Annotated in this window: 115 protein-coding genes, 4 tRNA genes, 1 other RNA gene and 1 pseudogene (1 of these 121 cut by a window edge); 55 read left to right on the top strand and 66 right to left on the bottom strand. The window is 57.7% G+C overall.

From position 1 onward, the window contains the following. Positions 1-109: 109 nt before the first annotated feature. Positions 110-3547: a pyruvate carboxylase gene (locus AC2FLB_RS05135; protein ID WP_496708767.1), complete on the top strand. Its 3438-nt coding sequence runs from the start codon at positions 110-112 to the stop codon at positions 3545-3547. Positions 3548-3599: 52 nt separating this feature from the next. Here the strand turns inward: AC2FLB_RS05135 and AC2FLB_RS05130 are convergent, their stop codons facing one another. The 3 genes from AC2FLB_RS05130 to AC2FLB_RS05120 all read right to left on the bottom strand — a co-directional run bounded on the left by AC2FLB_RS05130 (position 3600) and on the right by AC2FLB_RS05120 (position 5045). Then, positions 3600-4025, bottom strand: coding sequence for a hypothetical protein (locus AC2FLB_RS05130; RefSeq protein WP_496708766.1), 426 nt, complete (start codon positions 4023-4025; stop codon positions 3600-3602). Between the two features lie 50 nt (positions 4026-4075). Beyond that, on the bottom strand, positions 4076-4459 hold the full coding sequence (locus tag AC2FLB_RS05125) for a hypothetical protein (protein ID WP_496708765.1): 384 nt from the start codon (positions 4457-4459) through the stop codon (positions 4076-4078). A gap of 202 nt (positions 4460-4661) precedes the next feature. After that, positions 4662-5045, bottom strand: coding sequence for an MAPEG family protein (locus tag AC2FLB_RS05120; protein ID WP_496690910.1), 384 nt, complete (start codon positions 5043-5045; stop codon positions 4662-4664). A 201-nt stretch (positions 5046-5246) separates the two neighbouring features. Between AC2FLB_RS05120 and AC2FLB_RS05115 the strand changes: the two genes are divergently transcribed. From AC2FLB_RS05115 to AC2FLB_RS05105, 3 genes are all read left to right on the top strand, one after another. Further along, positions 5247-5321 (top strand) — tRNA-Gly (locus AC2FLB_RS05115). Between the two features lie 33 nt (positions 5322-5354). After that, a tRNA-Gly gene (locus tag AC2FLB_RS05110) sits at positions 5355-5429 on the top strand. Positions 5430-5484: 55 nt separating this feature from the next. Continuing rightward, positions 5485-5640, top strand: coding sequence for a hypothetical protein (locus AC2FLB_RS05105; RefSeq protein ID WP_496690911.1), 156 nt, complete (start codon positions 5485-5487; stop codon positions 5638-5640). Here AC2FLB_RS05105 and AC2FLB_RS05100 read toward each other — a convergent pair. Beyond that, on the bottom strand, positions 5637-5876 hold the full coding sequence (locus AC2FLB_RS05100; RefSeq protein WP_142636899.1) for an Lrp/AsnC family transcriptional regulator: 240 nt from the start codon (positions 5874-5876) through the stop codon (positions 5637-5639). The two genes, AC2FLB_RS05105 and AC2FLB_RS05100, sit on opposite strands and share 4 nt — an antisense overlap. Positions 5877-6030: 154 nt before the next feature. On the opposite strand from AC2FLB_RS05100, the gene hisB reads away from it, so the two are divergent. Together hisB and hisH are read left to right on the top strand one after the other, a co-directional pair. Further along, complete coding sequence (hisB, locus tag AC2FLB_RS05095) at positions 6031-6618, top strand: imidazoleglycerol-phosphate dehydratase HisB (RefSeq protein WP_496708764.1); 588 nt, start codon at positions 6031-6033, stop codon at positions 6616-6618. Next, positions 6619-7257 (top strand): imidazole glycerol phosphate synthase subunit HisH, encoded by a 639-nt coding sequence (gene hisH / locus AC2FLB_RS05090; protein WP_496708763.1) that lies wholly within the window; start codon positions 6619-6621, stop codon positions 7255-7257. 4 nt (positions 7258-7261) lie between these two features. Here hisH and AC2FLB_RS05085 read toward each other — a convergent pair whose 3' ends face one another. Next, complete coding sequence (locus AC2FLB_RS05085; protein ID WP_496701638.1) at positions 7262-7669, bottom strand: DUF2147 domain-containing protein; 408 nt, start codon at positions 7667-7669, stop codon at positions 7262-7264. 134 nt (positions 7670-7803) lie between these two features. Between AC2FLB_RS05085 and hisA the strand changes: the two genes are divergently transcribed. Further along, a complete protein-coding gene (gene hisA, locus AC2FLB_RS05080; RefSeq protein WP_496690915.1) occupies positions 7804-8523 on the top strand; it encodes a 1-(5-phosphoribosyl)-5-[(5-phosphoribosylamino)methylideneamino]imidazole-4-carboxamide isomerase in 720 nt (239 codons plus the stop codon). Between the two features lies 1 nt (position 8524). Here hisA and AC2FLB_RS05075 read toward each other — a convergent pair whose 3' ends face one another. Beyond that, the gene (locus tag AC2FLB_RS05075) at positions 8525-8917 is read right to left on the bottom strand and encodes a DUF302 domain-containing protein (protein WP_496690916.1); all 393 of its coding nucleotides are present in this window, start codon (positions 8915-8917) and stop codon (positions 8525-8527) included. A 170-nt stretch (positions 8918-9087) separates the two neighbouring features. On the opposite strand from AC2FLB_RS05075, the gene hisF reads away from it, so the two are divergent. The 3 genes from hisF to AC2FLB_RS05060 all read left to right on the top strand — a co-directional run bounded on the left by hisF (position 9088) and on the right by AC2FLB_RS05060 (position 10791). Further along, a complete protein-coding gene (gene hisF, locus AC2FLB_RS05070) occupies positions 9088-9849 on the top strand; it encodes an imidazole glycerol phosphate synthase subunit HisF (RefSeq protein ID WP_496708762.1) in 762 nt (253 codons plus the stop codon). Beyond that, complete coding sequence (locus tag AC2FLB_RS05065) at positions 9846-10163, top strand: phosphoribosyl-ATP diphosphatase (RefSeq protein ID WP_142636868.1); 318 nt, start codon at positions 9846-9848, stop codon at positions 10161-10163. Before hisF ends, AC2FLB_RS05065 begins: the two co-directional genes overlap by 4 nt. A gap of 61 nt (positions 10164-10224) precedes the next feature. Then, on the top strand, positions 10225-10791 hold the full coding sequence (locus tag AC2FLB_RS05060) for a hypothetical protein (protein ID WP_496706555.1): 567 nt from the start codon (positions 10225-10227) through the stop codon (positions 10789-10791). A 4-nt stretch (positions 10792-10795) separates the two neighbouring features. On the opposite strand, the gene AC2FLB_RS05055 is transcribed toward AC2FLB_RS05060, so the two are convergent. The 4 genes from AC2FLB_RS05055 to rlmB form a co-directional block, all read right to left on the bottom strand. Beyond that, a complete protein-coding gene (locus AC2FLB_RS05055; protein ID WP_496690919.1) occupies positions 10796-11266 on the bottom strand; it encodes a CoA-binding protein in 471 nt (156 codons plus the stop codon). 201 nt (positions 11267-11467) lie between these two features. After that, positions 11468-11914 (bottom strand): YHS domain-containing (seleno)protein, encoded by a 447-nt coding sequence (locus AC2FLB_RS05050; protein ID WP_496690920.1) that lies wholly within the window; start codon positions 11912-11914, stop codon positions 11468-11470. Between the two features lie 108 nt (positions 11915-12022). Continuing rightward, entirely contained in the window at positions 12023-12301 is a 279-nt protein-coding gene (locus AC2FLB_RS05045; protein ID WP_142636860.1) for a hypothetical protein, read from the bottom strand. Between the two features lie 15 nt (positions 12302-12316). Next, positions 12317-13090, bottom strand: coding sequence for a 23S rRNA (guanosine(2251)-2'-O)-methyltransferase RlmB (gene rlmB / locus AC2FLB_RS05040; RefSeq protein WP_271949501.1), 774 nt, complete (start codon positions 13088-13090; stop codon positions 12317-12319). Positions 13091-13206: 116 nt separating this feature from the next. On the opposite strand from rlmB, the gene AC2FLB_RS05035 reads away from it, so the two are divergent. Further along, positions 13207-13290 (top strand) — tRNA-Tyr (locus tag AC2FLB_RS05035). Positions 13291-13400: 110 nt separating this feature from the next. Here the strand turns inward: AC2FLB_RS05035 and AC2FLB_RS05030 are convergent. The 5 genes from AC2FLB_RS05030 to AC2FLB_RS05010 all read right to left on the bottom strand — a co-directional run bounded on the left by AC2FLB_RS05030 (position 13401) and on the right by AC2FLB_RS05010 (position 18834). Beyond that, positions 13401-13922 carry a DUF2478 domain-containing protein gene (locus AC2FLB_RS05030; protein WP_496708761.1) on the bottom strand — a complete coding sequence of 174 codons (522 nt, stop codon included), beginning with the start codon at positions 13920-13922 and terminating at the stop codon, positions 13401-13403. Positions 13923-13992: 70 nt separating this feature from the next. Beyond that, on the bottom strand, positions 13993-14658 hold the full coding sequence (locus AC2FLB_RS05025; protein WP_496708760.1) for an NnrU family protein: 666 nt from the start codon (positions 14656-14658) through the stop codon (positions 13993-13995). A gap of 105 nt (positions 14659-14763) precedes the next feature. Next, entirely contained in the window at positions 14764-16827 is a 2064-nt protein-coding gene (locus AC2FLB_RS05020; RefSeq protein WP_496702051.1) for an ABC transporter permease, read from the bottom strand. Further along, positions 16824-17873, bottom strand: coding sequence for a quaternary amine ABC transporter ATP-binding protein (locus AC2FLB_RS05015; RefSeq protein ID WP_271949493.1), 1050 nt, complete (start codon positions 17871-17873; stop codon positions 16824-16826). Before AC2FLB_RS05015 ends, AC2FLB_RS05020 begins: the two co-directional genes overlap by 4 nt. 10 nt (positions 17874-17883) lie before the next feature. Further along, positions 17884-18834, bottom strand: coding sequence for an ABC transporter substrate-binding protein (locus AC2FLB_RS05010; protein ID WP_271949491.1), 951 nt, complete (start codon positions 18832-18834; stop codon positions 17884-17886). Between the two features lie 386 nt (positions 18835-19220). Between AC2FLB_RS05010 and AC2FLB_RS05005 the strand changes: the two genes are divergently transcribed. Together AC2FLB_RS05005 and AC2FLB_RS05000 are read left to right on the top strand one after the other, a co-directional pair. Next, complete coding sequence (locus AC2FLB_RS05005; RefSeq protein ID WP_496708759.1) at positions 19221-19883, top strand: DNA-3-methyladenine glycosylase I; 663 nt, start codon at positions 19221-19223, stop codon at positions 19881-19883. 43 nt (positions 19884-19926) lie between these two features. Then, entirely contained in the window at positions 19927-20613 is a 687-nt protein-coding gene (locus tag AC2FLB_RS05000) for a hypothetical protein (RefSeq protein WP_496708758.1), read from the top strand. A gap of 3 nt (positions 20614-20616) precedes the next feature. On the opposite strand, the gene AC2FLB_RS04995 is transcribed toward AC2FLB_RS05000, so the two are convergent. After that, complete coding sequence (locus AC2FLB_RS04995; protein WP_496690926.1) at positions 20617-21021, bottom strand: c-type cytochrome; 405 nt, start codon at positions 21019-21021, stop codon at positions 20617-20619. 91 nt (positions 21022-21112) lie between these two features. On the opposite strand from AC2FLB_RS04995, the gene AC2FLB_RS04990 reads away from it, so the two are divergent. Next, positions 21113-21550, top strand: coding sequence for a DMT family transporter (locus AC2FLB_RS04990; protein ID WP_271949483.1), 438 nt, complete (start codon positions 21113-21115; stop codon positions 21548-21550). Here AC2FLB_RS04990 and AC2FLB_RS04985 read toward each other — a convergent pair. The 3 genes from AC2FLB_RS04985 to AC2FLB_RS04975 form a co-directional block, all read right to left on the bottom strand. Then, on the bottom strand, positions 21534-22220 hold the full coding sequence (locus AC2FLB_RS04985; protein ID WP_496701624.1) for an ABC transporter ATP-binding protein: 687 nt from the start codon (positions 22218-22220) through the stop codon (positions 21534-21536). The genes AC2FLB_RS04990 and AC2FLB_RS04985 overlap by 17 nt on opposite strands. Beyond that, the gene (locus AC2FLB_RS04980; RefSeq protein WP_271949481.1) at positions 22213-23508 is read right to left on the bottom strand and encodes a lipoprotein-releasing ABC transporter permease subunit; all 1296 of its coding nucleotides are present in this window, start codon (positions 23506-23508) and stop codon (positions 22213-22215) included. The genes AC2FLB_RS04985 and AC2FLB_RS04980 overlap by 8 nt, the downstream gene beginning before the upstream one ends. A 63-nt stretch (positions 23509-23571) precedes the next feature. Beyond that, positions 23572-24576, bottom strand: coding sequence for a hypothetical protein (locus tag AC2FLB_RS04975; protein WP_496708757.1), 1005 nt, complete (start codon positions 24574-24576; stop codon positions 23572-23574). A gap of 325 nt (positions 24577-24901) precedes the next feature. Between AC2FLB_RS04975 and AC2FLB_RS04970 the strand changes: the two genes are divergently transcribed. Then, positions 24902-25261, top strand: coding sequence for a hypothetical protein (locus tag AC2FLB_RS04970; RefSeq protein ID WP_281972745.1), 360 nt, complete (start codon positions 24902-24904; stop codon positions 25259-25261). On the opposite strand, the gene AC2FLB_RS04965 is transcribed toward AC2FLB_RS04970, so the two are convergent. Together AC2FLB_RS04965 and proS are read right to left on the bottom strand one after the other, a co-directional pair. Beyond that, positions 25258-26148 (bottom strand): glycosyltransferase family 2 protein, encoded by an 891-nt coding sequence (locus AC2FLB_RS04965; RefSeq protein ID WP_496708756.1) that lies wholly within the window; start codon positions 26146-26148, stop codon positions 25258-25260. The two genes, AC2FLB_RS04970 and AC2FLB_RS04965, sit on opposite strands and share 4 nt — an antisense overlap. Further along, on the bottom strand, positions 26132-27472 hold the full coding sequence (proS, locus tag AC2FLB_RS04960) for a proline--tRNA ligase (RefSeq protein ID WP_271949474.1): 1341 nt from the start codon (positions 27470-27472) through the stop codon (positions 26132-26134). The genes AC2FLB_RS04965 and proS overlap by 17 nt, the downstream gene beginning before the upstream one ends. A gap of 167 nt (positions 27473-27639) precedes the next feature. Here proS and AC2FLB_RS04955 point away from each other — a divergent pair, with 167 nt between their 5' ends. The 5 genes from AC2FLB_RS04955 (at position 27640) to AC2FLB_RS04935 (ending at position 33427) form a co-directional block, all read left to right on the top strand. Further along, on the top strand, positions 27640-29004 hold the full coding sequence (locus AC2FLB_RS04955; protein WP_496708134.1) for an FAD-dependent oxidoreductase: 1365 nt from the start codon (positions 27640-27642) through the stop codon (positions 29002-29004). Next, on the top strand, positions 29004-29978 hold the full coding sequence (locus AC2FLB_RS04950; protein ID WP_496708755.1) for an isopenicillin N synthase family dioxygenase: 975 nt from the start codon (positions 29004-29006) through the stop codon (positions 29976-29978). The genes AC2FLB_RS04955 and AC2FLB_RS04950 overlap by 1 nt, the downstream gene beginning before the upstream one ends. Before the next feature lie 91 nt (positions 29979-30069). Beyond that, on the top strand, positions 30070-31143 hold the full coding sequence (locus AC2FLB_RS04945; protein WP_142636822.1) for an AI-2E family transporter: 1074 nt from the start codon (positions 30070-30072) through the stop codon (positions 31141-31143). Continuing rightward, positions 31144-31833 (top strand): P-loop NTPase family protein, encoded by a 690-nt coding sequence (locus AC2FLB_RS04940; RefSeq protein WP_142636820.1) that lies wholly within the window; start codon positions 31144-31146, stop codon positions 31831-31833. Between the two features lie 49 nt (positions 31834-31882). Then, the gene (locus AC2FLB_RS04935) at positions 31883-33427 is read left to right on the top strand and encodes a Ppx/GppA family phosphatase (RefSeq protein ID WP_496694790.1); all 1545 of its coding nucleotides are present in this window, start codon (positions 31883-31885) and stop codon (positions 33425-33427) included. Positions 33428-33430: 3 nt separating this feature from the next. Here the strand turns inward: AC2FLB_RS04935 and AC2FLB_RS04930 are convergent, their stop codons facing one another. From AC2FLB_RS04930 to scpA, 6 genes are all read right to left on the bottom strand, one after another. Further along, positions 33431-33802 (bottom strand): hypothetical protein, encoded by a 372-nt coding sequence (locus tag AC2FLB_RS04930; protein WP_496689681.1) that lies wholly within the window; start codon positions 33800-33802, stop codon positions 33431-33433. A 37-nt stretch (positions 33803-33839) separates the two neighbouring features. Further along, complete coding sequence (locus tag AC2FLB_RS04925; protein WP_496694789.1) at positions 33840-34844, bottom strand: endonuclease/exonuclease/phosphatase family protein; 1005 nt, start codon at positions 34842-34844, stop codon at positions 33840-33842. A 4-nt stretch (positions 34845-34848) separates the two neighbouring features. Continuing rightward, positions 34849-35529, bottom strand: coding sequence for a molecular chaperone DjiA (locus AC2FLB_RS04920; RefSeq protein WP_271949463.1), 681 nt, complete (start codon positions 35527-35529; stop codon positions 34849-34851). Between the two features lie 45 nt (positions 35530-35574). Further along, the gene (locus AC2FLB_RS04915) at positions 35575-36063 is read right to left on the bottom strand and encodes a GNAT family N-acetyltransferase (protein ID WP_496708754.1); all 489 of its coding nucleotides are present in this window, start codon (positions 36061-36063) and stop codon (positions 35575-35577) included. After that, on the bottom strand, positions 36060-36662 hold the full coding sequence (locus tag AC2FLB_RS04910) for a VOC family protein (RefSeq protein ID WP_271949459.1): 603 nt from the start codon (positions 36660-36662) through the stop codon (positions 36060-36062). Before AC2FLB_RS04910 ends, AC2FLB_RS04915 begins: the two co-directional genes overlap by 4 nt. 108 nt (positions 36663-36770) lie before the next feature. Next, a complete protein-coding gene (gene scpA, locus AC2FLB_RS04905) occupies positions 36771-38897 on the bottom strand; it encodes a methylmalonyl-CoA mutase (RefSeq protein ID WP_496708753.1) in 2127 nt (708 codons plus the stop codon). A 168-nt stretch (positions 38898-39065) separates the two neighbouring features. Between scpA and AC2FLB_RS04900 the strand changes: the two genes are divergently transcribed. Further along, complete coding sequence (locus AC2FLB_RS04900) at positions 39066-39512, top strand: DUF4174 domain-containing protein (protein ID WP_496690937.1); 447 nt, start codon at positions 39066-39068, stop codon at positions 39510-39512. 76 nt (positions 39513-39588) lie between these two features. On the opposite strand, the gene AC2FLB_RS04895 is transcribed toward AC2FLB_RS04900, so the two are convergent. The 5 genes from AC2FLB_RS04895 to AC2FLB_RS04875 form a co-directional block, all read right to left on the bottom strand. Next, the gene (locus tag AC2FLB_RS04895; RefSeq protein WP_496708752.1) at positions 39589-41634 is read right to left on the bottom strand and encodes an ATP-binding protein; all 2046 of its coding nucleotides are present in this window, start codon (positions 41632-41634) and stop codon (positions 39589-39591) included. Between the two features lie 114 nt (positions 41635-41748). Further along, positions 41749-41952 carry a hypothetical protein gene (locus AC2FLB_RS04890; protein WP_142636801.1) on the bottom strand — a complete coding sequence of 68 codons (204 nt, stop codon included), beginning with the start codon at positions 41950-41952 and terminating at the stop codon, positions 41749-41751. A 706-nt stretch (positions 41953-42658) separates the two neighbouring features. After that, on the bottom strand, positions 42659-43012 hold the full coding sequence (locus AC2FLB_RS04885) for a hypothetical protein (RefSeq protein WP_142636799.1): 354 nt from the start codon (positions 43010-43012) through the stop codon (positions 42659-42661). Between the two features lie 73 nt (positions 43013-43085). Beyond that, a complete protein-coding gene (locus AC2FLB_RS04880; RefSeq protein WP_281972735.1) occupies positions 43086-43418 on the bottom strand; it encodes a DUF6497 family protein in 333 nt (110 codons plus the stop codon). Between the two features lie 251 nt (positions 43419-43669). Next, positions 43670-45202: an acyl-CoA carboxylase subunit beta gene (locus AC2FLB_RS04875; RefSeq protein ID WP_496677724.1), complete on the bottom strand. Its 1533-nt coding sequence runs from the start codon at positions 45200-45202 to the stop codon at positions 43670-43672. A 183-nt stretch (positions 45203-45385) separates the two neighbouring features. Here AC2FLB_RS04875 and AC2FLB_RS04870 point away from each other — a divergent pair, with 183 nt between their 5' ends. Both AC2FLB_RS04870 and AC2FLB_RS04865 read left to right on the top strand, forming a co-directional pair. Beyond that, a complete protein-coding gene (locus tag AC2FLB_RS04870) occupies positions 45386-46591 on the top strand; it encodes a multidrug effflux MFS transporter (RefSeq protein WP_281972733.1) in 1206 nt (401 codons plus the stop codon). Positions 46592-46656: 65 nt separating this feature from the next. Then, the gene (locus AC2FLB_RS04865) at positions 46657-48057 is read left to right on the top strand and encodes a helix-turn-helix domain-containing protein (protein WP_142636792.1); all 1401 of its coding nucleotides are present in this window, start codon (positions 46657-46659) and stop codon (positions 48055-48057) included. Between the two features lie 59 nt (positions 48058-48116). On the opposite strand, the gene AC2FLB_RS04860 is transcribed toward AC2FLB_RS04865, so the two are convergent. The 6 genes from AC2FLB_RS04860 to AC2FLB_RS04835 form a co-directional block, all read right to left on the bottom strand. Next, on the bottom strand, positions 48117-48356 hold the full coding sequence (locus tag AC2FLB_RS04860) for an HP1242/YdcH family protein (RefSeq protein ID WP_496701611.1): 240 nt from the start codon (positions 48354-48356) through the stop codon (positions 48117-48119). 78 nt (positions 48357-48434) lie between these two features. Further along, positions 48435-50093: a choline dehydrogenase gene (gene betA / locus AC2FLB_RS04855; protein WP_496708751.1), complete on the bottom strand. Its 1659-nt coding sequence runs from the start codon at positions 50091-50093 to the stop codon at positions 48435-48437. An 86-nt stretch (positions 50094-50179) separates the two neighbouring features. Then, positions 50180-51688, bottom strand: a complete 1509-nt coding sequence (gene betC, locus AC2FLB_RS04850; RefSeq protein WP_142636786.1) for a choline-sulfatase — start codon at positions 51686-51688, stop codon at positions 50180-50182. Next, positions 51685-52257: a choline-binding transcriptional repressor BetI gene (betI, locus tag AC2FLB_RS04845; RefSeq protein WP_271949443.1), complete on the bottom strand. Its 573-nt coding sequence runs from the start codon at positions 52255-52257 to the stop codon at positions 51685-51687. Before betI ends, betC begins: the two co-directional genes overlap by 4 nt. An 87-nt stretch (positions 52258-52344) precedes the next feature. Next, positions 52345-53253, bottom strand: coding sequence for a DMT family transporter (locus tag AC2FLB_RS04840; RefSeq protein WP_496689676.1), 909 nt, complete (start codon positions 53251-53253; stop codon positions 52345-52347). A gap of 40 nt (positions 53254-53293) precedes the next feature. Next, positions 53294-53893, bottom strand: a complete 600-nt coding sequence (locus AC2FLB_RS04835; protein ID WP_496690941.1) for a LysE/ArgO family amino acid transporter — start codon at positions 53891-53893, stop codon at positions 53294-53296. Between the two features lie 86 nt (positions 53894-53979). Here AC2FLB_RS04835 and AC2FLB_RS04830 point away from each other — a divergent pair, with 86 nt between their 5' ends. Beyond that, positions 53980-54864, top strand: a complete 885-nt coding sequence (locus AC2FLB_RS04830; protein WP_496708750.1) for a LysR family transcriptional regulator ArgP — start codon at positions 53980-53982, stop codon at positions 54862-54864. 14 nt (positions 54865-54878) lie between these two features. Here AC2FLB_RS04830 and AC2FLB_RS04825 read toward each other — a convergent pair whose 3' ends face one another. After that, entirely contained in the window at positions 54879-56150 is a 1272-nt protein-coding gene (locus AC2FLB_RS04825) for a permease (protein WP_496708749.1), read from the bottom strand. 135 nt (positions 56151-56285) lie between these two features. After that, positions 56286-57026, bottom strand: coding sequence for a YebC/PmpR family DNA-binding transcriptional regulator (locus AC2FLB_RS04820; protein ID WP_496693835.1), 741 nt, complete (start codon positions 57024-57026; stop codon positions 56286-56288). A 110-nt stretch (positions 57027-57136) separates the two neighbouring features. Here AC2FLB_RS04820 and AC2FLB_RS04815 point away from each other — a divergent pair, with 110 nt between their 5' ends. From AC2FLB_RS04815 to AC2FLB_RS04800, 4 genes are all read left to right on the top strand, one after another. Then, entirely contained in the window at positions 57137-58909 is a 1773-nt protein-coding gene (locus AC2FLB_RS04815) for an SLC13 family permease (protein WP_496708748.1), read from the top strand. Positions 58910-58926: 17 nt separating this feature from the next. Next, positions 58927-59661 (top strand): glutamine amidotransferase, encoded by a 735-nt coding sequence (locus AC2FLB_RS04810; protein WP_496708747.1) that lies wholly within the window; start codon positions 58927-58929, stop codon positions 59659-59661. A 72-nt stretch (positions 59662-59733) separates the two neighbouring features. After that, on the top strand, positions 59734-60591 hold the full coding sequence (locus tag AC2FLB_RS04805; RefSeq protein ID WP_496708746.1) for a bile acid:sodium symporter family protein: 858 nt from the start codon (positions 59734-59736) through the stop codon (positions 60589-60591). A gap of 11 nt (positions 60592-60602) precedes the next feature. Then, positions 60603-62264: an FAD-binding dehydrogenase gene (locus AC2FLB_RS04800; RefSeq protein ID WP_496690946.1), complete on the top strand. Its 1662-nt coding sequence runs from the start codon at positions 60603-60605 to the stop codon at positions 62262-62264. Here the strand turns inward: AC2FLB_RS04800 and AC2FLB_RS04795 are convergent, their stop codons facing one another. The 3 genes from AC2FLB_RS04795 to AC2FLB_RS04785 all read right to left on the bottom strand — a co-directional run bounded on the left by AC2FLB_RS04795 (position 62265) and on the right by AC2FLB_RS04785 (position 65792). Continuing rightward, a complete protein-coding gene (locus AC2FLB_RS04795) occupies positions 62265-63011 on the bottom strand; it encodes a YbaY family lipoprotein (RefSeq protein WP_496690947.1) in 747 nt (248 codons plus the stop codon). Positions 63012-63107: 96 nt separating this feature from the next. Then, positions 63108-64886: an SLC13 family permease gene (locus tag AC2FLB_RS04790; protein ID WP_496689672.1), complete on the bottom strand. Its 1779-nt coding sequence runs from the start codon at positions 64884-64886 to the stop codon at positions 63108-63110. Positions 64887-64976: 90 nt separating this feature from the next. Further along, the gene (locus tag AC2FLB_RS04785) at positions 64977-65792 is read right to left on the bottom strand and encodes a TIGR00282 family metallophosphoesterase (protein WP_496708745.1); all 816 of its coding nucleotides are present in this window, start codon (positions 65790-65792) and stop codon (positions 64977-64979) included. A gap of 87 nt (positions 65793-65879) precedes the next feature. Between AC2FLB_RS04785 and AC2FLB_RS04780 the strand changes: the two genes are divergently transcribed. Beyond that, complete coding sequence (locus AC2FLB_RS04780; protein WP_496689671.1) at positions 65880-66113, top strand: putative hemolysin; 234 nt, start codon at positions 65880-65882, stop codon at positions 66111-66113. Positions 66114-66121: 8 nt separating this feature from the next. Here AC2FLB_RS04780 and AC2FLB_RS04775 read toward each other — a convergent pair whose 3' ends face one another. Continuing rightward, entirely contained in the window at positions 66122-66679 is a 558-nt protein-coding gene (locus tag AC2FLB_RS04775) for a 5-formyltetrahydrofolate cyclo-ligase (protein ID WP_496708744.1), read from the bottom strand. Further along, positions 66676-68070, bottom strand: coding sequence for a magnesium transporter (gene mgtE, locus AC2FLB_RS04770; RefSeq protein WP_496708743.1), 1395 nt, complete (start codon positions 68068-68070; stop codon positions 66676-66678). The genes AC2FLB_RS04775 and mgtE overlap by 4 nt, the downstream gene beginning before the upstream one ends. A gap of 140 nt (positions 68071-68210) precedes the next feature. Between mgtE and guaD the strand changes: the two genes are divergently transcribed. Further along, the gene (guaD, locus tag AC2FLB_RS04765; RefSeq protein WP_496708837.1) at positions 68211-69500 is read left to right on the top strand and encodes a guanine deaminase; all 1290 of its coding nucleotides are present in this window, start codon (positions 68211-68213) and stop codon (positions 69498-69500) included. Here the strand turns inward: guaD and AC2FLB_RS04760 are convergent. The 3 genes from AC2FLB_RS04760 to AC2FLB_RS04750 all read right to left on the bottom strand — a co-directional run bounded on the left by AC2FLB_RS04760 (position 69497) and on the right by AC2FLB_RS04750 (position 72153). Further along, positions 69497-70831: an 8-oxoguanine deaminase gene (locus tag AC2FLB_RS04760; RefSeq protein ID WP_496690949.1), complete on the bottom strand. Its 1335-nt coding sequence runs from the start codon at positions 70829-70831 to the stop codon at positions 69497-69499. The genes guaD and AC2FLB_RS04760 overlap by 4 nt on opposite strands. A gap of 114 nt (positions 70832-70945) precedes the next feature. Continuing rightward, positions 70946-71737 carry a histidinol-phosphatase gene (gene hisN, locus AC2FLB_RS04755; RefSeq protein ID WP_496690950.1) on the bottom strand — a complete coding sequence of 264 codons (792 nt, stop codon included), beginning with the start codon at positions 71735-71737 and terminating at the stop codon, positions 70946-70948. Between the two features lie 44 nt (positions 71738-71781). Then, entirely contained in the window at positions 71782-72153 is a 372-nt protein-coding gene (locus AC2FLB_RS04750; RefSeq protein ID WP_142636749.1) for a helix-turn-helix domain-containing protein, read from the bottom strand. A 339-nt stretch (positions 72154-72492) separates the two neighbouring features. Between AC2FLB_RS04750 and AC2FLB_RS04745 the strand changes: the two genes are divergently transcribed. Then, positions 72493-73449 (top strand): NADPH:quinone oxidoreductase family protein, encoded by a 957-nt coding sequence (locus tag AC2FLB_RS04745; protein WP_496708742.1) that lies wholly within the window; start codon positions 72493-72495, stop codon positions 73447-73449. A 7-nt stretch (positions 73450-73456) separates the two neighbouring features. On the opposite strand, the gene AC2FLB_RS04740 is transcribed toward AC2FLB_RS04745, so the two are convergent. After that, positions 73457-74338 (bottom strand): LysR family transcriptional regulator, encoded by an 882-nt coding sequence (locus AC2FLB_RS04740; protein ID WP_142636745.1) that lies wholly within the window; start codon positions 74336-74338, stop codon positions 73457-73459. A 125-nt stretch (positions 74339-74463) separates the two neighbouring features. On the opposite strand from AC2FLB_RS04740, the gene AC2FLB_RS04735 reads away from it, so the two are divergent. Together AC2FLB_RS04735 and AC2FLB_RS04730 are read left to right on the top strand one after the other, a co-directional pair. After that, positions 74464-74673 carry a DUF1127 domain-containing protein gene (locus tag AC2FLB_RS04735; protein ID WP_496690952.1) on the top strand — a complete coding sequence of 70 codons (210 nt, stop codon included), beginning with the start codon at positions 74464-74466 and terminating at the stop codon, positions 74671-74673. A gap of 181 nt (positions 74674-74854) precedes the next feature. Continuing rightward, positions 74855-75631, top strand: coding sequence for a Bax inhibitor-1/YccA family protein (locus tag AC2FLB_RS04730; RefSeq protein WP_496690953.1), 777 nt, complete (start codon positions 74855-74857; stop codon positions 75629-75631). A gap of 157 nt (positions 75632-75788) precedes the next feature. Here the strand turns inward: AC2FLB_RS04730 and AC2FLB_RS04725 are convergent, their stop codons facing one another. From AC2FLB_RS04725 to gatC, 7 genes are all read right to left on the bottom strand, one after another. Next, on the bottom strand, positions 75789-76307 hold the full coding sequence (locus AC2FLB_RS04725) for a hypothetical protein (protein ID WP_142636739.1): 519 nt from the start codon (positions 76305-76307) through the stop codon (positions 75789-75791). A gap of 216 nt (positions 76308-76523) precedes the next feature. After that, positions 76524-76691, bottom strand: coding sequence for a 50S ribosomal protein L33 (gene rpmG, locus AC2FLB_RS04720; RefSeq protein WP_007799108.1), 168 nt, complete (start codon positions 76689-76691; stop codon positions 76524-76526). A 281-nt stretch (positions 76692-76972) separates the two neighbouring features. Then, positions 76973-77364: RNase P RNA component class A (rnpB, locus tag AC2FLB_RS04715), an RNA gene on the bottom strand. 124 nt (positions 77365-77488) lie between these two features. Next, complete coding sequence (locus tag AC2FLB_RS04710; RefSeq protein ID WP_496708836.1) at positions 77489-78205, bottom strand: N-acetylmuramoyl-L-alanine amidase; 717 nt, start codon at positions 78203-78205, stop codon at positions 77489-77491. Next, positions 78156-78848 carry a hypothetical protein gene (locus tag AC2FLB_RS04705; RefSeq protein ID WP_496690954.1) on the bottom strand — a complete coding sequence of 231 codons (693 nt, stop codon included), beginning with the start codon at positions 78846-78848 and terminating at the stop codon, positions 78156-78158. Before AC2FLB_RS04705 ends, AC2FLB_RS04710 begins: the two co-directional genes overlap by 50 nt. 39 nt (positions 78849-78887) lie before the next feature. Next, complete coding sequence (gene gatA / locus AC2FLB_RS04700; protein ID WP_496708741.1) at positions 78888-80375, bottom strand: Asp-tRNA(Asn)/Glu-tRNA(Gln) amidotransferase subunit GatA; 1488 nt, start codon at positions 80373-80375, stop codon at positions 78888-78890. Positions 80376-80378: 3 nt separating this feature from the next. After that, the gene (gatC, locus tag AC2FLB_RS04695) at positions 80379-80666 is read right to left on the bottom strand and encodes an Asp-tRNA(Asn)/Glu-tRNA(Gln) amidotransferase subunit GatC (RefSeq protein WP_142636734.1); all 288 of its coding nucleotides are present in this window, start codon (positions 80664-80666) and stop codon (positions 80379-80381) included. Positions 80667-80893: 227 nt separating this feature from the next. Between gatC and AC2FLB_RS04690 the strand changes: the two genes are divergently transcribed. Continuing rightward, positions 80894-81052 carry a hypothetical protein gene (locus tag AC2FLB_RS04690; RefSeq protein WP_185956681.1) on the top strand — a complete coding sequence of 53 codons (159 nt, stop codon included), beginning with the start codon at positions 80894-80896 and terminating at the stop codon, positions 81050-81052. A 136-nt stretch (positions 81053-81188) separates the two neighbouring features. Next, positions 81189-81752 carry a DUF4202 domain-containing protein gene (locus tag AC2FLB_RS04685; RefSeq protein ID WP_496694766.1) on the top strand — a complete coding sequence of 188 codons (564 nt, stop codon included), beginning with the start codon at positions 81189-81191 and terminating at the stop codon, positions 81750-81752. Here AC2FLB_RS04685 and AC2FLB_RS04680 read toward each other — a convergent pair. Next, complete coding sequence (locus tag AC2FLB_RS04680; RefSeq protein WP_496708740.1) at positions 81743-82399, bottom strand: ceramidase domain-containing protein; 657 nt, start codon at positions 82397-82399, stop codon at positions 81743-81745. The two genes, AC2FLB_RS04685 and AC2FLB_RS04680, sit on opposite strands and share 10 nt — an antisense overlap. Before the next feature lie 58 nt (positions 82400-82457). Here AC2FLB_RS04680 and AC2FLB_RS04675 point away from each other — a divergent pair, with 58 nt between their 5' ends. Together AC2FLB_RS04675 and AC2FLB_RS04670 are read left to right on the top strand one after the other, a co-directional pair. Further along, entirely contained in the window at positions 82458-83150 is a 693-nt protein-coding gene (locus AC2FLB_RS04675) for a metal-dependent hydrolase (protein WP_496701996.1), read from the top strand. A 7-nt stretch (positions 83151-83157) separates the two neighbouring features. After that, complete coding sequence (locus AC2FLB_RS04670) at positions 83158-84135, top strand: nuclear transport factor 2 family protein (RefSeq protein WP_496708739.1); 978 nt, start codon at positions 83158-83160, stop codon at positions 84133-84135. A 25-nt stretch (positions 84136-84160) separates the two neighbouring features. Here AC2FLB_RS04670 and AC2FLB_RS04665 read toward each other — a convergent pair whose 3' ends face one another. Continuing rightward, positions 84161-84616: a nucleoside deaminase gene (locus tag AC2FLB_RS04665; protein ID WP_496708738.1), complete on the bottom strand. Its 456-nt coding sequence runs from the start codon at positions 84614-84616 to the stop codon at positions 84161-84163. Positions 84617-84677: 61 nt separating this feature from the next. Between AC2FLB_RS04665 and AC2FLB_RS04660 the strand changes: the two are divergent. From AC2FLB_RS04660 to AC2FLB_RS04585, 16 genes and pseudogenes are all read left to right on the top strand, one after another. Next, a pseudogene (locus tag AC2FLB_RS04660) lies at positions 84678-85484 on the top strand (pseudouridine synthase); the annotation flags it as partial. A 177-nt stretch (positions 85485-85661) separates the two neighbouring features. Beyond that, positions 85662-86576, top strand: a complete 915-nt coding sequence (locus tag AC2FLB_RS04655; protein ID WP_496706624.1) for a 5-bromo-4-chloroindolyl phosphate hydrolysis family protein — start codon at positions 85662-85664, stop codon at positions 86574-86576. Between the two features lie 31 nt (positions 86577-86607). Further along, the gene (locus AC2FLB_RS04650) at positions 86608-87798 is read left to right on the top strand and encodes a toxic anion resistance protein (protein ID WP_281994942.1); all 1191 of its coding nucleotides are present in this window, start codon (positions 86608-86610) and stop codon (positions 87796-87798) included. Continuing rightward, a complete protein-coding gene (locus tag AC2FLB_RS04645) occupies positions 87767-88771 on the top strand; it encodes a DUF2927 domain-containing protein (RefSeq protein WP_496701987.1) in 1005 nt (334 codons plus the stop codon). The genes AC2FLB_RS04650 and AC2FLB_RS04645 overlap by 32 nt, the downstream gene beginning before the upstream one ends. 22 nt (positions 88772-88793) lie before the next feature. Continuing rightward, positions 88794-89942: an SPFH domain-containing protein gene (locus tag AC2FLB_RS04640; protein ID WP_281994943.1), complete on the top strand. Its 1149-nt coding sequence runs from the start codon at positions 88794-88796 to the stop codon at positions 89940-89942. A 65-nt stretch (positions 89943-90007) separates the two neighbouring features. Beyond that, a complete protein-coding gene (locus AC2FLB_RS04635; RefSeq protein ID WP_496701985.1) occupies positions 90008-90499 on the top strand; it encodes a cytochrome b in 492 nt (163 codons plus the stop codon). Between the two features lie 18 nt (positions 90500-90517). Then, the gene (locus AC2FLB_RS04630) at positions 90518-91627 is read left to right on the top strand and encodes a TFIIB-type zinc finger domain-containing protein (protein WP_496708737.1); all 1110 of its coding nucleotides are present in this window, start codon (positions 90518-90520) and stop codon (positions 91625-91627) included. Between the two features lie 80 nt (positions 91628-91707). Then, positions 91708-92376 carry a nitroreductase gene (locus AC2FLB_RS04625; protein ID WP_496708736.1) on the top strand — a complete coding sequence of 223 codons (669 nt, stop codon included), beginning with the start codon at positions 91708-91710 and terminating at the stop codon, positions 92374-92376. Between the two features lie 20 nt (positions 92377-92396). Beyond that, positions 92397-92834: a D-aminoacyl-tRNA deacylase gene (gene dtd, locus AC2FLB_RS04620; RefSeq protein WP_496701979.1), complete on the top strand. Its 438-nt coding sequence runs from the start codon at positions 92397-92399 to the stop codon at positions 92832-92834. After that, a complete protein-coding gene (locus AC2FLB_RS04615; RefSeq protein ID WP_496708735.1) occupies positions 92834-93937 on the top strand; it encodes a DUF4147 domain-containing protein in 1104 nt (367 codons plus the stop codon). The genes dtd and AC2FLB_RS04615 overlap by 1 nt, the downstream gene beginning before the upstream one ends. 51 nt (positions 93938-93988) lie before the next feature. Further along, entirely contained in the window at positions 93989-95980 is a 1992-nt protein-coding gene (locus AC2FLB_RS04610; protein WP_496708734.1) for a CocE/NonD family hydrolase, read from the top strand. Positions 95981-96105: 125 nt separating this feature from the next. Next, a complete protein-coding gene (locus AC2FLB_RS04605) occupies positions 96106-97689 on the top strand; it encodes an ABC transporter substrate-binding protein (RefSeq protein WP_142636703.1) in 1584 nt (527 codons plus the stop codon). A gap of 15 nt (positions 97690-97704) precedes the next feature. Continuing rightward, positions 97705-98661 (top strand): ABC transporter permease, encoded by a 957-nt coding sequence (locus tag AC2FLB_RS04600; RefSeq protein WP_142636701.1) that lies wholly within the window; start codon positions 97705-97707, stop codon positions 98659-98661. Beyond that, a complete protein-coding gene (locus AC2FLB_RS04595; RefSeq protein WP_496708835.1) occupies positions 98661-99476 on the top strand; it encodes an ABC transporter permease in 816 nt (271 codons plus the stop codon). The genes AC2FLB_RS04600 and AC2FLB_RS04595 overlap by 1 nt, the downstream gene beginning before the upstream one ends. Next, a complete protein-coding gene (locus AC2FLB_RS04590; protein WP_496677699.1) occupies positions 99473-101110 on the top strand; it encodes an ABC transporter ATP-binding protein in 1638 nt (545 codons plus the stop codon). The genes AC2FLB_RS04595 and AC2FLB_RS04590 overlap by 4 nt, the downstream gene beginning before the upstream one ends. 143 nt (positions 101111-101253) lie before the next feature. Beyond that, positions 101254-102090 (top strand): alkaline phosphatase family protein, encoded by an 837-nt coding sequence (locus AC2FLB_RS04585; protein ID WP_496708733.1) that lies wholly within the window; start codon positions 101254-101256, stop codon positions 102088-102090. 4 nt (positions 102091-102094) lie between these two features. Here AC2FLB_RS04585 and AC2FLB_RS04580 read toward each other — a convergent pair whose 3' ends face one another. From AC2FLB_RS04580 to AC2FLB_RS04545, 8 genes are all read right to left on the bottom strand, one after another. Beyond that, complete coding sequence (locus AC2FLB_RS04580; protein WP_496708732.1) at positions 102095-103018, bottom strand: alpha/beta hydrolase; 924 nt, start codon at positions 103016-103018, stop codon at positions 102095-102097. A gap of 13 nt (positions 103019-103031) precedes the next feature. Then, positions 103032-104921 (bottom strand): acyl-CoA synthetase, encoded by a 1890-nt coding sequence (locus tag AC2FLB_RS04575; RefSeq protein WP_496708731.1) that lies wholly within the window; start codon positions 104919-104921, stop codon positions 103032-103034. A gap of 151 nt (positions 104922-105072) precedes the next feature. Beyond that, the gene (locus tag AC2FLB_RS04570) at positions 105073-106893 is read right to left on the bottom strand and encodes an ABC transporter transmembrane domain-containing protein (protein WP_496708730.1); all 1821 of its coding nucleotides are present in this window, start codon (positions 106891-106893) and stop codon (positions 105073-105075) included. 127 nt (positions 106894-107020) lie between these two features. Beyond that, a tRNA-Gly gene (locus tag AC2FLB_RS04565) sits at positions 107021-107095 on the bottom strand. A gap of 138 nt (positions 107096-107233) precedes the next feature. Then, complete coding sequence (gene nagA / locus AC2FLB_RS04560) at positions 107234-108370, bottom strand: N-acetylglucosamine-6-phosphate deacetylase (protein WP_496708729.1); 1137 nt, start codon at positions 108368-108370, stop codon at positions 107234-107236. After that, positions 108367-109395, bottom strand: a complete 1029-nt coding sequence (locus AC2FLB_RS04555; RefSeq protein WP_496708728.1) for an SIS domain-containing protein — start codon at positions 109393-109395, stop codon at positions 108367-108369. The genes nagA and AC2FLB_RS04555 overlap by 4 nt, the downstream gene beginning before the upstream one ends. Before the next feature lie 19 nt (positions 109396-109414). After that, the gene (locus AC2FLB_RS04550; RefSeq protein WP_496708727.1) at positions 109415-110164 is read right to left on the bottom strand and encodes a GntR family transcriptional regulator; all 750 of its coding nucleotides are present in this window, start codon (positions 110162-110164) and stop codon (positions 109415-109417) included. Continuing rightward, entirely contained in the window at positions 110151-111026 is an 876-nt protein-coding gene (locus AC2FLB_RS04545) for a glucosamine kinase nucleotide-binding domain-containing protein (RefSeq protein ID WP_496708726.1), read from the bottom strand. The genes AC2FLB_RS04550 and AC2FLB_RS04545 overlap by 14 nt, the downstream gene beginning before the upstream one ends. A gap of 171 nt (positions 111027-111197) precedes the next feature. On the opposite strand from AC2FLB_RS04545, the gene AC2FLB_RS04540 reads away from it, so the two are divergent. Then, on the top strand, positions 111198-112082 hold the full coding sequence (locus AC2FLB_RS04540) for an N-acetylmuramic acid 6-phosphate etherase (protein WP_496706647.1): 885 nt from the start codon (positions 111198-111200) through the stop codon (positions 112080-112082). 24 nt (positions 112083-112106) lie between these two features. After that, positions 112107-112479 carry the start of an ABC transporter substrate-binding protein gene (locus tag AC2FLB_RS04535; protein WP_282021497.1) on the top strand. It continues 881 nt past the right edge of the window, so the window shows 373 of its 1254 coding nt (coding positions 1-373); the start codon lies at positions 112107-112109; its stop codon lies beyond the right edge, outside the window.

Raw genomic sequence — 112479 nt, 5'->3', positions numbered from 1 at the left:
ACAGGAGGCGTTTGCGAGCGTTAACATGCCGGTTCTACCCAAATCACCGATATACCTGCGCGTATTGTTCGCCTAGAAGTTCGCCAAACAAACAGGACCGGGACCTGATATGACACATTTCGACAAGATCCTGATCGCCAACCGCGGCGAGATTGCTATTCGCGTGATGCGCGCAGCGAATGAGATGGGCAAACGCACAGTCGCCGTATATGCGGAAGAGGACAAGCTTGGCTTGCACCGTTTCAAGGCGGACGAGGCCTATCGCATCGGCGAGGGGATGGGGCCGGTTGCCGCTTACCTCAGCATTGACGAGATTATTCGCGTGGCCAAGGAATGTGGTGCGGATGCCATCCACCCGGGCTATGGCTTGTTGTCGGAAAACCCAGATTTCGTGGATGCCTGCGTCCAGAACGGGATCACCTTCATTGGACCAAAGGCCGAAACCATGCGCGCCTTGGGCGACAAGGCCAGCGCCCGCCGCGTGGCCATCGCCGCCGGAGTTCCGGTGATCCCTGCGACCGAAGTGCTGGGCGACGATATGGACGCGATCCGGTCACAAGCCAAAGAGATCGGATATCCCCTGATGCTCAAAGCATCCTGGGGCGGAGGTGGCCGCGGCATGCGCCCAATAAAATCCGAGGACGAACTGGAAGAAAAGGTCCTGGAAGGCCGCCGCGAAGCCGAGGCTGCCTTTGGCAATGGCGAGGGCTATTTGGAAAAAATGATTATCCGCGCCCGCCATGTCGAGGTGCAGATTCTGGGCGACAAACATGGCGAAATTTACCACCTGTATGAGCGCGACTGCTCGGTCCAGCGCCGTAATCAGAAAGTCGTGGAACGCGCGCCTGCCCCGTATCTCAGCGAAGAACAACGCGCGGAAATCTGCGAACTGGGCCGCAAGATTTGCGCCCATGTAAATTATGAATGCGCAGGCACCGTCGAGTTCCTGATGGATATGGAAACCAGCAAATTCTACTTCATCGAGGTGAACCCGCGCGTTCAGGTGGAACATACCGTCACCGAAGAAGTCACAGGTATCGACATTGTGCAGGCACAGATCCTGATCGCCGAGGGTAAATCGTTGGCCGAAGCCACCGGCGCCGCCAGCCAAGCGGATGTGCACCTGAACGGTCATGCCCTTCAGACCCGGATCACAACCGAAGACCCGCAGAACAACTTCATTCCCGACTACGGTCGCATCACCGCATACCGCTCGGCTACTGGCATGGGCATTCGCCTAGATGGCGGCACGGCCTATGCGGGCGGTGTAATCACGCGGTACTACGACTCGCTGCTGACCAAGGTCACGGCCTGGGCCCCGACGCCACAGGCCGCGATTTCGCGAATGGACCGAGCGCTGCGCGAGTTCCGTATTCGTGGCGTCAGCACCAATATCGACTTTGTCATCAACCTGCTGAAACACCCGACCTTCCTGTCGAATGAATACACCACCAAGTTCATTGACACGACGCCCGAGCTGTTCACCTTTAAACGACGCCGTGACAGGGGCACCAAGGTTCTAACCTATATTGCGGATATCACCGTGAATGGGCATCCCGAAACCAAGGATCGTCCCGAACCGCGTACCGATCTGAAAGAGGCCAAGGCCCCGGCTCTGAAAAGTGAACCGCAGATGGGCACCCGCAATCTGCTAGAACAAAAGGGCCCGCAGGCGGTGGCCGATTGGATGAAGGCTCAGCGCCAGTTGCTGATCACCGACACCACGATGCGCGACGGGCACCAGTCGCTGCTGGCGACGCGGATGCGGTCGATCGACATGATCAAAGTGGCCCCGAGCTATGCGGCCAACCTGCCGCAGCTGTTCAGCGTCGAATGCTGGGGCGGCGCCACTTTCGATGTGGCTTATCGGTTCTTGCAGGAATGTCCGTGGCAACGTCTGCGTGACCTGCGCGAGGTGATGCCGAACCTGATGACCCAGATGCTTTTGCGCGGTGCAAACGGGGTTGGATACACCAATTACCCCGACAACGTGGTGCAGGAATTCGTTCGTCAGGCGTCAGAAAATATCGACGTGTTTCGCGTCTTCGACTCTCTCAACTGGGTCGAAAATATGCGTGTCGCAATGGATGCGGTGGTCGAGAACGGTAAAATCTGTGAAGGCACCGTTTGCTATACTGGCGATATTCTGGACCCGAACCGTGCCAAATATGACCTAAAATACTATGTTGGCATGGCGAAAGAGCTGCGCGATGCCGGGGCTCATATTCTGGGCCTGAAAGACATGGCCGGCCTGTTGAAACCAGCCTCGGCCAAGATTTTGATCCGTGCGCTGAAAGAAGAGGTCGGGTTGCCAATCCACTTCCACACGCACGACACTGCCGGTATCGCCAGCGCCACCATTCTGGCCGCCTCCGAGGCGGGTGTGGACGCAGTGGATTGCGCGATGGACAGCTTCAGTGGCAACACTTCTCAGGCGACATTGGGCACTGTGGTCGAAGCGCTGCGCCATACGGAACGCGACACCGGCCTGGACATCAAGGCCATCCGTGAAATCAGCGACTATTTCGAGGTGGTCCGAGGCCAGTATGCGGCCTTTGAATCTAGCCTGCAGGCCCCTGCATCCGAGGTATATCTGCACGAGATGCCCGGTGGCCAGTTCACCAACCTCAAGGCTCAGGCGCGCAGCCTTGGCCTGGAAGAGCGTTGGCATGAAGTGGCGCAGATGTATGCGGACGTGAACCAGATGTTCGGCGATATCGTCAAAGTCACGCCTTCGTCAAAAGTGGTTGGCGACATGGCGCTGATGATGGTCAGCCAGGGGCTGACGCGCGCCGATGTCGAAAACCCGGACTCGGATGTGGCCTTCCCGGATTCGGTCATCGACATGATGCGCGGCAATCTGGGGCAGCCTCCGGGCGGGTTCCCTGATGCGATCATCAGCAAGGCGCTTAAGGGCGAAAGCCCCAACACTGACCGCCCCGGCAAAGACGTACCCCCGGTCGATCTGGAGGAAACGCGCGCCGAGCTATCCAAACAACTGGACGGCAAAGAGGTCGACGACGAGGATCTGAACGGATACCTGATGTATCCCAAGGTGTTCCTTGATTACATGGGTCGCCATCGGATCTATGGCCCCGTCCGCACCCTGCCCACGCGCACATTCTTCTATGGAATGGAGCCCGGCGAAGAGATCGCCGCGGAAATCGATCCCGGCAAGACTCTGGAAATTCGCTGTCAGGCCATCGGTGAAACCGATGAAAATGGTGAGGTCAAAGTGTTCTTTGAACTGAACGGTCAGCCCCGTGTGATCCGGGTGCCAAACCGTTTGGTGACATCAACCACGCAGGCCCGACCCAAAGCAGAAATCGGCAACCTCGCACATATCGGCGCACCGATGCCGGGTGTCGTGGCAACCGTTGCGGTTACTGCGGGACAAGAGGTCAAAGAAGGCGATATGCTTTTGACCATCGAGGCCATGAAGATGGAGACTGGCATTCACGCCGAAAGGGACGCCGTAGTCAAAGCCATCCACGTTCAGCCAGGCGGCCAAATTGACGCCAAGGACCTGCTGATCGAGCTGGAATAGCAAAAAAGGCGCGCCTCTGGGGCGCGCCTTTTCCATTTCATTGGGTTAAGGTTCAGCCGTCTACGGTTTCTTCTTCAACCTCATCTTCGACCAATTCCTTTTCTGTTTCATCATCAGAAACATCATAATCCGCAAGCGCCGGCAGACCCAGCAGGTCGTGCAGCTCGTTCAGGGCGTCGTCAGACAACTCGCGACCGCCGGTCAGAGTATCCAGAGCCTCTTGCGGGTCAGAAAATCCGGCCAGGTTTGTCTCGGCCTCCTCTACAGCCAGCTCAGCCGCTTCGACCGCGTCGTCGTACTTGTCCTGAGCGGTGATGCCCTCGGCAAGCTCGTCCTCGGTCGGCTCATAGGCCTCTTCGATCTCTTCTGCGGTCAGTTCCTGCAGGTCTTCCAGTTCGTCGTTCTTATCCTGCAGATCTGTCGTCGCGTCGGTATGACCAAGGATGTTCTGCTGATAAGAGTACAGCTTTCCTGGCATACTGTTCGGGGACGCATTCATGAGAGCCGTTTGGCTGGCATGGGCCGCGTTCAGACCTTTAAGCTCCGATGCAATTTGCCGTGCTTGTTGGGGTGAACCGGCTTCTCATCAACGACAGCAGTGGTAACTTTGGTCATCTTGGCAGGTTTCTTATTGCCCTTGACCAGATTACCAATCGAAGCGACCAGCCCGTTTTTCTTTTGAGTCGTAGCGCCCGTTTTGGCAGTTTTTTGCTTTTTTAGGCCAAGACTGGCGAGCAACCCTTTGCCCGTCCCCTTTTTACCCGAGGACTTGCCACCTTTCACCTGTGAGGACTTGTCGCCAGACTTATCCGCGCCGTTCCCATTTCCACCGCCATTGCCTTTGCCAGCGCCATTGCCTTTGCCGCCACCATTTTTGGCGATGGCCATATCAGGTGCGGCAACAACTGCCACAAAGCTTACAGCGCCAAGCAGCAGAAATGAGGTGCAACTACACGCGAAAGTAACAAGAACCGCTTCATATTATTCACCTGTCCTTCTTGAGCAGTGGCAGCAGATACCACAAAATCAAGCACCTGAGACAACGTTGACAGTTAGTTAATAATTGAATCTGGGTAAAACGGTGGCCTTTTTCGGCGTGAGCGACCCACCGCGCTCACACCGCCAACACAATATTGGCTATTGCAGCTACGAGGATTGAACCAAATGTCAGCAGCATTCCGATTTGCCTGAGGATAACGATCTGCGGAGACCTGCCAAACCCATATGCATGAAGCAGGCGACCACCCAGCAAGGCCAATCCCAACAGGTTCAACAGCAACCCGCTGGCGCCCTGCAATTCAACCATTGCCATCAATAACAGCGCAAACGGCGCGTATTCGGCGAAATTGCCATGAGTCCGGATCGCCTTGATCATTTGCCCCTTGCCACCATCCCCGTAGGAAACCTTTTCGCCCCGTCGGTGGCCAATGACCCGAAGGCTCAGCGCCAGATACAAAAAGGCGGCTAATGCCGCATAAACCGGTGTAATTGTCAGCATGGGTGGCTCCGTCTATTAATATTCCTAAGCTCTGGGCAAAGCTTAACGCGGAATCTCGACCGGTCCAGTTGAACTGGGCTGCTGCTACGCAAGGTCAAGTCTGTCTGGATTTCCTCCGCACGATAAGATTTTTTGCAAAAGTCGCGTTTTTCCCCTTGCAGCTTTCCGCCAGAATTAATACTTCACGCCTCACTCAACGGCGCGGGCGTAGCTCAGGGGTAGAGCATAACCTTGCCAAGGTTAGGGTCGGGCGTTCGAATCGCCTCGCCCGCTCCATTGAGAGGTCTCCGGACCAAATATGTATCTGATGCGGGCGTAGCTCAGGGGTAGAGCATAACCTTGCCAAGGTTAGGGTCGGGCGTTCGAATCGCCTCGCCCGCTCCAGATACAAACCCTCTCACTCAACGCTGTTTTCTTATGGCGCGGCCTGCTGAAAAGCATGACCCGCGTATATGTTCATATGCCGCAACCGAACAAAGCCGCCTTCACATTGGCCGCGCGGACGGCGCGTAAGAACGTCTTTGACACCGCGCCGAAGTACTCCAATCACGACCCGGACCGAATCTTCCGCGTGACCACGTTTGAGCAGGGCTAGAAGGCCTTGAACGTCATTGTGGTCAGCGAGCGTTCTATACCCGAGATCACCAGCAGATTTTCATTGATGAAATGTCCCACATCCTCGGCCTCGGGGATGTAAAGCTTCAGCAGCAGGTCATATTCGCCGCTGGTAGAGTAGAGCTCCGAGTGGATTTCGCGCAACGCGATCTCTTCAGCCACCTTGTAAGTGGTGCCAGGTTTGCAGCGGATCTGGATGAAAACACAAGTGGACATGGGCCGAGCCTTGTTGGTTGAGTTGGCCGCAGGCTGACATGGGCTGCGCCCGGGCGCAATCCCCTGCAACAGTTTGCGGCGATTGCGACGGATGGTCTGGATCAACCCGCCCTACCCCGTCTATAAGCACGCCTGTAGTAAAAGGAATTCGCCCATGCGCAGCGCAAAGATCAGCCGTCAGACCGCCGAAACCGAGATCACGGTCAAGGTCAATCTGGATGGGACTGGCCAGTATGACAATCAGACCGGCGTCGGTTTCTTTGACCACATGCTGGATCAGTTAGCGCGCCATTCTCTGATCGACATGACGATCCGCGCCAAGGGCGATTACCACATCGACGACCACCACACGGTCGAGGATACCGGAATCGCACTGGGGCAAGCGTTGACACAGGCCTTGGGCGACAAAAAGGGCATCCGGCGGTATGGCGAATGTCACCTGCCGATGGACGATGCACAGGTGCGCTGTGCGCTGGATCTGTCAGGGCGACCGTTTCTGATCTGGAACGTAGACCTGCCGACACCCAAGATTGGCACCTTCGACACTGAACTGGTGCGCGAGTTCTTTCAGGCGCTGGCCACTCATGGCGGCATCACTCTGCATATCGACCAGTTGCACGGGTTCAACAGCCACCACATCGCAGAAGCGGCGTTCAAAGCTGTCGCGCGCGCATTGCGCGACGCGGTTGAGACCGATGCGCGCAAAGCAGATGCGATTCCGTCGACCAAGGGCGCGTTGTAAATGCTCACCGCCATTGTCGACTATGAAAGCGGCAATCTGCATTCCGCTGAAAAGGCGTTTCAGCGCATGGCGCGGGAACTGGACGCCGGCGAGGTCGTAGTAACTTCAGACGCGGATGTCGTTGCACGCGCCGACCGGCTGGTGCTGCCCGGTGACGGCGCTTTCCCTGCCTGCGCGGCCGAGCTGCGCGGGCACAAGGGTATCTATGACGCGATGGTCGAAGCGGTCGAGCAGAAAGCCCGCCCATTTCTGGGTATCTGCGTGGGTATGCAGCTGATGGCCTCGAAAGGTCATGAGTACACTGAAACCGATGGGTTGGACTGGATTGCCGGGGATGTGGTGCAAATTGCGCCGTCAGACCGGTCGCTGAAAGTGCCGCATATGGGTTGGAACGATCTGGTGTTGGAAAGCGAACACCCTGTCTTTGCCGGGGTCACATCAGGCGATCACGCCTATTTCGTCCACTCATACCATTTCCGGGTCAGCGATCCCGCACAGCGTCTGGCATATGTGGATTACGGTCAGGACGTCACGGCCGTAATTGGCCGTGACACTATGGTCGGGATGCAGTTCCATCCTGAGAAAAGCCAGGATGTGGGCCTGCGCATGATCGGGAATTTCCTGACCTGGACGCCCTGAGCGGTTACTGAACCCGTGTCCAGTCCTGCCCGCGACACACCAATCCACCCGCAACACAACCTTTGACGGTCAGCTTGTTCTGGCTGTCCAGGGTCATTTTCGAGCTGTAGGTCTTGTCTCTGTCCGGAGCCCAGATCTTGCCCCCGCCATAGGTGCCGTCGCCATCGGACACCATATCCCAGATGATCTGCTTGCCGAGATTTTCATATTCCAGCTGTTCATTCCCGTCTTTGTCAAAAGCGGTATCGATGGTACCGCAAATCGCGCTTCCGCATTCGGCGATCGAAACATGCAGATATCCGCCGGTGTCTCCGGGTTGGGTTTTCCAAAGACCATCAACCGGGTCGGCCATCGCCGCTCCCGAAATCAGAGATGCCAGCCCCAAGGCTGCTGCAAAAGTTGTTTTCTTCATAAAATCCTCCCTATTTGACCAGCAGTCTGGCGCGCTGGTGGACGTGGGGCAAGATTGACTTTGCGTCGCGTTGCATCCCCTGCCCTGCCTGTGCGATATCCCGCCGGGAAAACAGCGATTCAAGGCCTGACAACATGATCCTCTATCCTGCCATCGACCTCAAAGACGGACAGGCCGTGCGCCTGCTGCGCGGAGAAATGGACAAAGCGACCGTGTTCAATGAAGACCCCGCCGCCCAGGCCCGTGCCTTTGTCGACGCGGGGTGCGAATGGCTACATCTGGTTGACCTGAACGGTGCCTTTGCCGGTGAGCCGGTCAACGCCGCCCCAGTCGAGGCAATTCTGAAGGAATGCAACGTTCCCGCCCAGCTTGGCGGCGGTATCCGCGACATGGCCACCATTGAAACCTGGATCGACAAAGGTCTGGCCCGAGTGATTCTGGGCACAATCGCGGTCGAGAACCCGGATCTGGTGCGCAAGGCGGCCAAAGCCTTTCCCGGCAAAGTTGCCGTTGGCATTGATGCCCGCAACGGCATGGTCGCGACCAAAGGCTGGGCTGAAGAGACGAATGTGCAGGTCACTGATCTGGCGCGCAGCTTCGAGGATGCCGGCGTTGCTGCAATCATCTATACTGATATCAACCGCGATGGCGCGATGCAGGGCCCTAACATTGAGGCCACCGCGGACTTGGCCCGTGCCGTATCGATCCCGGTGATCGCGTCAGGCGGCGTCAGCTCATTGGATGATCTGATTGCTCTGCGTGATTGCGGTGTGGAACTGAACGGCGCGATTTCCGGCCGGGCGCTGTATGACGGCGCGATTGACCTGGCAGAGGCCATTCGCGCCCTGACCTGATTTACTGCGCGGCAGCCGCAGTCAGCTTTGCCAGCGCCCCGCGCATTTTCTCGATGATCGGAGAGTTTTCAACCGCGTCGAACTCATCCATCGTCTCTTTTGGATCTTCATAGATCAGCCAAACCTGACCGTCGGCATCTTCATACGCTTGCACCTTGAGCGGCAGGAACAGTCCGGCACGGGGGTCGATCTGCATTGCAGGCGTACCCAGCGCAGGATTGCCGAAAATCAGCACCTGATTGGGCGGGATCGGCGTTCCGACCTTTTCAGCTCCGGCGGCGTGGTCGATCCGCGCAAAAACCGTTGCACCCGCGTTGCCAATCGCCGTCTCAAGCGCGTCCAGCGCCTGGGTCACCGATTTGTCGGTCTTCATCTTGATGATATCGTCAGCCATTGCGGCAGCTGCTCCTGCGAAAATGAAAGTGGTTGCTAAAAAGAGTCTACGCATCTCATTGATCTCCTGATGAATTGGGGACAGTTTTCACAGGTTCCAGAGTTGTGACAATCACAAGTCTGGCATCGGCGGGGCTTTGCCGTTAGAGGTGCGCCAACAAAGGACGAGAGATGCTGAAAACCCGTATCATACCCTGTCTGGATGTCGCCGATGGCCGCGTTGTCAAAGGTGTTAACTTTGTTGGCCTGCGCGATGCGGGTGACCCGGTGGAATCCGCCAAGGCCTATGACGCGGCAGGCGCTGACGAGATTTGCTTTCTGGACATCCATGCCACCCATGAAAACCGCGGGACCATGTTCGATGTGGTGCAGCGCACAGCGGAACAGTGCTTTGTACCCCTGACCGTTGGCGGCGGCGTGCGGACCAAGGAAGACGTGCGCGCTCTTTTGCTGGCGGGTGCAGACAAGGTCAGCTTCAACTCGGCGGCAGTGGCAAACCCGGATGTGATCGCCCAAGCCGCCGATCAATTCGGCAGCCAGTGCATCGTCTGTGCCATCGACGCCAAAACCGTCAGCCCCGGCAAGTGGGAAATTTTCACTCATGGCGGACGCAAGCCCACTGGCATCGACGCGGTCGAGTTCGCCAAAACCGTCGTCGCCAAGGGCGCGGGTGAAATTCTGCTGACTTCGATGGATCGCGATGGTACCAAAGCCGGGTTCAACTTGCCGCTGACACGCGCCATTTCGGATGCTGTGAATGTACCAGTGATCGCCTCGGGCGGGGTTGGAACTCTGGATCATCTGGTCGAAGGCGTCACCGAAGGCGGTGCCAGCGCTGTCCTTGCCGCATCGATCTTTCACTTCGGCGAATTCACCATCCACGAGGCCAAGGAACACATGGCCGCCGCTGGCATCCCGATGAGGCTGACATGAGCATTCTGCACGAGCTGGCCCAAACGATTGAGGCCCGCAAAGGGACGGATCCTGAAGGCAGCTGGACCGCCAAGCTGTTGGCCAAAGGCCCCGAGAAATGCGCCGAGAAATTCGGCGAAGAGGCGGTTGAGGCCATCATCGAGGCGGTCAAGGGCGATCAGGCCAAGCTGACCTCAGAGGCGGCGGATGTACTGTATCACCTGCTGGTCATGCTGGCCGCGCGCGATGTGGCGCTGGATGATGTGCTGGCCGAACTGGCCCGGCGTCAGGGCACCAGCGGCATCGCGGAAAAGGCCGCGCGACCCAAGGGGTGACGCAGGTGTTGTCGATCCATTATTCTGATCCTGACAGGTTCGCAGGTCAAAGGGCGCGCAGATGATCAGAGCTTTGGTATTTGGGCTGGCGCTAGCCGTTCTGGGGTCCTGCGCAATTGCCCCGCCGTCCACCAGTGATGAAGTTCAGCGCCTGGCGTCTGAAATCCGCAACCTCGGGCCTGACATCGACCCTGAAGAGGCCAACCGCGCCGCGCGCATTGCCTATGCCTACACCGATCAACTGGCTCAGGAATATCAGATCACCGACCCGCCACTGATCCACAATGCCAAAGTCAACAAGGGCCTGAAGCCGCGCGGACTGTGTTGGCACTGGGCCGAGGATATCGAACGGCGGCTGGATCAGGAAAACTTCCAGACGCTGGAAATGCACCGCGCCATCGCTAATGCCGACAACCCGTTCCGGATCGACCACAGCACGGCAATCATCAGTCGCAAAGGCGAGACAATGTATGACGGTGTTGTCCTGGACCCCTGGCGCTATGGCGGCGTGCTGTACTGGACGCCCTTACAACAAGACACGCGCTATGACTGGGTTCCGCGCGAAGTGGTTCTGGAAAAGCGGCGTTTGGAACAATTCGGCGAACTGCAACCATATCTCGGTGAATAACCGCTCAGAGTTTCGACGAAATCATTCCGGTGGCAAAACCACCCATGCGCAACTCACCAAACAGGCGTTGATATTCGATCTTGGGACAGCGGTTCATTACCACATCCACCCCACGCGCCTGCGCTGTGGCCGCGGCCGTGGCATGCTCAATCCCGATCTGCATCCAGATTGTGCGCAGATTGGGGAACGCCTCTAACGCCTCATCGACAATGGGCGGGACGGCTTCGGACCGGCGGAAGATATCGACCATGTCTACCGGTTCGGAAATCTCGGACAGTGACACACGGATTGTCTGGCCAAACAACATCTTGCCCGCATGGCCGGGGTTCACAGGGATCACTTTGTATCCCTTAAGCGACAAATACCGCGCCACATAATAGCTGGGTCGCACCGGATTCATCGACACGCCCGCCACAGCAATGGTTTTTGTACGCTTTAGAATCTGGGTCAGGAATTCATCGGAATATTCAGTCATTTGGGCACCCTAGTCGCCCTTTCCAAAAGAAAAAAGCGCCCAGGAATACCTGAGCGCCAGTTGTTGGAACGAGGGACAGTGAAATGACCCGCGGCAGTTCCGTTCCGCGGTCACTGTGACATTTAAGCATGAGTTCGGAGAAAAAAAGAGGTAGCGCGCAATTTTGTGATGACAGATCAGAAAAAAGCGGTCGCCGGCCGATTATTTGTACAGAACGCTCGGCCAATGCGCTTCGGCCTCGCGGATATAGGCGGCGGTATCGGTCTGCCAGATGCGCTCGATTTCGGGCGAGTGGGTAAGATACAGCCGACCGTCAATCACCTGCCAAATAGTCGGATCGGTGCTGACAAGCTCTCCTTGCGCCATTGCGAAGGCGCAGTACCCGCCGAACTGAGGTGCATAGGCACGCGGATTCATCTCAAACGCATCCCGATTCTCAGCGGTGGCAAAGTGCCATTCAGCGCCTTTCCACATAACCGCGTATTCAGGCTGACCCCGAACAGGTGTTTCGCCATTGAAATAGGACACCGCATCATATCCGGCCATGGCTGCACCGTCCGTCCGATAGAAGACGGGCAGATCCTGCGCAAACGCAGGAAGAGCAATCACACTGGCGGCAATCGCGCCAAAAAGGAAACGTCTGTTCATGGTCATCAGATCACAAATAGAAACTCAGGGTATCAAGATGCAATTTATTATCGCAACTGAAACCCCTTTTAACGCGCTTGTGAACATTCGAACCGGCAACGCCAGCCTTTAGTCGAAAATGTCCTCGATCACATCCCAGGCTTCATCCAGCACCCGTGAGAAAACGCCTTTTTTCTTCTTCTTTTTGCCTTTGTAGGGACGATCCTGCTTGGCTGTTTGACGGTTCGCCTTGGCATCGTCCAGTTTGCGCTTTGGCATCATCTTGAGGTTATGCAGCGGGGCACCGCAGCTTGAACAACTGAGCTCTTGGCGCTGCGTGCCTTTTAGAACAAGCGCTGCCCGGGTCCCACAGTAACAGCAGGTCGCAATTTTGGATGGCGTGGAAATGACGTTCTCCTGTCGTTATCTTTGCCTAGAAGCATATAGGGCAATCGCCGCCGCATTTGAGACATTGAGAGAACCAAACCCGCCCACAGCGTCAATTTTGACCAACTTGTCGACGGTTTCTTTGGTTTTTTGCCTCAGGCCCGGCCCCTCTGCGCCCAACACCAATGCCACTGGCTGGTCCGGGTTACCTCTCAAGGCGGCCTCGATCGTGTCGTCCGCCTCGCCGTCCAGTCCTAGAACCAGAAACCCCATTCCCTGCAACTCGACAATGGCATCAGCCAGGTTACGCACCCGCAAATAGGGTTGACGTTCCAGTGCGCCGCTGGCGGTCTTGGCTAGCGCGCCAGTTTCCGGCGCCGCGTGATGGCGCATACCGACTACAGCGCTGGCTCCAAGAACCTCAGCTGACCGTAGAATCGCTCCGACATTATGGGGGTCGGTTACGCGGTCTAACAAAATGACGCGCGGGTGTTCGCGCCCGATGCAGTTTTCCGCCAGACCACCCCATTCCAAAGGCTTAACCTCAAGGGCCGCGCCCTGATGAACCGACCCCGGGTCAATCGGAGCGGTAAATTTGCGTGGATCAACCATCTCGGGCTCAATACCTGCAAATTCAATGGCTTCCACCAGCTTGTCCCGCGCATTCCGCGTCACAATCAGGTGCAATTTTGTGCGGTTTGGGTTCATCAGCGCATCCCGCACCGCATGCAGACCAAACAGCCAAACAGTTTCGGATGCGGCAGCTTTGCGCGCCTGTTCTTTTTCGACGACCCACTTGGGTTTCTTCATTTCTTTGGCCTCCGGGCCGCGAATTCGGTTTCCTGCGTCAAAGCAGTATTTTCCTGTTGACGCTCCTTTAGAGCGCTAGTAATCACGCCTCCACGTCAGGTGCAACGCCTGACAGTGGGCGACAGGCCGCAAGGTGTGGCAGGGGACTGTAACTCCCTCGCGGAGACGCACGCCTGGTTCGATTCCAGGGTCGCCCACCATTTTCTTCCAGACATCCAGCAAGCTTTGCCAGCGCGAGTGATGGATGGCTGATCACACCGCACCATGCAGAAATTGGCAGGACCGATGGCCCCGCCTTATGACCGTTCTGTCAGGCGGCAGCTTCACGTTGCGCAGTGACCCGGTCAAACCAGGCCAAGATCGCCTCAAGGTCGGGCTCAATCTGCTCGGCACCGCCGCCCGTGAATTCTTCGAATTTGGCCGTGTTCAAACCGTTCACCCCGACAAGAACCGGAATGTCCTGCGCCAGTGCTTCAGCGATGACCGGGCGAAAACCGCGCCCATCCGCCTCGTGCTTGCCGAACTTGTTAACGATCAGCAAATGGGGATTCTCTGCCAGCGATGTCGTCACATATCCAACTGCCCGCTCAAGTGCCGCAGGGTCCAGACGGCAGCCGCGCGACTGTGTACCCAAAGACTGCGAAATCCGGATGGTCTCGCCCTCGGGCAGGACACGGACGTCCATGTCGCACTTGCTGCTGTCGGCGCATTCGGTGTTGGTTTGCACCACACCCGCCAACTGCGCATCTGCGGCCAAAAGGCGATCCGCAGCCGCGCTCAGCAGACGGTCGGTTGCACCGCGGTCGGTGGTCGTAACATAGGCGAGGTACATGCAAATCCCCTTGTCGCAACAATTCGAAACATCAAATAGCACGCACGACCCGCCCCGACCACCACTCAGCTTATGGCAGCGGAGACAATCCGATCACCGGTTCGTGTAGGTGAAGCAGGATTGCAAATGCCGCCAGCGCTACAAGCCCGATCCAAACAGGCGGCCAAGGGCGTGGCGCACGCAAAGAAAACCTTGCAGTGTTGCGCGACAGCCGACCCCATTCAGCACCCATCTGACGGGACTTGCGTCGATCAATCAGCGGCAGCCCCATCGCAGCAAATACCGCAAACAAACCGAACAAAATCACGTGGGACAGGCTTCCATTGGCCAGCAGATGAGCGACAGCCCACACCAACAGCGCCACCAAAACCGGGTGGCGCGTGGTGCGCAGAATGCCGGGCTTTTCCGGATCGAACGGGCGCTGGCCCAAGCCACCAAATGAAAACGGGTTCTGGATCGTCAAGCCCGCAACCGCGAGCCAGCACACTACGGGCATCATCAGAACGGGAACCCAGCGGAAAATCCAAATGGGTGGGATCACCTCGACATACGGGGCTTGCGCTGCGGCGATGATCAACCAACCCAGAACCAGCAGAGACAAGATGGAATAAGCCACGAAATACCCGCGCCGTCCGAACGTAGTGATCAGGCGGTGGCGCACAGCGGGGCGCGCTGGTATCGCATGGGTCGCCAGAAACGCTATCAGTGCAGCAAAGAATAGGGGCCAGCCTGCCATGGTAGTCTCCGATCATTTGCGCCAGGTTTAATCACCCGCGCCGGAACGTCCTTGCCCGAAATCAAATGAGGCAGAGAGGCGGTTGTTCCGCCTTTCTGCCGATGTTTACAGGCCCAGCGCCTTGCGACGTTCCTCGGCAAAGCCCTGCACGATGCGGTCAGCTATCAGCGCAAGGATAGCCATCGCCGCCCCTGCTGAAATCCCCAATCCCACATCCGCCTGCCCCAGCGCCAGATAGATCGACTGGCCCAGACCGGTGGTTCCGATCAGCGCAGCGATCACCAGCATGGCAAAGGCGTAAAGGATGGTCTGGTTCAGACCCAGTAAGATAGTCGGCGCAGCATAAGGCGCGCGCACGTCACGCATGATCTGCCACTCGGTCGCGCCACTAGAGATGGCGGCCTCCATCATCTCATCCGGTGTATTGACCAGCCCGTGCCGCGTGTAGCGGATCATCGGAACAACGGCATAGGCGCAGATTGCCAGAAAGGCCGAAAACTCGCCGATCTGAAACACCATCAACACAGGAATCAGGAACACGAACAGTGGGATCGTCTGCAACATGTCACAGACGGGGCGGACTACTTTCCAAACAGGCAACCAGACCGCACTGGCCAGACCAATCACACCGCCGACTACGGCACAGGAAAACACCGCAGCACCGCTCAGATACAGCGACAACAACGCCCGTTCCCAAAGGCCCGAGACAAGAATGGTACAGAGCAATCCGACCGAAAGCGCCGCCAATCGCCAGCCCCCTGCCACCCACCCCAACGCGGCGGCGGCAGTCAGAACGAAAGGCCAGGGCAGATTGGCAATGCCGGTTTCGAGCATCCCGATCAGGATCAGCATCACAAGCCCGCCGGTCAGATGTCCGCGCCATGCCATTAGCACAGCAATCGCTGCGGCAGCGGCGAACAGGCCATAGCTCATCACGGGCGTCCACTGAAAACCCCATGTGAACGGCAGCACGGCCTGGTCCAAACCAATCCGAAGCGGCAGCAGCACATAGAACAAAGAGTTGTTCTTGAGCGCGTCAAGCCACGGCCCATTAGCCTGGGTAAACGCCGTCAGCCCGCCGTCAATCACCCCGGCCAGCGGGTCGAGAATGGTCAGTTCGGACGGGTTCGGCAGCCTGGTCCAAAAGACAGCGGTGAACAGCACGGCAACGCCAATTACTGCCCAGGCGACACGCTGGTCATAGCGTTTACGTTCGGTCGCCAGCGTCCCGCTCATCCGGTCGATGACGACGGCAAAGACCACGATCACCAGACCGGCCATCAAGGCTTCGCCGAACTGTGCCTTGCGCATGGTCAGAAGAACCTCCCAACCGATATCGTTGAAGCCGCCAATGACGGCTGCGATGATAACCATCGACAGCGCAGCCATTAGGCACTGGTTCACACCGACCATGATCTGCGTGGCTGCAGCCGGGATCTCGACCTGAAACAGCTGTTGAAACCGCGTGCCGCCGGACATGATGGCAGCCTCTTTGATTTCCGGTTCGACCCGCTCCAGCCCCAACATCACGTTGCGCGCCATCGGAGGGGCCGCATAGATGGCCGAGGCGATCAGCCCAACCACAGGACCGAAACCAAACAGCAGCAGCAGCGGCGTCAGATAAGCGAATGTCGGCACGGTCTGCATCACGTCCAGCACGGCCTGCACAAATGACTTCACGCGCGGTACTTCGTTGGCAAGGATACCGATAGCTCCGCCCATGATCAGCGCAACCGGCACGGAAACGGCCACTAACGCCAGGGTGTTCATACTTTCGGCCCAATAGCCCGATGCCAACACAAAGCTAAGGCCCACAAAGCCCAGCGCCGCCATCGGCAAACCGCCCAGATACCAACCCAGCGCAGTCACCAGACCGATCAGGATGGGCCATGGCGTATTGCCGAGCACAAAGTTGGCCCAGTTCATGGGATAGGCCATGAGATCGGAAAACAGCCGCGCCGCCGGTTTGATCCCGTTCAGGAACCAGTCCAGAAACGTGCCGACCCATTGCGTTGCAGGCAGTTCCCAGCCTGCGGGCCATTTGACCAGCCAGGGCGCGACGCCTTCCAGCGCCAGACACAACGCACCGACGATGACTGTGATCAGTGCGGCGCGCGCGCCAATGCTCAGGCGCGCCTGCGGCACAGAAACTTCCGTCGCTACAGTCATGTTTCATCAACCTGCAGGGCGGCGGCCAGATCGGACGGATGAACCGTTCCGACGATGTTACCATCGGCATCCCTGACGGGCACCGGTTCGTATAACTCCATGCAGTGCGCCAATGCAGCGTCTAATGTCATCGAGGTTGTCAGGCCAGGGTCATCTGGTCCCCGCTCTCCGTCTTGGCGCATGACCGATGCGACCTTGGCATGCTGACCCTTGGCGACATCCTTTGAAAACTCTCGCACGTAATCATCCACCGGGCGCAGTACGATATCGGTGGGTGTACCGATCTGGACTATCTTTCCGTCGCGCATGATGGCAATCCGGTCGGCCAGTTTCAGCGCCTCTTGAATATCGTGGGTGATGAAGACGATGGATTTCTGCAACGTCGCCTGAATGCGCAGGAATTCATCCTGCAACTGACGGCGGATCAAGGGATCGAGGGCCGAGAATGGTTCGTCCAAAAACCAGATATCGGGGTTCACGGCCAGAGACCGGGCAATCCCGACGCGCTGCCGCTGACCACCCGAAAGCTGACGCGGGAAGCTGTCTTCGCGCCCTTCCAGCCCGACCAACGAGATCACCTCCTGCGCACGGGCCTGCCGCTCTTTGCGGCTAACACCCTGAACACGCAGCGGATAGGCGACGTTTTCGGCAACGGTCATATGCGGGAACAGGCCGAAATGCTGAAATACCATGCCCAGCTTTTTGCGGCGCAGCTCGGTCATGGCTTTCTTTGACGCGCCGATGACGTTCTCGCCATCCACACGGATTTCGCCACCTGTGCCCGGCAAAAGCTGAGAGATACAGCGGATCAAAGTGGACTTGCCCGATCCGGACAGGCCCATGATCACAAACAGCTCGCCCTCCTTGACCTCGAAATTGGCATCCTGAACGGCGGGGATGAACCCGTTTTCCCGCAGATCGGCAGCGGCTTTGTCAGCGTCATTCCCTGACCGAGACAGCGCGTCGGTCAGGGCTTTGTCAGCGCCGGGGCCAAACACCTGCCAGAGATTCTGGCAGGCGATGGCTGGCGAATTTACATCAGTCACTGATGTCAGCTCACTGCGTTGCCGCGTCAACAACAGGGCGCCATTTGCCTTCGTTTTCAGCCATCCAAGCGCCGACGACCTCTTCGACGGAACCACCTTCAACGTCGATCGCACCCATCATCGGCTGCTGATCTTCGACCGCCAGCTGATAGTTGGTCAGGATTTCATAGGCTGCGGGCCATTTGTCTTCCATGCCGCTCCAACCCGCCTTGAAGATGCGCGACGGCGAGAAATCGCAATCGTTCACAGCGTTCGGGTTCGGGCCCCAAGCGGGATCGGTGAAACAGGCGTCTTCCCCGGCTGGCAGTTCGACGAATTGCACATCATAGGCCGACATGGCCCAATGCGGTTGCCAGAAGGTGATCAGCAGCGGCGAGTTGCGCTCGGTCGAGGCCCGAAGCTCGGCAATCAAAGCCCCCTCGGAACCTGCGGGAACCGCTTTGAACGGCAGATCCAGGCCCACCATACGGTCAGCGCCGGGCGTACCCCAATCGGCCGGGTAATCGACCAGACGGCCCCCGGGCAGCGTTTCGGCCGTCGCAAACACCTGCGCGCAGTCCTTCAGCGCTTCCCATGCGGGCAGGCCGGGACACAGATCAGCCACATGCGCGGGATAGGCGATGCCTTCTTTGGCGTCGAGGCCCAGATCGCCGATTTCAACGACGGTGCCTTCGTCGATCTTCTTGGCATATTCATCCGATACGTTGGACGACCAGATTTCCAGGGTCGCGTCGATGTCACCATCGGCCAACGCCTGGAACTGATTCATCATGCCTGCAGTCACATATTCCACATTGTATCCGGCAGCTTTCAGCATCTCACCCGCGACATGGGTGGTCACGTGCTGGCCAGTCCATTCGTTGATCGCCAGTTTGATCGGCTGATCCACGGCCCCCATCTCGGCGGCATAGGCAGAGCCTGCAACGGTCAGCGCCATCAGGCTTACACTCAGTTTTTTCATTGATTTTCTCCCTGCAATATTCGTTTTGCCCGGTCCGACGCGCTGTTACGCGCCAGTCGGCTTGTCATGTGACAAATCCATGTCGCAACATGCACAAAAACTGGCGAAGAAGGGAAGCAGACAGTTCGGCGCGGCACGGAATAACTCACCCCTTTGCCCCAGTGTTTCCCCTCTTTCAGCATCATGCTAGGCGCCCGCGCCCACTGCATTTCCCCAGCATTGCGGTGCGGATATTGATTGACGAGTCAATCACAAACCAGAATCACCCACTTTGTCGAGCATTTCTTTTGGGCTTGGGATGTTTTTTTACCTTGGCAGGCATGTGTCCCGGGCCACCTTGCAACATCGACCGCAAAACGCGACGCTAGGTTTGGAGGATTCTGCAGATGCGCCATTTCGACGAGATTTTCGCCATAGCCGCCAACCGTCACGGCGGGACAGATGCCCTGAGCAACAAGCTTTCCAAACCCAAAAGCCCTGCGGAACTGGCTGAAATGCCCGAAGATCGCTGGCTGTCGATTATCACGAAATGCATCTTTCAGGCCGGGTTTAACTGGAAGGTCATCGAAAACAAATGGGACGGGTTCGAAACCGCTTTTGACGGGTTCGACATTGGACGCTGCGCCTTTATGGACGACGAAAAGTTCGATGCTCTGCTACAGGACACTCGGATCGTGCGCAATGGCACCAAGATCGCCACGGTCCGCGACAATGCCGCCTTTTTGCTGGAACTGCGCCAAGAAGGTGGCGTCGGAAAGATTCTGGGAGGGTGGCCTTCGGATGACTATGTCGGTTTGCTGAACATGCTAAGCAAGCGAGGGTCGCGCCTGGGTGGCGCATCGGCGCAATATGCGATGCGATTTGCGGGGCGTGACAGTTTCATCCTGTCGCAGGATGTGACAGCACGGTTGGTGGCCGAGGGTGTGGTCGATAAGCCGCCGACATCGAAAAAGGCCATGGCCTCGGTTCAAGCGGCATTCAACACATGGATGGAACAGTCCGGGCAATCTCTGACGGAAATCAGCCGCGTCCTAGCAATGAGCCTGTAAAAAACCATTTGCACACGAGTGCTGCCAGAATAGATTTTTTGTCATGTTGCGCCTCATTTTGATGACGTCCCTTTTGGTACTCACCGCTTGCGGTCGCCCCCTGACTGATCAGGAGGCTGCTTTTACCCGCACACTTCAGGGTGATACGCTGAAACTCAACAAAGTGCGGTTGGTCGAAGGCGCACCAGTTGCGCCAATAACTTTCTATCGTAAAGATCGGTCACGCCTTGCCTGCCGCGAGCGCATTTTTCCCGCCCCGAAAGAAGGTGTCGTCACCGCAAAACCCGCGGCAGTGGCCCTGTTCAACAAGGTCTATTTCACGCGTGACTGGTATCTGGACGATTACATGTCCGAATTCCCGGATCGGATGAACCTGATCGCGGCGATGTTGCTGGGTCATGAACTGACCCATGTGTGGCAATGGCAAAACCGCAAGAAGACCGGCTATCATCCGCTGCGCGCCGCAGCCGAGCATGGCGGGAATAACGACCCCTATCAATTCGATCTGGAGAGCTCGCCAGATTTCCTTTCCTACGGGTTCGAACAGCAGGGCGCCATTGTCGAAGAATACATTTGTTGCCGGGCGCTGGATCCTTCGGCACCCCGCACCAGACGTCTGCACGAGATGCTGGGCGCACATTTCGATCTGGCTCCGCTACGTGGTGACAAGCGTGAAAGCGCAGTGGTCATCCCCTGGGCCGATGCCGAGATCAAAGGAATCTGTCGGTAACGTTCAGTTGGCCTGCAGCGTCTGCAGATAAGCCACCAGATCCACGATCGGCTGGCTGGTCAGGATCGGCTGCCCATCTGGTGTTTTCATCGCCGTATCCTGCCCTTCGAAATACGGTCCATAGACTGGCATCGGGCTGCCATGGCTGACCAGCGGGTCTCGTCCATCTATGCGCGCCACAACACGAGCGGTCGGGAATACCCCTTCGCTGCTTGCAAGCCGCGTCAGGTCAGTTGGCTGAATAACAAGGACGCCTGCCATTGGACCATAGCCCGTCGCGTCGATCCCGTGGCAGGTTGCACAATAATGCTGGTACAGCTCGGCGCCGGTATCTGCATCCTGCGCGCTGACCTGAGACGCCGTCACAAACGCCGCTATCGATAGCGCCCCCATTGCCTGTCTGATCATCACATCCTCCTGTCAGATTTGACATTTTCAGGCTTGCCCGTGCCTGGGCTTGGCGCAATGATCCAGATCAACGAGGCAATAGGAAAACCGCATGACACAATATGCTGCTATTATGCTTGTGGCTGGAATTGGGGTTCCGATCCTTGCCGCGTTGAATGCCGCATTGGGCAAATTGATCGGGTCGCCAACAACAGCGGCTGTGGTCCTGTTTGCGATAGCCTTTGCATCAAGTGCAGCCTTGATGGTGGTTTTTCCCGGCTTTGGCGCCCTTTCAAAAATTGCCGATGCCCCCAAGCACCTGCTTCTGGCCGGTGTGCTTGTCGCCTTTTATGTTCTGTCGATCACCCATGTTGCACCACATTTCGGGGTCGGCAACGCGGTGTTCTTTGTCCTTCTTGGGCAACTCGTCAGCACTGCAGCCATCGACCACTTCGGCTTGTTTGGCGCGCAGGTCACCCCGCTGACATGGGTTCGCGCAAGCGGTATCGCAGTGATGGCTGCAGGCGTTGCAATCACTCAACTGGCCTAAGCGCGCCTCCGTCCAGCCTTAGTGTTCGGTCCATCCGGGCGGCAAGCTGCATGTTATGTGTGGCGATCAGAGCCGAGAGCCCCTCGTCCCGCACCAAAGCCATCAGTGCGTCAAAAACCTGATCCGAGGTTTCAGGGTCCAAATTGCCGGTCGGCTCATCCGCAAGAAGAACCCGAGGTTTGTTGGCCAATGCGCGGCAGAAGGCCACGCGTTGCTGCTCACCACCAGACAGGGCGGCCGGCCGGTGATCGGCGCGCGCAGCGACGCCGACATGATCCAGAAGGGACATCGCCCGGTCCTGGGCCGCTCTCTCGGACACGCCATTGGCCAGCTGCGGGAGGGTAATATTCTCCAACGCGGTGAATTCTGGCAACAGATGGTGAAACTGGTAGACAAAGCCGACATCCTGCCGCCGCAACGCAGTTCGCGTGCGATCACCTTTCCCGGTCACGTTCTGGCCTGCAATCTCAACCGATCCTGTGTCGGGTGTGTCCAACAATCCGGCAATATGCAACAGCGTCGACTTACCGGCACCAGAGGGCGCCACAAGAGCCACGGCCTCGCCCGCACGCAGGTCCAAATCGACACCGCGCAACACCTGAACTTCGCCCGGCGTGCCTTTGAGGTAAGTCTTGGTCAGACCGGCCAATCGCATCATTACATCACTCATAGCGCAGCGCCTCAACAGGGTTCAGCCGCGCCGCGCGACGGGCGGGGAAATAGGTGACCAGGAAGGACAAGCCCAGAGATAGGCCAACGGCCTTGAGCACATCCGAAAGATGCAGCTCGGCAGGCAGCGCATAGATGCCGCGGATGGACGGATCCCAAACCCCGCCCCCCATCACAAAGTTCACAAAACTGAAGATTGGGTCGATATAGATTGCAAAGAGACAGCCCAGCACCACGCCCAACGCAGTGCCGATGATCCCGGTAAACGCGCCGCAGATAAAGAACACGCGCAGGATCGAGCCTTCGCTCAGCCCGATGGTGCGTAGGATGCCGATGTCTCGGCCCTTGTTTTTCACCAGCATGATCAGACCCGAGACGATGTTCATCGCCGCGATCAGAACCAGGATCGACAAGATGATGAACATGACGTTGTCTTCCACTTCAAGCGCGCGGAGGAACCCGCCCGAGGCATCCTGCCATGTCCAGATCTGACTGCGCTCGCCTGCGGCTTCAAGGATCGGGATCAGGATCGGCGTCAGTTCTTCGGGGCGGTCAACCATAACTTCGATCTCATCAGCCACACCCTCGCGGTTGAAAAAACCCTGCGCCTGTTCGAAGGGCATATAGACCCGCGTCCGGTCGATGTCATAACGCCCAGCAGAAAACACATAGACCACCTGATAGGCATTCACCCGGGGAGAGGTGCCAAACGCGGTCTTCACCCCATTGGGCGAGGTCAGCTTGATGGTATCGCCCACCGTCGCCCCGATGCTGCGCGCGACGCCTGAACCTATGGCAATGACGTCCTGGCCGTTCTGAAACATCGACAGATCACCAACCGCCTGTTCGCTTTCGGCGACACCGGGCAGCTCCAGCAAATCTTCGGGCTGGATGCCAAATACCTCAACCCCGCTGCTGCGGTCGCGATTGGTGATCAGAACCTGGCCTTTCACCAAAGGTGCGGCACGTTGAACCCCCGGAACCTGAGCGATCCGGTCGGCCATGTCCGTATAATCCGCAATGGTGCGATCTACCTGCCCCTGTGCGGTGAACTCACCCGATGAATACACGGTCACATGGGCGTTGGCCCCCAGAATGGTGCCGACGAATTCGGACCGGAAACCGGACCTGACGGCCAATGTGGCGATCAGAGCAAACACTGCCAGGGTAATCCCGATCAGCGATATCCAAGTCATCACGCTGACACCGCCTTCGGCACGGCGCGCGCGCAGGTAGCGCCAGGCGATTTTCCACTCAAAAAGCGCAAATGGCGGTGGGGTTTTGGCCATGTCTGCTCCGCTGGTTTTGTTTTGTGGCGACCCTCTCGGCAATTCGACCGGGGGTCAAGCCGGTTATCCGCCCACTTCGACCTGCCCTGTCAAAGCAGCGGTTCTGTTCAAGGCAGCCTCGGCGGTGGGACGATCACAAATACCCCGGCTTTCCAGCTCATGAAACACCCGGTCTCGAATGTCGGCGGGCAGCTTGTAAAGCGCCCTGTTATGCAAGCCAAGGGTCAGGGTTTCCGGATCGTCCAGGCGGGCAAGCTCTTCTGTCAGCTTTTGGGCCGAGAAGGACGGCCACAGCCCAATGCTGGTGTTTCCCGAGGGTTCGAACCAAGGCGCAAACCCGGCTTCGGATTTCAGACAATAGGCATTCAGCAACATGAACTCAGACGGGCGCCTGCGCGAGGCAAATAACGACTGAACCGACCCATGGCGCGCGTTTATCTCTTCCAGCAGGGCTATGATCAGCGACCGGCGCACGGGGTACGGCGTTGCGAAATTTGTGGTCTGCAGGCCCTCCATATTCGGGATCGACGCCCCCAGCGCATCAAAGCTCTGTTCCAGCCAGCGCTGATGATAATCGCTGTTCACACCGATAAACGGAATCCGCGCCGCACCACTGGCCGAGAAAAACTCGGCCTCCTTAAAGGGGCGCAGGAACAGGTTTTTGGTGTCCAGTATCACCATGTTTTCTGTGGCGGCAGCCCGCGCAGAGCCCAATTTCAGAACCTGCTGTGTTCGGTAGCCATTGTTGCCACGCCACCCGCCTTTGCGCGCCCCTGGAATGCGATATCGGTTCTCGACCAGAATTCTGTCCGAGATCGTCCGCTGCGCAGATTGCCCCGGGGCCAGCAAAACGTCATCGCCGCTGAGAACTTCGACCTTTGACCGCAACGGACCGTAAGAGGTCAAAATCGGATCCACCATCGCGCGCAGTGCCGGTTCGTCGACATCGTTCATGATCACCCGGATCGAGCCGACCTGATCAGGGTCAACAAATCGGGCAAAAGACAATGCCTGCAATTCAAGCAAGGGGAAGTCTTTGGAATAGACGACGGTTGTGAAGCTCAGCAAACCGTGGATCCTTTTGTGATTTTCGGCCCGTGTATCAGCAAATTCCAGGTGATCCAATTCCGCAACAAGCGCAGCAATCGCCGAATCAGTCGGGCATTTTTTGACAAACGGATGATCTCCACCTGCCCGATTATACCCTTGGTTGTGAAGCCCTTCACAGACAGCGCCGCATTGTTTCAGCTATGAAGTCAATGTGAGCATTCAGGGTCATACTGCACTCAAAATGCAACATTTTAGACGCAATATTATTTCGCTTTTTGATTATTTAACGAAACTTTGTCACCCTACTTTGTGGGGGAATTCATTTCCAGAGCGGGGGTCGCTCATGAATATTCGTACTGAAACAGAACAACCGGGCGCAATTTCGGCCCGGAAACTATCTACAGAAATTGATTGCGAGACCGCAGCACTGCTGCGCGCGGCGATACGCCCGATATTTTCCGGTGCCGCAAGCTGGGGCAATCTGACGGATATCCTGAAAGATAAAGGGTACCATTTGGCGTTTCGACAGGGGCGGTTATGTATCACCGATCGCATGACTGGCGACCGTGTTTGCGGAATACGCTTTCTGGGGTTCGAATTTAAGGACCTGGTCAATCGCTTGGGCCGTCCGATCGTTGTTCCACGCGGATCCGAGGCTGATGGTGATCTGCTATCCGTCCGACCGACTGCGGCAGGCCACTAATAGCGCCGCCAAAACTGTACGGATCGGCGGGCCGTTTTCCATAGGCTATGGCGTGCCGCCAGTTTGATCCCTTCCGGGGTATCTGGGCGCCGCAGTAATTCGATCATCAGATTGGCAGGCATGTGTCCGCGGCGGTAGAACCGGAAGAAATCCTGTTGGGTCAGGGTCCGCGCTGCATTGAAACCTGAATAGAATTGAACCCAGACACGGGCATAATCCTCGGCGGTTTTGACAATGTCGCTGGTTACGCCCCTGCCCCAGAACATGGAAACAGGCTCATCCGTGCGCTCTCCCTGATATCCGGTAGCGACAAGCCTCAGCATCAGGTCATAATCCGCAGCCACCCGAAACTGCGTGTCATGCCCGCCAAGCGCCTGAAACACATCCCGCCGCAGCAACACCGAATTATGGCAGAACGGCATCCGCTGCAGGATCGCTTTGAGCGACATGCGCTTTTCCCGACTTTCCGAACCGTCCTCGTATTTGCGCAGGGTCGAGCCATACAGGAAATCCGGTCGAGATTCCGCAAGCCGGTCGGCAAGGGTGTTCAAAATGCCATCCGATGCCAGCGAGTCATCCGAGTTTAGGAACAGCAGATAATCACCCTGTGCAGCCTCGGCGCCTTTGTTCATGGCATCATACAGGCCAGTATCAGGCGCGCTGATCACGCGCGTTCGTGGTGCACCTGCCGTCAGCTCTTCCAGAAACGCCACCGTGCCGTCATCCGATGCGCCATCCTGAATGATATGTTCGGCCCGGTCGCAACTCTGCCGGGCCATACAGGCTATGACTTCGCGGAAACTGTCCTGCCGCCCTTGGGACAGTAGGTTATATGTCGCCGTGATGACCGAGATCAGCGGCGCGTCGGTTTCAGGCGATACGCTCATAGATCTCGGCGATCTTGGTGACGGCGGCTTCGGGGCTCAACTCTTCGCTTTCGCCTGTGCGGCGGCAAGTCAGTTCCACCACACCGTTCTTCAGGCCGCGCGGACCGACCGTGATCCGCCAAGGCAGGCCGATCAAATCCATCGTGGCGAATTTACCGCCTGCCCGTTCGTTACGGTCATCATAAAGTGGCTCCAACCCCAGCACGGTCAGCGCGGCATAGAGTTTTTCACAGGCTGCGTCCGCTTCGTCATCGCCTTGTTTCAGGTTCACGATACCGCAATGGAACGGGGTCACACCCTCTGGCCAGATGATGCCCTTGTCGTCATGGCTGGCTTCAATGATCGCGCCAACCAAGCGGCTGACACCGATGCCGTGGCTACCCATATGGACCGGAACTGGTTTGCCATCGGGGCCTTGAACGGTTGCCCCAAGAGGTTCGGAATATTTTGTGCCGAAATAGAAGATCTGGCCAACTTCGATCCCGCGCGCCACACGGCGCCGATCTTCCGGCACCTGATTGAACAGCGCCTCGTCATGCGTCTCGTCGGTGCGGGCGTATTTTGAAGTGAACTCTTCCAGAATGGACTGACATTGACCACGGTCGTCATAGTCAATCTGACGGTCGCCAAAAGTCAGGTCGGTGACGGCGCTGTCATAGAATACCTCAGACTCGCCGGTTTCAGCCAAAACCAGGAATTCATGCGTATCGTCGCCACCGATTGGGCCGGAATCGGCGCGCATCGGGATCGCCTGCAAGCCCATGCGCTCATAGGTGCGCAGATATGTAACCAGGTGGCGGTTATAGGCGTGCAACGCATCCTCTTTGGTCAGGTCGAAATTATATCCGTCCTTCATATAGAACTCGCGGCCCCGCATCACGCCGAAACGCGGACGGATTTCATCGCGGAATTTCCACTGGATCTGATAGAGCGTCAGCGGCAGGTCCTTGTAGCTACTGACATGACCCCGAAAAATGTCGGTCACCAGTTCCTCTGCAGTCGGGGTAAAAAGCATGTCCCGGTCATGCCGGTCTTTCATTCGCAACATTTCCTGGCCGTAGTCGTCATAACGTCCGGATTCGCGCCACAGATCTGCCGATTGCATGACAGGCATCTGAATGGCGATGTGACCCGCTCGCGCCTGTTCTTCGTGCACGATGTTTTCCAGCTTGCGCAGAACTTTGAACCCCAGCGGGAGCCAGGAATAGATCCCAGCAGCGGCCTGCTTGATCATGCCCGCGCGCAGCATCAGCCGGTGGCTGACGATCTGAGCCTCGGAGGGGTTTTCCTTGAGAACGGGCAGAAAGTAACGGCTGAGGCGCATGGCTTGACCTTTAGAGGTAAAATTCGACTTCAAAGGTGATTATGCCAAAGCCCCGCCGGGGGCAATCACGCATTGGGATTTTACGACCACGGGCCTGTCGGTTTTTTGATTGACCCGCCAGTCAGCTGCGTCAAATGTGGCGGCAATGTAAAGTCACCGAGGCGCCCATGCAGACCATTCAAGAACCCGCCCGTCAGATCCCGGTTGTGCACAGCACAGATGTTCTTGTCGTAGGCTCTGGCCCTGCAGGTCTGGCCGCAGCGCTGGCGGCCGCACGAGCCGGGGCCGAAGTGTCGCTGGTCGACCGCTTCGGCTGCATGGGCGGCAATATCACTGCTGTCGGCGTTGAAGGCTTTGCTTGGTATCGCCACGAGCAAACGGTCGAGGCTGGCGGCATCGGCATGGAGTTCGAAACCCGCGCCAAGGAAATGGGTGCGGCGGTGCCAGAAAGTCAGTCGCTGAGTTATGAGTTGGACAGCGAAGGGTTCAAATTGGTCGCCGACAAACTGATCGAAGAGGCCGGTGTGCATCCGATGCTGCACCGGCAATTCGTGGCTCCGATCATGGACGGCGAGCGGATCACCGGCATCATCACCGAATCCAAAGCCGGGCGCGAGGCGATACTGGCGAAGGTTGTCATTGACGCTACCGGGGACGCAGATGTCGCCCATCGCGCCGGTGCGCCCACGCACAAGACCGCACGCGAAGACATGATGGCGGCCTCGGTCATGTTCCATCTGGCGGGCGTCGACAAGCGCGCCTTTATCGAAGGCGTAAAGGCCGACCCCCAGACCTATAAGGACTGGGGCGGTGGTGGCGAATGGAACATTGAGACCAGCGGTAAAGAGGACGACATGTACTCGCCCTTTGTGCACAAACCGTTCCAGCAGGCGATTGATCAGGGGCTGATCCCGGCACATCTGAACACCATCGCGGGCACTTGGGGCGCGATGCATGACACCGGTGAGCTGACCTATATGAACCTTATTCATCTGGCCGGGATCGATGGCACCGATCCCGACAGCATGACCCGCGGTGAGATCGAAGGGCGGCGTCAGTCAATGCTCGCCATCGAGGCGCTGCGCCGGTTCATGCCCGGGTGTGAGAACGCCCGGCTGCGGAATTTCGGGATGACCATCGGCATCCGCGACACCCGCAAAATCGACGCGGTGTACAACATGACCGAGGATGACGCCCGCCATCAGGGCCGGTTCGAAGACACCATCGGCATCTATCCCGAATTCATCGACGGCTATGGCATTTTGATCCTGCCCACGACTGGTCGGTACATGCATATCCCCTATCGGTCGATGCTGCCCAAAGGGATCAGAGGCTTGCTGGTCGCGGGCCGGTCACATGGGGCGGACCGGGTTGCCCATGCGGCGACGCGCAACATGGCTTGCTGTGCGGTCATGGGTCAGGGCGCGGGGATTGCTGCGGCGCTTTCACTCAAAAGCAACCAAGACCTCGATAAATTGAACCTTGCCCCGGTGCATAAAGAACTGGCACGGCAAGGCGTGAGGATGCGCTGATGGACCACATCCCAACAATCGACATTGCTCCGCTGGGTGACTCCAGCCACCCCGATTTCAACGCAACCGTTCAGGCAGTCATGGATGCCTGCACCCGGATTGGGTTCCTGTCGATTACCGGCACCGGCGTTTCGCGGGACACCGTCAACAACATGCGCACTTGCGTCCGGGAGATTTTCGACATCGACGATGATGCGAAATGGGATCAGGCGATCACACGCGAGAATTATCGCGGTTTTATCCCGATGGGGTTTTTCACCCCGAATGACGGGTCGGGCAAAGCGGATAAATACGAAGGCTACAAGCTGCATTATCAGGTGGACCTGGATGCACCCATCCGCCGAGATTGTGCCCTCTATGGCCCCAATATCTGGCCCTGTCATGTTCCACGGGCACAGGCAGTGATTCTGGATTACTGGTCAAAGCTGGACGGTGTCGCGCATATGCTGCTGGGCGCGCTGGAGATGGGATTGAAGCTACCTGCGAACCAGCTGCGAGACGCGTTTCATGATCCTATGACCAATATGTCTCTGCTGCACTATCCCCCTCAGGCCCCGGACGATACCGGCTATGGCATCCACCCGCATAAGGACACAGATGCGCTGACCATCATCGCCCCTGACCCGGTCGGCGGGCTTGAAGTTCAGACCCGCGATGGCGGCTGGATCACACCCGACTGCCCGCCGGGTGGATTTGTCGTCAATATCGGCGACATGCTAGAGCTTTGGTCGGGTGGCCGGTTGAAATCCACCCCTCACAGAGTGGTCAACCGATCGGGTCAGGAACGCTATTCCTTCCCGTATTTCGCGGTGCCGCGGCATGATGTGGTTGTCGAACCGCTTTTGACGCCTCTGCCCGGATTTGACCGTCCATCCGTTCATTGCGGCCATTGGTCTGCCGAAGTCTGGCGCACCAACTGGCCCGACGAAACAGCCCATGACGGCACCCCTGAACTGGGCACGTTAAGCGACTAGCCCCGCGCGATTCTGGCGGGTCATGAAGCGCTTGCATCGTGGGGCCGCATACGCCAAGAACATTTGCACGCGCCGAAACAAGGGGACAGCCATGGCTTTGCCGGTAAGAGATCAACTCAGGTACTGGGGCATCGCCGCAGTGGTTATTGTACTGCTGTTGTGGGCACTTGGCGATGTATTGCTGCCCTTTGTAATCGGTGGCGCGATTGCCTATTTCCTTGATCCTGTTGCGGATAGGCTTGAAAAGCTGGGCCTGTCCCGCATGGCCGCTACGGGGGTAATCACGGTTGTCGGCGTTTTGGGTTTCGTACTGCTTATCCTGATGGTCGTTCCGGCGCTGATCACCCAGTTGATCGACCTGGTCGAGGTTATGCCCAGCCTTCTCAAGCAGCTAAGAGGGTTTATCGAACAGCAATTCCCGTCGCTTTTGGACCGCGAATCCAACACGCACCAGTTTCTGGTGTCCTTGGGTGAGACGCTTCAGTCCAAAACTGGTGATGTCCTGCAATCTGTCGCTGCGTCGCTTGGATCAGCCATCAACGTGGTGGTTTTGCTGGTGATTGTCCCAGTAGTCACCGTCTACATGCTGTTGGACTGGGACCGCATGATTGCTCGTATCGCAGAGCTTTTGCCCCGCGACCACGCCCCCACCATCAAGCGGCTGGCTGGTGAGATTGACAGCGTTCTGGCCTCATTTGTACGTGGAATGGGCACAGTCTGCCTGATCCTGGGCACCTATTACGCCGTCGCGCTGATGGCCGTCGGACTGCAGTTCGGACTGGTCGTTGGATTTATCGCCGGCTTAGTCACGTTTATCCCTTATCTGGGCGCCCTGATCGGGGGCTCACTGGCCATTGGTTTGGCACTGTTCCAGTTCTGGGGAGACTGGACGCAAATTGGGCTGGTCGCAGCGGTCTTTGCATTGGGTCAGGTGGCCGAGGGCAATTTTCTGACGCCAAAGCTCGTCGGCAGCTCGGTCGGGTTGCACCCGGTCTGGCTGTTGCTGGCATTGTCGGTCTTTGGCGCCCTGTTCGGATTTGTCGGGATGCTGATCGCGGTGCCGGTCGCTGCAGCTCTTGGCGTTCTGGCGCGCTTTGCCACGTCGATCTATTTGGATAGCCGTCTGTATACTGGCCTTGTGGGTTTGGACCAGGAAGACGATTGAATGGCCCTACAGCTGAGCTTTGATCTACCGGCCAAGACTGCGCTGGGGCGCGAGGATTTTTTCGTCTCGCCCGCAAATGCGCTGGCCGTGGCCATGATCTCGGCCACCTCATGGCCGGGGAATAAACTGGTGCTCAGCGGACCTGCTGGTGCGGGCAAGACACATCTGGCCCATGTGTGGGCGGCAGAGACCGGTGGTCGAATTGTGCAGGCCTCGCAGATCAAGCACGACGAGGTTCCTGACCTCGCCCAAACACCGATCGCAGTGGAAGATGTCCCCATGATTGCTGGCGATATGGACCAGCAGAAAACCCTATTCCATTTGCACAATCTTGTGTTGGCAGAAGGCCACGCCCTGCTGATGACCGGGCGCCTGGCGCCAAATTTCTGGCAGTTGCCCTTGCCTGACCTGCAAAGCAGGATCGAAGGCGCACATCACGTTGCGCTGGACCCGCCCGATGACGCGCTACTGGGCGCCGTGCTGGCCAAACTGTTCGTAGACCGACAGCTGAACCCCGGACCCGAGGTCATCGCTTACCTCGTCAAACATATGGATCGCCGTTTCGAAACCGCCGCCAGCACTGTGGCGCTGCTGGATCAACTGGCGCTGTCCGAGAAACGAGACATCACGCGGGCTCTGGCCGTACGGGTACTGAGTGCGGAACTGGAAGATGCCGAAACCAGCGATTGACCCGTCCCCGGTGATTTCGCATCTTAAGCCTGGAATATCTGGACGAGATATGGATCAAGCCGTAGATACCAACATTCCCGACTGGGGACCTTTCGGAAAGCCGTTGTTTGACAACCCCGAGGCCCGCGCCCTGTCGCGCGTCGGCGTTGTTGATGTAGGGTCGAACTCGGTCAGGATGGTGATCTTTGATGGTGCGGCGCGATCGCCTGCCTATTTCTACAATGAAAAAGTCATGTGCGAGCTTGGCGCGGGCCTGTCCGAGACCGGCCGCCTGAACCCGCTTGGCAGGATACGTGCCCTGGCTGCGTTGAAGCGTTTTTCCCGGCTGTCAGACGATCTGGGTCTGCCGGGGCTGCACGTCGTGGCCACCGCCGCCGTGCGAGAGGCCAAGGATGGCTCGGATTTCTGCGCCGAAGTTCACGCGCTAACCGGGTTGACGGTCTCGGTCATCGACGGCGGGGAAGAGGCACGCCTGTCCGCTCAGGGCGTTTTACTGGGCTGGCCCGGTGCATATGGTCTGATCTGTGATATCGGCGGGTCCTCGATGGAGCTGGCCGAGATCGGTGGCGGCGACGTTGGTCGTCGCCTGTCATCGGCCCTGGGTCCGCTGAAGCTGCGGGATATCAAGGGCGGTCGTCGCGCGCGCAAGGCGCAAATCAAGGAGACGATGGAAAACCTGCGCGACCAGATGGGCCCTCAGCGCGATCGTCTGTTTCTGGTGGGCGGAAGCTGGCGGGCCTTTGCAAGGCTCGACATGCTGCGCCGGGGATATCCCCTGAACGTGCTGCATGAATATCGGATGACGACAAAGCAGGTGCATCAGACCATCAAATTCATCGAAAAGGGTGACCCGGAAAAACTGCGCAGTCTGGCAGGCGTCTCGGGTTCTCGGATGGCGCTGATCCCTTATGCTATGGATGTGCTTGCGCGACTGGTGCGAACGTTCAAACCCAAGGACATTGCCGTTTCCAGCTATGGCATCCGCGAAGGCCTGCTTTACGAACAGATGCCACAAATCCTGCGCGATCGTGACCCTCTGATCGAAGCCAGCTATTTTTCCGAAGCCAAAGATGCCCGCCTGCCCGGGTTTGGCAAACATCTGTTCGAATTCGTCATGCCTCTGTTCAAATCCGCGCCGGCCGCGCGGGTCAGGCTGATCAAGGCTGCGTGTCTATTGCACGATGTCAGTTGGCGCGCCCATCCGGATTACCGAGCTGAAACCTGCTTTGATTACGTAACTCGCGCCAACTTGGGCGGTTTAAAGCATTCCGAACGGGTCTATATCGGGCTGGCCCTGCAGCACAGGTATCGCAACAAGCGTGAGGGCAACCGGTTTACCCCTCTCTATGACTTGTTGGGTGAAAAAGATCAGGAACAGGCCGAGATTCTGGGCAAAGCCATGCGCTTCGGTGCAATGCTGTGGATGCAGAACGAAGCCACGATGGGCACGCTTCGGCTGTACCCTAAAAAACGTCAGCTAGAGCTGATTTTGCCCGAAGCCGCAGCCCCTCTCTTTAGCGAAGTGGCCGAAGCACGACTGAACTCATTGGCAAGCACGCTGAAATCCGAACCCCGCTTGATCATCAAAGGCTGACCCTCAGATATCAATCTCGCCTTCGGGCTCATTTTCGGGTTTTTCCGGCTCAACCTCGGGCTCGGGCGGCTTTTTGCGGATAATGATATCCCCGTTCGGCAGGATTTCCGGAGCCTCATAAACACTCCAGTCCTGTACTTCGGCGGCCAGTTCCGCCAGGGCCGGTCCCATTTCCTCAAAAAACGACTGCATCGCGGGGCCGAATTGATCTGCCAGCCCCAACAAATCCTCAAGCGCGGGTTCCATTTCCTGACGCAGCCCTTCAAAGAACAACTCAGCCCCTTGTTCCATCAAGGATTTGCCTGTGTCGTCCTCTGCCTGTGCCGGAACGCCCATGGCAGCTGTGACCACGCATATTGAAATGAACTTTTTCATGCTTCAGATATAAGTCGCCCACGCCGGCGATGAAAGGTCACAGATCAATATCCAGCGTGACAGGGAAGTGATCCGAGGCTGTCAGCAGCGCCTCGTGCAGGTCCCGCGAGGCATAGCATGCAGGGTCCTGGAAAGGATGCCATATGCGCCATTTCGGGCGCTTAACACGCAGCCCTTCGCTGATCATGACATAATCCAACAGCGCCTCAAGATGATCAGCCCTGTCGCGGCGCACAAAGCGCGCGGACGAGGGTAAGATTTCGGATTCAGCCTCATTTGCCATCACCGCATGCGGATCGAACAGACCGGTCTGCAACAGGATTTCGACAGATGAGCGCCCGAACAGGTTTTCAAACTCATCCAAGCCCGGCCCGTCGTTGAGATCGCCCAAAAGGATGACATGCTCGTCAGCCGCAATATGCGCCTGTACTCGCCGCCCCAACCAGACAGCCTGTGCAAGCTGTTTGCGTCGATTGGCGATGGATATCCGGATCGCCTCATCGCGGCTTTCTGCCCCATGCGGGGCTTTGGATTTCAGATGCGCTCCGATCAGGCGAAACGTCGCCCCGCCTGACGTCTGCGCTGACAACTCCATTGGCGGCTTGGAAAAGCGCACATGATCCTCGGTTGCATCAATATCCAGGTCGATCTTGAAAACGCCATCAAAACGAGGGGCAGCCCCTTTTCCTTCCTTGTTTCCTTTGGGATCATGGCGCAATGACAGGATCTGAGGATCGAAAAGAAACGCAAGTTCCTGATGGGTATCGTTCGGAAACCCCATGATCGCGTTTCCTATGCGCAGATCGAACGCTTCGGCAAACCCTTGCAGCGCACGCACCGTGTTCTGCGTCTTACCAGTATTCGGAGCTTCAACAATCAGCACGGCATCCGCATCGATTGCCGTCAGCACTTTTGCAATGGCCTCGATCTGTTCAGCTTTGGTGACATTGTATCTGCCGGACCAGCTGTCATCTACGATCAAGCGGTCTTGCCGGTCGAAGAGATTGGCGAACCATTCAATATTGTAGGTTGCCAATCGCATCGGTTCAGGCCTGCGCGCCTTTGATTTCATCCCAGGCGCGATTGATGTCGATCATCTTTTTTTCGGCCAGACGAATGGCCTCTTCCGGAACGCCTCGTGACATCATGGCGTCGGGATGAGTGTCGCGTACAAGTTGCCGCCAGACCTTACGAATGTCGGGCAGCGGCATATTCCGCGGCACACCCAGCACCGTATAGGGATCCTTTGGTGCATCCGGTACAAACCGTGCGCGTAAGGCCAGAAACTGAGCATCGGTCTGACCGAATATCCGGCTGACATCTTCCAGAAACTTATTTTCGTTGGGATGATAAAACCCGTCGGCCATTGCGATATGAAACAACCCCTCCATCAGGTCGCACAAGGTGGTGCTGTCTTCTGCGAACATATAGGCAATTTTGCTGGCATATTCCTGATACCCGGCGACATCGGTGCGCGCCATGTCAAAGACACGGGCTGCACCGGCCTCATCTTCGCGCGCGATCTGGAATACATCCCGAAAGGCAGTAACCTCGTCTCGCGTGACCTGCCCGTCGGCCTTGGCCATCTTGGCCCCCAGGGCGATGACCGCAATCGCAAAGGCGACCGAGCGTTCCGGCGGCGTGCGCAGTTTCTCGAACACGGCCGTCAGGCTTTCGCCCTGTGCAAGCGCGCTTAGCGCATCGGATATACGGATCCAAATCGACATGAGCGCACCCTAACCCGCTCTGTCGCGACTGTCAGGTGCGACAGATCACTGCGGGGCAAGAATTTTCTGCATCAGCACAAGATCCAACCACTGACCGCATTTAAACCCCACCTCGGGCATCTGGCCCACTTGTGTAAATCCGGCAGCCGTATGGAAAGCGATGGCCGCAGGGTTGGCCGAGGAAATGCCCGCAATCAGAACATGAACATTGTCCATCTGTGCGCGGGCTTCCAAGGCCTGCAACAATGCGCGGCCTATCCCCTGGCCCCGCGCCTGCGGTGCCAACAGGATCGAGTGTTCACGCGTATGGGCATAGCCCGGCCCTGACCGAAACGCACCATAGGTTGCGAAGCCCAGAACAACGCCGTCACGCTCGGCCACCAGAAACGCCGCCCCCCTGGAGACGATATCCAAGGCAACGGCGTCATCGTTGCGCAAGTCAGTGGTGAATGTGATCAGCGTATCGCGGATGATCGCATTCCAGATCGCCGCAACAGCGGGTGCATCTTCTGGCTGGGCTTGCCGGATGTTCATTCCAATACCCGTACCCCGTGCGGTGTGTCGATTTCGGCACGCAACGCCGCCGGACCGCTGTCGAACTCAACTTGCCCCAACGGCCCCACCGCTTTGGCGAGATCCAGCGCATCAGGGTGATAGACGACTAGGCGGCGCAGCTGGCAGCCACTGTCGTTCAGCATGTTTGCCGGGTGAAGGTCACCCTGCCACTGGATCAGCGCCGGGAAAAGATTATCAAACGGCAGGCGCCCATTGGGAGGCACCGCCATGCGCCAACGCAGCGCGCCACGGTTTAGGTCGATCGGTTGGCCGACTCCGTCAGGAAAGACCGTCAGCGAGGCCTCGATATCCGGAACCTGGCAAATCCAGTTGGTCAGGCGGGGAGCGCCCTGAAACCGATCTAGATCGAACCAGCGGGTTCTTTGCGGATTGGGTGCATCGGGGTCAATCGCGATGGCTTCCAGATACAAACCGTCCCGCAGGCCCAACAACCGGTTATGAGTTCCGAATTTCTCGTGCTTGCCGCCATCATGCAAGGGTACGCCCAGCGCCTGTTCGACATGAGCCGAAGCCTGTTCAAGCGTTTCGCCAGCAACCGCCAAGTGATCAAGTAACACGGATGAGCCCCCCAGATGACAAACGGCCAGACCGCAAGGGTCTGGCCGTATGTTTTCCTCAAAGGCGCTGGATCACAAGATTTTTCGACGAAAAATCTTGGTGCCGGTTCAATCTTTGGCTTCGCCGATCAAACGCAGGATATCTTGTGCCGCCTCTGGGATGTTCGTACCCGGACCAAAGATCGCCTTAACCCCGTGATCATAGAGGAACTTATAATCCTGTTGCGGGATGACACCTCCGCAGATGACGATGATATCCTCAGCCCCGGCCTTTTTCAGTTCTTCGACCAGCTGCGGGGCCAGCGTCTTGTGCCCGGCTGCCTGAGACGAAATGCCGACGACGTGGACGTCATTGTCCACCGCGTCTTGTGCTGCCTCGGCCGGCGTTTGGAACAGCGGGCCAACGTCCACGTCAAAGCCGATATCGGCAAAGGCTGTGGCGATCACCTTGGCTCCCCGGTCATGCCCGTCCTGCCCCATCTTGACAACCAGCAGGCGCGGGCGACGGCCTTCGGCCTCAGCAAAATCCTCAATGGACTTCTGGATGGCGGCAAAGCCTTCGTCGCCCTCATAGGCGGCCCCATAAACACCGGCCAGCGTTTTGACCTCGGCGCGGTGGCGACCAAATTCCTTTTCCATTGCCATGCTGATCTCTCCTACGGATGCGCGGGCACGGGCGGCTTCGACAGCAGCGGCCAGCAGGTTGCCGCCATCGCGGGCGGTGGTCGTCAGGGTGTCCAGCGCCATTTGGCAGGCAGCCTCATCGCGCGTGGCACGGATGCGTTCCAGACGTGCCACCTGCGCCTCGCGGACAGCCACGTTGTCGACATCCAGAATGTCTATCGGGTCTTCCCGTTCCTTGCGGTACTTGTTGACGCCGACGATTACCTCGTCACCCCGGTCGATCATCGCCTGCCGTCGGGCGGCGCTTTCTTCTATCCGAAGCTTTGGCATGCCGGATGCAACGGCCTTGGTCATGCCGCCCATTTCCTCGACCTCTTCCATAAGAGCCCAGGCTTTTTCGACCAGCTCATTGGTCAGGCTTTCGACATAGAAAGACCCGGCTAGCGGATCGACCACATCGGTCACCCCGGTTTCCTCTTGCAGCACCAGCTGCGTGTTCCGTGCAATGCGAGCAGAGAAATCGGTGGGCAGCGCAATCGCCTCGTCCAAGGCGTTAGTATGCAGCGATTGGGTGCCGCCCAGAACCGCACTCATCGCCTCATAGGCGGTGCGGATCACGTTGTTATAGGGGTCTTGTTCTTGCAGCGACACGCCCGAGGTCTGGCAATGGGTCCGCAGCATCTTAGAGCGCTCGGATTTCGCGCCGAAATCGGTCATCACCCGATGCCAAAGGGTACGGGCCGCACGCAGCTTGGCAATTTCCATGAAGAAATTCATGCCAACGGCAAAAAAGAACGACAAGCGACCAGCGAATTTGTCGACATCCATTCCGGCCTGTGTCGCTGCACGAACGTATTCGCGCCCATCAGCCAGCGTATAGGCCAGCTCCTGCACCAGGTTCGCCCCGGCCTCTTGCATGTGATAGCCCGAGATTGAGATCGAGTTGAATTTGGGCATATCATTCGACGTATATTCGATGATGTCCGAGATGATCTTCATCGAAGGCTCAGGCGGGTAGATATAGGTGTTACGCACCATGAATTCTTTCAGAATGTCATTCTGAATAGTGCCGGACAGGACGGATTTGTCGTGGCCCTGTTCCTCACCCGCTACAATGAAACTTGCCAGGATAGGAACCACGGCACCGTTCATGGTCATTGAGACCGAGACCTTGTCCAACGGGATGCCGTCGAACAGGATTTTCATGTCCTCTACGCTGTCGATGGCCACACCGGCCTTGCCCACATCGCCGACAACGCGTGGGTGGTCGCTGTCATATCCGCGGTGCGTGGCCAGATCGAAAGCCACCGAGACCCCCTGCTGACCCGCCGCCAGATTGCGACGGTAGAAGGCATTCGATTCCTCGGCGGTGGAAAACCCCGCATATTGGCGGATCGTCCAGGGACGACCGGCATACATTGTCGCCTTTACCCCGCGCGTGAACGGCCCAAACCCGGGCATGGAGCCCATATGCGGCAGATCAGCCGTATCTTCCTGCGTATAGAGTGGCTTGACGGCGATGCCTTCCAGCGTCTCTTTGGTCAGGTCGTCCAACGGGCGACCGCGCAGCTCTTTCTCGGCCAGCGCCTGCCAGTCTTTCCTATTGGTCATTGCGATATCCTTTTCTCAATTCGGGTCGCGCAAGGGCATGGCCCGCGCGTTATCATCCGTGGTTGCGCCCATTCGAATTGGGTGGGACGCAATATTTTATGGGCTGCGTGCATTTCGTTGGTCGCATTCGGGCGCGCAGGGACTATATTCAATCCAACAGGAGGCCCAATGACACGAACGCTAGCCTTTGTTTTTTCGGCGCTATTTCCACTGGCGGCGCTTGCAGCTGACGGGGCAGCCCCGGCTGACGATGAATTTGTCCGCCCTGTGGGGGATAGCGAGCTCAGCGAATATCTGTGGATCAAGCGGCCCATTGTTGTCTTCGCCGATACACCTGCTGACCCGCGATTCCAGCAGCAGGTCGACATGCTTTTGGAAGGGGAGGACGTCATGCGCGACCGCGATGTGGTCGTTCTGATCGACACTGACCCTGACGCCCGCTCACCCATCCGGTCAAAACTGCGCCCGCGCGGGTTCCAGATGGTGTTTGTCGACAAGGACGGCGTGGTCAAACTGCGCAAACCTTCCCCTTGGAGCGTGCGTGAAATCGGTCGCTCCATCGACAAGACCCCCCTGCGCCAACGCGAAATCCGTGAACGGCGCGAGGGCGGCTGAACGCGTTTCCCATACCCGACGGCCCCGGCGGCGACCGCCGGTTCCCTTGCAGGATATGACAAACGCGTGGTCATGATCATTCAAACTCGATGATCACATCATCCACGGCGAGGCTGTCGCCGGGGCCTGCGTTGATCTTGGCAACGGTGCCTTTTTTCTCGGCGCGCAGGATGTTTTCCATCTTCATCGCCTCGATGGTGCACAGCGCCTGACCTTCCTGCACTTCTTGGCCCACTTCGACATCGACCTTCACAATCAGGCCAGGCATCGGGCAGAGCAGCAGTTTCGAGGTATCCGGCGGCAGTTTCTCGGGCATCAGCTTGGCCAGTTCCGCCTGACGCGGACGGCGCACATGCACCTTCATATCCGCGCCCCGGTTGCGGATCCGGAACCCGCCCGAGATTTTGTCGGCCTTCAGAACCAGGGGGCTACCGTCTACGTCCAGCACCGCCAGTTGGTCGCCCGGCGTCCACTCCGAGGCTACGCGCAATGTCGCGCCGTCTTCGAATTTGACCGTCGCGCCCTCTTTATCCGCATTCACCTGAACTGCGTATTCCTGGCCGTGCAGGGTCACGACCCAGCGTTTGCCGACCTTGCGTTCATGGTTGTCCATCCGGCCCGATACACGGGTGCGGCGAATCTCGGCCACCCGGTGCATGGCGGCGCAGGAGGCTGCGATCTGGCGCAGGTCAGCCGCGGGCAGCTCTACGCCCTGGAACCCATCGGGGTACTGTTCTTCGATGAACGCGGTAGTCATCTCGCCCTTGATGAAGATCGGGTGATCCATCACTGCCGACAGGAACGGCAGATTGTGCCCGATGCCTTCGACCTCGAAACTGTCCAGCGCCACCCGCATCGCCTCAATCGCTTGATCACGGGTCGGGGCCCAGGTGCACAATTTGGCGATCATCGGATCATAATACATACTGATCTCACCGCCTTCATAGACGCCGGTATCGTTGCGAACGGCGGCCTCTCCGCTGGGGGCCTCACCCTGCCATTTGTCATTTACCAACAGCGGACCAGCGGCAGTTTCCTGCGGCGGGCGGTAGCGCGTCAAACGACCAATGGACGGCAAGAAGCCACGGTAAGGATCTTCGGCATACAAACGGTTTTCAATCGCCCAGCCGGTCAGTGTGACATCGTCCTGCGAGATCGACAGCTTCTCACCGGCCGCGACGCGGATCATCTGTTCGACCAGATCGACACCAGTGATCAGTTCGGTCACCGGGTGTTCCACCTGCAGGCGTGTGTTCATTTCCAGAAAATAGAAGTTCTTGTCACCATCAACGATAAACTCGACCGTGCCAGCGCTGGCATAATCCACAGCCTTGGCCAAGGCCACCGCCTGTTCGCCCATTGCCTTGCGTGTCGCCTCGTCCAAGAAAGGCGATGGCGCCTCTTCCACAACCTTCTGGTTTCGGCGCTGAATCGAGCATTCGCGTTCGCCCAGATAGATGCCATTACCATGGCTGTCGCACAGAACCTGAATCTCGATGTGACGGGGTTGGGTCACGAATTTCTCGATGAAAATCCGGTCATCTCCAAAGGAATTCGCGGCTTCGTTCTTGGAGGACTGGAACCCTTCGCGCGCCTCGTCGTCGGTCCATGCGATCCGCATACCCTTGCCACCGCCGCCAGCACTGGCCTTGATCATGACCGGATATCCGATCTCATTCGAAATCTTGACGGCCTCGTCGGCGTCTTCGATCAGGCCCATATAGCCCGGAACCGTAGAGACGCCGGCCTCTTGCGCGATCTTTTTAGAGGTGATCTTGTCACCCATGCTTTCAATCGCACCGACCGGAGGGCCGATAAAGGCCACGCCTTCGGCATCCAGCGCTTGGGCGAATCTCGAGTTTTCCGACAGAAAACCATACCCCGGGTGAACCGCCTGCGCGCCGCTCTGACGGATTGCCTCCATTACCCGGTCGATGACGATATAGGACTGGTTTGCAGGCGGTGGGCCAATATGCACCGCCTCATCCGCCATCGATACATGCAGGGCGTTCTTGTCCGCGTCAGAATAGATGGCGACCGTGCCGATGCCCATCTTGCGGGCGGTTTTGATAACCCGGCAGGCGATCTCGCCCCGGTTGGCGATCAGGATCTTGTTGAACATGGAACGTCCTCTGTCTTGAAGTTCTGGAAACGCAAAACGCCGCCGCGGGGCAATAGCCCCGCGGCGGCGTGTCGCGCGATGACGGTCGGGGCGACGGGGGCCCCGAAGATTTCGTTATCTACAGTTGTTCTGGGTCTTGCAGTAAAGCACGTTGCCTGCCGCGCCGACCACGGCACCCAACAGCGGGTCGGCACTGACGACTGCCGCGCCAACGGCGCCGGCTCCGCCGCCAAGCAACGCCTGCTCGCCGGTCGAGTCTCCGCACGCCGCGAGCCCTGCACAGGTCGCCATTGCAAGAATGACTTTCGAGATTCGCATGATGTCTGCCCTTTTTGGTTTTTTAACAATTTCAGAGCCAGATGCGGGAAATCGCCACTGTTATTCAATAACGAGCGTACTGAAATGCCCATTTGCGCAGTTTTATGCCATCCAATGACTGAAGTTTGCACAAAGAAAAACGCGGGCAGGACATTGTGAAAACCACAAGCCTGCCCGCGGAAGGAAGGGGTACGGAATAGTAGGTGCGCGTGCGACGCAGGCAAAGTAGAGCCGCACGACCCGCTCACCATGCACGGCCCGGTTGCACCTGCAAACCGGGATTGGCCAGTGGTGAAATTTCCGGCCAGAATCTGCCCATTCAGCGAAATATCGCGCAGAAACGCGCCGATTCCGCTCGCATGAACTTTGGTTGGGCAGGGCGAAATTCGCACCCCGACCGTCACGCAAACCTTTGTTTTATCAACACTACCTGAGATCACATGACCTGAAGAATTCGATCCTAAGTCGCCGCGGCCAACCCCCGCCGACCGGCCTTTTTCCTGCCCAAGCCTTGATGGTTCTCCCGCCACCAAGCCACGGGTTATACACGCCATAGAATCAGCGGTTTGCGCCGTTTCCCTCAGGTATTTTGCGCGATTGTCACGCGCCCGATCTGCACAGCGCACATATCCTTCTTGGCCCAACCGGGGCAAAGAAACCCTGTTGGAATTTCCAAGGCGTTTATGTGCGACGACGTCGATCACCTTCAGCTATCCCCGCCGAAAATGTCAGGAAACGAGGCTCTGGCCACGCTCGGATCAATGACCAGCAATGCATCATAGCTGGCGGGGTCAAACGGATCCTCCGCCGGAATGACCTCACGCCCGAAAAACCAGCTCAGGCGACCGGCATCCAGATTGCCACGTTCGAATGGCTGGTCGCCGAAATGCTCCCACAAGGCCTCGATAAAGGCTGCATCCGCGCGACGATCAGCAGGTTTACGATCCCGGAACCGTTCACGCGTTGTCAGTGGGGTAACACCCTTTGGGTTGGCCCGTCTGATAGTGAATTGATAATCCGTCCCGGTCAGACGGCCGGGAAATCCGCGATGTTTCAACATTTCAGCGCCTCTTCGCTAAGGTCCTTTGAGGCGAAGGGGAATGCACAGAAATTGTGGTAATTGACAACCATTCTCAAATCCCTCCGTCCCAGACACATTGGGAATCCTGCAGAAGATACGCTTCGAAGAACTGCGTGGCATCCGGTGCGGTATGGCCAAAATCTATCGGCTTGTTCGACAGGGAAATCACAACCCTGGCTGGTTCCAGCTTGTGGTGCGCGACATAGGCCACGGCCAGCGTCTGACACAGGTGCTCCATGTCGATCGTGGCGACATCATATCCAATGCGTCCCACATCCGAGCCGATCTTTGGCGCGATGAACCGAAAGCGCAGCCATAACTCGCCCGGATTGTTGTCCAGCAGGACGTCGTTCAGATGTACAGGCTGCCCAGAGGGAACCGGCACCAATGCTTCAGCGAATGTAGGCGAACCAAGACAGAGAATTGCCAGACATAAGGCGCGATCCCAGACCCACCAAAGGTGAGCTCCTCTCTCCGGGATCGCGCGCGCATGCCTACTGGCCCGCGCTTTTCTATGTCCAATAAGGCATTTCATTTAGCAGCTTTGCTCTCAAAGTCAAATTCGCCGTTTGGGGGTCTTTCCACCAACGTGCCGAGAGGCAGGCACACCAGAGCGCCTGCCCCGCGACCGTCAGCTTACAGCGGAATGTTATCGTGCTTCTTCCAGGGGTTTTTCAGTTGCTTGTTACGCAAGCTGGCAAAAGCTCGCGATACGCGGCGGCGGGTCGAATGCGGCATGATCACCTCATCAATGAATCCACGTTCCGCAGCCACAAACGGGTTGGCAAACCGGTCCTCATAGTCCTGAGCGTGCTGTGCGATTTTGTCGGCATCGCCCAGATCCGCACGGTGGATGATTTCGGTCGCGCCCTTGGCCCCCATCACCGCGATCTCGGCGGTTGGCCAAGCATAGTTGAAATCGCCACGCAGATGTTTGGATGCCATCACGTCATAGGCACCGCCATAGGCCTTTCGGGTGATCACTGTGACCTTCGGAACGGTCGCCTCGCCATAGGCAAACAGCAGTTTTGCGCCATGTTTGATCACACCGCCATATTCCTGCGAGGTTCCCGGCAAAAAGCCCGGCACGTCGACCAGTGTCAAAATCGGAATTTCAAAGCAATCACAGAACCGGACGAAACGCGCGGCCTTGCGGCTGCTGTCGATATCCAGACAGCCGGCCAGCACCATCGGCTGGTTGGCTACAACACCTACGGTCTGACCTTCCAGACGGATAAAGCCCGTGATGATGTTCTTGGCGTAATCTTCTTGAATTTCGTAAAAATCACCCTCGTCCGCCACTTTGGCAATGAGTTCTTTCATGTCATAAGGCGTGTTCGGGTTGTCCGGGATCAACGTATCCAGCGAAGCCTCAATCCGGCCCGGTTCGTCAAAGAAGGGACGAACGGGCGGTTTTTCCTTGTTGTTCAACGGTAGGAAATCGACAAGACGGCGCACTTCGGCCAGTGCTTCGACATCATTTTCGAATGCACCGTCGGCAACCGAAGATTTCTTGGTGTGGGTCGATGCACCGCCCAGCTCTTCGGCGGTTACAACCTCATTGGTGACTGTCTTGACGACATCGGGGCCCGTCACAAACATGTACGAGGTGTCTTTGACCATAAAGATAAAGTCGGTCATCGCCGGACTGTAGACGGCGCCACCGGCGCAGGGGCCCATGATCACACTGATCTGCGGAACCACGCCCGAGGCCATGATGTTACGCTGGAACACCTCGGCATAACCCGCAAGCGAGGCCACACCTTCCTGGATTCGCGCACCACCCGAATCGTTGATGCCGATCACCGGAGCACCATTCTGGATTGCCATGTCCATGATCTTGCAGATTTTCTGCGCGTGGGTTTCCGACAGAGACCCGCCGAAAACGGTGAAATCCTGGCTGAAGACATAGACCATACGACCGTTGATTGTGCCCCATCCGGTGACGACACCATCGCCTGCAGGCTTTTGATTTTCCATCCCGAAATCCGTGCAGCGATGGCTGACAAACATGTCGAATTCTTCGAAACTGCCTTCATCCACTAACAGCTCTATGCGTTCGCGTGCGGTCAGCTTTCCCCGCGCATGCTGCGCATCAATACGTTTTTGCCCACCCCCCAGCCGTGCATCGTTGCGGCGGCCTTCAAGCTCGGAAAGGATGTCTTTCATAACGATGATCCCCTTTGAAATTTGGCGCGACACTATACCTAGTTTCGTTCAGACCAAAGCCTCATTCGGCAAATTTGCAAATCTTTGAAAATACAGTTCCGGGTAATTGTAAACATGCAAAGTTTCGCACTGAGACACGGTCACGGATGGCAATCCCAAAAACCGTCACTATACATGTGAACCATGCAGTTTACTTTTTCGCCAGCGCGTCGTTCGCCCCCCACCATTGCCACACTTGTGATGCTATCCGGGCTGTCAGCACTGAGCTTGAATCTTTTCCTTCCCAGCCTGCCCAATATGGCCGCGTATTTTGACGCAGACTACAAAGTCATGCAGTTGTCGATCGCTCTGTATCTGATGATCAGCGCAGTAATCCAAATTCTGATCGGCCCCATCGCAGATAAGGTGGGCCGCAGGCCGGTTATTCTCTGGGGATTGGTTCTGTTTCTGATTGCGACACTGGGTTGCATCTACTCCCCGAACGCCGAAGTATTTCTGGCCTTCAGGATGTTTCAAGCGGTCGTAGCTGTTGGAATGGTCCTTAGCCGCGCAGCGGTGCGAGACCTTTACGAAGCAGATCAAGCCGCTTCAATGATCGGCTATGTCACCATGGGAATGGCCATTGTTCCAATGATCGGCCCTGCCATCGGCGGCTTTCTGGAAGAGAGCTTTGGCTGGAAGGCAAATTTCTGGCTTCCTTTCGGGCTGGGCCTACTGGCGCTAATGCTGACCTATTCCGACTTCGGAGAAACATCCCGCAAAAGCGGGCTGACCTTGCTGCAGCAGTTTCGTGAATACCCGGAATTGCTCAGATCCCCTCGGTTCTGGGGCTATTCCATGGCCTCAGCCCTGTCGTCGGGCGCTTTTTTCGCCTATCTGGGCGGCGCGCCTTTCGTCGGGACTGAACTGTTCGGCCTAACAGCGTCAGAACTGGGCATTTACTTCGGCGCCCCTGCGGTGGGTTATTTCTTCGGCAACTTCTTCAGCGGCAGGTTCTCTGTCCGCTTTGGCGTGAACCGGATGGTTCTTTGGGGGTGCTGGATGAACGCAACCGGCGTTGCACTGTCGACTATCGTGTTCCTTACGGGCTTCGGCTCGGTTCTCAGCTTCTTTGGGTTCATGACCATTGTTGGTGTGGGCAATGGTATGACCATTCCAAACGCAACTTCAGGCGCACTGTCCGTCCGCCCGCACCTGGCCGCGACAGCATCTGGGCTGAGCGGGGCCATCATGCTGGGCGGCGGAGCTGGCCTGAGCGCGCTCACGGGCGCAATACTAACCCATGAAACAGGCGCGATGCCGCTGCTGTGGCTGATGTTGGCCTCTGCAACATTTGCCATCGTTGCTATTGCCATCGTGATCCGGCGCGAACGGTATTTGGGCCTGTAACACGCCTTGCGCAGGACGGTTTGCAAAGCTAGCGTTCAAGATTAGAAAAGTTGCAAAGGTACGCCATGGCGACCCAAAAGCTCTATGCTGGTGCAAAACTGCGTGAAATGCGCACGCGCCTGACGCTGACACAAAAGGAATTCGCAGCCAAACTGGGGGTTTCGCTTCCCTATCTGAACCAGATGGAGAATAACAACCGCCCGATCTCGACCACGGTTGTTCTGGCTCTGGCGCAGGAATTCGGCATGGACGTGACCGAACTTAGCACTGGCGACAGCGAACGTCTGGTCTCAGACCTGCGCGAGGCGCTGGCGGACCCCGTGTTTGATGACGCCATGCCACCGCTCGCTGATCTGCGCCTAACAGCTTCAAACGCCCCCGCAATGGCCCGAGCGTTTATCGCCCTGCACCGCACGTATCGCCAGACGCATGAAAGGCTGGCCTCGCTGGACGAAGCCCTGGGACGTGAAGACGCACAGATTCAGGCCAGCCCCTGGGAAGAAGTGCGAGACTTTTTCCATTATTGCGACAACTACATAGACGCGGTTGACCGGGCCGCAGAACGATTTTCTGGCCGCGCCCAGGACAAAGGCGGAATTCGCGCCGCCGCAATCGAAAGCTTGGGTGAAAACGGTATTCGCGTTCAGTTCCCGGATATCGAAGAAACCCGGAAATACGATGCGGATAGCAAAACATTGCTGCTGTCATCACGGATTGCACCGCAAACACAAGTGTTTCAGCTGCTCTTGCAGGTATCCCTAATCAATCAGGACAAGCTGCTTGAAGCGACACTGGATTTCGCCAAATTTCACAGTGATGAGGCGCGCGCGATTGCGAAGATCGGCCTGGCGAATTATTTCGCTGGCGCCTCTCTGATGCCTTATGGCGAATTTCTCAGTGCAGCCCAGCTTTACCGCCATGATTTGGAATTGCTCAGCAATCGTTTTGGAGCATCCATCGAACAGGTGGCCCACAGGCTTTCGACACTGCAGCGCCCCGGTGCAAAGGGGATACCATTTTTCTTTGTTCGGGTGGATCAGGCCGGAACGATCACAAAACGCCACTCCGCCACGCGCCTGCAATTTGCGCGCTTTGGCGGTGCGTGCCCGTTGTGGAATGTGCACCGCGCCTTTGAAACTCCGGGTCACTTCCTGCGGCAGCTTGCCGAAACCCCGGACGGGGTCCGCTATATCTCGCTGGCGCGGGATGTTTCGAAATCGGGCGGTTCGTACGGAGCGCCTGTCCGGCGCTATGCGATTGCGCTGGGATGCGAGGTCCGCCACGCTGAAGCGTTGGTTTATGCGGACAATCTGGATATCTCAAACGCCAGTGCCTACGAGCCCATAGGTATCTCGTGCCGGATCTGCGAACGCCAGAACTGCCACCAACGGTCAGTTCCTCCGCTGGAACGTCGCCTGTCCATCGACACTCATACCCGCGGAACCCTACCCTATGAGGTCACCTGAGCTTTACCCGGCCTAAAACCGCGGCCAGCCGAAACGGGGGCAATGCCCCCGCCCAACCCTTAAGCGCTCGACAAAATCGCCCAGATCTCATCCTTCAGTGCGGCGCGTTTCTTGCGCAGCTCGCCTTCGGCAAGGTCCTCCATCGGCTCGACGTTAGTTTCCGCGCGGTGCACGATACGATTGACCTCATGATACTCTTCAGCCAGACGAGAAAAATGCGCATCGGACTGTTTAAGCTGACTGATCAATTCGACCTTGTCGGGAAACTCTTCGGCCAATTCGTGCGGGGTGTGGGACATTCCTGTTCGCTCCTTAGAAAATGCGTTGCGATTCAAGTCTATATTGGTCCCACTCCCCCCGCTTTGACGCGGATCAAATCAGCGCTGCGCCGAGGACCATAGCGGATGAATCCAAGGCTGATCATTGGCTTTGGGCAACGGATCTTTGCCCAGCAGATGATCCGAGACTTTCTCGCCCACCATGATCGACGGCGCATTAAGGTTGCCGTTGGTGATTTGCGGAAAGATCGAACTGTCCGCCACACGCAGCCGATCCACGCCGATCACCCGGCCTTCGGAGTCGACAACCGCGTTCTGGTCATCCGCCCGTCCCATCCTGCAGGTGCCGCAGGGATGATAGGCACTTTCGGCATGCTCAGCGATAAAGGCGTTCAACTCTTCATCTGTTTGTACCGCAGCACCGGGCTGAATCTCTTTCCCGGCAAAGGGTCTGAACGCCTCTTGCCCGAAAATCTCTCGCGTCAGGCGGATACAGGTGCGGAACTCCTCCCAGTCTTTTTCCTGGCTCATGTAATTGAACCGGATGACAGGTGCGTCCTCGGGTCGAGCCGAGCGCAATGTCACAGCACCCCGTGATTCCGATCGCATCGGACCCACATGTGCTTGGAACCCGTGCCCCTCGGCCGCAGCCTGCCCGTCATAGCGCACCGCCATCGGCAGGAAGTGGTACTGGATGTCGGGGTATTCGACACCCGGCCTTGATCGGATGAAGGCCGCGCTTTCGAACTGGTTCGAGGCACCAAGGCCGGTCTTGGTGAACAGCCATTGCGCCCCGATCAGGCCTTTGCTGACCAGGTTCCAGTGTTTGTAGAGCGTGATCGGCTGAAGCGAGGCTTGCTGGATATACAGCTCCAAATGGTCCTGTAGATTTGCGCCAACCCCCGGACGGTCTGCAACAACTCCGATCCCCTGCTCAGCCAAATGCGCAGCCGGGCCGATTCCAGACAGCATCAAAAGTTTCGGCGAATTGATGGACGAGGCTGCGATGACCACTTCGCGGCGGGCGCGGATGACCTCTGTCTTGCCGCCACGGATCAGTTCAACACCAACAGCGCTTCCGTTTTCCAGAACAATCCGGGTCGCAAGACCGCGCACGATATCGCAGTTCTCGCGCTTGAGCGCAGGCCGCAGATAAGCATTTGCCGCCGACCAGCGCCGCCCTTTCCAGACGGTCTGCTCCATCGGGCCGAAGCCTTCTTGCTTTTCACCGTTATAGTCGCCCGTGACTTCATACCCGGCTTGCTGGCCCGCATCGACAAAGGCCTGGAACAGCGGGTTCGCACGCGGGCCCCGCGACACATGCAGCGGCCCGTCAGTGCCCCGCCACGCGGAATCACCACCATGACCGCCGTCATGCCAGGTCTCCATCCGTTTGTAATACGGCAGAACATCCGCATAAGACCAACCATCCGCGCCCATCTCGGCCCAGGTATCGAAGTCCCGGGCGTGGCCGCGCACATAAACCATTCCGTTGATCGAAGAGGACCCACCAATCACCTTCCCTCGCGGGCAGGCCAGACGGCGGTTGTTCAGATGCGGCTCAGGCTCGGATTGATAGCCCCAGTCATAGCGCGACATGTTCATCGGATAGCTTAGCGCGGCGGGCATCTGGATAAACGGGCCCATGTCGGTACCGCCATGCTCGATCACCAGAACCGAGGCACCGGCCTCACTCAAACGATATGCCATCGCGCAGCCTGCGGAACCTGCGCCGACGATGACGAAATCTGCTTCCATTTTCGGGTCTCCATTCTCAACCGAAGCCAAGATTTTTCATCGAAAAATCTCTGCCTGACCGGAGAGGGTCTTGTTAATTCGGGTTGTTACTCTCCGCGTGGAAAGCGTTGGCTTTCCTCGACGATATTCAGATCCATGTGGTTACGCATGTACCGCTCAGATGCTTTCTGCAGGGGCTGGTAGTCCCACGGATAATACCCGCCCTGGCGCAACGCCTCGTACACGACCCAGCGACGCGCCTGGCTGGCGCGAACTTCGGCGTCGAACCGATCCAGATCCCAACGGGCATCGGACTTGGCACGCAAGGTCTGCAACGTTCCTGCATGCTCTGGCCTGTCTGCGAGGTTCTCCAACTCGGAAGGGTCCGCCTCGAGGTCGAACAGTTGATCAGGGTCTAGCGCACATCGGTTGTATTTCCATTTGCCATAACGCAAGGACACCAGTGGCGCATAAGAGGCCTCGGCTGCATATTCCATCGCGACCGGCGCACTGCGCTCGTGCCCCATGGCCAGCGGCACAAGGTTTTCGCCATCTGTCCACGGCGCGATCTCTGCCATATCGACACCGGCAAGAGCACCCAAGGTCGGCGTCACATCTATGGTCGAAACCGGAGCGTCGATCCGGCCCGCTGGCAGATCGGGTGCACAGATCATCAGCGGGACGCGGGATGACCCTTCATAGAAGGTCATCTTGAACCACAATCCGCGTTCACCAAGCATATCGCCATGATCCGAAACGAACAGGATGATCGCCTCTTGCCGCGTAGTCTCTAACACCTCGAGGATTTCTCCGACCTTGTCGTCCAGATAAGAGATATTGGCGAAATAAGCGCGGCGTGATTTGCGGGTATCTTCTTGAGTGATGTCAAAGCTGCGCCAGTCATTGGCGTCAAAAATCCGTTTCGAATGCGGGTCCTGATTATCATAACCAAGGTCGGCAATCTCGGGCAGAAGGTGCTCGCAATCTTCGTACAGGTCCCAGTATTTGCGACGTGCAACATAGGGATCATGCGGGTGGGTAAAGCTTACAGTCAGGCACCATGGACGGTCGTCCTTGCCACGGGCCAGATCGTATAGCTTGGACTTGGCGTTATAGGCCACCTCGTCATCATATTCCATTTGGTTGGAAATCTCGGCTACACCTGCGCCCGTGACCGAACCCATATTGTGATACCACCAGTCAATCCGCTCGCCTGGTTTACGGTAGTCCGGGGTCCAGCCGAAATCGGCGGGGTAGATGTCGGTGGTTAGGCGATCTTCAAACCCGTGCAACTGATCAGGCCCGACGAAATGCATCTTGCCCGACAGACAGGTATAGTACCCTGCACGGCGCAGATGGTGGGCATATGTCGGAATATCACTGCCAAACTCGGCGGCATTGTCATAGACACCAGTGCGCGACGGCAACTGACCGGACATAAAACTGGCCCGACCCGGCGCACACAGGGGCGACGCCGTATAGGCATTCGCAAATCGCGTGGATCGTTCGGCCAGCTTTTTCAGGTTTGGCGCATGCAGCCAGTCGACAGGACCGTCAGGAAAAAGGGTCCCGTTCAACTGATCCACCATCAGGATCAGAATATTAGGTTTAGTCATTTCTCGGCCTCGAGCAAGGTGCTGAGCACGCGCATCGCGTGGTTTACAGCCAGTTGCGGTTCTTCCGGGGCGCTCAGCGCGGCGTGGATATAAAGTCCGTCGATCAAGGCGATCATGTTCCCGGCCGCCTCAACCGGATCGGCCAAATGCGGGCGCAGCGCATAAACCAGGTTCGACCGGATTCGGGCCTGATAAATCTGCCACAATCGCAGGGCGTCGTCATTGGTCTGCGCAAGAACGTAGAATGTCATCCACGCTGCCGTCACATCCGGCGTGAAACAGGATGGGGCAAAGCATGCCCGGATGATCGCCTGCGCGCGTCCACTTGGCGTGGCTGCTTTCAGTTCGGACCGGACCTCTGCCCCGAAATCCGACAGGATGCGGCGCATCGCTGCCAGAAAAATCTGATCTTTACCGCCGAAATAGTGATGTGCCAGCGCGCTGGACATGCCAGCCCGCTTAGCGATCTGGCTGACGGTTACATCGAGGGATTTTTTCGACCCGAGCTCAGCAATCGTTGCCTTTACGATCGCATCACGGCGGATTGGCTCCATTCCGAGTTTCGGCATCCGTACCCCTCAACTGCTTTTGATAGAAAAACGCTAGGAGATTTTTATTGACTCGTCAATTAATAACGTTTTTTCGGCAAAAATCGGCTAGAGTTTAGGTGCAATACTGGGGGTCGTCAGGCTGCTGCGGTTCAACACGGCCTCGCGCCAGGCAATAAAACTGACTGCCAACAGAATCAGCGTGCCGCCGGCGACCACCCACAAATCTACGCTTTCGTGGAAAACCAACGCCCCAACCAGCGTGGCCCAGATCAGCTGTAAGAATGTGACGGGCTGCGTCACTGCTACGGGGGCGGCCTGCAGGGCCAAGGTCATCAGATAGTGTCCAAGTGTGGCAAAACAGGCAACCAGAAACAGCACACCCAAATCATGGAGACTTGGAGGGGACCACACGGCAATGGCGAAAGGTATCAGCGCCATCGTCACCCATATGGACATATGTGCAACCACGACCGAGGGCGGCAGATCTCGCACCAGCATCTTGGCCAGCAGGTAGGATGCACCAAGCGTCAACGAAGTCCCCAACATGGTCACGTGACCAACCGAGATATCCCGAAACCCAGGTCGGAGAATAATTGCGACACCGATCAATGCGACACCAATGGCGGCAATCCGGCGGAAGGCTAGTTTCTCGCCTAGAAACAGGACAGCACCCAATGTGACATAGACTGGCGTCATGTAGTTCATGGCCGTGACTTCGGCCAACGGAATTCGGGTCATGGAAAAAAACCACAGCATCACGGCAATGGCGTGAACCACCCCGCGGATGCCGAACAGTGTCAGATGCCTACGTGTCAGAGGTGTCGTAACGATCAGCCTTAACGCTGGCAGTAGGAACACCAACCCAAAGACAAAGCGCAGAAATGCGGCCTGTATCGGGTCCATGGAGGTGCCCAGAGATTTGACGAGCGCAGTCATGACAACAAAGGACAGACCGGCGGAAAACATCCAGAACATTCCCGCCAATGGCCGATAGGTGTTAGGTTGAGTTGTCATGTTAACGGTTCAACACCGAAACACAGGTGGGAACAAGACCTCAGATCGCCACCAGCTTGACCGCAATCGCCAGCATGACAAAACCGATAACAACATCCAGCACCTGCCATGCCCTTGGGCGGGCAAAGACCGGCGACAGAATCCTTGCCCCGTAGCCCAACGAGAAGAAGAAGACAAAGCTGGACAGCATCGCTCCAATAGCAAAGGCCAACCGGTCATCATATTGTGCAGATATCGACCCGATCAGAACCACCGTGTCCAGATAGACATGCGGATTCAACCAGGTGAATGCCAGCACGGTCAGCAGGACAGACCTCAGACTTGAACGTGTCCCTTCGCTGACATCCATGGAAGACCCGCCGCGCCAGGCCGATAGCAGGCTGCGCAACCCGTACCAGGTCAGAAACACAGCCCCGCCATAGCGCATGACCGGCTCGAACCAAGGAGCAGTCTGAGCAAGCGTTCCGAACCCGGCAACCCCTGCCGCAATCAGAATGGCATCCGATACGGCGCAGGTCAGGCATAGGGCAAAAACATGTTCGCGGCGCAGCCCTTGACGCAGGACAAAGGCGTTCTGCGCACCAATGGCCAAAATCAGACTAAAGCCCAGAGCGAATCCGGAAATCAGAGATGCGGACATGAAACCTCCTGTGTTCGATTTGATTGACTAGAGCCAGTCAGTCGACTTATCAAATTAAAGAAGTTACACTTGGTTAAGCTCTGCTAATGTTGCTGGATCCCAATCACCTTGCCGCACTTTCGGCCATTCTACGCCACGGAAGCTTTGACGCCGCCGCCACAGAGCTGTCGGTGACGCCTTCGGCGATATCGCAGCGGATCAAGTCATTAGAGGATCGGATAGGCGCCGCTCTGATCACTCGTGGTGCGCCCTGCACAGCGACACCCGCCGGCTTGCGCATTGCCAGATACGCCGAGGATATCGGGCTGCTTGAGGCACAGCTGGCCCGTGAACTTGCGTTGGAGGGAACCTCTGGCCCGACCCAGGTGCGCATTGCAATTCCTGCAGACAGTTTGGCCACATGGTTCATCGCTGCGATGGCCCAAACAGATGAATTGCTGTTCGATCTGGTAATTGATGATCAGGACCATTCGGCCGATTGGTTGCGCCGCGGTGAGGTCAGCGCGGCTGTTACCACCGGAGGGCAACCGGTCTCTGGCTGCGATGCCCATCCACTTGGGGATTTCAGGTATATTCCAACGGCCAGCCCAGGTTTTATGCAAAAATGGTTCCGGGACGGTGTAACCAAAAGCAGCCTTGCCATAGCACCGTGCCTGACCTTCAATCAAAAGGACGGTCTTCAGAAAGCCTGGTTTGCGAGAGAGTTTGGGCACCTCATTTCCCCGCCATCGCATTTTCTGCCATCCTCACACGGATTTGTGGATGCAGCGATCGCCGGCATCGGGTGGGGAATGAACCCGATTGAGCTGGTACAAAAGCCTTTGGCAGATGGCCTGTTGTGCCCCTTGATACCAGACACGCCCCTTGATGTTCCGCTGACCTGGCAGGTCGGGCGTGTCTTATCCTCGGCCCTTTCGCCGCTGACCGCCGCTGTAAAGCGCGCGGCTGTCGACGCGCTTATTCAACGATAGACAGGATTGGCCGATCAGGATGGCTCGGGCGCTTTAGGAATTGGCGTGACCACCCGGTAACAGGCAAAAGCTGCGATCAGGCTCACCAAGACAACGATCAAAACCGCCGCCGAGACCTCGTGCATATGTGCCAGACCAGCCAGCGCCGCCGACACGATGACCGCAACAATCCGCGAGATGCTTTTCACCGCAGCCGCCCCTTTGACCCGCTGATCAAACGGGGCGATATCCAGAAAATACAACTTTCGGGCACTGCTGATGCCTGTAACCGCCACGGTCACCACAAACAGGGCAACCGCGTGAGTGTGCACTTGATGACCGATATGGAGGTAATGGACCGTCAGCAGCCCTGCTCCAGTCAAGGCCACCATCAGAGTTCCGGATACCATGACCGCCCGGTGGGATTTCAGGTTAACAAACTGCCACAAAGGCGCAGAGACCAGATATCCAGAGGCCGACGAAATGATCATTGCGGTAAGACCTTTGGCCGAACTGTGATGTGCCTCGGCCGCCATCAGGGCAAAGAACGGAACCGATAGACTGACAACCACAATCGGAAGGCGCATGACCATATAGCGCCGGAACCAGGTCTGGTTGAACATCGCCAGAATATCGGTGAAATATTCGGACCAATGTCTTTTGCTTTCGTCCTCAGGCGATGTGGAAATTTTCTGATGCGGAACTTCGGACATCGCGAGGATTGATAGGCCAGACAACAGAAAAAACACCACTGCAACTCCGATCACAACCGAATGGCGCGCAAACGGAGGGTTGCCCAGCGTGATTTGATGGACCAACAGAACAAGACCGATTGCGCCCAATCCGCCGGCGCCTAACTGCAGATATCGCATGATCATCCGTGACCTGGACTGAACGTGCACGCCCAGCAGGTCAGTAAGCAGCAATGTCTGGATCTCACCCACAAGACCGATCAAAAAAAATGCGGCGATAAAGGCTGTGGCCGTGAACACGAGACTACCCGTCGCGGCCGCCGCCAGAGCCATGACAAGGCAGGCCCCGATCAATACTTCGGTCATAGCGATGCTGCGTTTCTTCTGTTCGCGCAGCGCAATCACCTGGGCCAGAAACACATCGGCGATCATGCTGCCGACCATACGGATCGAAACCAGCGCACCGGCGATGAACATCGGAAGTTCCAGCGAAACCGCAAGAAACGGCAAGACAATGGACGGGCTGCCAAGGGTCCAGGCGACCTGGGACAGAATGCTCTGCCCGGTCAGGACGGGCACATTACGTTTGGCCAATTCAGATTGGGGTTCGGTCATCTGCACTTTGACTCGCTGCTCCAGCTATTCGACCCAGCCTATGGGTTCGAACCTGATCGGCCAATAGCCCTATCCTCCAACCAACAAAAAACCCGGCCTGACGGCCGGGTTTCCAAATCTCAAGATGGGGGCAGATCAAAGCTGCGCCATCACCTCATCCGAGGCTTCGAAATTGGTAGTGACGCGCTGAACGTCATCATCATCTTCCAGCGCATCGACCAGCTTCATCAGCTTTTGCATATCCTCAAGCCCCAGCTCGGTCGTGGTGCTTGGCTTCCAAACCAGTTTGGTGGATTCCGTTTCACCCAGCGCGGCCTCGAGCGCGTTCGAGACGTCGTTCAGATCGGTGTCGGCGCACCAGATGATATGACCTTCGTCCGAGCTTTCAACATCTTCCGCGCCTGCCTCAATGGCCGCTTCGAACACGGTGTCGGCATCACCAACCGTATCTGGATAGACCACTTCACCCTTGCGTTCGAACATAAAGCCGACGGAACCTGTCTCGCCAAGATTGCCGCCATTCTTGGAAAAGGTCGAGCGCACAGTCGATGCGGTCCGGTTCCGGTTGTCGGTCATCGTCTCGACGATGACGGCCACGCCGTTGGGGCCATAGCCTTCATACCGGATTTCTTCATAGTCATCGCCGTCGCCTGCTTGCGATTTCTTGATCGCCCGGTCGATCACGTCTTTGGGGACCGAGTTCGACTTGGCCTCTTTCACCGCAAGACGCAGACGCGGGTTCTTGTCGGGATCGGGGTCGCCCATCTTAGCGGCAACGGTGATCTCTTTTGACAGCTTGGAAAACAGTTTGGACCGCGCGGCGTCCTGACGTCCCTTGCGGTGCTGGATATTGGCCCATTTGGAGTGGCCTGCCATGGTGCGTCCTCGTGATAGTGATTGCGTATTTGGCGCCCATATAGACGTTTGCGGGCCATGGGATCAAGAGACCGGCTTGCGACGGCTTCTTCTGCGAGTATGTTGGCGGTATGACGACAGATCAGATCATACTTTTCGCTCTCTTTGCCGCCGTATTCGGAATGCTGCTTTGGGGGCGGTTTCGCTATGATCTTGTTGCGTTTTCCGCGCTTCTGATCGGAGTGGTGTTGGGTGTCGTACCCGTCGATGACGCTTTTGCCGGTTTTGGTCACTCGGCAACCATCATCGTCGCGCTGGTTCTGGTCGTTTCGGCCGGGCTGGTCCGGTCCGGTGCGGTATTCTTGATCACGCGATCCCTGGTTGACGCGTCACGCGGCCTTGGGGCCCATATCGCCTTGATGGGCGGTATCGGGGCTGTTCTGTCCGCCTTCATGAATAACGTCGCTGCCTTGGCCCTATTGATGCCGGTCGACATTCAGACCGCACGAAAAGCCGGACGAGCCGTCGGCCTGACCCTAATGCCGCTCAGCTTTGCAACAATTCTGGGTGGGATGGCGACCCTGATTGGCACGCCACCGAACATCATCATCGCCTCAATCCGCGCAGAAACTCTGGGCGAGCCCTTTCGTATGTTCGATTTCGCCCCTGTGGGTGGCATTGCTGCGATTGCCGGGCTTGCTTTTGTCTCACTGGTGGGCTGGCGATTGATCCCGAACCGGGGACCGCAAACCGAAACCTCTGAGGCGCTGGCCGAATATATCGCAGAACTAACCGTCCCACCGGAATCGCCGTTGATCGGCAAACGGGTCAGCGAGCTTTATGAAGATGCCGAGAAATCTGACGTCGCCATCATCGGCCTGATCCGCGACGGCAAGCGCCGCTATGGCCGGTCGGCCCATGCAACACTGAATCAGGGTGACGCGCTGGTGCTTGAGGCCCGCCCCGAGGCGCTGGATGAATTCCGCGCGGCGCTGAAGCTGGATTTTTCGGACACACGTCGACAGGAGCTTCTGACCGCTGAAGGCGACGGGCTGGAAGTCGTCGAGGTTGTCGTGACCGAAAACGCCCGCATCACCGGGCGTACGGCGCAGGGGTTGGGATTGGCATGGCGGCAGAGCACCGTTTTGATGGGCATTTCGCGCCAGGGCCGCAGCATCACTGAACAGGTCCGCAAAACCGAGGTTGAGGCTGGCGACATCCTGTTGTTGCTGTGCCCGCGTGATCGCAGCGCCGATGTGACCGAATGGCTGGGATGCCTACCGCTGGCCCAACGTGGTTTGAACGTCACCGCCAATGAAAAGGCGTGGCTTGCGATTGGCCTGTTTGCCACCGCGGTGCTGGCGGCCAGTGTTGGGCTGATCTACCTGCCGGTCGCATTGGGGCTTGTTGTGGTTGCCTATGTGCTGACCAAGATCATGCCAATCGCGGATCTCTATACTCACATCGAATGGCCGGTGGTCGTTTTGCTGGGCTCGATGATCCCGCTGGGCAGCGCGCTGGAAACCTCGGGCGGCACCGAACTGATCGCCAATGCGCTGATCCAGTTAACTGACGGCCTGCCTGCATGGGCTATTCTGACCGTTCTGATGGTGGTCACCATGACCCTGTCGGACGTGTTGAACAACACCGCCACGGCGATTGTGGCGGCCCCGGTCGGCATTCAGATGGCCCGCACACTTGAGGTTTCCCCCGACCCGTTTCTGATGACGGTCGCCGTTGCAGCCTCGGCCGCGTTCCTGACGCCTATCGGGCATAAAAACAACACGCTGGTTCTGGGACCGGGTGGCTATCGGTTCGGAGACTACTGGCGCATGGGCCTGCCGCTGGAAATCCTGATCATTGCGGTTTCGATACCCGCCATCCTTGTGTTCTGGCCGCTGTGACGGGTAAGAGCCGTTTCATGAAACGATTTCTGATCCTGCAGTTACGCCCGGAAACCGATGCGTCCGATGCCGAATATGCCTCGATTCTGGACAAAACCGGCTTGAGCCCCGAACAGACCCACCGCATCCGGCTGGACTGCGAAGACCTGCCCGACGGTCTGGACGTGACCGACTATGCCGGGGTGATCGTCGGCGGTGGCCCCGGCTGTGTCAGCGATGATCCGACTGCAAAGTCGCACATGGATGCCCGAATCGAAGCCGCGATCATGGGCCTGATGCCGCAGATCACCGCGTGCGATCATCCGTTCATGGGGTGCTGCTATGGGCTGGGTATTCTTACCGCGCATCTGGGTGGCGATGTCAGCAAGGACCAGTTCGGAGAGCCCGTCGGCCCCTCGACCTGCCACGTGACAGAGGACGGTGCAACCGATCCACTGATCTCGGGGCTGGGTCAGAGTTTTGATGCTTTTGTGGGCCATAAAGAGGCTGTGCAATCCCTGCCAGATGGGTGCGTGCATCTGCTTGCCTCGGACCCTTGCCCCTTCCAGATGATCCGCTGGGGCCAGAATGTCTATGCCACACAGTTCCACCCCGAGGCTGATGCCCGCGACTTTGAAGAACGTATCACCATCTACAAACACCACGGCTATTTCCCGCCCGAAGATGCGCAGCGTCTGATCGACATTTGCCACGCCGCCAATGTCACTCTGCCCGGTGAAATCCTGCGCAGGTTCGCCCAACGCTACGGCTGACCCTACGGCGCGGTTGCCTGCGGCTTTGACCCTCGCTTACGCTAGTCCGAACGGCTTTGGGAGGAGTTGTAGTTGGATCTGCTTATTAATGTCGGCCTGCCACTATCGTTGGCCATAATCATGCTGTCCTTGGGTGTCGGGCTTGAGATCGCCGATTTCCGCCGGGTTGTCAGCAGACGATACCCTTTTGCGATAGGGGCGTTCTGCCAGGTGATCTTGCTTCCCATTGCGGCATTTACGACGGTCAAACTCTTTGCACTGCCACCGGAAATAGCAGTCGGTGTTATGCTCCTCAGCTTTTGCCCCGGCGGTGTTACTAGCAATATCCTGACTAAACTGGCCAAGGGTGATGTCGCTCTTTCCGTCAGCCTGACAGCCATCATCAGCTTGTTGTCGATGGTGACGGTACCCGTATTGGCCGCATGGTCGATCAATCACTTCATGGGCGAGGACGCACCCGAGGTTTCGATCGCCGGGCTGGCCATAGCGATGTTCCTTATCACCACCCTGCCCGTCGCTATCGGCGTCAGTATACGGCATTTCGCAAAAGGATTCGCAGAGCGGGTCGATGCCCCATTGTCCAAACTGGCTTCGATTCTTTTCGTCCTGATCGTTCTCGCCGCGCTGGCCGGGAACTGGGAAATGTTCGTCGAAAATTTGGGGCTGATGGGGTCGGCGTTGATCACCCTGAACATTGCGCTGCTGCTGATCGGGCTGGGACTGGCCCGCGCTGTGAACCTGTCATGGAACGAGAGCAAGACGATCTCAATCGAAACTGGCATCCAAAACTCGACTCTTGGCATCACATTGGCAGCGCTGATTACCAGCACGGAAAACGGGCTAAGCCCTCTTGCTCTGCCATCGGCCGTCTATGGTATCTTGATGTATGTCGTCGCCCTGCCATTTATCGCCTGGCTGCGCCGCAGCTGAGAGGAAAAAACATGACCAATAACACCGCAGATGCCATTGTCGTTGGGGCTGGGCTGGCCGGGCTTGCGGCCGCGGCCGAGCTAGGCGACCGCGGAAAAAAGGTGATCATACTGGATCAGGAACCCGGTCATTTCCTCGGCGGTCAGGCATTCTGGAGCCTCGGTGGACTGTTCATGGTCGACACTCCAGAACAGCGCAGGATGGGCATCAGGGACAGCCACGAACTGGCCTTGCGTGACTGGCAGGGCAGCGCGCAGTTTGACCGCGAAGAAGACGCTTGGCCCCGCAAATGGGCCGAGGCCTATGTCGAATTCGCCGCCGGTGAAATGCGGCCCTGGCTGCACGATATGGGGCTGCGATGGTTTCCTGTGGTTGGATGGGCCGAACGTGGCGGTTCTTATGCCGATGGGCATGGCAATTCGGTACCTCGGTTCCACATCACATGGGGCACCGGCCCTGGTGTTCTGGAACATTTCATCCGTCGCGTGCGCGAACATGTCAGCACAGGCCTGATCCAGCTGAAGTTCCGCCACCAAGTCAGCCATATCATTATGCAAAACGGCTGTGCCAAAGGCGTCTCGGGAGAGGTCTTGGCTGAGGACGCAGCCGCGCATGGCGCCAAGACCAACCGAGAAGAGGTTGGGGAATTCGAGGTCTATGCTCCTTCGGTCATCGTCAGTTCGGGCGGTATTGGTGGCAATTTCGAAATGGTGCGCAAGAACTGGCCGCGCGACCGCCTGGGCGAACCACCCAAAGACATGATCGCGGGCGTGCCGTTCCACGTTGACGGCCGCATGATCCCCATCAGCGAAAAGGCCGGTGGACATGTGATCAACGGCGACCGGATGTGGCATTACACCGAGGGCGTCAAAAACTGGAACCCTATCTGGCCATCGCACGGAATTCGTATCCTGCCCGGCCCAAGCTCTATGTGGTTTGACGCGCGCGGCAATCGTCTGTTGCCCCCTTGTTTGCCGGGGTTCGACACGTTGGGCACGCTGAAAGAGATCCTAAAGACCGGTTATGAATACAGCTGGTTTGTACTGACGCAGAAAGTCATCAAAAAGGAATTTGCGCTCTCCGGGTCGGAACAGAACCCGGATTTCACCTCGGGCAGCTGGAAAGAGGTTATCCGTCAGCGCATTTTGTCAGGATCGCAAGCCACCGCGCCGGTCGAGGCCTTCAAACAACACGGGGAAGACTTCATCGTTGCCAACACTCTGACCGAACTGGTCAGCGGCATGAACCAATTGGGTGGCGATCTGATCAATGAGGCGCATTTGCGCGCCCAGATCGAAGCGCGGGACTCACAGGTCGACAACCCGTTTACCAAGGACGCGCAGATGGCGGCTATTCTGGCGGCCCGCAACTATCGGGGTGACAGGTTGATCCGCACCGCCAAACCACACAAGTTCCTTGATCCTGCCAATGGGCCGCTAATCGCGGTCAAACTTCACATGCTGACGCGCAAAACGCTGGGCGGTTTGCAGACCAACCTCGACAGTCAGATGATCGGTGCAAACGGTCAGGTCGTTCCCGGGCTGTTCGCCGCAGGAGAGGTCGCCGGTTTCGGCGGCGGCGGCTATCACGGATACAACGCGCTGGAAGGCACATTTCTGGGCGGCTGCATCTTTTCCGGGCGCAACGCAGGACGGTCGCGCGCTGTGGCCTGATTACTGCGTGCGTATGAATTTCAGAACCGGGTCGCCTGCGCTGTCCAGCAGCGCAAGGCTATTGCCTGCCACCGCATAAGTGGCCACGTTTTGCAGGGCGACAAAGAACTGATCCTCGACCTGCTCCATCTCGGGCGGGCAGGCCATCAAAGTGGCCGCAATATTGCCTGGAAACGTAAGCGAATTTCCGGAAATTTCGACCTGCCCTGTGAAACGGTTGCAACCGCCTGAGCCGCTAAAGGCACCGCCTTGCGCAAACTCAAGCTGCGGGGCGCGTTCGCTGTTCAGCACGGCCCCATCCACACCAATCGCCGTCCAGCTTGTGTTTTCCAGCCCCGCCGACGTGGGGCCGCCCGTCTTGACCAACAAAAGGTCGGCTGTATCCGGCGCACCATTGGTCAGGACCGGATACACCGTGTCGGTCGTAAACAGCAGTTGTGACCCACGATATATTGCCCCCCGCACCGCATAGGTCATCCCGTCACGGATCAGAGCATCATCATAGGTCAATTCAAACTCGGCAGGCACCCCGCTCAGCACGTAGCGCTGCGCAGCCAGCGTTACCGCTGGCGCATCCGCAAGCGATATATCCTGCAGCTCGATATATAGCGTCGCGTCTTCAGGCACGGCAATCCGTTCGCGGTAGGAGGCGGTACCGGTCACCGAACCAGCCGATACATCGCTGCCAATCAGCGCCACCATAATCGCACCCATTACGATCAACTGACCAAATTTTGGAAAAGGCATAATCCTGTCCTTTCGTCCAAGTTCTAGAGGAAAAGATTGTGTCTGGATCAGCCTTTACAAGACCGTCAGCGCAAAACCGGCGGGTTCGCGCCGGTGTCACAACGGCCAGATGATCGGAATAAGCAACGAAGCAAGCAGCCCGACCGTCAGGTTCAAGGGGATGCCAACCTTCATGAAATCGACAAACCGATATCCCCCCGGACCATAGACCATCATGTTGGTCTGATATCCGATTGGTGTCGCAAAGGATGCAGATGCCGCCAACATCACCGCAACTACCAGCGGCCTTGGGTCTACGCCGACGGCCTGCGCCAACCCGATTGCGATTGGCGTGACCACTACCGCAACGGCGTTGTTGGAGACGAGTTCGGTAAGCACCGAGGTCAAAACATAGATGGCCCAAACGATCAGGAACGGTGGCAGCGCACTAAGCCCAGGTGCGATTGCATCGACGATCAGGGAAACCGCCCCGGACTTATCAAGCGCGGCCCCGATGGCCAGCATCGAGAATATCAATGCCAGAAGTCGCCCTTCGATAAAGGAAAACGCCTCATCCGCGTCTATGCAGCGGGTGACCAGAACCAGAGCGACCGCAAGAATGGACAGCAGCAGAATTGGCGCCACACCTAAAGCAGCCAATACGACGATCCCGATAAGTGCGCCAATCGCCACCGGAGCGTGATTGCGGCGGAACGCCCGCGCCGAGGGCTGTGTCACGTCGACCATATCCATATCAGCGGCAAGCTTCTGGATATCGGCAGGCGATCCCTCCAACAGCAGAGTATCCCCGACTCGCACCACGAGGTCGTCTAGTTGACGACCGATATTCTGGTTCCGCCGATGTACCGCCAGAACGTAGACACCATAGCGGCGGCGCAGGCGCATCACGCCCAGCGTTCGCCCAACCATACGGCACCCCGGTGTGATCAGCACTTCGACCGTTTTGGTCTCGACCGCAGAAACCTGATCAACACGCTTTAACTCTTTGTTGCTTTGCAGGCTCAGCAACTCGGTCATCTCGGTCCGCAGAACCACGCGATCCCCAACTTCAAGCGTCACCCCTTTGAGGTTGCGCCGCAAAGACTCGTCCCCGCGGACCACGTCAATCAGGCGTACGCCGGGACGCTTGAACAGTTGCACTCCTGTCACTTCGCGCCCGATCAGGTTGCTGTCAGGCGGGATGACGGCCTCGGTGAAGAATTTCATCTTGGACCGGTCACTCAGAAGCGAGGCCATGCTATCGCGTTCAGGCAGCAGGCGCGGCGCAACAAAGCGCAAATAGATCATGCCGTAGATCACCACTGCGATGCCCAAGGGCGTGACTTCGAAAATCGTGAATGCAGCCAGACCCTGAGATCGCGCGACACCATCCACAAGCAGGTTGGTCGAGGTGCCGATCAGTGTCAGCGTCCCCCCCATGATGGCAGCATAGCTGAGCGGGATCAGCAGTTTCGAGGCCGGCACGTTCAACGTGCGGGCAATCTGTACAAAAACCGGGATCATCACGACGACCACGGGTGTGTTTGACACCACCGCCGAGGCCAGAACCACAAACCCCATCAGCATGGCAATCGCGATACGCGGGTTAACCTGCGCCTGTTTCTGCGCAGTTGCGGTAAAGGAATCCAATGCCCCGGTTCTGACCAGAGCCCCCATGACGATGAACATCGCCGCAATCGTCCATGGCGCAGGATTGGACAGAACTGCCAACGCACTTTGATAGGGCAGGATACCGGTCACCAGCATCAGGGCAACGCCCGCGATGGCGACAACCTCGGTCGGGTAAGCCTCGCGCAGGAACATGACAAACATGCCTGCGACAACCAATAGCGCCACGATCGCGCTGCCCGTTTCTGTCAGTTGAAGAAATTGCATTCGTGGTATTCAGTCCGAACCCTGGCCCAGCTTGCGCGCCCGTCGGGCAGTTTCCCGTATTGCGGGCAGCAGGGCAAGCCCAACGTCGCGCTATTGCGGCCCGGCTTGTTGCAAGCGACCCCCAACGCGCACCATTTGCACGGATTTTGCCTGACCATTGCGATCATCGGTTTTCACGAACACACCGCTTAGCGTTGCTTCGCCATTTGCAGGCGTAAACCGCGCCTTGGGCATGCCGGTGATGAACCGGCGCATCGGTTCCAGCTTTTCCATACCAATGACAGAATCGTAATCCCCGCACATCCCAGCATCAGTCAGATAGGCCGTTCCCCCCGGAAGGATCTGAGCATCTGCGGTCGGCACATGCGTATGCGTCCCGACCACCAGGCTGGCGCGCTTGTCGCAGTAATGCCCCATCGCCATCTTCTCGGATGTGGCTTCGCAATGCATGTCGACGATGATCGCCTGCGCCTGCCCACCGCGCGGGTGCGACTTCAGAATTGGCTCGATCGCCGAAAACGGATCATCGAAGGGCCGCTTCATAAAGACCTGCCCCAGCACCTGTACGACCAGAACCTTGCGCCCGCCAGGGGCGGTATAGAGACGATGCCCGCGCCCCGGAGCACCCTTGGCAAAGTTAACAGGGCGCACAATGCGCGGTTCGCTCTCGATGAATTGCAACATGTCCTTCTGGTCGAAAGCGTGGTCGCCCAGCGTCAGGCAATCCGCCCCTGCATCTAACAGCAGCTTGGCATGATCCCCGGTCAAACCCATTCCGTTCGAGGCGTTCTCACCATTGATCACCACGAAATCCAGCCGCCATTCGTCGCGCAGACGTGGCAGATGTTGCTGAACAGCCGCGCGTCCAGCGCGGCCCATAACGTCACCCAGAAAAAGTATCCTCATAGAAACCGTCTAAGTGTGGCAATTCGCAAGTACAAGCCGTTAAGCTGACCCAATGAACGGCAAAACTCTTTATTTAGGAGATTCTTTATGTTTCGGATCGGTCTGACCTTTGGTGTCTGTGCCACGCTTGCTGCCTGCTCGGAAGGGCAAGCAGTCAACTCAAACCCACAGCTGCCAAACCCCTCGGCCATCTATTGCATCGACAGCGGTGGGAGGTATGAAATTCGGGACGGAGAGAATGGCCAGACCGGCGTGTGCATATTGCCTGATGGCACCGAAAAAAATGCCTGGGAATATTTTCGCGCTAAAAACCAGGGCTGATACCTTCGTTAAAAGGTCAATACACGGCTTTCAGTTACTACCATATCAAGCGGCTGATCCGTCGGTTCCAGCGGCAGCCCGTCTGCTTCTTGCGCATCGAAGGCAAAACCGATGGCCAGAGTCGGGCGTTTCGCGCGCAGCCCTTCCAATGTCCGGTCATAGAACCCACCCCCATAACCCAGACGCCCTCCATTTGCATCGAATGCCACCAGTGGCACGATCAGAATTTCGGGATCGAAATAGTCATCGACCTCGGGCACTTTGGCGCCAAACGGGCCATCCTTCAGCCTGCCTTCGGGCGTCCAACGAGAGAATTTCAGCGGCTGCCCGGCCGCCTGAATAACCGGTACGCCCACCGGGCCATAAGCGGACGCCTCGGCCATGGCGGGCAGCGGGTCACTCTCGGTCCGGATGGGCATATAACCCGACAGGGGTACTCCGCGGTGCCCGGCCAGAATTTCAGACAGTCGCCCGGCGGCACCGGGCGGATTTGCATCAAACGCAGATTTGCGCCGGGCAAAGGCCGCCTTGCGCGCGGCAGCTTTGATTTCGGTCAGATCGGTCACAATAGCACCACGCTGGCAAGCCCAAGAAAGATAAAGAATCCCATGACATCCGTCGTTGTCGTCACAAAGGTCCCTGACGCCAGCGCCGGGTCAACACCCATCCGGTCTAGCACGACCGGTACTACCGTACCTGCAAAGCCTGCGATCACCATGTTCACGACCAGAGCGGAGCCAATCACGACACCCAACAACGGCGAGCCGAACCAATACATTCCCACCACGCCCAGAACGGTGGCAAAACACAGCCCGTTCAACATGCCCACCAGCAGTTCCCGTCGGATCACCCGCATCACGTTCGCACCTGTCAGGTCGCGCGTTGCCAGGGCTCGCACTGCGACGGTCAGCGATTGTGTCCCCGCATTGCCCCCCATCGAGGCCACAATCGGCATCAGAATGGCCAACGCCACCAACTGATCAATCGCCGCCTCGAACTGGGAAATCACCAGCGAGGCGCAGATCGAAGTACACAGGTTTACCGCCAACCATGGCAGGCGTCGCCTGCTGGTCGCGGCCACACTGTCGGACAGCGAGCTTTCGTTGCTGACACCGGCTAGGCGCAACATATCCTCTTCGTATTCCTCATCCAGCACCACCATCGCGTCATCAATGGTGATCACACCAACAAGCCGTCCGTCACCATCCACCACTGGGGCCGAGATCAGGTGGTACTGATTGAACGCATAGGCCACGTCCTCTTCATCCTGATCGACGGGAATGGTATAGAACTCTTCTTCGGCAATTTCGTGCAGAGGCACCTCGCGCCGGGTGGCCATGAGTTTGCCCAGTGTTACCTGTGCTGTTGGCTTCAGCCGCGGATCAACAAGAACCAAATGGTAGAATTGTTCTGGCAGTCCGTCATTGGCACGCATAAAGTCAATGGCCTGCCCAACTGTCCAATGCTCGGGCGCCATGACGACCTCGCGTTGCATAAGCCGTCCGGCCGAGTTTTCCGGGTAGGATAACGCCTGTTCGGCCGCGATCCGTTCGGAATCCTCCAGCGCACCCAGGATGGCTTCTTGCTGAGGCTCTTCAAGGTCTTCCAGCAGATCGACGACATCGTCGCTTTCCATGTCGCGTACGGCATCCGCCAGAACATCGGGACGCAGGACTTCAATAACTTCTTCCCTGACACCTTCGTCCAGTTCAGACAGAATATCGCCGTCGAACTCTTTGTCATACAGACGGATCAACCGGGCGCGGTCATAGGGGTTGATCTGTTCCAGAAGGTCGGCGATGTCGGCAGCATGCAGCGGGTCCATCAATTCGACCAGCTTGTCGCGGTCATCAACATCAACTGCATACAGAATGGATGCTACCGTTCGACGATCCAGCGCATAGGCGTCATCATCAGAAGTCGGTTCAGTTACGGGTTCGTTAATACCTGTTGTCATATCTGCCCCCGCTCTGTTCGCCCATTGGCCCCTAAATAGAAGAAGCAGCTACCGGAAAACAATGACAATGCGCCGATTTACCGACAACTTTCCTGCCCCTATGCTGTTTCGCAGTCCCAGACAGGCGGAGATGAATGAGTATGGCGCATAAAACGCTGCTGAAAGGGCGCGTCCTGAGTTTCACCGGCTCCCCGTTCGAGGGCGAACCGACCGAGGCTGTCAAAATCAGCGAAGCGGTTCTGATCGAAAACGGTCGGATTTCCAGCGTATCGGATGCCGACAGTCTGAACAATGCCCACCCCGAGGCAAAAGTCGTGGATCATGGTCAGCACGTGATCCTTGCAGGATTTGTTGATGCGCATGTGCATTATCCGCAGACCGCCATGATCGCCAGTTGGGGCAAACGCCTGATCGACTGGCTGAACACCTATACCTTCCCCGAAGAGATGAAATTCGGGGATGCAGCTTATGCCTCTGAGATTGCCAACCGGTATCTGGACCTGACAGCGGCACACGGCACCACCACGATGTGCAGCTATTGCACCATCCACTCCGAAAGCGTCGATGCCTTCTTTTCGGCGGCGCTGCAGCGCAACCAACGTGTGGTCGCGGGCAAAACCTGCATGGACCGCAACGCGCCTGATGGTCTGAGGGATACGGCGCAAACCGCCTATGACCAATCCCAAGCCTTGCTTGAGAAATGGCACGGTATTGATCGCCTGTCCTATGCCATAACGCCCCGCTTTTCCCCCACCTCGACGCCCGAACAGCTTGAGGCGATGGGCGCGCTTTGGGCCGAACATCCCCATTGCCTGATGCAAACCCACCTCAGCGAACAGACCGACGAAATCGCCTGGGTGCGCGAGCTGTTCCCCGAGGCACGCGATTATCTGGACACTTATGAGAAATTTGGCCTGCTGGGTCCCAACGGCCTCTATGGCCACGTCATCCACCTTGAGGCACGTGAACGCGACCGACTGCGTGAGGTCGACGCTGCTTTGATCCATTGTCCGACCTCTAACACCTTTATCGGGTCAGGCCTGTTCGACATGGCAGGGTTAATGCGCGACGGACACCGAGTTGGTCTGGCAACGGATACTGGTGGCGGTTCAAGTTTCTCGATGCTGCGCACGATGGCGTCGGCCTATGAGATCGGACAACTGCGCGGAACGCCGCTGCACGCCGCGCAACTGCTGTGGCTGGGCACCGTAGGGTCGGCCCGAACGCTGAGGCTGGATGACAGCATCGGCAATATCGCCCCGGGAATGGAGGCCGACCTGATCGTGCTCGATCTCGCCTCCACCCCGGCCATAGCTCAGCGCGAGGCCTGCGCCGATGACCTGTGGGAGGCCCTCTTTCCCACCATCATGATGGGCGATGACAGGGCGATTGCCGAGGTTTGGATCGCAGGTCAACCTGTCAGGACCTAGGATTGCAAGGCAAGGGCCAATCGGTTCTGCCGTTCAATCACCCGGGGCAGATCCAGCGTTGCGATCTGCCCGTCCCGCACGATCTGACGGCCTTCGACAAACAGGTGCTTTACCCTCGTCGGACCGGCAAGCAACAGGGCTGCCGGATCCCAACTGCCCGCGCTTTCAATACCGCGCGTATCCCAAATGGCTATATCGGCACGCTTACCGATAGCCAGACGGCCGCAATCAGGTCGGTTCAAGACATCCGCCCCGCCGCGCGTGGCAATCTCCAGCGCCTCGCGAGAGGACATGGCATCGGCACCGCTGGCGACGCGCTGCAACAACATGGCCTGCCGCGCCTCGAGGATCAGATTGCCGCTGTCATTACTGGCCGACCCATCGACGCCCAGACCCACAGGCACGCCGCGATCTCGCATCGACCGTACAGGGGCAATCCCCGAGCCCAACCGGCAGTTCGAACAGGGACAGTGCGCCACGCCAGTCCGGGACCGGGCAAATAGATCAATCTCTGCCCCGTCCAGTTTCACGCAATGGGCGTGCCAAACGTCTGACCCGGTCCATCCCAAATCCTCGGCATATTGACCAGGACGGCACCCGAATTGTTCCTGAGAATAGGCGATATCCTCGTCATTTTCGGCCAGATGGGTGTGCAGCATAACGCCTTTGTCACGGGCCAGAATGGCCGTGTCTCGCATCAAGTCACGACTGACAGAGAACGGTGAGCAAGGTGCCAGCCCGACCCGACACATTGCACCCTCTGACGGGTCATGAAAGGCGTCGACCACACGCATCATGTCTTCGAGAATAGCTGCTTCGGCTTCGACCAGTGAATCCGGCGGCAAGCCACCATCACTTTCACCAATACTCATGGCGCCGCGTGTTGGGTGGAACCGCAGGCCAACCTCGGCAGCCGCAGCAATAGTGTCATCCAGACGCGCACCGTTCGGATATAGATACAAGTGGTCGGAACTGAGCGTGCATCCCGTCAACGCCAGCTCGGCTAAACCGATCTGGGCGGATACGAACATCTCTTCGGGGCCAAATCGCGACCAGATCGGATAGAGCGTTTTCAGCCATCCGAACAAAAGCGCATCCTGCCCGCCAGGCACGGCGCGGGTCAGGGTCTGGTACAGATGGTGGTGCGTGTTCACGAGGCCGGGCGTCACCACACATCCGCTTGCATTATGGATCTCTGCGGTTGCCTGCAACCCGTGGCCGATCTGTTCGATCTGCCCATCTCGGATCAGAATATCCGCGCCAGAAAGCTCACGGCGCTGGTCATCCATGGTCAGGATCGTGTCTGCATTTTTGATGAGGATATCAGTCATCTTGCTCTCCTTGCATCGCCCGTTTCATGCATGGAGTGCAAAAGCTGGCGGAAAACGGGCACAAGAACCAGCCGGATTAAGGCTAATCGGCCTGCCAGTCCGCCGCAACAGTTTTTAGAATTTGCGCAGGATTTCCAGCGCCGCCGCGTGGATCTGCGGGTTTGCCGCCGCCAGAGCCCGACCGCCATTATGGGCGGGGCCGCCTTGCCAGTCTGTGACGATACCGCCAGCCGCATGAATCACGGCGATTGGCGCCTGAATGTCATAGGCGTTCAGACCTGCTTCGATCACCAAATCCACCTGACCCGCTGCAAGCAGAGCATAAGCATAGCAATCCATCCCATAGCGGGTCAGGCGTACGTGCTGTGACACAGCCTCAAACCCGGCACGATCTTCCGACGCGCCGACCTCGGGGAAGGTCGTGAACAGAATTGCCTGGTCCAGAGAAGGTGTTGAACGGGTCTTCAGGGACATATCGCCCGTAGGACCATGGCTTCGCGCGATATCCGCCGAGCCGATGAAGCGTTCCCCGATATACGGCTGGTCGATGATCCCCATGATTGGCCCGTCCTGCGTGCTAAGCGCAATCAGAACCCCCCATGTCGGTGTCCCGCTGATAAACCCTCGGGTGCCGTCGATCGGATCCAGAACCCAGGTTCGGCCACTTTGCCCCTCGTGCTGCCCATATTCCTCGCCAAAGATTCCATCTTGGGGCCGATGTCGGGCCAAAACCGCGCGCATAGCTTTTTCAGCTGCGCGGTCGGCGACAGTGACCGGATCAAATCCCTGATCCAGCTTATTCGAAGTCTCAAGATTAGACTGCCTGAAAAAAGGAAGAATGGCCGCACGCGCCGCGTCGGCCATTTCTTCAGCTACTTCAAGATCACTCAGCGACATCTTATCCATACGCTACCCGTGCGTTCCGTCAGGATCAGAGTCAACCCGCGAAATCAGGCAACATCACTCAGAACGCGCGCAAGCTCGAACAAGCGGCGACGCTGGTTTTCCGGTATGGCATAGTAAGAGCGGACGAGATCCAGGGCCTCTTTGTCGCCCATAAGGTCTGCAGGAACCGATTTCTTATCCGAGCTTCCTTTCTCGACCTCTTCCAGGCCTTCAAAGAAGAAACTGACGGGAACATCCAATGCCTCGGCAATGTCCCAAAGACGAGACGCGCTGATTCGATTGGCACCGGTTTCATATTTCTGGATTTGCTGAAACTTGATACCAACTTGCTGTGCCAACTGCTGTTGGGTCATGCCAATCAGCCAGCGGCGATGCCTGACGCGTTTGCCCACATGGACATCGACGTGATGGGTCATTGGTACTATCCTCCCTTACACACACAACTGAAACGGGTGCGCAACATGCTTTGTTACCGCAACATTAGCGAGCCCGACTTAACTACTCCCTAATTTGGAACATGCCCCCCAAATCAGCACCATAGCGCACTATTACGTTTTTTGGCGCTTTTTTCAAGAAGGTTGAATCTGATTCCACAAACAATGGTTTATAGTTGTGTTGTGAATACCGCGCACACGTTGATTCCGATCTGGAAACAATCACCTGATCAACACCGGATTAACGGGGTCTTCAGCAGGGTAACAGATTGACAAGACCACGACAGAACTGACCTATGCCCGAAAAGACGGAGCCAAATCATGCTGGCGTTTCATATCCAGACCAACGGGGCCAAGGCCCAGCTTTGCAATATCGACCCGCCAGAACCCGGCGACAACCAGGTCTGCATTCAAATCAAAGCCTGCGGTTTGAATTTTGCGGATCTCCTTATGCAGAAGGGGACGTATCAGGACACCCCGGTGGCGCCCTTTTCCTTGGGCATGGAAGTCGCAGGGATTGTTCGCGAAATTGGAAACAATGTACGCCACCTGAACCCGGGTGACCGCGTCGCTGTCTATTCCGGCCAGGGCGGCCTTGCTGAATTCGGAGTGTTCGAAGCCGATCGTGCAATCGCAATCCCTGACTCTATGAGCTTTGAAGACGCCGCCGCAATTCAGATCACATATGGCACCAGCCTTATTGCTTTGGATCATCGTGCGCGGCTCAGGCCCGGCGAAACCCTGCTGGTGACCGGTGCGGCAGGTGGCGTCGGCCTGACGGCGGTAGAGATCGGCAAGCTTATGGGCGCCACGGTTATTGCGCAGGCGCGCGGCAGTGAGAAACTCAAGGTGGCACAGAGGGCCGGGGCCGATCATCTGATCGACGCATCCGAAGATCTCCGCGCCCGTGTCCAGGCATTAGGAGGCGCGGATGTCGTATATGACGCGATCGGCGGCGATGTGTTTAAAGCCGCCTTTCGCGCAACCAACCCCGAAGGTCGCATCTTGCCCATTGGCTTTGCGGGCGGTGAGGTGCCGCAAATTCCGGCCAACCACCTACTGGTCAAGAACCTGACAGTCATCGGGCTCTACATCGGAGGCTACTTGAAGTTTCGACCTCAGATTGTGACGGACAGCTTTGAAACGCTGTTTCGCTGGCATAGCGAGGGCCGCATCAAACCGCATATCAGCCATGTTCTGCCCCTGTCCGAAGCCGAACGCGGACTGGCCATGCTGCGCGACAGGACGGCCACCGGGAAAGTCGTCATAACCCCCTAACGGATGATCAACCGACAACGGCTTTAAGCGGCACCCCCCCAAGCAAACGAAAGTTCTGGCGCACCAGCGTCGCCAACGCCTCAACCACGGCTCCGCGGCCAGTTTCGCCGCCATACAGATTTATCATATGCGCAGGAAGCTCGGGCAGGACGCCACCCGAATCGATCTGGGCAAGATGTGCGGCCTCTGTCCCTTCGAGCATGGCATGAACCGCCAAATCGGCGCTGACGGTTGCCTCGATAGTACGGTCATTTTCGGTTTCCACCGAAAGCTCCCAGGGAATTCCAGCCGCGTCCAGCGCAGCAATGACCTGCGGCCTGAACAGACACCGACGCCCAAGCGCTAGCGGAATGGGGCGTTTTCGCCAGGCAGACCCGCCCGGCGCACCAATCCAGCGCAAAGGAAGCTCGGCAATCGTCTCGGCCCCTTGCCCCACTGTCGCCTCGGTCGTTAGGATCAAATCGCAGTCTCCGCGCTTAAACATATCCTTCAGTTGCAGCGAATAGGAGGAGATAAGCTGCACACGGACGCGTGGGAAATCCGCGTTGAATCGCTGCAGCACCCGGGGGATCGCCGGATAGACGATATCATGCGGCACACCAAGAACGACCTCGCCCTCATAGGCCTGATCCGTCAGCTTGGACATCACCTCGTCATTCAACGAGATCATGCGTCTGGCATAGGCCAAAAGCTGTTCGCCCGACGCTGTCAGCGCGATGGTTCTGCCACTTCGGTCCAGCAGCTCCAGACCTAAAAGCTCCTCCAACCGCTTTAGCTGCATCGATACGGCAGATTGTGTCAGGTGCAGGAAACCGGCTGCCCGCGTCACGCCACCCTGATCGGCAACTGCCACAAAGGAGCGGAGAGTGGTGATGTCCAAATTTCGCATCTTCACGATTCCTTATGGATGTGTTCAATAATATTCATTTTCAAAATGTGTCACAGCCCTCCATATAAATCAAGGAAGTTGATGCAATAGGCACAACACATCAGCAAAACCGAAAGGACAAGGCTATGACGCAAATCACAGCTTCAACATATTGCAAACCACGGCAGCGCTTTAAGCTCACTTCTGTTCTGGATGCACTATCGCTACGGCGCCAACGCTGTCAGCTCGCCAGATTGGACGACCGCGCCCTTCTCGATATCGGTATTTCCCGTGAAGAGGCCGAAGCCGAAGCAAAACGCCGCATATGGGATGCTCCGGAATTCTGGCAAAAATGAACCTAATCCACTACTTTCACCACTGAATGGCGGCTGACACCTCGAAGCCGCCATTTTTGTTGCGTGTTTTAGCCTGTTTCCCGCGTTAAACCCTTGAAACACAGCCCGCACTTGCCGATATTTGCGAGGAGCGCGGCCTGACATCAGGACGCAAAAAGAATATGTGGAGGGAGACCTTTTAATGGCACAATTTGACACGATCCGGACGGCGACCGGTACGCGCGCTGCCCAGATTGACGAGGGCCTGCGCGCCCATATGAACAAAGTCTACGGCACAATGTCCGTGGGCATGCTGATTACATTTGCAGCGGCCTGGGCCATAGCTGGCCTAGCGACCACAACCGACCCTTCGGCGGCTGCGGCACAGCTGAGCTCTGACAAATATCTGACGTCGCTTGGGTATTCGCTGTTCGCCTCGCCGTTGCGCTGGGTCATCATGTTTGCCCCGCTGGCCTTTGTCTTTGGCTTCAGCGCCAGCATCAACCGCCTGTCGGCTGCAACGGCACAAACAGTGTTCTACCTGTTTGCCGCAGTCATGGGCGTTTCGATCAGCTGGATTTTCCTGGTCTTCACCGGCGAGTCGATCATTCAGGTTTTCCTGATCACCTCAATCGCTTTCGCGGGGCTTTCCCTGTACGGCTACACGACCAAGAAAGACCTGTCCGCAATGGGCACCTTCCTGATCATGGGTGTGATCGGGCTGATCGTTGCCTCGGTCGTGAACATCTTCCTGGCCTCGTCTGCAATGACGTTCGCGATTTCGGTTCTGGGTGTTCTGATCTTCGCCGGTCTGACCGCCTATGACACCCAGAAGATCAAAACCACCTACTTGCAGATGGCACATACCGGCGATCAGGAATGGCTGGGCAAAGCAGCCATCATGGGCGCGCTGAGCCTGTATCTGGACTTTATCAACATGTTCATGTTCCTGCTGCAGTTGTTTGGAAGCCGTGAATAGTCCGGACCACCAACCATTTTGAAAACGTCAAAGGCGGGCCGATTGGTCCGCCTTTGTTCTTTCTGGTTAGCGCACTGGCTTTAGGCTCGAATGCCGCAACAAAAAAGGCCTCTCATCCTGACGATGAGAGGCCCTTCAATTCCACAGTAATATGAATCTAGCTGCAGTTCAACTGAACAGCAAATCCGGAACTGCGCTTTTCTGAACCTTTGCGATAAACGTCGCCGACAGGCAAGCAGCCAGTGAATTGTTCAGCGCCAGTACCAAAGTTAGCACCAATCGTATTTGGAACCCTGGTGCGGCTATTTTCGGTACGCACGACGCCGAAAAGCGTTCCGTTCACTTCAACAGTGCTCAGGAACAGGTTTGTATCTGAGCCGGAAACGACTACTGCGCTGGTATCGCTGCGCGCGCCATTTTCTATTGCAACACGTGCAATTTTACCCGGATCGGTCTCGTCCGTTGAAACTCGGACCGGGGGCAGTTCTGCCAACTCTGCCGGAACATTGGTGGACTCTGGAACAAACGCCGCCGCACCCGGCACTTCGCTGATGCTCCGCGGCTCACCATCAATGCCCGTAAAGCCAACACCCTCGCGGTTATAGGGGTCTTCACAGGCTGCGAGAGCCAGAATAGTTGCTGTGGATAACAAGATTTTTTTCATGACGGCCAACATTTTGGAACGGTTAGCTCAAGCGTAGTTGCAATACATTCCAAAAAGCAACCCAGCGGGCAAACGAATGCCTCGGCTGCTGATGCTTCGCTGCAACGGCCTCCAAGCGCGCTCCGGCTGCCTTGACCCGATAGATTCAGGTATGAAACATCGTCGCGCAAACGAAAAAGGCCCTGTCGAAACAGGACCCTTGTCATTCTGTCCAAGCAGGACGGCAGATTACTTGATCTTGCCTTCCTTGTACTCGACATGCTTCCGAACGACCGGGTCGTATTTACGAACGGTCATTTTCTCGGTCATGGTGCGCGCGTTCTTTTTGGTCACATAGAAGTGGCCCGTGCCCGCGGTCGAGTTCAGACGGATCTTGATTGTCGTCGGCTTCGCCATGGTTATCTCCTGCGTCCGAAAAGGCAGGGGCCTTTCGGTTGAATTCCTATGAGCGTGCGCTTTTACCCGGTCATGCAGCCGAGTCAACCTGAATTCGGGTAGATCGGCGCAGATTTCATCAAAACACAAGATCGTCCCTGCACCCAGCTTATCGCAGACCTTAACGCGGCCATTTCGGCCACAAGGGATGCCAGCTCAGCAGCCACAGCAAGACCTGTATCAAAGGATGACTCCAGCCGTGACCCAGCTGCGGAACAACGCGATTCGTCTTAGCAATATTAACGCGCGGAGGGCCTGTAAGCCGGATCTTGTTCCAGGGTTGCCCCCTTCGATGACCATTCCTCTAGGCCGTGCATTGCTGCACGGCTCAAGCTGCCAACCCGGTCCCTCTCGGCCAAGACGCACTTAGCGGCGGTATCGGCGGACGCCGACCTGCCCGCGTGGGGACCCTATTTGGCATTGCTCCCGGTGGGGCTTGCCGTGCCACCCCTGTTGCCAGGGGCGCGGTGGGCTCTTACCCCACCGTTTCACCCTTACCATGCACGCATGGCGGTCTGATTTCTGTGGCGCTTTCCGTCGGGTCTCCCCGCCCGGGTGTTACCCGGCACCGTTGTCTTGTGGAGTCCGGACTTTCCTCTCGGGCTTACGCCCCAGCGGCCATCCGGCCCTCCGCGCGGAGACGTGGGTATGCGCAGTGTCAGGCCGCGTCAAGGGCCGATAGGGCGTTAAGGGGCAACCCGTTCTTGGCCTGCGGTCAATTCAGCCCCGAGATATTTTTTGGCCAGATGAAAAGCGGATCAGGTCCAGAGCGCCGCATGGCCGAGCGGGGTGAAATCCTCAGGTTCCAACGGGCCTTTGGCCCAAGGGCGGTATCTGAGACGCACGGTGGCAAGCAGCGTGTCGTCGTCCGTTTCGAGCGGAAAGCCCATCTGTTGCGCCAACGCACGGAACAGCGGCATCGAGGCCTCTTGCGGGCCGTCATCCTGGCCGCGTTGGCCAGCAAGATTGAGATGTTCGAGCCGTTGCCAGGGAAAGCGCGGGCCGGGGTCGACCTTGCGCCCCGGAGCCATGTCGGAATGGCCGATAACCCCGTCCGGTGCAATCGCCCATCGGGCCATGATACGGGCCAGAAGCCACTCAAGCGTGGTCATCTGAGGTTCGGGAAAAGGATAGGTGCCAAGGTTATCCAGCTCTATCCCAATCGAACGCGAATTGATATCGGTTCGCCCGCGCCACTCCCCTGCTCCGGCGTGCCAGGCCCGGTCCTCTTCGCGCACCATTTGCCAAAGCGTGCCATCGGAACCGATCAGGTAATGCGCAGAGACTTCGAAGGCCGGGTCACACAAGCGATCCAGCGCAGCCTGTGCACTGTCCATTGCGGTGTAGTGGAGAACCACCAAAGACGGCGTCAGCCCATCCCGGCGATCTCCGAAATTGGGGGATGGGTGCCAGATGGGCTGAGGATCAGTTGTTGACGGCACTGCGGAACGGGCTGGGATCCCAGCCGCAAGCATATCCGTCGCCATCAGGGTCAAGCCCCTTGCGGTCCTTCTGTGGACCGCCATTTGACAGGAACTCGATCTGCGCCTGGTCCGCCGATGGGAATTTCGCGCAATTCCGCTGTGCCTTGGCCTGCAGGTTGAACCCCGCACGGCTGTAAAGCTGGGCACCGACCGGATTGGATGTGCTCAGCGCGTATTGGACGATGTTTGGCTGACCATCCGCTCCGCGTTGCGGAACCGCGGTTGGGGAGACAACCTCATAGGTTTGGCTGTTCTGTTCGATTCGAGCAGCATCGGTTTCGATACTACGACGTTCAGAAACCGCAGCAAAATCCTGTTCGTCAGAGATGCCGCTGTTGCTGGCAGTCGGCACCGATGCTGAAGTGGCGGTCGCCTGCGTCGAGGTGCTTGCAAGCGCTGCAGCAGTGGCCGTGGCCAGGTCAGCGCCATCCGCGCCCGATGTGGACGAGCCCAAGGGTTGCTGCGAGACCTCATAGGGTTCCGGCAGAGGGCTTCCAGTGCCGCCCTGCCCTGCCAGCTCAGCTTCTCTTTGCGCCTGATAAGTCGGGGTGTTGAACCCTGTACCCTGAACCGGAGCCACCGTGTTACAGGCGGCCATCAACCCGATTGCGGGGATCAGAATCGAAAAGCGCATCCAGCTGCTCCGTTCTACGTTGTCTTGTTGATCAGAGGATTACCACCATTTCCCCGGCTTGGCCACAAAGCCCGCAGCGCTTTCCAGCGCATAGGCCGTGTTCAGCAAATCGCCTTCGTCCCATGGACGGCCAATCAGCTGCAGACCAAGCGGCAAACCCTGAGAATCAAGACCTGCAGGAACCGAAATACCTGGCAAACCAGCAAGGTTAACCGTCACGGTAAAGACGTCGTTCAGATACATCTGAACCGGATCCGCCTCGGTCATTTCACCCAGACCGAACGACGCCGAAGGCGTGGCCGGGGTCAGGATGGCGTCAACACCGGCGGCGAAAACGTCCTCGAAATCTTTCTTGATCAACGTGCGGACCTTGCGGGCGCGGTTGTAATAGGCGTCATAGAAACCTGCCGACAGAACATATGTCCCGACCATCACACGGCGCTGCACCTCGTGACCAAAGCCCTCGGCGCGGGTTTTCTCGTACATCTCTGTGATGCCGTCGCCCTGCCCCAACTGCGCGCGGCGGCCATAGCGGACACCATCATAGCGCGCCAGGTTCGAGGACGCCTCGGCAGGCGCAATCACGTAATAGGCGGGCAGCGCGTATTTGGTATGCGGCAGCGAGATGTCGACGATCTCGGCCCCTGCGTCTTTCAGCATCGCGGCGCCACCTGCCCAGAGTTTTTCGATCTCGGCGGGCATGCCGTCCATCCGGTATTCCTTGGGGATACCGATCTTCTTGCCCTTGATGTCGCCGGTCAGCATGGCCTCGAAATTCGGGACGGCCAGTTCGGCGCTGGTGGAATCCTTGGGGTCGTGACCGCACATGGTTTCCAGCATGATCGCCGCGTCGCGGACATTCTTGGTCATCGGCCCGGCCTGATCCAGCGAGGATGCAAAGGCCACGATGCCCCAGCGCGAACACCGGCCATAGGTTGGCTTGATGCCGGTAATGCCGACAAAGGCCGCAGGCTGACGGATCGAGCCACCGGTATCGGTCCCGGTTGCGGCCAGACACAGATCAGCCGACACGGCCGAGGCGGACCCGCCGGATGAGCCACCCGGTGTCAGCTGCGCGTCATCATTGCCACGGCGCCACGGGCTGACCGCATTGCCATAGACCGAAGTTTCGTTTGACGAGCCCATGGCGAATTCATCCATGTTCAGCTTGCCCAGCATCACGGCACCGGCGTCGGCCAGTTGCTGCGAAACGGTGGATTCATATTCCGGCTTGAAGCCTTCCAGAATCTTTGAGGCTGCCTGCGAGGGCACGCCCTTGGTGCAGAATAGATCCTTGATGCCGATTGGCAGACCACACATCGACGGCGCATCACCCGCTTTGATGCGCGCGTCCGCTGCCTTGGCACGTTCTATCGCGATCTCGGGGGTTTTATGAACAAAAGCGTTCAGCGCATCGGCTGCATCAATGGCGGTCAAGCAGGCTTCGGTCAGCTCGACCGAGGTGACATCACCGGCACGCAGCGCGTCGCGGGCCTCGGCCAGGCCCAGTTTGTTCAGTTCGCTCATGTCTTACTCCACCACTTTGGGGACTGCGAAGAAACCCTCGCGTGCGTCGGGGGCATTGGCCAGAACCTTGTCCTGCTGGTTGCCGTCGGTGACCACATCCTGGCGGCGCTTCAGGCGCATCGGTTCGACCGAAACCATCGGCTCGACACCGTCGACATCCACTTCATTCAACTGTTCGATGAACCCAAGAATGGTGTTGAACTCAGATGCCAGCGCAGGCAGCGCGTCATCCTCGACCTTGATCCGGGCCAGTTTGGCCACCTTTGCGGCGGTGCTTTGGTCAATCGACATCGGAAAACCTCATATGCGTCAGGGGGCATTTACCTGTCTGATGCCTCGGTCGCAAGGGTAGCAGGCGGTTGTTCTGCCCCTTCTATGCAAGGAGGTGGCTTAGCCATACAAAAATGCATAGCGCCTATGCACAAAAGTAAACCAATTAGTTCAGAATTCGCCTTGAAAAAGTGAACTGCGCCGTTCACTTCTTACAGCATGGCACAGCCACTAACTGGAGTAAGATGATGAAAACGCTCATGACCGCATTTGTGTTGGCCACTACTGTTCTTGCTACGCAAGCTCAGGCATTCGGACCCACCATGGGTTCGCTAACCCGCGACCTGTCTTTCCCCGATCAGGTTTCCGAACCAGTTACACAGGACAAAACGAAGCTGGGTAACTGACGCCACAACTTCGTCCGGGTCGGATCCCCCCTCTCCGACCCGGAATTTCGCATTTGACTGCTGCGTTTGATTTGCCGACTCGCTACGATGCGTCCGAACACACCGCCGGATTTCCGGCAAGGCCACGGAGCATAGAATGAGCGCGCGAAAACAGGCAGTCCTGGACGCAATCGACGCAGCCAACACCCAAGATCCAACCTTAGAGAACGGCCAACCCGCAGCGTTGCTTTACGGACAACGCATGAGCGCTGAACTGGCCAGGCTTTTTCCCGATGCATCGAACTCGCTTGAGATCGCCGCACGCGGGCAACATGTTGAACGCTGGAAGCTGGCCCGAAGTGAATATCCCGAAGGGCGCGCCGGGTATCTGGCTTGGCGCAAGGCGCAGGGCGAACACCATGCGCAAACCGTCATGACCTTGATGAAGCAGTGCGGATTTGAAGAAAACGAAATCCAAGACGCCGGACGCATGGTGCGCAAGCAGGGTATCAAACGTGACAACGAGGTGCAGGCGCTGGAAGATGTGGCCTGTTTTGTGTTCCTCAAATGGTATTTCGCTCCCTTCGCCGAAAAGCACTCGCAGGAAAAAATCCTCAGCATTGTCGAGAAAACCGCGCGTAAGATGTCATCCGATGCACGCACCAGGGTTCTTGCCGAATTTGACCTGCCCGCAGAACTGGCTGCTGCGTTTCAGGCCTGAGACGCAAGGCTTAGGTGCCTGCGGTAGACTTCGATCATCCAGCCCAACATCGTGGCGTTCAGGATGTGCCACAGAAAATGCGTACCGGTCGGGAACTGCGTGCAAATCGGTGCATCCAAAGCGCGAAAGGTAATCGACACGATCAGGATCACTGCGCCGGTCGCCAGCCCGCGGGCGGTATCAGGCCGGCGTTTCGACAACAGGATTGCGTAAATCAGGATCAATAGCGGCACCGGAGCATAGGCGGCCGATCCGCCCAGTCCCGGAATCAGTTGAAACACCGGAATCGTCAAAGCGGCATATGGCACAAACAGGGCCGCGCCGATCCCCGCGTAATGCGGCCGCAACTGCCAGACGTCGCGATTCATTGCAAAAATATAGGTCAGAATAAAAAACAGGATGGGTGCAGTATCCGCCAACGCGGACCAGACCTGTGCATGGGTGTGAAACAAATAACTGCCAATTCCGATGCCGACCAGGATAACCACAAGCATTTTTGCCAATGGCATCCCCGGCCCGCGCACCCGCCGCCACATAATGAAAGCCGCAATCAAAAAGGCGGCATTCGTAACCGCATTTATCGGCTCTGCCCAATAGGCAGGCGATAAACGCTCGCAATAGCTGTCAATTTCCCGAAACCAATCCATGAAATTTTACATACCCGATGCTAGTCTGCTGCCAACAGTTCATTTGGGAGTGCTTTTCATGAATATCATCTGGCTTGGGCATGGCAGCTTTCGCATTGAAACAGCAGGACAGGTTCTGCTGATCGACCCTTGGCTGACCGGCAACCCCGTTTTGCCTGAAGATCAGCATGACGCTGTTTTGGAAGGCGCGACACATATCCTGCTGACACACACGCATTTCGATCATGTTGTTGACGTTGTCTCATTGGCCAAACATCTGAACGTCCCCGTAGTCGGCCAGTATGACCTAATGGGGTACTGGAGCGAAGCCGAGGGTCTTGAAACAGTCGGCTTCAACAAAGGCGGCACGGTCAACCTGAACGGTGTTATGGTCTCGATGGTACCCGCCTCGCACAGCTCGACATTTTCAACCCCAGACGGGCTGCGCACCGGCGGCAGCGAGGTCGGTTTCATGATCTCATCCGAGGGGCACATGCTCTATGTTTCGGGCGACACCGATATCATGGCCGATATGGACTGGATGGGGGATTACTATAATCCCGATATTGGTATCCTGTCCGCAGGGGGCCACTTTACCATGGACATGAAAGGCGCCGCCTATGCTGCAAAGCGCTATTTCAATTTCAAAACCGTGATTCCCTGCCATTACAAGACCTTCCCGATTCTGGAACAATCCGCGCAGGTGCTGGCGGACGGTTTGCCGGGTGTCGAGGTGATCGAACCGCAGCTGATGCAAGCCATCAAGCTGTAGCCGCTTGATGAGTAACGCGGTAACACCCTCTCCAGAACTGGTCGCCGTCATACGGCGCTGGAATGATGCGGTTCGCCTCAAGGATCGCGCCGCGCTGATGAACCTGCTCTCGTCATCTGAACATCTGCGGTATCAGGGGTCGGCAGATGGCGAAAGCTGGTCCGGACAGGTGTTCCGCCAGGGCTTTGCCGACCACACCCGCGAAATTCCGGATTTCAGCTGGGACGAACATTCGCTCGAGGCGTTTGAATGCGGTGACATAGGATGGGCCCATTGCGAAGCAACACTTGCATTCACATCAAACGGCAAAGCCGCGCTCCATAGGTTCACCTTTGTATTGCATCTGGAAAACGGTGTCTGGAAGATGATCCAAATGCATGTCTCCAACCCGACTTCGAACATGGAGAAAATCGGGATCGAGCATGAAGCGCTGAACGCATTGATCGCGGCAGCTCGGCAGGAATTCACTCAGGATCAACAAGAGGGCGCGGCTTCGGTCATGTTTACTGATATCGCGGGTTCTTCTGAAATCACGCGTCAGGTCGGAGATCACAAATGGACCGCGCTCATATCCAGCCATTTCGATCTGGCTGAAAATCTAATTCACACCCATGGCGGCCGACTGGTCAAATCACTTGGGGATGGCACGATGTCGATCTTCTCCTCTGTCCACGACGCGATCCAAGCGGCGACCGAATTCCAAAGGGAAAATGCGGCCCTACAGTCGGATATACCCTTGGGTCTTCGGGTTGGCATTCATACCGGCGATGTCATTCAGCGGGACGAAGATTTCTTTGGATCGGTAGTCAATAAGGCCGCACGGGTGACTGGCCTTTGTGGCGCGAATGAAATTCTTGTCACCGACGTTACCCGATTGCTGCTGGGCGCGACCGCCGGGCTGCGGTTCAGCGCTCCGATTTCGGCTCAACTAAAGGGGGTCGGTGGGCCACAGACGGTCTATCGCGTGGACTGGGCCAAACCCTAGCACCGCAGGCCGGTCCCAACCCAGATTATTTACTGGTCCTCTTTTTGGTGAAGAATTCGCGCAGCAGGGCTTCGCAATCCTTGGCGGCAATACCGTCAAACACTTCGGGTTTATGGTGCGACTGTGGATGGGAAAACACCCGCGCCCCGTGAGCTACCCCACCCGATTTGGGATCAGAGGCCCCGTAATAGATCCGCCGAACACGAGCGGCGGCCAAAGCCGCGGCGCACATCGCGCAGGGTTCCAGTGTGACATAGATGTCGTGGTTAATCAGGCGTTCCGATCCGGTCGCAGCACAGGCGGCGCGCAGGGCCAGTATCTCGGCATGTGCGGTTGGGTCGTTCAACTCGCGTGTCTGATTGCCTGCCACGGCGACAACCCGGTCGCCCAGCACGATAGCAGCCCCTACCGGAACTTCGCCGCGTTCACCGGCTTCGCGCGCCTGCTCAAGCGCGATATCCATGTACGATTTGAACTCCATGCCTCTGACTGCATCAGAAACCTGCCTTTCGCAAGGCGGCGGGATGCGCTATGGGCTGCAAATGACTAATACCCCTCCTCCAGGCGACCGGATCGCCAAAGTCCTTGCCCGCGCTGGCGTCGCCTCGCGCCGGGAAGCGGAACGCATGATCGAAGCAGGTCGTGTGGTTGTGAACGGCAAGACCATCGACAGCCCCGCGCTGAACGTTACCGCCAAAGACAAGATCACCGTCGACGGCAAGCCGGTGTCCGAGCCGGAACCGTCACGTCTTTGGTTGTACCACAAGCCACCCGGTCTGGTTACGACGACGAAGGACGAAAAAGGCCGCGCGACGATCTTCGACAAACTGCCCGAGGACATGCCCCGCGTCATGAGCGTCGGGCGGCTTGACCTGAACTCGGAAGGGTTGCTGTTGCTGACAAATGATGGCGGCATCAAGCGCAAGCTGGAACTGCCTGCCACCGGATGGCTGCGCAGATACCGCGTCCGTGTAAACGGGCGTCCAAAAGACGAGGATTTCGCGCCGCTCCGAAAGGGGCTGGTGATCGAGGGTGAACGGTTCCAACCGATGGACGTAACACTCGATCGGCAACAGGGCGCAAACGCCTGGCTGACCATTGGCCTGCGCGAAGGTAAAAACCGCGAAATCCGCCGCGCGATCGAGGATATCGGCTTTGCCGTGAACCGGTTGCTGCGCGTCTCGTACGGCCCGTTTCAGTTGGGCAAACTGAAACCCGGAGAGGTCGAGGAAATTCGCCGCCGGGTCATGCGTGATCAGCTTGGTCTTGAGGCTGAGCCCGAGGCTCCGGCCAAACGCCCTGCACGACCACAGCGCAAACGGCCTCCGATCGGCAAGAAATCTCGCAAATGATAAGGGTTAGGCAACCTTCCCCCTAGCGCCGGGGCCGCGCATCCCCTAAGTTTTCCGCAAAGAGAAACTCAGGGAGCATCATGTCCGGGTCCGGAGTACAAAAACTGGCTTACGTGGCCTTATTGGTTCTGTTGTTCGGCGTCTGCACCGGGTTACTGGGAGGGCTGTAAGCACATGGCCAAACGCTTTGGCGGCAAATACAGCCCAAACGACTCAGATTCGTCGACAGATCAACCGGCGCGCGGTCAGTTTGATGGCGCGCGCGTAGAACCAGCTGGAGCACGGGCTAATATCCTGTTTATCCCGGCTGTTCCATTGGTGTTTCTGTCGCTGAACGACGGTGCAATCGGGATGACCATTGGACTTGTTGCCGCTGGTTTGCTGACCGGGGCAGCCTTTCTGCTGCGCGAAGGGTTGCGGGCCGAAGCGGCCTATAACGCGCGGCGCACCGCACGGCGCCCGGCAATTCCCCGCAAGATATTTTCCAGCGTTCTGACCGGCCTTGGGGCCGGGTTGGCCTCATACCGATCCGAGTTTCTCGATGCGGCAACCGTGTCTGACGCCAGCCTCATCGCCCCAGTTTTATTCGGCACCGCCGCTGCTGTGTTGCATTCCGTTTCCTTCGGCCTGGACCCTATGTCAGACAAAGGCATGGAAGGCATCGATACCTTTCAGCAGGACCGTGTCGCACGGGTAGTCGAAGACGCTGAGGCGCATCTGACCGAAATGACCGACGCCATCAAACGTGCTGGGGACCGCCGGATCGAAGCGCGGGTCGAGCGATTTCAGGAAACTGCCCGCGATTTGTTTCGCACCGTCGAAGAAGACCCGCGCGATCTGGCCGGAGCAAGAAAATACCTGACCGTCTATCTGCAGGGTGCCCGTGACGCGACGGTCAAGTTCTCGGATGTTTATGCCAGAACACGTGATGCACAGTCGCTGCAGAATTACTCGTCTCTACTGGATGACCTGGAACAGAATTTCTCTGCCAGGACCCGTAAGATGCTATTGGATGACCGCAGCGATCTGACGGTTGAAATTGACGTGCTGCGCGAACGGTTGCAGCGCGAAGGCGTTCGGTTGGACTGACCGGCCCAAAGTATACAGAGAGGATTACCCCATGTCCGAGGAAGTAAAGAACAAGGCGGTCGAAGCCGAAACGCTGGTACAGGAAGTGACCGCCGTAGCCCTGCCCGACCCCACGGCGGAAGTTGTCCTTCTGAAAGAGGCCGACGAGCCTGTAGGTGCTGAAATTCGTAAACGCATGGGCGAGATCGACATGGGGAACACGAACTCGATCGTGTCCTTCGGCTCGGGTGCGCAGGCCGAGTTGCAGGAAATCAGCCAGGCGATGCTGGCGGATGTCCGCAACAAGGATGTCGGTCCGGCAGGTGACAGCCTGCGTAATATCGTGACCACGATCCGTGGATTCTCGGTCAGCGAACTCGACGTGCGGCGCGAGCGTAGCTGGTGGGAAAAACTGTTGGGCAAGGCCGCCCCGTTCGCCAAGTTCACCGCCCAATACGAACAGGTTCAAGGCCAGATCGACCGGATCACGGATGACTTGCTTTCGCATGAACATACGCTGTTGAAGGACATCAAGTCCCTGGACATCCTGTATGAAAAAACCTTGGGCTTTTATGATGAGCTGGCGCTTTACATCGCGGCCGGCGAAGAGAAATTGAACGAACTGGACAGCCGGGACATTCCTCAGAAAGAGGCCGAGGTTCAGGCCGCGCCCGAAGAGGATCAGGTGATGAAAGCGCAGGAGCTGCGCGATTTGCGTGCTGCGCGCGATGATCTGGAACGCCGGGTGCATGATCTGAAGCTGACGCGACAGGTAACCATGCAGTCGCTGCCCTCGATCCGTCTGGTTCAGGAAAATGACAAATCCCTGGTGACCAAGATCAACTCGACCCTAGTGAACACCGTACCGCTCTGGGAAACCCAGCTGGCACAAGCCGTCACCATTCAGCGCAGCGCCGAGGCCGCCGCCGCCGTGCGCGATGCGAATGACCTAACCAACGACCTTCTGACCGCGAATGCCGCCAACCTGCGCGAGTCGAACAAGGTGATCCGTCAGGAAATGGAGCGCGGTGTCTTTGATATCGAGGCCGTAAAACAGGCCAATGCCGATCTGATCGGAACCATCAATGAAAGCCTGGAGATTGCGGATGAAGGCAAGGCCAAACGCGCCGCTGCCGAGCAAGAGCTGCAGAAGATGGAAACCGAACTGCGCGACACTTTGGCCGCAGCCAAAGCGCGCAAGGACGGTATCGGTGACAACGCCGGAACAGCTGTTCCGGGCTAATGGTGGATTGAAGGTGCGGTCACTGGGATATCTGAAGCCCGTATTGGGTCTGGTCGCATTGCTGGCGTTGGCCAACTGCGACGAGGCCCTGACGTCTTCGGTTGCCACTCAACCGCGCCCCGTAGTCCCCCCAGCGCCTGCCCCTAATGCCTATGTACCTCCATCTGCGGCCAGTCAGGATCTGGCGCGGTTCTATCAGCGGGTAGAACGTGACCTGCTAACGCGTGGTATGCTGCGCAGCGATGGCGGCGGGCCGGACACACCCTATGATGCCAGCGATCTGGAGCGCAATTTCGAGACGATTGCCTTTTTCAACGAGTATCCAGATCACGCCGTCACCGCGACCACATACTCGACCGAGGGCCAGCTTAGCCGATGGTCCGCCCCCATCCGTGTTCAGACAGAATTCGCCCCGTCTGTGTCCCCCGAAATGCGGGCAAAGGATGCCGAACAGGTCGAGACCTTTACCGCGCGGCTGTCCAAAGTGACCGGTCATCCGATGTCTGTCGTTACCCGCAAGGCAAATTTCCATGTCTTTTTCGCGGGAAAGGATGACAGTGCATACGTGGTCTCCCGCCTGAAACAGCTTGTACCTGGCATCGATCAGCCATTGCTTGACCTGGTTGCAAACCCGCGTTCAAATATTGACTGTTTTGTCATCGCGTCTCCGACCAACCGGTCCCTGCACCGATTTGTTCGGGCGGTGGTGCTGATCCGTGCTGAATTGCCTGATATGCTGCGGCGCAGTTGCATCCACGAAGAAATGGCGCAGGGGCTGGGACTCTCCAATGACAGCAACGCTGCGCGACCATCCATCTTTAATGATGACGATGAATTTGCGCTGCTGACCAGCCATGACGAGAAATTACTGACAATGCTCTATGACCCGCGTCTTGAGCCTGGCGTGGCTGTCGAAGACGCGCGTCCTGTGGTGCGGATCATTGCGCGCGAACTGATGGGCCAGCAGCTGTGAGCCCAAGATAAGGAGACCCCAAATGGGTATTTTCGATTTTCTGACCGGCGAGTTCATCGACGTCATCCACTGGGTCGACGACACCCGCGATACGATGGTCTGGCGGTTCGAACGCGAGGGCCATGCGATCAAATACGGCGCCAAACTGACCGTGCGCGAAGGCCAGGCGGCCGTTTTCGTGCATGAGGGGCAGCTGGCGGATGTTTTCACCCCCGGTCTCTATATGCTTGAGACCAACAATATGCCGATCCTGACGACACTGCAGCATTGGGACCATGGCTTTCAGTCTCCGTTCAAATCCGAGATTTATTTCGTCAACACGACTCGCTTCAATGACCTGAAATGGGGCACCAAGAATCCGATCATGCTGCGCGATCCGGAATTCGGACCGACCCGCATTCGCGCTTTCGGTACTTATACAACCCGGGTCAAAGACCCAGCAAAATTCATGATCGAAATCGTCGGCACCGATGGTGAGTTCACGATGGACGAGATCAGCTTTCAGGTGCGCAATATCATCGTTCAGGAATTCAGCCGGGTCATCGCAGGATCAGGCATTCCGGTTCTGGACATGGCCGCCAATACCGCCGATCTGGGCAAGTTGATCGCGGCAGAAGTGACCCCGGTCTTGGACGGGTACGGGCTGGAGATGCCTGAATTTTATATCGAGAACATCTCACTGCCACCCGCAGTTGAAGCGGCGCTGGACAAGCGGACATCGATGGGGCTGGCTGGTGATCTGGGTAAATTCACCCAGTATTCAGCCGCTGAGGCGATGACAGCCGCGGCCAACAATCCCGGTCAGGGCGGTGGCATGGGCGCTGGCCTTGGCATGGGAATGGGCATGGCCATGGCACAGCAGATGTCGAACATGGCAGCGGGTCAGCCGAGCGGTCCGTGGGGCGGTTCTGCCCCCGCTGCCCAGCAACCTGCGGCGCATACGGCGCCTCCGCCGCCACCGCCAGTGGAACATGTCTGGCATATCGCCGTTGACGGGCAAACCAGCGGGCCATTTTCCAAGGCCAAGATGGGCCGCATGGCGACAGACGGAGAGATCACCCGAGACACCCATGTCTGGACCGCCGGTCAGGACGGCTGGAAAAAGGCGGGTGAGGTACAGGAACTGGCGCAGTTGTTCACGATCCTGCCGCCACCCCCGCCCGGAGCCTGAAGTGACGGAAAGCTTAGGCAGCAACGTTTAACGCGTATCCGCAACTTCTCTGAAAGAGCAAACGAATGTCTACTTTGGACCGCTACTCAAAGCCCCAAATCGTATTGCACTGGCTGATCGCTGTGATCATCATCGGCGAATGGATCAGCAGCGATGGCATGGGACGCGCCCTGCACGCCCGGCTCGAGGGCAACACGGTCTGGACAGAAGGCGCCACCCCTCATGTCTGGCTTGGCTGCATCGTCTTTGCGCTGATCCTGGTCCGCATCCTTCTTCGGTGGCGACAGGGCGCGCCTGCCCCGGTTGAGGAGAGCTCGGCCCTGATGGCGACTGCAGCAAATTTGGGACATCTGTTGCTGTATGCGCTGATGGTCGCCGTTCCGATCTTTGGTATGCTGGCCTGGTTCGGGGGAATCCATGTTGCTGGTGAGGTCCACGAAACCGTGGGCAATGCCCTGTTGTTCGTCGCATTAGGTCACGCTGCCTTTGCCATCTGGCATCATTTCATCAAACGGGACGGGGTGCTGAACCGGATGCGCCTGTCCTCTGGCCGATAACGCAAATTCGAGGCTTCAATGGCCCCTACCGACCCTAACATTGTAGACGAACACCGCTTTCCCTGCGATCAATGCGGGGCGGATTATCGGTTCAATCCCGGTGATGGTACGCTCACCTGTGACCATTGCGGTCACTCCGAGTCCATTGGCGCGGGACCGTGGGGCGGCGCCAGCCTGAAAGAGCTGGATTTCAACAGCGCGCTGTCAGATCAGCTGCCTGATGATGAGATCGAGGAAACGCGTGTTCTGACCTGCCCCAACTGCGCGGCTCAGGTTGAATTCGACCCGGCCACGCATGCAGCCGAATGCCCCTTTTGCGCAACCCCGGTGGTCACCGATACCGGCATCAGCCGTCATATCAAACCCCGCGGTGTGCTGCCTTTTGCGCTGGATGAGCGCACGGCGCATAAAGCGATGGGAGACTGGCTGGGACGGTTATGGTTCGCCCCAAACGGGTTGAAGGATTATGCCCGCAAAGGGCGCAAGATGCAGGGTATCTATGTTCCATACTGGACCTTCGATGCGGATACGAAATCCACATATCGGGGCGAGCGCGGCATAGTTTACTATGAAACACGCAGTGTCATGCGCGATGGCAAGCGTGTACAGCAAAGGGTCGCCAAGGTGAGATGGTCCCCGAAATCGGGCCGGGTCGCACGGTTCTTTGATGACGTTCTGGTTTTGGCATCCCAGTCTTTGCCCAAGAAGTATACCGACGCGCTGGAACCCTGGGATTTACCCGCGTTGGAACCGTATCAGCCTGAGTACCTCGCCGGTTTTCGGGCCGAGGCCTATACAGTCGAATTGAATGACGGCTACACCGAAGCCCGCACACATATGTCCCGCGTGATAGAACGGGATGTACGCTTTGATATTGGTGGCGATCGGCAGCGCGTTCATGCGGTTGAGACCGATGTGCGGGATGTGACCTTCAAGCATGTCCTCCTGCCGATCTGGATGGCCGCCTACAAATATCGGGGGCAGACGTACAGGTTTGTAGTAAACGGCCGCACCGGGCGCGTTCAGGGGGAACGTCCCTGGTCAGCGCTCAAGATCTCTGTCGCCGTGTGCCTTGGCCTTTTGGTAGCTGCCGGTGTTGGTTACATGGTGGCAACCGGTCAGCAGTGACCCGCGGACCGCATCAGCCCTTGAACATCCGCCAGTCTGACCTCATCCTGCGCCCTGTCAACGCCGATGGGGAGGCCTGTGTGACACTATCCGCTCTGAACAATCTACTGGATCAACGGCATTCCTGCCGCGCCTTCCTTTCTGACCCGGTGCCAAAGGATCAGATCAATCAGATCCTGACCAGCGCAGCCCGCGTTCCAAGCTGGTGCAATGCGCAGCCCTGGAGCGTGACCATCACCATCGGGCCAGAGACCGATAAGTTTCGGAAGGCACTGCAGGATGAGGTAGCCGCGGACACGCCATCCCCGGACCTGCCCTTTCCTGCCTCCTATTCGGGCATCTACCAGGAACGACGCCGTGAATGCGGCTGGGCCCTTTACGAAGCCGTTGGCGTTGAACGCGGAGATCGCGCCGGGTCCACCCGGCAGATGAAGGAGAATTTCGCCCTTTTCGGAGCGCCCCATTGTGCAATCATATCCAGCCCAACGGAACTCGGCGCTTATGGCGCCATGGATTGTGGTGGCTTTGTTACGGCCTTCACGCTGGCGGCGCAGGCTCTGGGCATAGCGACAATTCCGCAGGCCGCAGTGGCCAGCTATGGCCCTTTTCTGCACCGATATTTCAAAATCCCGGATGACCGTCTGATCCTATGTGCGATCTCTTTCGGCTATGCAGACAAAGACCACCCGGCCAACGGGTTCAGAACCAGTCGCGCCAAGCCCGACGCGTTTGTCGAGTGGGTCGACTAACCATCAAATGGAGGAACCAAATGCGTGCGCTGTTGCAGAGGGTCTCGCTGGCAAAAGTCTCGGTCGAGGGTACGGTGATCGGACAAACTGGTCCGGGCCTGCTGATACTGGTTTGCGCGATGCAAGGAGACGACGACCAAAAGGCCGAACAGCTTGCTGCCAAGGTCTCGAAGCTGCGGATATTCAAGGATGAGGCCGGCAAGATGAACAGGTCGGTTCTGGATATGGGCGGCTCGGCCCTAGTAATCAGCCAGTTCACACTTGCCGCTGATACCTCGCGCGGGAACCGCCCGGGGTTTTCTGAAGCGGCACCGCCAGAGGTTGGAAAACGCTTGTATGAGGTTTTCGCGCATCGGCTAAGTGGTCTTGGCGTCCCTGTCGAAACCGGTCAATTCGGGGCGGATATGGCCGTCGAACTGGTCAATGACGGCCCGGTCACGATCTGGGTCGAAAGCTGATGGAGCAAAGGCAAAAGGCAACCCGAATATGGCAGGCCGGAGTTGACGCGGTTAGTGGATATGCGGCGACGTTAACGGCGCTGAATGATATCGAGGCGCCCGACCAAATTTTAGCTGTCGGCAAAGCTGCGGCGGCGATGACCCGCGCAGCGCTGGACCATTTCGGCCCCCTCCCCGCTTTGGTTGTCACCAAAGATGGCCACGGGGACGCCCTGCCCGACTATGTAGAGGTGATCGAGACCTCTCATCCCGTTCCAGATATTCGCAGTCTGCAAGCGGGCCGCGCACTGCGTGAGATGGTCCAGTCGATGGGATCGTCTTCGCATTTGCTACTTCTGACTTCGGGTGGGGCCTCGTCTTTGGCCGAGGACCTTGTACCCGGCAAAACGCTGGCGAATCTGGAGCAGTTGAACCGAAAACTGCTGTCGGAAGGGATGAATATCTCTGAAATGAACGCCGAACGGCGCAAACTGTCCCAGATCAAAGGGTCTGGCCTGTTGGCTCAGTTCAAAGGAGCGAAGGCGACTGTACTGGCGATTTCCGATGTGCCCGGCGATGACCTGAACGTTATCGGATCGGGCATTGGCGCACTTCCTGAGCCGCGCGATTTTCAGGGAGTTGCGCGCATCGTTGCATCGAACAAGCATGCCCGTGCTGCCGCCGTCCGACAGGCCATGGCCGAGGGCGCACCCGTTCTAGCGAATGAGGAATGCCTGCACGATGACCTGAAAAGCATAACAGCCCGTTTGGGGCCACAGCTGCGCAATATGCCCGAAGGCGTCATGGTTTTCGGTGGAGAGCCAACTGTCGTGCTGCCCAGAAATCCAGGCAAGGGTGGGCGCAATCAGGCCCTCGCTTTAGCGTTGGCCAGAGAAATCGCGGGTATTGCTGGGCTGACGCTGCTTGTCGGGGGCACCGACGGCACCGACGGGCCGACCCAGGCCGCGGGGGCGATTGTTGACGGGACCACCTGGGGCGATGGTGCGGAAAAGGCGCTGCGGGATGCTGACAGCGGCAGCTATCTGGAACGCGTAAATGCTCTTTTCGTCACCGGACCGACCGGTACCAACGTAATGGACCTTATTGTCGCAATCCGAAGCTGATTTGACGATTTTCACCTGCACCAAAACCCTTTTGGCCCCGAGACTGACCGAATGAATCCAGCCGACAATTCGCTACTCGACATCGAAGACCTGCCAGATGTCGGCATTCACATGCCGGATGGGTGCCGGCTTTCAGCCCGGATATGGAAGCCGTCGCATGCAGAAAGCCACCCTGTACCTGCCATTCTGGAGTTCCTGCCCTATCGCAAGCGCGACGGCACTGCGACACGAGACGCCCTGACCCATCCTTGGTTTGCCAAGCGCGGCTATGCCTGCATCCGCGTGGACATGCGCGGCAATGGTGACAGCGAAGGGCTGATGGAGGATGAGTATACCCAGCGGGAACTGGACGATGCAGTTGCAACTATCGAATGGCTGGCGCAGCAACCGTGGTGCTCTGGTTCTGTAGGAATGATGGGGATCAGTTGGGGCGGTTTCAATGCTTTGCAGGTGGCGGCACTACAGCCAGAGGCGCTGAAGGCGATTATCACGCTGTGCTCGACCGCCGACCGGTATGCGGACGACATCCACTACAAGGGTGGCTGCCTGCTGAACGAAAATCTCGGCTGGGGCGCGACCATGTGGTCTTATTCATCGCGCGCTCCCGATCCGGCCCTGCGTCCGAACTGGCGCGAGCTGTGGCTGGACCGCCTTGAGAACGAGCCCTTTCTGCCCTCTGTCTGGTTGCGCCATCAGACGCGAGATGACTATTGGCGTCACGGGTCAGTCTGCGAGGATTTCAGCGCTATCCGGGCGGCGACTTTGGCTGTTGGCGGCTGGGGTGACGCCTATAAGAATACGGTGCCTTTATTGGTTGAACAGCTTGATTCTCCGGTCAAGGGGATCGTCGGGCCTTGGGTTCACAAGTATCCGCATTTTGCTGTTCCCGAGCCCCGAATCGGATTTCTGCAAGAGGCCCTGCGTTGGTGGGACCATTGGTTGAAAAGCCAGGATACTGGCGTCGACCAGGAACCCGACTATCGCGCCTATCTTATGGATGGGGTACGCCCCCAGCGCTGGTACAAGGAACGGCCCGGTTGCTGGGTAACCGAGGATAAAGGCGCGACCTCGCATCTTCCTATTCAAACTCTGAATATTTCTAATGCTGGGCTGGACCAACCCGGACCCCTGGACACGTGCATCCGATCCCCCCAGACCTGCGGGATGGAAGGCGGAGAATACTGCGCCATCTGGTTGGGGCCGGATATGCCGGGCGATCAGCGTGTGGATGATGCATTTTCGGCCTGTTTCGACAGCGCCCCACTGGCCAATGATTTGAACATCGTGGGCGCGCCGCAAATATGCCTGCACATCAGTGCCGACCGTCCCTATGCCCAGATGGCCGTGCGCTTGAATCACGTCCATCCCGATGGGGCAACAACACGCATAACATACGGTGTCCTTAACCTGTGCCATCGCGATACCCATTCGCAACCGACCGAATTGGTCCCTGGCAAGGTTTACGAGGTCACGCTGGATCTGGACCATATCGCTTATCGGGTGCCAAAGGGACACCACTTGCGGATTGCGGTATCCAGCGCCTATTGGCCGCTGATCTGGCCTTCGCCCGAGTCTGCAGAACTGCATCTGACCGAGGGCCAAATCAAGCTGCCCATCCGTCACGCGGCTAGCGAGGCATATGTATTCCCTCCCCCGGATGCCGAGGCCGCACACGACATCACGACTGTCCGAGACAGCCGGAACTCTCGACAGGTCGAAACTGACATGAACTCGGGGGAAACTCATCTGATTATAGAAGATGACTTTGGCCTTGTTACAGAAAACCACCACGGCCTGACACATGGCGGAACAGCCTTTGAACGTTGGTCGATTCGCCCTGATGATCCGTTATCTGCACGCGGATATTGCCATTGGACACAAGAGATAATCCGTGACGGCACAGAGCTGCGTACAGAAACATCTTGCGAAATGTGGTCAGACGCCGGAAACTTCTACCTCTGTGCTGAACTCAAGGCATTTGAAAACGGCAGTTTGGTATTTTCAAAGACTAAGGAGGATACCGTACCGCGTAATCATATGTGAAATTCAAGCAGGTCTGAGCCGGACTTTTTTCTTGCTCGACCAACCGAATTGCGCCTAACTTGACTGGCGCGTCAATAAAAAAACCCGTCAGGGGCTGACGAGATAAATCACTGGGAGATATCTGAATGAACGAACAAATCACTCACATGGCCAAGCAGGTTACAGCTGGCAAGCTGACCCGCCGCGAATTTATGGGGAAAGCTGCAGCACTTGGTGTGTCTGCTGCGATGGCCAGCACAATGTTTGCCGATGCTGCACGCGCGGCTGGCCCGAAAAAGGGCGGTGATCTGAAATTTGGCCTGCAGGGCGGGGAATCCACCAACTCGCTTGACCCGGCCACCTATGCCAGCTCGGTTCCGTTCCAGAACGGCAAGCAGTTCGGCGACCAACTGGTCGAGGTTGCGCCCGATGGATCGATCGAACCGCGCCTTGCAGAAAGCGTCGAAGGCAGCGCGGATGCCAGGGTCTGGACCTTCAAACTGCGTCAGGGCGTGGAATTCCACAACGGCAAGACCATGACCAGCGAAGACGTGCTGAAAACCATGGAGCGTCACTCGAACGAGGATTCCCAATCCGGTGCTCTGGGAATCATGCGCGGCATCGAATCGATGAAGGCTGATGGCGACAATTTCCAGGTTACGCTGAATGAACCAAATGCCGACCTGCCCTATCTGATGGCAGACTATCATCTGATCATCCAGCCGGATGGCGGCATGGAAGATCCTGGCGCAGGGGTTGGCACCGGCCCTTACCAAGTGGAAGTCAACGAACCCGGCGTCCGCCACGTGTTCAAAAAGTTCGCCAACCACTGGAGCGATTACGGCAATTTCGACAGCGTCGAAGTGGTTGTTATCAATGACGCTACCGCCCGGACCGCCGCGCTGCAATCCGGTCAGGTCCACGCGATCAACCGGGTTGAGCCCAAGATTGCTGATCTGCTAGGTCGCGCACCGAACCTGACTGTGCATTCAACCGCAGGCCGTGGCCACTATGTGTTTATCATGCATTGCGACACGGCACCGTTTGATAACAATGAACTGCGTTTGGCCCTGAAACACGCGATTAACCGTCAGGATCTGGTCGACAAGGTTCTGCGTGGCTATGGCTCGATTGGGAATGACATGCCGATCAACGCGGCCTACCCGCTGTTTGACGGTTCGATCCCGCAGCGTGAATTCAGCATCGAAAAAGCAGCTGAGCATTACAAGAAGTCGGGTCATGACGGCTCGCCAATCATTCTGCAGGTCGCTGATGGCGCCTTCCCTGGTGCAGTGGACGCGGCCGCCCTGTTCCAGCAGACCGCGGCTCAGGCTGGTATCCCGCTGGAAATCAAGCGTGAACCCAACGATGGTTACTGGTCCGAGGTTTGGAACGTACAGCCGTTCTGCGCCTCGTACTGGGGTGGCCGTCCGGTGCAGGACCAGATGTATTCGACCGCGTATCTGTCGACCGCAGACTGGAACGACACGCGGTTCAAGGTTCCGGCCTTTGACGAGATGCTGTTTGCAGCCCGCGCCGAGCTGGACAATGACAAGCGCAAAGACATCTACAAACAGATGGGCATGATGGTCCGCGACGAAGGCGGCGTAATCTGCCCGATGTTCAATGATTTCGTCGAAGGTGTCAGCAATCAGCTGGAAGGTTGGGAAAGCGACCCGACCCAAGAGATGATGAACGGCAACATGTCCCGCAAGATGTGGTTCTCCTGATAAGGACCACGGATCATGCATCCTATCATCAAATTGGTTTCCCAGCGCCTTGCGCTGGGACTCCTATTGCTGTTTGGCGCTTCGGCCCTGATTTTTGGCCTGACCGAAGCCCTGCCCGGAGACGCCGCGCAAGCCGTCCTGGGACAGTCCGCAACTCCTGAGGCTCTTGCTAACTTACGTGAGGAAATGGGGCTGAACCGCCCTGCCCTGACCCGATACGCCGAATGGCTGGGCGGGATCGTTCAAGGCGATCTGGGCCAATCGATGACCAACAAACTGGATATCGCTGAAAGCATCGGCAAGCGCCTGGGCAACACGCTGTTCCTGGCTTGTGCCGCCGCCGTCGTCTCCGTACCACTCGCTATCTTCCTTGGCTTGTTGGCCGTCCGCTATCGCAACCGTATGCCGGACAAATTGATCTCGGCTGTGACCTTGACCACGGTTTCGATCCCCGAATTCCTGATCGGCTACGTGATTATCTATTTCGTTTCCGTAAAACTGGGCTGGTTTTCCTCGCTTGCGATGATCAACGATTCGATGTCCTTCGGTGAAAAGCTCTATGCAATCGCCTTGCCGGCCTTTGTGCTGACGCTGGTGGTATTGGCACAGATGATGCGGATGACCCGCGCCGCAATCCTAAACCTGATGCAGTCGGCCTATATCGAAACGGCTGAGCTGAAAGGTTTGTCCAGTTTTCAGGTCATCGCGCGACATGCCTTCCCCAACGCAATTTCGCCCATTGTCAACGTTGTGATGCTGAACCTGGCCTATCTGGTCGTGGGCGTCGTCGTGGTCGAAGTGGTGTTCGTTTACCCTGGCATGGGGCAATATCTTGTGGACTCGGTGACCAAGCGTGACGTGCCTGTGGTTCTGGCCTGCGGAGTTGTCTTCGCTGCGGTCTATATCGGGCTGAACATGGTTGCCGATATCGTGTCCATCCTTGCCAATCCAAGACTGAGGCACCCGAAATGATGAAGAATCTTCCTATTTCGGCCATGATCGGTCTGTTTTTCACCGGGCTGTACTTTTTCGTGGCGCTCGCGGCACCCCTGATCGCTCCTTACGGCATGGCTGAGGTGGTCGGTGATGTCTGGGAACCGTCCAGTGCCAAACACCTGTTGGGTACGGACAATATCGGGCGCGATCTGCTAACTCGCATGATCTATGGCGGGCGCACGACCATCTTTATCGCTGCTGCTGCCACAATCCTCAGCTTTGTCACCGGCACCACGCTGGGCTTGCTGGCCGCTGTTCTTGGTGGCTGGGCCGATCAGGTCCTCAGCCGAGCGGTTGACCTGGTCATGTCGATCCCGACACTGATCCTGGCGCTGGTCATTCTGGCGATTGTCCCGGTGACTGTCCCGATCCTGATCCTGGTGATGGGCCTGCTGGATGCCACACGCCCCTATCGCCTGTCGCGATCTGTCGCTGTGGATATCAATGTGATGGACTATGTTGAGGCTGCCAAGCTGCGCGGTGAGGGTCGTATCTGGATCATCTTCCGGGAAATCCTGCCCAATGCTCTGTCGCCTCTGGTGGCCGAGTTCGGATTGCGGTTCATCTTTATGGTTCTGTTTATCTCGACCCTCTCGTTCCTGGGTCTGGGCGTCCAACCGCCGCTGGCGGATTGGGGTGGAATCGTGAAGGAAAACAAAGACGGTATCGTCTATGGCATCGGCGCGGCGCTATATCCGGCTGTTGCCATCGCGACCCTCGCCATCTCGGTCAACCTTGTTGCTGACTGGGTCCTGAACCGTACCACATCGCTGAAAGGAGGCCGGGGATGAGTGATACCCTTCTCAAGGTCCGCGACCTCAAAATCGGCGCGACCGTCTATCCACCGGGTGAAAAACCCCATGATATCGAAATCGTGCACGGGGTCAGCTTTGACCTTGAACGCGGCAAGGTGTTGGGGCTGATCGGTGAATCCGGGGCCGGTAAATCCACCATTGGTCTGGCCTCAATGGCCTATGGCCGTGGTGGTGTTGAACTCACCGGCGGAGAGGTTTGGGTTAACGGGCGCGATATCCTGAAAACCCCGCATAGCGATATCCGCAATCTGCGCGGAGGCGAAGTAGCATATGTTTCGCAATCCGCCGCAGCATCGTTCAACCCAGCCAAGAAGATCATGGATCAGGTGATCGAAGCCGCGGTGGAGCACAAGAAGTTTTCGCGTAAAGAGGCCGAAGCCCGCGCGCGGGAACTGTTCGCCAAGCTGGGGCTTCCCGATCCGGACAATATTGGTGATCGCTATCCGCACCAAGTTTCGGGCGGTCAGCTACAGCGGTGTATGACAGCGCTGGCGCTTTGTCCTGAGCCTGATCTGGTGGTGTTCGACGAACCGACAACTGCGCTGGATGTGACCACCCAGATCGATGTTCTGATGGCCATTAAGGAAGCCATTCGTGATACCGGCGTTGCCGCGCTCTATATCACCCACGATCTGGCAGTCGTTGCGCAAGTCAGCGACGACATCATGGTTCTGCGCATGGGTAACACGGTCGAGTACGGCAACACCGATCAGATCATCAACAACCCGCAGGAAGAGTATACCAAGGCGCTGGTCTCGGTCCGCTCCATCGAACATGAAGAAAAGAAGCCAACATCCGAACCAGTGCTGACAGTTGACGGGATCACTGCGCGCTATAAGGGGCTGAATTTCGACGTGCTGCACAACGTCAATGTCGAGCTCCATCCGGGCCAAACATTAGCGGTTGTGGGCGAATCCGGTTCTGGCAAGTCCACGCTGGCACGGGTGATCACCGGGCTGCTTCCACCGCGCGATGGCGAGATCAATTTCGCCGGACGCAAGCTCAGTGGCGATCTGAAGGGCCGCAGCCGTGAAGACCTGCGTGAGTTGCAGATGATTTATCAGATGGCAGACGTGGCGATGAACCCGCGTCAGACCGTCGGCACTATCATCGGGCGCCCGCTGGAGTTCTACTTCGGTATGCGCGGCGCGGAAAAACGAAAGCGGATCGTGGAACTGCTGGATGAGATCGAGCTGGGCGAAAAATACATGGACCGCTATCCGGCGGAACTGTCTGGCGGCCAGAAACAGCGTGTTTGCATTGCGCGTTCATTGGCGGCCAAGCCCAAGATGATCATCTGTGACGAGGTCACCTCGGCGCTGGATCCGCTAGTCGCGGATGGTATCCTCAAACTGCTGCTGGACCTGCAAAAGATCGAGGATGTGGCCTATCTGTTCATCACCCACGATCTGGCAACAGTGCGCGCGATCAGCGACAGTATTGCGGTGATGTATCAGGGCCGAGTCGTCCGCTACGGCCCCAAGTCGCAGGTGCTGAGCCCACCGTTTGACGACTATACCGACCTACTGCTCAGCTCTGTCCCCGAAATGCATCTGGGCTGGCTGGAAGAGGTCGTCGCCCACCGCAAAATGGAAAGCGCCGGGAACTGATCCCGGCCCTTCCTGTAAGTTTATGAAATCCCGGCGCCATTCGATCAAGGTGTCGGGATTTTGCCATTTGGGGCGGGATCAGGCAGCCAGACCGCACCGAATCTTTTAGGGTCGGCTGAAGCAATCTGAAAAAGGGTCAGAGCATGGACCGCAAACTTCTCCTCATCATTCTGGACGGTGTTCCATGGCGCAATTTCCGTCGTTTGTTCGGCAATCTGGAAGGCTGGGTCGACACCGGCGAGGCGCGCGTTTGGAAGAAGCGCGCTGTGCTGCCCTCAATCTCGGCAAGCTGCTATGCCTCGATCCATACCGGTGTTACACCGCAGGAGCATGGCTGTACCGGCAATGGCAACGTGTTCCGCCTGAGTCAGAAGGACATCTTCAGCCAAGTGCGCGAAGCCGGCGGCGTGACTGGGGCTGTGGCCCACAGCTTCTGGTCGCAATTTTTTAATCGCCATCCATTCGACTATGTCCGCGATGTTGAATACGACGAGCCCAACAGCAAAACGATCAATCATGGTCGGTTCCACACGATGACAGGCTATGGCATAGCCAACCAGATGACGCCCTGTGACGTCGATCTGTTCGCGACGCTGACAAATCTCTGCCTACGCCATGGCTTGGACTATGGATTGCTGCATACCAGCACTTTGGACAGCATGGGTCACAGATTCTTTCATGAATGTGAAGAGATGGACCATGCCTGTTTCGTGATGGACGAAATGCTGGCCCCGTTTATCCCGCGCTGGCGGCAGTTGGGTTACGACGTCATCGTCACCGCAGATCACGGCCAGGACGATCGTGGCCATCACGGTGGGCGTGGCGCATTGCAGCAGGAAACCGCGCTGTATTACTTCGGTGACGCCGAAGGCCCCGATGCGGACGCTGTGATCGACCAGCTACAACTGGCGCCCACGATTCTGGGCCGTTTGGGTGCCCCGGTTGCCGAAACCATGAAGGGTCAGCCCTTCTTGAAGTAGGGGATCAGTCGTAGGGCCAGATCTGCTGGCCCAACGCCTCTATCGCCACCGAGATCCTCTCGAAGCTGTCCGCCGCACGTTTGACCATGGTGCGCGCCCGCAGATAGCCGTGCACAAGGCCGGGTTCATTGATGCAATGAGCCTGCCCACCTGCAGCCCTGATCTGCTCGCAATAGATCGCACCATCATCACGTAAGGGATCACAATCTGCAGTTACCACCACGGTTGGGGGCAGCCCCGAGAAATCCGTGTCATGCAATGGAGCGAATGTCGGGTCGTTTTCCGGCACATCTCCACCACAGCGCATCTTCTCGTAAATACTTACATCCTCCAGCGTCAGCAAAGGCGCATGGGCATGTTCCTTATAGGAACCACGGGATGAATCTCCGCCCAAGCCTGGATAGATGAGGACCTGACCAAGAAGATTGTCGAACTGCGTCCGTCCGTGCTGTGAAACTGCGGCGGCCAGATTTCCACCCGCGCTGTCGCCCGCCAGAACGAAAGGGTCCTGGAACTCTTGCACCGCCCAGTTGGTTGCAGCCCAGCTATCGTGAAACTGGGCAGGATGAATATGTTCGGGGCTCAGGCGGTAATCCACGGCAATCACCCGATACCCAGTTTGTGCACAAAGTTCGGCACAGACATCGTCGTGACTGTCCAGTCCGCCGACGACAAACCCGCCTCCGTGGAAATAGATCACCGTCCGGCTTGGATTGCCTGCGGTGTAAATGCGAACAGGCACGCCATCGGCGCGCCTGTCTTCTGTTTCAACACCCATTGGGCGAGGTTGGCGAAAATCCTTGCACATTACGTCATAGACGCCGCGCTGATCTTCGATCGACAATTCGACCGCGTCATCAGGATAGCTTTCAGCCGTTCGTCTTATGAACGCCCAGGTTTCTTCATCGATCAGACGTTCATAGTCCATAGCCCCTCCGCGATCAGGCAGCCCACTCCCATGGCCGGGTGAACGATCCCAGCACTTTGCTGACATCGTCGTCCGAGGAACCGTTGGCGTCAAGCTGCGCGACAAGTCCGCGCTTTTTATCATCCAGAACCGAAACCACACGCGCAGCAACGCCTGCGTCTTCAAGCGCACCATTGTAGATGCGTGTGATTGCCTGCTTGCGCAGTTCGGGCTTAAAGACTTTGCCCACTGCCGTCTTGGGCAGTTCGTCCAGAATGGTCATGTGCTTAGGTTGCGCGGCGCGCTCGTGAACGTGGACTCTGCAGTATTCCATCAGCTCCTGCTCTGTCACACTGGCCCCAGAGACCAGTTCGACAAAGGCACAGGGCACTTCGCCCGCATGGGCGTCTGGTTGACCGATCGCACCGGCAAATGCCACGGCTTCATGCCCCAACAGCGCCTCTTCGATCTCGGCCGGGTCGATATTGTGCCCGCCGCGAATGATCAAATCCTTGGCACGACCGGTGATCCACAAATATCCATCATCGTCAAACCGGCCCAAATCACCGGTGCGCAGATATTTGTCATAGTGGAACAGGCCCACGTTCTTTTCGACCTCTGTATACGTGTTGCCCGCAAATACGCCGGGGTTCGAGATACAGATCTCACCAATCTGATCAGTGCCACATTCGGTCGGACCGTCGGGCCCATCCTGCAGGATTTTCACATCCGTATAAGGGAACGGAACGCCAATCGAACCGATCTTCTTTTCGCCATCCACCGGGTTGCACGACACAAGGCAGGTGGCTTCGGTCAGGCCATAGCCTTCGACTATTGTGACGCCGGTGGCCTCTTCAAAGCGACGGAACAGTTCAACCGGCAAAGGAGCCGAGCCTGAGAAGGCCGTTTTCACTGACGAGATATCAGCGTCGACAGGGCGCTGCATTTTGGCAGAGATCGCTGTCGGAACCGTGATGATAAAGCTGACTTTCCAACGCTCGATCAGTTTCCAGAAATTGTCGAAAACGCCATCCCCGCGATATCCTTGAGGCGTCGGGAAGACCACATGCGCACCCGAACTCACCGCAGCCATGACGATCACATGCACAGCAAAGACGTGGAACATGGGCAGTGGGCACATGACCACATCGTTTTCGTCGAACAACAAGGTGCCACCACACCAGCCATTATAGATCAGGCCGGAATATTTGTGTTGTGCAACCTTGGGCATGCCGGTTGTACCACCAGTATGGAAATAGCACGCAACACGGTCTGATTTACTGTCTTCGAATGTCAGTGTCTTGGGCTGTTTCGCCAGCTCTTTGCTGAAATTCAAATAATCCGCATGAGCCAATTTAGCCTTGTCGCCCATTTTGGGACGCACAAGGGGCACGATCCACGATTTCGGAGGCGTCAGATAGCGATTCAGGTCGATTTCCAGAATTGTGTTCACACCGGGCGCGTGGCGTACGGCCTCTTCCACCTTCTGTGCAACATCGGCTTTGGGAAATGACTTTAGCGTCACAACAACCTTGGCTTTCGTCTCGCGCAAAATTGCTGCGATTTGCTCGGGCTCCAACAACGGGTTGATCGGGTTCACGATCCCTGCGACGGCCCCTCCCATAAGGGTCACCAGAGTTTCGTTGCAGTTGGGCAGAACATAGGCCACCACATCGTTTTCACCGATACCCAGAGATCTGAAAAGATTGGCGGCCTGATTGACCTTACCCAGCAGATCAGACCACGTCAGTGTCTCGGCCTTATCGGCTGGGCCGGAAAACAGCTGAAAGCTAATGGCCTTGTGGTCGGGGAACTTGGCCGCCGTTCGAGAAAGTAACTGATGAAAGGTTACCGGTACGTCTCGATCCTCCCACGGCATTTCATTTTCTATTCTTGCCTTATCGTCTAATCCCGCGAATGCCATTAGTTCCTCCCTGTACTTTTACTGCGTCACGCGCAGGCTCTCATCTAGGATGAAAGTAAAACCCGCTCATGTGCAAGTAAGGGCTTAACGGCAGAACAACCCAGAATGTAGAATGACGCTGGGGCGCAAAACAAAATATCTCGCCATCAGGTTACTCTGCTGCAACACCATCGGTAAATTGCAACCGTGCCAAACGCGCGTATAGCCCATCCTGCGATACCAGATCGTCATGCGTTCCCTGCGCAACGATCTGCCCGTTCTCCAGGACGATGATGCGGTCGGCTTTTTTCACGGTTGCCAATCTGTGCGCAACAATCAGCGTCGTCCGCCCTGCACGCAACCTGTCGACAGCCCCTTGCACAGCGCGCTCGCTTTCAGCGTCCAATGCCGATGTCGCCTCATCCAACAACAGGATCGGAGCATCGCGCAGAATGGCGCGGGCGATGGCGATCCGCTGTTTTTGTCCCCCGGACAGCATGACGCCTCGCTCTCCTACAAAGCTGTCATAGCCTTCGGGCAGCGTCGAGATGAATTCGTGGGCCGCAGCTGCGCGGGCTGCGTCTTCAACCTCGGCATCCGTCGCATCGAGCCGCCCAAATCGGATATTTTCGCGCGCCGATGCTGCAAATATCGTGGGATCCTGAGGTACAAGTGCCATATGACGGCGGAAATTGGAACGATCCAAATTTCGCAGGTCAATACCATCCAAACAAACGCGTCCCGAGTCAGGATCATAGAATCGCTGAATCATCTGGATTACAGTTGTTTTTCCGGCCCCCGAGGGGCCGACAAATGCGACGGTTTCCCCGGGGTTGACTGTCAGCGACAGTTCATTCAACGCCACGACATCCGGACGCGCCGGGTAGCGGAAAGTCACATCGTCGAACTGAATCTCGCCGCGCACGGGCGCGGGGAAAACTTGCGCCTGGCCGGGATCGTTCACGGTGTCCTGAGCATTCAACAACTCGACCAACCGCTCGGTCGCACCGGCCGCACGCTGCAATTCGCTCCATATTTCGGACAGGGCCGCGACCGAACCGGCCATGATGATCGAATAGATCACGAACTGGATCAGAACGCCCTCGGTCATGACACCGTTGCGGACATCATTCGCCCCCATCCACAACACGCCCACGATTCCGGAAAACACCAGGAATATAACGATGACGGTCAGGACGGCCCGGGTCTGAATTCGGCGCAGCGAGACAGTATAGGACGTTTCGGTCATCTCACCGAACTGATTTCGGCTGGCCTGCTCATGGGTAAAGGCCTGAACGGTTTGAACCGCGCTCAGCGCTTCACCGGCATTGCCTGATGAGGCTGCGATCCAGTCTTGGTTTTCTCGGCTAATAACCCGCAGGCGCCGCCCCAATACCAGTATCGGAACCACAACCAGCGGAATCAGCAGCAAGACCATCCCGGTCAGCTTGGCCGAGGTCAGCAGCATCAGCACAAGCCCGCCCAGAAACATCAACATATTGCGTAGAGCGATCGAGACTGACGAGCCCAGCACGGATTGAATCAGCGTGGTGTCGGTCGTGATCCGGCTCAGCACCTCACCCGTCATGATACGTTCATAGAATTCGGGGCTCATCCCGATGACGCGATCAAAAACGGCTTTGCGGATATCGGCGACAACGCGTTCGCCCAGGCGCGTAACAAGCGCATAGCGGATACCTGTTCCGACGGCCAGAATCGCGGCGATGCCCAGCGCTGCCAGAAAGTACCAATCCAGTAGCTCTCCGTCTTCGATCCGAAAGTTGTCGACCACACGGCGGACGGCCAAAGGCAATGTCAGCGTCATGCTGGCGGTCAGAACCAAGGCCAGAGAGGCCCCAATCATTTGCAACCAATAAGGCTTCATGAATGGCCAGAGCGAAGCCAGAACACCGATCTTCCTGGACCTGGCCCGTTCCTCAGCCGCACCGGGTGCGGGTTTTGCTGCTGGACTGGCTGAGACGGGTTTTGCCATGTCAGGCCCTTACTTCGTGTTCGAATTCCGGTATCCCGCTTCTTGGCGTCTACAACCCGCCGGGTCAAGCGGTGCAGCCGAATGGCCCAAACGAAAGGCTATTTGACGCAGATTTTTGGGGCTGATTTGGAGCGGGCGGCGGGAATCGAACCCGCTTCATCAGCTTGGAAGGCTGAGGTAATAGCCAGTATACGACGCCCGCTCAGCGGTGGTTGGTTTATGCCATGCCTAAGGTGTCGTCAAGCACAGTTCGCACGCGAATTTCAAAATCATATGACACCCGGGGACGGACCCCGGCGCATCGGTAATCCCGGGGTCGTTTCGGCAGCGCGCGGCTTATTCAACGCGCGGCATTCGCCCATTCGCAAGATTCAAGATCCGCCGAAATACGGATCATGGATGCCAGATTCTTACTGGAAGATTCGGCCAAGCCAATCAACTTCGCAGGATAGGTCGTTGCGGCGCTCAGCGCATCCTTCAGCGGGACACCGACATTTTTGACAAGGATGCGAACAGCCGTCGTCAGATCCAGGTCAGCCCCTGCCAGCGTTCCATTTTCAAGCGTCAGGCGGCCATCCGTTCTGGTAATACGGCGCCCTTCAAGGTTGAATTCGGCATCCTCTGTTCCGGCAACAGCCATGGCATCGCTGACCAGAAATATCCGGGCCGGGCCGGTCTTTGCCGCCCATGCCGCCCGCATGACCTCAGGGTGTACGTGTATACTGTCGGCAATCAGACCCGCAGACAAACCCGCATTGGCCAGCGCCGCCCCCACAAGACCAGGCTCGCGGTTTCCAAGCTGGCTCATGGCGTTGAACAGATGTGTGACACAGCGCGCGCCCGCCGCAGCATAACGTTGACAGGTCGCAAAATCCGCATCGCTATGACCCAGAGACACCAGAATTCCGGCCTCAGCCAAAGAGGTAACCTGTCGCTCAGACACAGCTTCTGGCGCCAGGGTTACTTTAAGGCAAGGCAATCGGCTGGCCGCGGCTATCAGGGTGGTCAGATCCTCTTCATCCATCGGGCGGATCAGCGCGGCGTCATGCGCCCCTTTTCGCGCCAACGAAAGATGCGGTCCCTCCAGATGCAGTCCAGCGACACCGGGAACACCGACATCCACAGCCTTGATCGCGGCCTCTATTGCCTGCTGGGTCTTGGCCGCAGTGTCGGTAATCAGGGTGGGCAAAAAGGATGCGACGCCAAGCTTTCTATGCGCTTGAGAAACGCGCTGGATAGTCTCGACAGAAGGGTCATCGTTGAACATGACACTTCCGCCGCCATTGACCTGTAGGTCCACAAATCCGGGGCAGAGAATATCACCGTTCAGATCGACCTGCTGCCCGGCGATTTTGGTTCCGTCTGCCGGGGTGACCTCGGACAATTTACCTTGGCAAAACACAACCGCCTGCCCCTCCAGCAGGTGTGTGCCGTCGAAATAGGCGCCGTTTCTGAATACAACCGTCTCAGAGGTCATACAGTTTCCGTAACTTTCTTAAGGTGACGCGGGGCATCAGGGTCAATTCCGCGATTGCAGGCGACCGATTCAACCATGCTGTAGAACGATGTGATGGTGCTGATGGGATCGGTCAGCCAATGGTCCGTTCTGACGACCGGCAGAGGCTGCGCCTGTTTCACCGCCGAGGTTGCGGCAAAAACGGTAGCCCCTTTTGCCGCCAACGCATCAGCCGCTTCTGCCGTTGTTTGTTCAGCGGCATCACCGGCGGCGAACACAATGGTTGGAAACCCTTCTTCAACGATTGAGACCGGCCCGTGCAGAACTTCGGCAGTCGAATAGCTCTCGGCGTGGATCTGGCAGGTCTCTTTGATCTTCAGCGCCGCTTCATTCGAGATCGCCAGCGACGGACCGCGACCCAAGGTAAACAGGGACCGGCCGGAAATCGCATTGGCGGCCGGGGTCCAGTCGCATTGGGCAGCCTTCCCAAGATACCCGGGCAGTGACCATATGGCCTGCTTCAGCTCAGCCTCATCCGCGATTTCCGCCAGCAACCACAGCCCCGCCACCAGAGACGTCACAAAGGTCTTAGTTGCTGCCACACTCAATTCCGGTCCGGCATGAAGAGGCAGGACGGCATCCGTGGCATTTGCAAGGTGGGATTCCGTATTGTTCGTAATGGCGACCGTCACGGCACCAGATCGTTTCAGCGCGCGCGTCATGCCAACGATGTCCGGGCTTTGACCAGATTGCGACACCGATATGCTCAACGAACCCTGCGCCCGAAGCTCGGCACCATAGATCGAGTTGACCGAGGGCCCGACCGAGGCAACAGGAAGGTTCAGCAACAGTTCGCATGCATATTTCAGATAGGTGCAGGCGTGATCCGAAGATCCTCGCGCCACCGAGACCAGAAAACGCGGGTCTGCGTCGCGCGCCAACTGGGCAGCGTGGCGGATATTGTCAGCCCCATTGCTTAGCAATCGGTCTACGGCATCAGGAATTTCCAGAATTTCCTGACGCATCTTCGAGAGTTCTACGGACATCTAGTTCCGTCCTTTCAGGTTACAACCGCAATTCAGCGACAAAATCATACGCATCGCCGCGATAAAGTGAGCGTGTCAGTTCGGCGACGCGTCCGTTTCTGAGAAAAGAAACACGTTCAATATTCAGCCCAGCGGCTCCCTCGGGAACATCAAGCAGTTCAGCCTCACGCGCGGCCAAATTCAGGGCCGAGATCTTCTGAACCGCCCGAACAGGACGGCGGCCCAACTGCTCCAAGACCTCGTACAGAGAGGTGGTCACTTCGATCGGGTTCGGCAGGATATCCAAAGGTAGCGCCGCTTTTTCCAGCGCCAGTGGACGGCCATCGGCTTCGCGCAATCGGTAGATACGAGAAATTTGCTCACCCTCGGACAAGCTCAAGGCGGCAATCTCTTCCTGTGTCGGGGCAAAAACCCCCCGCTCCAGCCATTTCGAGGCGGTCTTCATTCCGCGGCTGGTCATGTCTTCGGTGAAGGATGTCAGATGCGTCAGCGATTGTTCGACCCGCGCCATACGCTCGCGGATGAACGAGCCCGAGCCCTGACGCTGTTCGATCACGCCCTCTTGGACAAGCTCTTGAATCGCCTTGCGCACAGTGACGCGCGACAGGTCGGTGATCTCGACAAGTTCCCTCTCGGACGGCAGCGACGAATTGGGGGGCAGAACGCCGGTATCAATGCCCTCCTGCAGCCTGCGCCGCAGCTGCACATATCGCGGGCCGTTGTCAGCGGTCAGCCAGGATTCCGAGCGCAGAAAATCAGCGATGCTCATGTTCTACCTCCTTCGCCAGGGCAAGCGCCCCGTCGAGCGGTTCTCCTAACGGCGCGCGCAGGTCGGATTGCATGTTTTCGGGCAGATACGACGCGTATTGACCACCAATACCGCCCGTCAGGCACAGCGCGGTGCCCGGGCTCCACCCCAGACGCGCGGCTGTATCGGCCAGGTAAGCAGCACCTGCCTGCATGATGTGTTGCGCGGCCTCGTCTTCATTCTGAGCCGCCAAGGTCACTTTTGGTGCAATCGCACCAAACTGCGCAGGGTCTGCAGCCCCCGCAAAGCGAACGATCCCGGCAGGTCCGTCATGCTCGGACAGCAAAGTGGTCAAAAGGTCCGAACGGGTCTGCGTTCCATCAAACGCACGCAATGCCAAGGACAGCGCCATCCTTCCAACCCACTGGGCCGAGGCTTCATCCCCCAAGGCCGAGCCCCAGCCACCGGCAAAGCGCATGTCTCTACCAGTTTGTCTGGCCAGAAATGAGCCTGTACCACAATGGGCGATCAGCCCGTCCTGCGCACCCAGGGCCCCGCGCAAAGCTGCGGGGCGGTCATCTTCAATCCGGGCGCGCGTCAGGCCAAGCGCATCCCTCAGGCGGGTTGCGATTGTCTGATCCGTGATCCCGGCCAAGCCAACAAAAGAAGGGTAGGCCAACAAGGTCTCAACCCCGAGGCCAAGCTTGCCGGACAGCTGATCCAACCCAAGTTTTATCTGTGAAACACCGGCCTCAAAATCAGTCGAGACATTCGCAGCGCCGACCTCAACACCGTGAATAACTCCGGCAACCTCGCAGGCAACGCGACACCGCGTTCCACCGCCATCAATGGCCAGCACAGCATTATTCAGGGACTCAGTCATGACAATACCAATACAATACCTATTTCGATTAGAAAAGCCTCGTTTTATGCTATTTTCGCCAATATCTCGATTTTTCCTTTAAAATCAGCACCCAAATAGTACCGAAAAGAAAATGTTGGACAGGTGGTATTAAATAGGTATTGTAATCGGGAAACCTGGGAGGGGATTCTCTTGACGCTGCCGTCAACCGAACAACTGCACCGCGACGCCGCCAGCCTGAGCCGCGAAGACCTGACAGGGTCGGCGCTGTTGCTGGCCGAGGGGCAGATCGCTGCTGCAGCGGCGGTGCGTTCGGCCACGCAGGCTATTGCATTGGGCGCCGCTGCGATGGCCGAGACACTCCGGTCGGGCGGCATGCTGCACTATGTTGCGGCGGGCTCGTCCGGTTTGATGGCGGCGGCTGACGCGCAAGAGCTGGGCGGGACCTTCTCGATCACGCCGGATCAGTTGCGGATTCACATGGCTGGTGGTCTTCCGACGGGTGTCGAGATGCCGGGTGATTCCGAAGACGCCGACGGTGACCTGCGTGAAGCGCTGAACAGTTTGTCAGCCCGGGACACGGTGATCGCCGTATCCGCCAGCGGATCCACACCTTACACGATGACAGCGGTAGGCATCGCCCGCGCAAACGGCGCGACCTTGATCGGCATCGCCAATAACGCCAACAGCCCCCTGCTGATACAGGCCAACATCCCGATCCTGCTTGCCACACCGCCCGAACTGATCTCTGGATCAACTCGGATGGGCGCGGGAACGGCACAAAAGATCGCCTTGAATATGCTGTCGTCGCTGATGGCGCTGGACCTTGGCCACGTACATGGCGGCATGATGGTCAACCTGCGCGCGGACAATGACAAACTGCGCGCCCGCGCGGCCGGAATCGTCACCCGCATTGCCGAGGTGGACACAGACGCAGCAAAGCGCGCACTGGAAGCAACGCGCGGTGATGTGAAGCCCGCCGTGCTTGTCGCCGCAAAAGGTGTTTCGGCATCCGAAGCCACCGAACGCCTACGAACATCAGACGGAATCCTAACGGCCGCACTGGCCATAGAATAATAACCATCAATCGGGAGAATATGGATGACCAAGAATAGCTTGAAACTTGCTCTGCTGGGCACGACGCTGATGGCGTCGGCTGCCTATGCGGATGATGTGACCCTGACCATCGAGAGCTGGCGAAATGACGACCTGACCCTATGGCAGGACCAGATCATCCCTGCGTTTGAGGCCAAACACCCCGGCATCAAAGTGCAATTTACACCCTCGGCCCCGGCAGAATACAACGCTGTCCTGAACTCGAAACTGGATGCGGGCTCGGCTGGCGATCTGATCACCTGCCGTCCTTTCGATGCATCACTGGCCCTCTATGAGGCCGGCCACCTGAGCGACCTGTCGGGTGTCGAAGCGATGAACAACTTCTCGGATGTCGCCAAATCGGCCTGGCAAACGGATG

Source organism: Ruegeria sp. CDSA236 (assembly GCF_059611285.1).
The sequence above is the reverse complement of the archived record's forward strand: the minus strand, read 5'-3'. Positions and strand labels throughout refer to the sequence as shown.

Excerpts from the sequence above, each read along its gene's own strand:
- AC2FLB_RS04550 (WP_496708727.1), bottom strand. The coding sequence starts at position 110,164 with ATGAGCATCGCTGATTTTCTGCGCTCGGAATCCTGGCTGACCGCTGAC.
- AC2FLB_RS04575 (WP_496708731.1), bottom strand. The coding sequence starts at position 104,921 with ATGGCATTCGCGGGATTAGACGATAAGGCAAGAATAGAAAATGAAATG.
- AC2FLB_RS04925 (WP_496694789.1), bottom strand. The coding sequence starts at position 34,844 with ATGCGATTGGCAACCTACAATATTGAATGGTTCGCCAATCTCTTCGAC.
- hisF (WP_496708762.1), top strand. The coding sequence starts at position 9,088 with ATGCTGAAAACCCGTATCATACCCTGTCTGGATGTCGCCGATGGCCGC.
- AC2FLB_RS04955 (WP_496708134.1), top strand. The coding sequence starts at position 27,640 with ATGCAGACCATTCAAGAACCCGCCCGTCAGATCCCGGTTGTGCACAGC.
- AC2FLB_RS04610 (WP_496708734.1), top strand. The coding sequence starts at position 93,989 with ATGAATCCAGCCGACAATTCGCTACTCGACATCGAAGACCTGCCAGAT.
- AC2FLB_RS04725 (WP_142636739.1), bottom strand. The coding sequence starts at position 76,307 with ATGTTGGCCGTCATGAAAAAAATCTTGTTATCCACAGCAACTATTCTG.
- AC2FLB_RS04730 (WP_496690953.1), top strand. The coding sequence starts at position 74,855 with ATGGCACAATTTGACACGATCCGGACGGCGACCGGTACGCGCGCTGCC.
- mgtE (WP_496708743.1), bottom strand. The coding sequence starts at position 68,070 with ATGACAACAGGTATTAACGAACCCGTAACTGAACCGACTTCTGATGAT.
- AC2FLB_RS04545 (WP_496708726.1), bottom strand. The coding sequence starts at position 111,026 with ATGACTGAGTCCCTGAATAATGCTGTGCTGGCCATTGATGGCGGTGGA.
- AC2FLB_RS04590 (WP_496677699.1), top strand. The coding sequence starts at position 99,473 with ATGAGTGATACCCTTCTCAAGGTCCGCGACCTCAAAATCGGCGCGACC.
- AC2FLB_RS05120 (WP_496690910.1), bottom strand. The coding sequence starts at position 5,045 with ATGCTGACAATTACACCGGTTTATGCGGCATTAGCCGCCTTTTTGTAT.
- AC2FLB_RS04680 (WP_496708740.1), bottom strand. The coding sequence starts at position 82,399 with ATGGATTGGTTTCGGGAAATTGACAGCTATTGCGAGCGTTTATCGCCT.
- AC2FLB_RS04785 (WP_496708745.1), bottom strand. The coding sequence starts at position 65,792 with ATGAGGATACTTTTTCTGGGTGACGTTATGGGCCGCGCTGGACGCGCG.
- AC2FLB_RS04945 (WP_142636822.1), top strand. The coding sequence starts at position 30,070 with ATGGCTTTGCCGGTAAGAGATCAACTCAGGTACTGGGGCATCGCCGCA.
- AC2FLB_RS05130 (WP_496708766.1), bottom strand. The coding sequence starts at position 4,025 with ATGCCAGGAAAGCTGTACTCTTATCAGCAGAACATCCTTGGTCATACC.
- AC2FLB_RS04595 (WP_496708835.1), top strand. The coding sequence starts at position 98,661 with ATGAAGAATCTTCCTATTTCGGCCATGATCGGTCTGTTTTTCACCGGG.
- AC2FLB_RS04670 (WP_496708739.1), top strand. The coding sequence starts at position 83,158 with ATGAGTAACGCGGTAACACCCTCTCCAGAACTGGTCGCCGTCATACGG.
- AC2FLB_RS04870 (WP_281972733.1), top strand. The coding sequence starts at position 45,386 with ATGCAGTTTACTTTTTCGCCAGCGCGTCGTTCGCCCCCCACCATTGCC.
- AC2FLB_RS04985 (WP_496701624.1), bottom strand. The coding sequence starts at position 22,220 with ATGAGTGATGTAATGATGCGATTGGCCGGTCTGACCAAGACTTACCTC.
- AC2FLB_RS04640 (WP_281994943.1), top strand. The coding sequence starts at position 88,794 with ATGGGTATTTTCGATTTTCTGACCGGCGAGTTCATCGACGTCATCCAC.
- guaD (WP_496708837.1), top strand. The coding sequence starts at position 68,211 with ATGGCGCATAAAACGCTGCTGAAAGGGCGCGTCCTGAGTTTCACCGGC.
- hisA (WP_496690915.1), top strand. The coding sequence starts at position 7,804 with ATGATCCTCTATCCTGCCATCGACCTCAAAGACGGACAGGCCGTGCGC.
- AC2FLB_RS04810 (WP_496708747.1), top strand. The coding sequence starts at position 58,927 with ATGAAACGATTTCTGATCCTGCAGTTACGCCCGGAAACCGATGCGTCC.
- AC2FLB_RS04950 (WP_496708755.1), top strand. The coding sequence starts at position 29,004 with ATGGACCACATCCCAACAATCGACATTGCTCCGCTGGGTGACTCCAGC.
- AC2FLB_RS04930 (WP_496689681.1), bottom strand. The coding sequence starts at position 33,802 with ATGAAAAAGTTCATTTCAATATGCGTGGTCACAGCTGCCATGGGCGTT.
- AC2FLB_RS05100 (WP_142636899.1), bottom strand. The coding sequence starts at position 5,876 with ATGTCCACTTGTGTTTTCATCCAGATCCGCTGCAAACCTGGCACCACT.
- AC2FLB_RS04860 (WP_496701611.1), bottom strand. The coding sequence starts at position 48,356 with ATGTCCCACACCCCGCACGAATTGGCCGAAGAGTTTCCCGACAAGGTC.
- AC2FLB_RS05135 (WP_496708767.1), top strand. The coding sequence starts at position 110 with ATGACACATTTCGACAAGATCCTGATCGCCAACCGCGGCGAGATTGCT.
- AC2FLB_RS04915 (WP_496708754.1), bottom strand. The coding sequence starts at position 36,063 with ATGAACATCCGGCAAGCCCAGCCAGAAGATGCACCCGCTGTTGCGGCG.
- gatA (WP_496708741.1), bottom strand. The coding sequence starts at position 80,375 with ATGAGCGAACTGAACAAACTGGGCCTGGCCGAGGCCCGCGACGCGCTG.
- AC2FLB_RS04745 (WP_496708742.1), top strand. The coding sequence starts at position 72,493 with ATGCTGGCGTTTCATATCCAGACCAACGGGGCCAAGGCCCAGCTTTGC.
- AC2FLB_RS05000 (WP_496708758.1), top strand. The coding sequence starts at position 19,927 with ATGTTGCGCCTCATTTTGATGACGTCCCTTTTGGTACTCACCGCTTGC.
- AC2FLB_RS04760 (WP_496690949.1), bottom strand. The coding sequence starts at position 70,831 with ATGACTGATATCCTCATCAAAAATGCAGACACGATCCTGACCATGGAT.
- AC2FLB_RS04630 (WP_496708737.1), top strand. The coding sequence starts at position 90,518 with ATGGCCCCTACCGACCCTAACATTGTAGACGAACACCGCTTTCCCTGC.
- AC2FLB_RS04875 (WP_496677724.1), bottom strand. The coding sequence starts at position 45,202 with ATGAAAGACATCCTTTCCGAGCTTGAAGGCCGCCGCAACGATGCACGG.
- proS (WP_271949474.1), bottom strand. The coding sequence starts at position 27,472 with ATGCGCCTCAGCCGTTACTTTCTGCCCGTTCTCAAGGAAAACCCCTCC.
- rlmB (WP_271949501.1), bottom strand. The coding sequence starts at position 13,090 with ATGAAGAAACCCAAGTGGGTCGTCGAAAAAGAACAGGCGCGCAAAGCT.
- AC2FLB_RS04665 (WP_496708738.1), bottom strand. The coding sequence starts at position 84,616 with ATGGAGTTCAAATCGTACATGGATATCGCGCTTGAGCAGGCGCGCGAA.
- dtd (WP_496701979.1), top strand. The coding sequence starts at position 92,397 with ATGCGTGCGCTGTTGCAGAGGGTCTCGCTGGCAAAAGTCTCGGTCGAG.
- AC2FLB_RS04990 (WP_271949483.1), top strand. The coding sequence starts at position 21,113 with ATGACACAATATGCTGCTATTATGCTTGTGGCTGGAATTGGGGTTCCG.
- AC2FLB_RS04935 (WP_496694790.1), top strand. The coding sequence starts at position 31,883 with ATGGATCAAGCCGTAGATACCAACATTCCCGACTGGGGACCTTTCGGA.
- AC2FLB_RS04675 (WP_496701996.1), top strand. The coding sequence starts at position 82,458 with ATGAATATCATCTGGCTTGGGCATGGCAGCTTTCGCATTGAAACAGCA.
- hisN (WP_496690950.1), bottom strand. The coding sequence starts at position 71,737 with ATGGATAAGATGTCGCTGAGTGATCTTGAAGTAGCTGAAGAAATGGCC.
- AC2FLB_RS04685 (WP_496694766.1), top strand. The coding sequence starts at position 81,189 with ATGAGCGCGCGAAAACAGGCAGTCCTGGACGCAATCGACGCAGCCAAC.
- AC2FLB_RS04570 (WP_496708730.1), bottom strand. The coding sequence starts at position 106,893 with ATGGCAAAACCCGTCTCAGCCAGTCCAGCAGCAAAACCCGCACCCGGT.
- AC2FLB_RS04800 (WP_496690946.1), top strand. The coding sequence starts at position 60,603 with ATGACCAATAACACCGCAGATGCCATTGTCGTTGGGGCTGGGCTGGCC.
- AC2FLB_RS04995 (WP_496690926.1), bottom strand. The coding sequence starts at position 21,021 with ATGATCAGACAGGCAATGGGGGCGCTATCGATAGCGGCGTTTGTGACG.
- AC2FLB_RS04965 (WP_496708756.1), bottom strand. The coding sequence starts at position 26,148 with ATGAGCGTATCGCCTGAAACCGACGCGCCGCTGATCTCGGTCATCACG.
- AC2FLB_RS04605 (WP_142636703.1), top strand. The coding sequence starts at position 96,106 with ATGAACGAACAAATCACTCACATGGCCAAGCAGGTTACAGCTGGCAAG.
- AC2FLB_RS05020 (WP_496702051.1), bottom strand. The coding sequence starts at position 16,827 with ATGACTGTAGCGACGGAAGTTTCTGTGCCGCAGGCGCGCCTGAGCATT.
- AC2FLB_RS04655 (WP_496706624.1), top strand. The coding sequence starts at position 85,662 with ATGGCCAAACGCTTTGGCGGCAAATACAGCCCAAACGACTCAGATTCG.
- AC2FLB_RS04615 (WP_496708735.1), top strand. The coding sequence starts at position 92,834 with ATGGAGCAAAGGCAAAAGGCAACCCGAATATGGCAGGCCGGAGTTGAC.
- rpmG (WP_007799108.1), bottom strand. The coding sequence starts at position 76,691 with ATGGCGAAGCCGACGACAATCAAGATCCGTCTGAACTCGACCGCGGGC.
- AC2FLB_RS04980 (WP_271949481.1), bottom strand. The coding sequence starts at position 23,508 with ATGGCCAAAACCCCACCGCCATTTGCGCTTTTTGAGTGGAAAATCGCC.
- AC2FLB_RS04825 (WP_496708749.1), bottom strand. The coding sequence starts at position 56,150 with ATGACCGAACCCCAATCTGAATTGGCCAAACGTAATGTGCCCGTCCTG.
- AC2FLB_RS05050 (WP_496690920.1), bottom strand. The coding sequence starts at position 11,914 with ATGAACAGACGTTTCCTTTTTGGCGCGATTGCCGCCAGTGTGATTGCT.
- AC2FLB_RS04580 (WP_496708732.1), bottom strand. The coding sequence starts at position 103,018 with ATGGACTATGAACGTCTGATCGATGAAGAAACCTGGGCGTTCATAAGA.
- AC2FLB_RS05055 (WP_496690919.1), bottom strand. The coding sequence starts at position 11,266 with ATGACTGAATATTCCGATGAATTCCTGACCCAGATTCTAAAGCGTACA.
- AC2FLB_RS04710 (WP_496708836.1), bottom strand. The coding sequence starts at position 78,205 with ATGCTTGCGGCTGGGATCCCAGCCCGTTCCGCAGTGCCGTCAACAACT.
- AC2FLB_RS04895 (WP_496708752.1), bottom strand. The coding sequence starts at position 41,634 with ATGTTCAACAAGATCCTGATCGCCAACCGGGGCGAGATCGCCTGCCGG.
- AC2FLB_RS04885 (WP_142636799.1), bottom strand. The coding sequence starts at position 43,012 with ATGTTGAAACATCGCGGATTTCCCGGCCGTCTGACCGGGACGGATTAT.
- AC2FLB_RS04650 (WP_281994942.1), top strand. The coding sequence starts at position 86,608 with ATGTCCGAGGAAGTAAAGAACAAGGCGGTCGAAGCCGAAACGCTGGTA.
- AC2FLB_RS04780 (WP_496689671.1), top strand. The coding sequence starts at position 65,880 with ATGTTTCGGATCGGTCTGACCTTTGGTGTCTGTGCCACGCTTGCTGCC.
- AC2FLB_RS04920 (WP_271949463.1), bottom strand. The coding sequence starts at position 35,529 with ATGTCGATTTGGATCCGTATATCCGATGCGCTAAGCGCGCTTGCACAG.
- AC2FLB_RS04890 (WP_142636801.1), bottom strand. The coding sequence starts at position 41,952 with ATGCGAATCTCGAAAGTCATTCTTGCAATGGCGACCTGTGCAGGGCTC.
- AC2FLB_RS04865 (WP_142636792.1), top strand. The coding sequence starts at position 46,657 with ATGGCGACCCAAAAGCTCTATGCTGGTGCAAAACTGCGTGAAATGCGC.
- AC2FLB_RS04835 (WP_496690941.1), bottom strand. The coding sequence starts at position 53,893 with ATGTCCGCATCTCTGATTTCCGGATTCGCTCTGGGCTTTAGTCTGATT.
- AC2FLB_RS04585 (WP_496708733.1), top strand. The coding sequence starts at position 101,254 with ATGGACCGCAAACTTCTCCTCATCATTCTGGACGGTGTTCCATGGCGC.
- AC2FLB_RS05060 (WP_496706555.1), top strand. The coding sequence starts at position 10,225 with ATGATCAGAGCTTTGGTATTTGGGCTGGCGCTAGCCGTTCTGGGGTCC.
- hisH (WP_496708763.1), top strand. The coding sequence starts at position 6,619 with ATGCTCACCGCCATTGTCGACTATGAAAGCGGCAATCTGCATTCCGCT.
- nagA (WP_496708729.1), bottom strand. The coding sequence starts at position 108,370 with ATGACCTCTGAGACGGTTGTATTCAGAAACGGCGCCTATTTCGACGGC.
- AC2FLB_RS04740 (WP_142636745.1), bottom strand. The coding sequence starts at position 74,338 with ATGCGAAATTTGGACATCACCACTCTCCGCTCCTTTGTGGCAGTTGCC.
- AC2FLB_RS05085 (WP_496701638.1), bottom strand. The coding sequence starts at position 7,669 with ATGAAGAAAACAACTTTTGCAGCAGCCTTGGGGCTGGCATCTCTGATT.
- AC2FLB_RS05010 (WP_271949491.1), bottom strand. The coding sequence starts at position 18,834 with ATGAAAAAACTGAGTGTAAGCCTGATGGCGCTGACCGTTGCAGGCTCT.
- AC2FLB_RS04830 (WP_496708750.1), top strand. The coding sequence starts at position 53,980 with ATGTTGCTGGATCCCAATCACCTTGCCGCACTTTCGGCCATTCTACGC.
- AC2FLB_RS04600 (WP_142636701.1), top strand. The coding sequence starts at position 97,705 with ATGCATCCTATCATCAAATTGGTTTCCCAGCGCCTTGCGCTGGGACTC.
- AC2FLB_RS04555 (WP_496708728.1), bottom strand. The coding sequence starts at position 109,395 with ATGTCCGTAGAACTCTCGAAGATGCGTCAGGAAATTCTGGAAATTCCT.
- AC2FLB_RS05025 (WP_496708760.1), bottom strand. The coding sequence starts at position 14,658 with ATGGCAGGCTGGCCCCTATTCTTTGCTGCACTGATAGCGTTTCTGGCG.
- AC2FLB_RS04970 (WP_281972745.1), top strand. The coding sequence starts at position 24,902 with ATGAATATTCGTACTGAAACAGAACAACCGGGCGCAATTTCGGCCCGG.
- AC2FLB_RS04735 (WP_496690952.1), top strand. The coding sequence starts at position 74,464 with ATGACGCAAATCACAGCTTCAACATATTGCAAACCACGGCAGCGCTTT.
- AC2FLB_RS04900 (WP_496690937.1), top strand. The coding sequence starts at position 39,066 with ATGACACGAACGCTAGCCTTTGTTTTTTCGGCGCTATTTCCACTGGCG.
- gatC (WP_142636734.1), bottom strand. The coding sequence starts at position 80,666 with ATGTCGATTGACCAAAGCACCGCCGCAAAGGTGGCCAAACTGGCCCGG.
- AC2FLB_RS04690 (WP_185956681.1), top strand. The coding sequence starts at position 80,894 with ATGAAAACGCTCATGACCGCATTTGTGTTGGCCACTACTGTTCTTGCT.
- AC2FLB_RS04795 (WP_496690947.1), bottom strand. The coding sequence starts at position 63,011 with ATGCCTTTTCCAAAATTTGGTCAGTTGATCGTAATGGGTGCGATTATG.
- AC2FLB_RS04815 (WP_496708748.1), top strand. The coding sequence starts at position 57,137 with ATGACGACAGATCAGATCATACTTTTCGCTCTCTTTGCCGCCGTATTC.
- AC2FLB_RS04635 (WP_496701985.1), top strand. The coding sequence starts at position 90,008 with ATGTCTACTTTGGACCGCTACTCAAAGCCCCAAATCGTATTGCACTGG.
- scpA (WP_496708753.1), bottom strand. The coding sequence starts at position 38,897 with ATGACCAATAGGAAAGACTGGCAGGCGCTGGCCGAGAAAGAGCTGCGC.
- AC2FLB_RS04940 (WP_142636820.1), top strand. The coding sequence starts at position 31,144 with ATGGCCCTACAGCTGAGCTTTGATCTACCGGCCAAGACTGCGCTGGGG.
- AC2FLB_RS05105 (WP_496690911.1), top strand. The coding sequence starts at position 5,485 with ATGACCCGCGTATATGTTCATATGCCGCAACCGAACAAAGCCGCCTTC.
- AC2FLB_RS05065 (WP_142636868.1), top strand. The coding sequence starts at position 9,846 with ATGAGCATTCTGCACGAGCTGGCCCAAACGATTGAGGCCCGCAAAGGG.
- hisB (WP_496708764.1), top strand. The coding sequence starts at position 6,031 with ATGCGCAGCGCAAAGATCAGCCGTCAGACCGCCGAAACCGAGATCACG.
- AC2FLB_RS04820 (WP_496693835.1), bottom strand. The coding sequence starts at position 57,026 with ATGGCAGGCCACTCCAAATGGGCCAATATCCAGCACCGCAAGGGACGT.
- AC2FLB_RS05075 (WP_496690916.1), bottom strand. The coding sequence starts at position 8,917 with ATGGCTGACGATATCATCAAGATGAAGACCGACAAATCGGTGACCCAG.
- AC2FLB_RS05005 (WP_496708759.1), top strand. The coding sequence starts at position 19,221 with ATGCGCCATTTCGACGAGATTTTCGCCATAGCCGCCAACCGTCACGGC.
- AC2FLB_RS05030 (WP_496708761.1), bottom strand. The coding sequence starts at position 13,922 with ATGTACCTCGCCTATGTTACGACCACCGACCGCGGTGCAACCGACCGT.
- AC2FLB_RS04790 (WP_496689672.1), bottom strand. The coding sequence starts at position 64,886 with ATGCAATTTCTTCAACTGACAGAAACGGGCAGCGCGATCGTGGCGCTA.
- betI (WP_271949443.1), bottom strand. The coding sequence starts at position 52,257 with ATGCCGAAACTCGGAATGGAGCCAATCCGCCGTGATGCGATCGTAAAG.
- AC2FLB_RS04840 (WP_496689676.1), bottom strand. The coding sequence starts at position 53,253 with ATGACAACTCAACCTAACACCTATCGGCCATTGGCGGGAATGTTCTGG.
- betC (WP_142636786.1), bottom strand. The coding sequence starts at position 51,688 with ATGACTAAACCTAATATTCTGATCCTGATGGTGGATCAGTTGAACGGG.
- AC2FLB_RS04705 (WP_496690954.1), bottom strand. The coding sequence starts at position 78,848 with ATGCGCTTTTCGATTCTGATCCCCGCAATCGGGTTGATGGCCGCCTGT.
- AC2FLB_RS04750 (WP_142636749.1), bottom strand. The coding sequence starts at position 72,153 with ATGACCCATCACGTCGATGTCCATGTGGGCAAACGCGTCAGGCATCGC.
- betA (WP_496708751.1), bottom strand. The coding sequence starts at position 50,093 with ATGGAAGCAGATTTCGTCATCGTCGGCGCAGGTTCCGCAGGCTGCGCG.